The sequence below is a fragment of the Brevundimonas sp. genome (genome assembly GCF_041648115.1).
Taxonomy (GTDB): Bacteria; Pseudomonadota; Alphaproteobacteria; order Caulobacterales; family Caulobacteraceae; genus Brevundimonas.
The window spans coordinates 1-115343 of the sequence record NZ_JBAZPR010000007.1; the positions used below are offsets into that span (position 1 = coordinate 1).

A 115343-nucleotide genomic window follows, 5' to 3' on the forward strand; every position below is an offset into this window, starting at 1 on the left:
GCTTTAACAAGCTCAAGCACTTCCGACGCTTCGCCACACGGTTCGACAGGCTGGCGCGTCACTACCTCTCCTTCGTCCACATCGCCGCCTCCATGCTCTGGATGCGGTGAATGTCGATTCGTCCTAGGCCTGCGCCGTCTGCGCCGCGTTCCACGCCGTTACGAACTGAACCGCCTGCCGACCGACCTGATCGGCGGTCTGACCCGGTTTGAACACGGCCGAGCCGATGCCGAAGCCCGATGCGCCGGCGCCCAGCCATGTGGCCATGCTGTCGGGATCGACGCCGCCGACCGGATAGACGCGCGTGGCGGCGGGCAGGACGGCGCGAACGGCCTTCAGTCCCTTCGGACCGGCGATCTCGGCGGGGAACAGCTTCAACGCATCGGCGCCGGCGTCCAGGGCGGCGAAGGCTTCGGACGGTGTGAAGAAGCCGGGCAGGGACAGCAGGCCCAGGGTCTTGGTCTCGCGGATCACGTCGGTGTTGGTGTTGGGCGAGATGATCAGCTGGCCACCGGCCTCTGCGACCTCGCGGGCTGCCGTGATGTTCAGCACCGTGCCCGCCCCGACCAGGGCGCGACCGCCCAGCGCCTGACGCAGGCGGCGAATGCTCTCCAGCGGCTCGGGCGAGTTCAGCGGTACTTCCAGGCAGAGAAAGCCTGCGGCGATGATGGCTTCGCCCACGTCCACCGCTTCGTCGGGCGTGAGGCCCCGCAGGATGGCGATCAGCGGCAGGGCGTCCAGGCTTTCGATAGAGACAGGGGTCATCGGGATAGGGCCTCGTGAATGCGCCACAGACCCTTGGCCGTGGCGGCGGCGCCGTCCGCGATGCGAACGTCGTGGAAACCGCCCTGCGCCAGGGCGGCGGCATAGCGGCGGCTCAGGGCCTCGGCGCCGATCAGGATGACGGGGCGGTGGTTGGCGTCGATCTGCGCGGCCACCTCGGCCCCGATCAGCAGGCCCGACAGATAGTCGGCCGCCGACGCGGGCGAAAGGCGTCCGGCCAGGCCCTCGACCCGCACCGAGAACAGGGCGGCGGTGACGGCGGGATCGCGCAAGGCTCGCTCCACGCCGTCCGCAAAGGCGTCGTCGTCCACGCCGGGATCGCCCATGTCGGCGCCCAGGATCGTGCCCTTGCGGATGGCGGCGAACAGTTCGCCGGTCATGAAGGTGCGAAAACCCGTGATCCGGCCGCCTGCGGTGCGGATCCATTTGCTGTGGGTGCCGGGGCCGACGACCACCGCGTCGTCCGGCGCGTCCAGGCCGAAGACCTGGGTCTCCTCGCCGCGCACCACGTCCTGAAGGCGGCCGTCCTCGAACACGGCGACGCCGGGCACGATGGAGACGTGGGGCGCGTCGTCAGGGCTGGCCACGGCCGTCGCCAGGTCCGCGACGCCGGCCGGGCAGGGCAGATAGGCCATCTCGCGCCACCGGCCCCGCGCCCCGGCCATGCCGCTGACGAGGACCAGCAGGCCGTCGTTCAGCCAGTCGCCGGCGACCTCGTCCAGTACGCCGCGAAACCGATCCGGCGTCAGGCCGCCCGCACCACGAGGGTCGGAACGGCTGTCCAGCACCGCGCCGCCCTCGGCGATCCGCATGACGCGCAGATTGCTGGTGCCCCAGTCGACTCCGATGAGGCGCGCACCGCTCACCTCACCACCAGATCGAATAGACCAGGATCAGGAAGGCGATCACGCCGACCCCGGCCAGGTTGAAGCCCCACGAGGTCTTGTAGCTGATCTTGTCCAGCTTGATCTTCATCGCGTCGGGCTTGGCCGGGACCAGCAGGGACACGATCACCGCCGCGATCAGCGAGACGACGAACACCACCGCGACCCGGTTCATGAACGGGAAGATGAACTGACCCGTCTCCTGCAACCACCAGAAGACGGCCGACAGCACCACCGAGCCGATGGCAGCGGTCAGGGCGCCCGCTTCGGACGCGCGCTTCCAGAACAGGCCCAGCATGAAGATGACCACGATGCCGGGGGTGAAGAAGCCGGTGAACTCCTGGATGAACTGGAACGCCTGGTCGAAGCCGCCCAGCAGCGGGCGGGCGGTCAGGATGCCGATGATCACGGCGACCACGGCGGCGATACGTCCGACCGTGACCAACTGATGCTCGGGCGTGTCCTTCCGGATCTTGGCGTAGAGATCCAGGGTGAAGATGGTCGAGATCGAGTTCACCTTGGACGCCAGCGAGGCGATGATGGCGGCGATCAGGGCCGCGAACACCAGACCCTTCAGGCCCACCGGCAGCAGGTTCATCATCGTTGGATAGGCCTGGTCCGGCGCCGACAGGTTGGGAGCCAGGATCAGGGCGGCCATGCCCGGCAGCACCACGATCACCGGCATCAGCAGCTTCAGATAGGCGGCGAAGGCGATGCCCTTCTGCGCTTCCGGCAGCGATTTGGCGGCCAGCGCCCGCTGGATGATGTACTGGTTGAACCCCCAGTAGCTGATGTTCATGACCCACAGCCCGCCCAGCAGCACGGCGATGCCCGGCAGCTCCTGATAGTGGGGGCTGTCCTTGGACAGGATCATGTCGAACTTGTCCGGGAACTCGGTCAGCAGGGTCTGGAAGCCGGCGACGGCGCCGCCCGCGCCGCCGATAGTCGACAGGGCGATGAAGCCGATGATCAGCCCGCCGCAGACCAGCAGGGCCACCTGCACGATGTCGGTCAGGGCCACGGCCTTCAGACCGCCCCACAGTTGATAGGCCAGGGCGAAGACGCCGATGGCGACGATGGCGTAATCCTGGTTGAACCCGGTCACGGTGTGGACGGCGATGGCGCCCAGCCACAGGATCGAGGTCACGTTCACGAAGACGTAGAGCAGCAGCCAGAAGACGGCCATCACGTTACGGATCGTCGGCCCGTACCGCTGCTGCAGGAACTGCGGCATGGTCACGATCTCGTTGCGCAGGAAGATCGGCAGGAAGAACTTGCCCACGATCAACAGGGTCAGCGCCGCCATCCACTCATAGGAGGCGATGCCCAGGCCGATCACATAGCCCGATCCGCTCATGCCGATGATCTGTTCGGCCGAGATGTTGGCCGCGATCAGCGAGGCGCCGATGGCCCACCAGGGCAGGCTCTTGGACGCCATGAAATAGTCGGTGGAGGTCTTCTGCTCGCCCTTCTTGGTGCGCGAGACCCACTGGGCCAGGCCGAAGATGAAGACGGCGTAGATCGCCAGGATCGCCAGATCGATGCCCGCAAGCGACATGGTGCATTCCCCCACATGGCCCTTTGGTTCGGGCTCGCGCAGAAGCCTAGGTTAGGCGTCAGTCTGTCGCAACGGCTTTTTATATGTGCGTAGCGATTTCACCCGCGATAATGTAATCTCGCTTGCGCCGCAGGCTTCACCGAGGCGAGCGCCGCCGTTAGCCTATGGACCTCGCCACAGGATTCTCATGACCGACCAAGATCCGACCGACGACCGCAAATATCGCGCCCCCGCCCTCGAAAAGGGCCTGGACGTGCTCGAACTGCTGTCGTCCCAAGGCGAGGCGATGACGCCGTCGCAGATGTCGGTCACTCTGGGCCGGTCGGTCAGCGAACTGTTCCGCATGATCCAGGTGCTGGAGTTCCGAGGCTATATCGAACAGTCGTCGGACGGCTATCGCCTGACCAACCGCCTGTTCACCCTCGGCATGACCCAGGCGCCGATCAAGTCGTTGGTGGATGTCGCCATGCCGGCCATGCGGGATCTGGCGTCTGGCACCATGCAGTCCTGCCACCTTGTGGTGCCGTCGGGCGATCAGATCGTGGTCATCGCCCGGATCGAGAGCCCGGGCGACCTCGGCTATTCGGTGCGGATCGGTTACCGGCGCAGCATTCTGCACGCCACCTCCGGCCTGATGTTCTATTCGCGGGCCAACGAACGGGCCCGGGCGCATCTGCAAGAGACATTGGTCGGATTGTTCGGCGTCAAGGCGGTGGAGGACTTCGCCAGTCGGTCCAAGGCGATGACCCAGGGCCCCTACGTCGAGAGGGCCAGCGATTTCGTGAAGGGTGTGACCGATCTGGTGGCGCCCATAATGGGGTCGGACGGCGTGATCGCCACCCTGATCACCCCCTTCATCGAGCAAGCGCCGATGCTGTGCACCAAGGACGAGGCCGCCGCCCAACTGGTGCGCGCGACCACGATCATCTCGACACAGATGGGCGCCGTCTCCCAGGCCTGACCGGGCGAGATTCACTCCCTCGTTGACAGAGGCCCCGACCAACGCCATTTTTGTGGACGGTAACGACTTTCATTTGTGAAAGATTGCAAATCACCAATCAACGGTGAGGCGTCTGGGAGGCGCGCGAACGATCATGGCCGCCATCTACTCCGACCTGAAGGACAAGACCGTCATCGTCACCGGCGGCGCCGGCGGCATCGGCGAAGGCATCGTCCGCGCCTTCCACGCCCAAGGCGCCCGCGTCGGCTTTCTGGATATCGACACGGTGCGCGGTCCCAAGTTGCAATCCGAGCTGGGGCAGGGCGCCCTGTTCGTCGCCTGCGACCTGACCGACATTCCGGCGCTGAAGGCTGCGATCGCCACGGTGCGCGGCGCCTTCGGTCCCATCGACATCCTGGTCAACAACGCCGCCCACGACGAGCGTCACGCCACGCTGGAGGTGACCGAAGCGTATTGGGACGGCCGCATGGCCGTGAACCTGAAGCACCAGTTCTTCGCCGCCCAAGCCGTGCTGCCGGACATGCAGGCAAGGGGCAAGGGGGCGATCGTCAACCTGGGTTCGACCTCTTGGATCATCGGCCAGGGTGGAATGCCCGCCTATACGGCGTCCAAATCGGCGGTGATCGGCCTGACCCGTTCGCTGGCCCGCGACTTCGGCCCGTTCGGCGTGCGTGTGAACGCGGTCGCCCCCGGCTGGATCATGACCGAGCGCCAGCTTGCGCTGTGGGTCACGCCAGAGACCGAGAAAGACATTTACGAGAACCAGTGCCTGAAGCGTCGGCTCGTGCCCGACGACATCGCTCGCGTCGTCGTCTTCATGTGCTCGGATGAAGCCGGGGCCATCACCAACCAGCATTACGTCGTCGACGGCGGCTGGACCTGATCAAGGGTTGAACTGCGCCTGCACGATTTGTAATATTATATGCCGCATTGTCCTCGCGGCCCGAGAACCTGATCAATGACCAAGACACTTCGCAGCCGCGCCTGGTTCGACAACCCGGAAAACCCCGACATGACGGCGCTCTATCTGGAGCGCTATCTGAACTACGGCCTGACGCGAAAAGAGCTGCAGTCGGACAAGCCGATTATCGGCATCGCCCAGACCGGCTCGGACCTGTCGCCGTGCAACCGCCACCACCTGGTCCTGGCCGAACGGGTGCGCGAGGGCATTCGCGAGGCAGGCGGCATCGCCATGGAGTTCCCGGTTCACCCGATCCAGGAAACCGGCAAACGTCCCACCGCCGGCCTGGACCGCAACCTCGCCTATCTGGGTCTGGTCGAGAGCCTTTACGGCTATCCGCTGGACGGCGTCGTCCTGACCATCGGCTGCGACAAGACCACGCCGGCCTGTCTGATGGCCGCCGCCACCGTGGACATTCCCGCCATCGCCCTGTCCGTCGGCCCGATGCTGAACGGCTGGCACAAGGGCGAGCGCACCGGGTCGGGCACGATCATCTGGAAGGCGCGCCAGATGATGGCGGCCGGCGAGATCGACTACGACGGCTTCATCGAACTGGTGGCCTCGTCGGCGCCGTCGGTCGGCTATTGCAACACCATGGGCACGGCGACGACGATGAACTCGCTGGCCGAGGCGCTGGGCATGTCGCTGCCCGGCTCGGCCGCCATTCCCGCCCCCTATCGCGAGCGCGCCCAGGTCGCCTATCAGACCGGCCTGCGCATTGTGGAGATGGTGCGCGAGGATCTGAAACCGTCCGACATCCTGACCAAGGAGGCGTTCCACAACGCCATCGTCGTCAACTCGGCCATCGGCGGTTCGACCAACGCCCCGATCCACCTGACGGCGCTTGCCCGCCACGCCCACGTCGATGTGCCGCTGCAGGATTGGCAGACGCAAGGCCTGCACGTGCCGCTGCTGGTCAATCTTCAGCCCGCCGGAGACTATCTGGGCGAAGATTACTTCCATGCCGGCGGCGTGCCCGCCGTGATGGCCGAACTGATGAAACAGGGGCTGATCAACGAGGACGCCCTGACCGTCACCGGCAAGTCCATCGGCGAGAACTGCAAGGGCGCCGAGATCGTCCTGCCCGACGTCATCAAGACCTTCGACGCCCCGATGAAGACAAACGCCGGCTTCGTCGTCTTCACCGGCAACCTGTTCAACTCGGCCATCATGAAGCTGAGCGTGATCTCGCCTGAGTTCCGCGAACGCTACCTGTCCAACCCCGACGACCTGAACGCCTTCGAAGGCCCGGCCGTCGTCTTCGACGGGCCGGAGGACTATCACCACCGCATCGACGACGAGAGCCTGGGCATCACCGAACAGACCCTGCTGTTCATGCGCGGCGCCGGCCCCATCGGCTATCCGGGCGCGGCCGAGGTCGTGAACATGCGGCCGCCCGCCTACCTGATCAAGAAGGGCGTCAGCGCCCTGGCCTGTATCGGCGACGGGCGTCAGTCCGGCACCTCCGGCTCGCCCTCGATCCTGAACGCCTCGCCGGAAGCGGCGGCGGGCGGCAACATCGCCCTGCTGAAGACCGGCGACCGGGTGCGCATCGACCTGAACACCGGCCGCGCCGACATCCTGATCCCGGACGGGGAACTGGCCGAGCGCCGCCAGGCGTTCGAGGCGGCGGGCGGCTACAAATACCCCGCTTCGCAGACGCCGTGGCAGGAGATGCAGCGCGCGGTTGTCGGCCAGTTGGAGACCGGCGCCGTGCTGGAGCCGGCCGTCAAATACCACCGCATCGTCGACACCATCGGCATGCCGCGCGACAACCACTGATCCGCTGAGGGCGTCGCCGCTATTGCAGCGGCGGCGCCTTGGCGTGGGCGGCGATGAAGGCGTCGTGGGTCGGCATCCGCTCGACGCCCTGCCAGATCATCGCCTTCATCTGTTGAAGGCGATGGCGGATGTGATCCAGCGGGATGGTTTCCGTGATCGGATCGTGGCGTTCCGGGACCACCCCCTGGCCCAGGAGGACGGCGATCCAGTTCGTCTCCTGGAACAGTTCGTCGTCATAACGGAAGACGCGGCCCCGGCTGCGGAACTGATCCATCTTCTGTTTCAGGGTCTCGGGCACGTCCATGGACCGCACGTGCCGCCACAGGGGCGAATCGTCCCGCGCCGTGGCGTGATAGTGCAGGATGATGAAGTCCCTGATCCGCTCGACCTCGACCTGCATTTGGCGGTTGTAGTTGTCGATGTCGGCCTGGGCGAAGCCCGTGTCCGGGAAATGCAGCAGCAGTTTTGAGATGCCGGACTGCACCAGATGGATGCTGGTCGATTCCAGCGGCTCCAGGAAGCCTGACGCCAGGCCCAGGGCCAGGCAGTTCTTGTTCCAGGTCTTCTTACGCCGTCCGGTGGTGAACCGCAGGAAATTCGGATCCGCCATGGCCTCGCCGTCCAGTGAGGCGCGCAGTTTCGCTTGGGCCTCATCGTCCGAGATGAAGGGGCTGCAATAGACATAGCCGTTGCCGGTGCGATGCTGCAGCGGGATGCGCCAGCGCCATCCGGCCTCCAGCGCCGTCGATTGGGTATAGGGCGTAGGGTCGCCCACGCGCGCGCAGGGCATGGCCACGGCCCGGTCGGCGGGCAGCCAGTGAGTCCAGTCCTCATAGCCCGTCTTCAGCGCGCCCTCGATCAGCAGCCCCCGGAAGCCCGAGCAGTCGATGAAGAAGTCCGCCTCCAGCTCGCGCCCGTCATCCAGCCGCACCGACTGGATGAAGCCGTCGCCGTCGCGCAGCACCACGTCGGCGATCTTGCCCTCATGGCGCACCACGCCTTGCGCCTCGGCGCGCTGACGCAGGAACTTGGCGTAAAGGCCGGCGTCGAAATGAAAGGCGTAGGTCATCTGTGACGCCACGCCGCGCGGATCGCTGTCGGGCCGGGTGAAACGGCCCATCTGCGACGCCACCGTCGTGACCGAATAGGCCCCCAGGTCGTCGTCCAGCCCCGCCTTGTTCAGCCGCAGCCAGTACTGGTGGAACGACGCCGCATCGATGCGCGTCCCATAGACGCCGAACGGATGGAAATAGCTCTCACCCTTTCGGAACCAGTCATGGAACTGGATGCCCAGCTTGTAGGTCGCCTGGGTGGCGCGGACGAACGCGTCCTCGTCGATGCCCAGCAACTGGTTGAACAGCAGGATCGGCGGGATGGTCGCCTCGCCGACGCCGACCGTGCCGATGGCCTCGGACTCGACCAACTCGACCTTCACCGTGCCCCGCGTCACGTGCGACAGGGCGGCCGCCGCCATCCAGCCTGCCGTGCCGCCTCCGACGATCAGGATGCGCTTCAGCGGGGCAGGGGTCATCGGGCGTAACCGGTGAAATAGTTGGAATGGGCGGGCAGAGCGGCGGCGGCGCGTTCGATCAGCTGTGCGAACTGTCGCGCCTGGCGATCCACGTCGTCGAGATCGTCGATACAGGCCAAGGGCGACGCCCGTCTCGGCCATGTCCCCAGGCCCGTGAAGACGGCGGTCCAGCTATCCTCGCGGAAGGATTCGTCTTCCAGCAGCCCGATCTCGCCCCGCGCACGGAACAGTTCGATCTTCTCCATCAGCGTATCGGGCGGCGCCGTCTCTCGGCATCGGTCCCACATCGCCCCTGCGCGACCCGCCAGGTGATAGTGCAGGATGATGAAGTCGCGGATGCGCTCGAACTCCTGGGCCGAACGCCGATTGTATTCACGGATGAGGGCCGGATCGAAACTGCGGTCGGGGAACATCTCCAGCAGTCGCCCGATGCCGGTCTGGATCAGGTTGATACTGGTCGATTCCAGCGGCTCGACGAAGCCCGACGCCAGGCCCAGCGATACTACATTGCCCTTCCAGGCCTCGCGCCGGCGGCCGGTGACGAACCTCAGGCGATTGGGCTCGGCCAGCGGTTCCGATTCGATCTGACCCAGCAGGTCGTCAAGCGCCGTCTGGTCGTCCACATGGTCGCTGGAATAGACATAGCCGTTGCCGACCCGGTGCTGCAGCGGAATGCGCCATTGCCAGCCGGCCTCGCGGGCGCGGGCGGTGGTGATGGGCTCGGGCGCCAGGGTCGAACTGCACGGCACGGCGACGGCGCGGTCGCACGGCAGCCATTGCGTCCATTCCTCGTATCCGGCCTGCATCGCCTGTTCGATAAGCAGTCCCCTGAAGCCGGAGCAGTCGATGAACAGGTCGGCCCCGACTTCGCCACCGTCTTCCAGCTTCACGGCCCGCACCAGGCCGGTCTCGCCGTCGCGATCCACACCCGTGATCCGCCCTTCGCGCCGCACGACGCCCAACGTCTCCGACAGCATCCTCAGCCGCTGCGCGAACAGGCCCGCGTCGAACTGATACGCGTATGAATAGTGGGACAGCACCGAACGGCTGTCCTCGACCGGCGGGGCGAACTTGCAGGCGCGGGCCATGGCGGTGGGCATGGACCAGGCGTCCAGGCCGTCGATCCGGCCGGCGGCCTTCAGGCGAAACAGATATTGCCGCCAGGCCTGTCCGGCGACGATGGGACCATAGTCGCCGAAGCCATGGAAATATTCCGAACCCGGCGCCGTCCAGTCCTTGAAGGCGATGCCCAGTTTCGCGGTCGCGGCCGTGGAACGAATGAAATCCTCTTCGGACAGGCCCACCATCTGCACGAACTGACGGATGGGCGGGATCGTCGCCTCGCCGACGCCCACCGTGCCGATGGCCTCGGATTCGATCAGGGTGATCTTCAGCGCCAGATCCGACGAGCGCGTGAACGCCCGGCCCAGCGCGGCCGCAGCCATCCATCCCGCCGTGCCGCCGCCGACAATCGTGACGTGGCGCACCTGTTCTGTCCGTGCGTCCATTCCTGTCCTCCCGACGCCGGCTTTTCGCCGATCGTGCTTCATCGTATCCTAGCCGAACGTTGACCATTCGCCATCTGTGGTAGCGCTATCAGAAAACACTTTTCAACGCATGAAAACTTGTGCATCCTTGAAAGGTGGTCATGACACCGAATGGTGCACGACCTCACTTCGGGAGGGATGTCGTCCCCAGTCGCCAATAAGCGACGGGCGCGACCAGCAGGAAGGTTCTGAGACACATGTCTCGTCAAAATCACGTGCGTCGCGTCGCTCTGTTGTGCGGAGCATCGTTGCTTACAGTCGCGGCGACGCTGCCGACTGGTGCGTTGGCCCAACAGAATCCGGCCCAGTCGGATGACGCGACTACGGTCGATGAAGTGGTCGTCACCGGCATCCGCGCCCAGCTTCGTTCGGCCCAGGCCATCAAGAAGAATTCCGAGGTCATCGTCGATTCGGTGACCGCCGTGGATATCGGCGCCCTGCCGGACCGTTCGGTGTCCGAGGCGCTGCAACGTATCCCGGGCATCACCCTGCAACGCACCAACTCCGCCCGCGACCCCGCCCGTCTGGCTGCCGAAGGCGGCGGTGTCTTCGTGCGCGGCCTGTCGGGCGTGCGTTCCGAAACCAACGGTCGCGACATCTTCTCCGCCGCCAGCGGTCGCGGCCTCAGCTTTGAGGATGTCTCGGCCGACCTGCTGTCCGGCGTGGATGTTTACAAGAACGTCGCCGCCAACATGATCGAAGGCGGCATCGCCGGCACGATCAACCTGCGCACCCGCGTACCGTTCGACAACGCCGACCGCCTGTTCGCCGTCAACGCCGATTACAACTACGGCGACCTGTCGGAAAAAGGCTTCTGGTCCGGCAGCGTCATTGGCTCGGACCGTTGGGACACTCGCTTCGGCGAGTTCGGCCTCCTGGCCAACGTCAGCGTCTCCAACGTCGGCAACCGCACCGACAGCATCTCCACAGACCGCTATGATCCTATCGTCCTGAACGCCGGCAACGCCAGCGCGGACGGCACGGGTACGGCGGGCGAGACCGTCTATGTTCCAAAGAACATGGGCTGGCGCACGATCGACTGGGAGCAGAAGCGCACCGCCGTGGCGCTGGCCGCCCAATGGCGCCCCAATGACCAATGGCTGTTCACCCTGCAGGCCCTGGGTTCGCAGGCTGACACCTACAACGTCGAATACGCCATGGGCACCGAGACGATCGCCTCGCCCAACTCGACCTATTCCTATGACGCCGACAACGTCTTCAAGTCGGGCAGCATCGTCGACGCCAACTACAACACTGACACCCGTATCGGCGACGACACCAAGAAGACCGGCGATGTCGCGCTGAATTTCAAATATACGCCTGGCGGCGCCTGGTCGTTCAGCGGCGATCTGCAATATGTGAAGTCGACGGCCAAAATCTATTCGATGACCGCCTTCACGCAGTTGCAGGATCGTCCTGACATGCGGATCACCATCGATGGAGACCTGCCCACCATCACCTCCACCGGCGGGTCGATGGAAGACAAGTCGCAATATTGGTGGGCCGCTGCAATGGACCACATCGAGGATAACGAGGCCAATGAGCTGGCCGGTCGCCTGGACGCCCGCTACGACTTCCAGAACAACAACTTCTTCCGTTCGGTCGAGTTCGGCGTCCGTGCCACAGACAAGAACTACACAAACCGTCAGACCGGCTTTAACTGGGGTCTGCTGTCCAACCAGTATTGGGGCAACGGCGGCGGCGCCGTGGTCTATCTGGACGACACCGGCTTCCCCGGCGGCGTGCAGGACCCGCGCCTCGTGGACTCCTCGACCCTGTATCGCTTCGACAACTTCTTCCGTGGCGACACGGTCGTTCCGGGCGTCGCCTGGTTCCCGACCGCCGGCCTGCTCAACCAGGGTACGGCCTATGCCTATGATGTCCTGAAGAATACCCAGAGTTCGGGCTGGGGTTGGACGCCGCTATCCAATGACTTCAGCACGTATCGTCTGGGCAGCGGTAACGGCGGCGTCACGGACCTGCAGGAGAAAACCGAGGCGGCCTACGTCTATACCCGCTTCGGCAACGACACGGCCTTCTTCGGTCGCGGTCTGGATGGCAACATCGGTCTGCGCGTCGTCAAGACCCAGACGGATTCCAACCGGATCATCACCCTGCCGTCGATCACCACCTCCTGCCCTCCGGCCAACAATCCGGCCGCCGACTGCACCGCCTTCAACCGAGCGCGTCAATTCGTGAACGGTGGTCCGCTGGGTGGATCCGACATCAGCAAGGAATACACGAACGTCCTGCCCAGCCTGAACCTGCGGGCCTTCTTGACGGATACGCTTCAGGCGCGCTTCGCCGTGTCGCGCGCCATCCTGCGGCCCGAGATGTATCAGCTGCAGCCGTTCACCAATCTGTCGATCAACTTCCAGCCCGACGGCGTCACCCTGAACCCGACGACGCCCTATACGGGCACGGGCGGCAACCCGAACCTGGAGCCGTTGAAATCGACCAACTACGATTTCAGCCTGGAGTGGTACTTCGCCCCGACCGGGAGCATCACCTTCGCCGCCTTCCACAAGGATCTGAAGGACTACATCTTCTCGGGCAACTCGACCGAGACCTTCACCAATGGCGGTGTGACCAACGACTTCTTGATCACGCGTTACACCAATGGCGACAAGGGCAAGATCGACGGCTTCGAACTGGCCTATCAGCAGTTCTACGACTTCCTGCCAGGGCCGCTCAGCGGACTGGGCGTCCAGGCCAACTTCACCTACGTCGACAGCAGCGGTGGACGGAATACCAGCCAGGACATCCTCAGCGGCGACCAGAATGCCGGAGCCAGCGCCGTTCTGCCGCTCGAAGGTTTGTCGCGGACCAGCTACAATGCCGCGCTTCTGTATGAGAAATACGGCATTTCGGCGCGCCTCGCCTACAACTGGCGCGAGGAGTATCTGATGACCACCTCGGCGGCGAACATCAACGCCCCGGTATGGGCCAGCGACTATGGCCAGCTGGACGGCTCGATCTTCTACAACCTGACTTCGCGCGTTAAGATCGGCATCCAATCGACCAACATTCTGAACGAACGGACCGTGTTGAAGGTGGGCAACGAGACCCGCAAGCCGCCGTACAACTGGGTGGATACCGATCGCCGGGTCGCGGTGGTGCTTCGCGCCGCCTTCTGATCCCGGTCTGATCTTGCGGGGCGTCGGCAGTCGTCGGCGCCCCGATTGTTTTTCTTGTCGACGTTGGGAGGCGGCGATGGGCCTTTTCGCACGCAGATTGACCGCAACCCTGTCCGTGGCGGCCTTTGTTGCCGCAGCGGCCTCGCCGGTTCTTGCTCAGTCGCCGATCCCGCAACTGGTCGAGCAGAACGGTCGTCACGCCCTGATGGTCGACGGTGCGCCCTTCACCATTCTCGGCGCCCAGGTCAATAACTCGACCAACTATCCCGCGCCCCTGGTCGAGGCCTGGCCGGCGATCCGCTACGTGGGCGCCAATACGGTTCAGGTTCCCATCGCCTGGGAGCAGATCGAGCCCGTCGAGGGCCGGTTCGATTTCTCCTTCGTCGATCACCTGGTGCAGGAGGCGCGTCGCAATGACGTGCGCCTGGTCATCCTGTGGTTCGGCACCTGGAAGAACACCTCGCCCAAATATGCGCCGGCCTGGGTCAAGCTGAACCCGACGCGGTTCCCGCACCTGATCCAGAAGGACGGGACGGAATCCTACGCCATGTCGCCCTATGGACATGAAACGCTGGCCGCCGACGCCCGCGCCTTCGCCGCCCTGATGCGCCATATCCGCCAGATCGACGAGCGCCAGCGCACCGTCATCATGGCCCAGCCAGAGAACGAGGTCGGCACCTACGGTTCGGTGCGCGACTATTCTCCCGCCGCCCAGGCCGCCTTCGACGGCCCCGTGCCACAGACGCTGCTGGACCGGACGGGCAGGGCGGCCGGAACCTGGTCCGCTGTCTTCGGCGAAGAGGCGGAAGAGTTCTTCCACGCATGGTCCATCGGAACCTACGTCAACACGGTCGCCGAGGCGGGCTTGCGCGAATATCCGCTGCCGATGTACGTCAACGCCGCGCTGCCCGATCCGCATGAGCGCACCGCGCCCACCAACTATGCCTCGGGCGGCCCGGTCTGGCCCGTGTTCGATGTCTGGAAGGCGGCTGCGCCGTCCATCGCTATGCTGAGCCCCGACATCTACAATCGCGATTCCCGCACTTACGAAGGCCATCTGGATCGCTATGCGCGGCCCGACAACGCCCTGTTCGTGGCCGAGACGGGCAATGACGCGCCCTACGCCCGCTATCTGTTCTCGGTGTTGGGCCGGGGCGGCATAGGCTTCTCGCCGTTCGGCATCGACTACACCGGCTACGCCAACTATCCGCTGGGCGCACCTGTCGTCGACGAGAAGGCCCTGACGCCGTTCCGCGACGCCTATCGCCTGATCGCGCCGTGGCAGCGGGTGTGGGCGCGCGCCGCCTTTGCCGGCAAGGTCTGGGGCGTTTCCGAACCCGACGACCGCGCCTCCCAGACACTGGACCTGGGCGACTGGACCGCCACTGTCGGCTATCGCCGCTGGCAGTTCGGTCAGCCCGACTGGACCTGGCTCGGCCCGCTCGCCGACGTTCCGGGTACGGACAAGCCCAACGGCGGCGCCCTGATCGCCGAGGTCGCGCCGGGTGAGTTCATCGTCACGGCCCATCGCGCCCGTATCGACTTCGCCGCCAAGCCCTCGACCGACGGCAAGCGCCGCATGGTCGTTCGCTATGAGGAGGGCCGTTTCGACGACGCCGGCAAATGGGTCTTCGAACGCATCTGGAACGGCGACCAGACGGACTACGGCCTGAATTTCACCGATCGACCGCGCCTGCTGCGCGTCGTCACCGCCACCTACTGATCCCTTGAAAATGCGAGCGCCCGCCATGATCCCGACCCTCGCCCGCCGCCTGTTCCTGGCCGCCTTGATGACCGCTCCCCTGGCCGCCTGCGCGGGGCAGGGCCTGATGAACGGCGCCTCCGCCGGCGCGATCCAGCAGGCGGCGTTCGAACGCACCGCCAGCGGCATCGTCGTTACCCCGGCCGAGGGCGCCGCCCGCCGCGTGCGTCTGGAGGTCTATGGCCCCGAGACCATCCGCGTCACCGCGACCGAGAACGCGAACCTCGAACTGCCCGCCAGCCTGATGGTCACGGCCCAGCCCTCGACCACCACACCGTTCCAGGTCGAGACGCACGGCGACGTGGTTGTGCTGAAGACCGCCGAGGCCACCGCCGAGGTTTCGCGCGAGACCGGCGCCGTCCGCTTCCTCGATGAGAACGGCCAGGAGGTGCTGAAGGAGCGCCCCGGCAGCCGCGAGCTCAGCCCCGTCACCGTCGAGGACCAGAAGGGCGACCACCGCTTCCTGGCCACGCGCCAGGTCTGGGAAAGCCCGGCGGACGAGGCCTTCTACGGCCTGGGGCAGCACCAGCAGGGCGTGATGAACTACAAGGGCCACGACGTCCTGCTGGCCCAGCACAATATCGACGTCGGCATTCCGCTGGTCGTGTCCAGCCGCAACTACGGCGTCCTGTGGGACAACAACTCGATCACCCGTTTCGGCGACCCGCGCCCCTACGGCATGATCGCCGACCAGTTCATCGTGCGCGACGCCACGGGCCGGTTCGGCGGCCTGACCGCCAGCTACTATCAGAACGACCAGCTGAAGGTTCAGCGCCAGGAGACCGAGGTGAACTACGAGTTCATCCGCGAATGGTCGCGCTGGCCCGAGGGCCTCAAGTCGCAGCCGGGCCAGCCGGTCCAGACCGGCGACATGGGCAAGCCCGGCCAGGCCGGCGTCAAGGTCGTCTGGGAAGGCACGCTGGAGACTTCGACGGCCGGCCTGCACAAGTTCCGCCTCTATTCGTCCGGCTATGTGAAGGTCTGGATCGACGGCCAGATGGTCGAGGATAACTGGCGCCAGAACTGGAACCCGTTCGACCACGACTTCCAGGTCCAGATGGCCGCCGATACCCGCGTGCCGATCAAGATCGAATGGATCCCTGAGGACGGCTATATCTCGCTGCGCCACCAGGACCCGCTGCCTGACGCCGATCAGGGCGCGCTCAGCCTGGCGTCCGAAGTCGGCACGGCCATCGACTACTACTATATCGGCGGCGACGATCTTGACGGCGTCATCTCCAACTATCGCGGCCTGACCGGCAAGTCGGTGATGCTGCCCCGCTGGGCCTACGGCTTCTGGCAGAGCCGCCAGCGCTACAACACCCAGGCCGAGGTGGTGGACACCGTCCGCCGCTATCGCGAGTTGGGCCTGCCGATCGACAACGTGGTCCAGGACTGGTTCTACTGGCCCGAGAACGCCTGGGGCTCGCACCAGTTCGACCCCGCGCGCTTCCCGAACCCGACCCAGATGGTCAAGGACGTTCACGACATGAACGCCAACATCATCATTTCGGTCTGGCCGAAATTCTATCCGACGACCGACCATTACAAGCAGCTGGACGCCATCGGCGGCATGTACACCCGTAACGTCGACGTCGGCGCGCGCGACTGGGTCGGACCCGGCTACGCCAACAGCTTCTACGACCCCTATCTGCCCGCCGCCCGCGACCTGTACTGGAAGCAGATGTCCGACAGCTTCAAGGGCATGGGCTTCGACGGCTGGTGGCTGGATTCGGTCGAGCCGGACATGCACTCCAACCTGGACATCCCCGAACGGACCCTGCGCATGGGACCGACGGCCATCGGCCCAGGCGCCTATGTCTTCAACTCCTATCCGCTGATCAACGCCGAGAACGTCTACAACAACTTCAGGCGCGAGAAGGGCGACGAGCGGACCTATATCCTGACCCGCTCGGCCTGGGGCGGCCTGCAACGCACCGGTTCGACCCTGTGGTCGGGCGACGTGGTGGCGCGCTGGGACAATCTGAAGGATCAGATCTCGGCGGGCGTGAACACCGGCCTGTCCGGTCTGGCCAACTGGACCCACGACATCGGCGGCTTCTCGGTCGAGGCCCGCTACTCCAACCCCAACGGCATGAAGCCCGAGGACAAGGCCGAGTGGGACGAGCTGAACCTGCGCTGGTTCCAGTTCGGCGCCTTCTCGCCGGTCTTCCGCTCGCACGGCGAGTTCCCGCTGCGCGAGGTCTATAATCTGGCCCAGCCCGGCACGCCGATGTACGACGCCTATGCCGAGCAGATGCGCACCCGTTATCGGCTGATGCCCTACATCTACAGCGTGGCGGGCGACGTCTATCAGCGCGACGGCACCATCATGCGCGGCCTGGTCATGGACTTCCCGTCCGACCTGAAGGCGCGCGACATCAACGACCAGTATCTGTTCGGCCGCGCCCTGCTGGTCGCGCCGGTGACGGAATACAAGGCGCGCAGCCGCCCGGTCTATTTCCCGCAAGGGGCCGACTGGTACGACATGCTGACGGGCCAGAAATACGCAGGCGGCCGTTCGGTCACGGTCCAGGCCGCGGTCGACAAGATTCCGGTCTTCGTGCGCGCCGGCTCGATCCTGCCCACCGGCCCGGCGATCCAGTACACGGCCGAGAAGCTGGACGGCCCGCTGACCCTGGTGATCTACACCGGCGCGAACGGGACCTTCTCCCTCTATGAGGATCAGGGCACGACCTACGCTTACGAGCGTGGCGAGTTCTCCAACATCCCCATGACCTGGAACGATGCGACCGGCGTCCTGACCATCGGCGCGCGCACGGGTTCGTATCCCACCATGCCGGCGAACCGCACCATCAATGTGCGCTTCGTCAGCGGACCGGGCGCCGATGTCGGAAACTTCGACGCCGCCCCGGCCAGGACGATCCAGTACGACGGACAGGCGGTCGAGGTCCGCCGCTAGGGACCACGCGAGCATCGACATCTGACACGATGTCGATGCTCAACCCCTTGTCGTCGAACGTGTTTTCTAAAAGATCGGGTCTTCTTCCATACAGGGCGCCGAGCGGCCTTATAATCGCGGCTCGGTCTTTGAAATCGCCAGCCCCGACCTTGCGAAGTTGGACTCGTTGGACTGTTTTTTCGTTGGACAGTCCAAGTCTGCGGCGAAACTGCACCTTCTTGCACTTTGCACTCGTTTTTGGGGTGCAGTGCAGTTTCGGACCCTCCGCCTGAGGCGGAACATCAGGAGGCGCAGATGCGCTCGTTCTTGCTCGCCGCTGTCGCCATGGGCGTCCTCGCCACAGCCGCCCCCGCCCTGGCCCAGAGCCCGGCGGAGATACAGACGGTTCCCGCCGCCCTGTTCGACGCCATGTTCCAGGACCACGCCGTCCTGCAACGCGGTCGCCCGATCACTGTGTGGGGCAGGGCGGCCCCCGGTGCGGCCGTCTCGGTCAGCCTCGGCCAGGCCCAGGTCCAGGCGACCGCCGACCCCGACGGCGCCTGGCGCGCCGCTCTTCCAACCCTGACCGCCGGCGGCCCCTATGTCCTGACGGCCCAGTCCGGCGGCGCGACCCAGACCGTGTCGGATGTCATGGTCGGCGACGTCTGGCTGTGCTCGGGCCAGTCGAACATGGAGTTCGCCGTTCGTCAGGCGACGAATGCCGAGAGCGAGATCGGCAATGCTGACGACGCCAAGATCCGCCTGTTCCTGGTCGGCCGCTCCAGCCTGCCGGCGCCGTCATCGACCCCGCATTCGGTCGGCCAGTGGCGCACCACCAGCCCGCAAAGCGTGCGCGACTTCTCGGCCGCCTGCTATTTCATGGGCCGCGATCTACGCCGCACCGAAGACGTGCCCGTCGGCCTGATCGCGGCCTCCTGGGGCGGGTCGATCATCGAGGACTGGCTCAGCCGCGACGCCATCGAAAAACTGGGCGGCCATCAGGAGGCGCTGAACGCCCTGGATGCCTACGCCCGCGATCCGTCGCGGGGCGACGCCATCTGGCGCCAGGTCACGCAGGCCTGGTGGACCGCCAACGACCCTGGCACGAAGCAGGGTTGGCATCTGCCCCGCACCAATGCCGCCGATTGGGCGCCCATCCCGGCCGAAGGCTTCTGGGAATCCACCGTGCCTGGCCTCGCCACCTTCGACGGCATTGTCTGGCTGAGAAAAGAGGTCGAGCTGACCGCCGCCCAGGCGCGCCAGGGCGCGACGCTTGAGCTGGGTCCGGTGGACGACGCCGACGTGACCTGGGTCAACGGTAAATATGTCGGCGGCCAGCAGGGCTGGGACACGCCCCGCACCTACGCCATTCCCGCCGGCACGCTGAAGGCGGGGCGCAACCTGATCGCGGTCGGGGTGCTGGACACCAACGGCGGCGGCGGCGCCTGGGGACCGGCGGCGAACAAGCGGCTGGTGCTGGCGGACGGCACGGCCGTGGCCCTGTCCTCGGGCTGGCGTCACCGCGTCGCCGCGCCCCTGGCCGACCTGCCCAATCCGCCGCGCACGCCCTGGATCGGCGGCAGCGGCACCACCACTCTCTACAACGGCATGATCGCGCCCCTTGGCCCCTACGGCCTGAAGGGCATGGCCTGGTATCAGGGCGAGTCGAACGTCGGCGACTACGTCGGCTATCGCCGCCTGCTGCCGGCCCTGTTCGCCGACTGGCGCGCCCGGTTCGAGAATCCCGAGATGCGGATGCTGGTGGTGCAACTGGCCGACTTCGGTCCCGCCGCCGCCCAGCCGACCAACTCCTGGTGGGCCGCCCTGCGCGAGAGCCAACGGACGGTGGTCAATGCCGATCCCCTGGCGGGCCTAGCGGTCGCCATCGACATCGGCGACCGCTACGACATCCACCCGACCAACAAGCTGGAGGTCGGCCGCCGCTTGGCGCTGGAGGCCCGTCGTCTGGACGACCAGGTCCAGCCTGTCTCGCCCCAGCCGATCGCCGTGACCCGCGCCGCCGACGGCGTCCACATCCGCTATTCCGCCTCGGCCCAACTGGTCGCCCATGGCTCCAACCGCCCGGTCGGGTTCGAACTGTGCGGGGCCGACAGCGCCTGCCGCTTCGTCGATGCGACGCTGGCGACCGACGAAGTCGTGCTCGCCTCGGCCATGGCGACCGATCTCAAGGTCCGCTTCTGCTGGGCCGACAGCCCGGTCTGCAACCTCTACGGCCCCGCCGGTCTCCCGGCGGTTCCGTTCGAGGCCGAGATCCGCTGATCAGGGGTTCTGGGGCAGGCGCATCCGGTCGTAGTCGGGGCCGAAGTCGAACAGCAGCGCCGGACCCAGCTCAAGCCTGTGTCGCGCCTGGCCCATCTGCAGGATGATGCTGCTCTGGCCCGCCGCGACATCCTTGGCGGCGACGCCCGACGCGTAGAGCATCGTCCACGCTTCTCCGACGGCGACGTTGCTGGCCTGGGCCAGGGCGACCTTCGGCTCGCCCTGCGCCTCCAGCAGGATGACGGGCATCCGGGTTTCGGTCTGGCCCTCGGGCAGGCTGCTCGCGCGGACCCAGACGCCCAGCAGCAGCACGTCGCCCGCCTTGATGGCTCCGCTGTTGGGCATGACGGCCCCGACTGACCAGGGATCGCCCGCCTGTTTGACGTCGATGGTCAGGGCCTTGCCCCCCGTCACGCCCTGGGCGTCATGCGGCGTCGGATTGGGCGTCAGGCCCCAGGTGCTCCAGTTCTGCACGAAGGGCGAGTTGATCAGCTTGTCGATCATGCTCGCGCGAGGCGCTTGCGGCGCAGGCGTCGTCTGGGCCAGCGCGGGCGTCCCAAGCATCAGGCCGATGCTCAGAGCGATGGACAGGGTCTTCATGGCGTTTCTCCTCCCGTTTTCGCCTTGTGAAATTCAGACCAGACCCGCGCCCCTCAGCCGCACGGCGGGCGCCGTGGCCACGGGCCGCTCGGCCGGCAGGTCGATGACCAGGCCCTCGGCCGTCTGGCGGAAGGGCAGGGCGCCGCCGCCCAGCAGTTCGACCGTCTCGACCCGGCCCGCCTGCGGGTTCAGCGCGCGCACCACCATTCGCCCATCCTCGGGCCAGTCCAGCGCGAAGGCGTAGAGCGTCTGGCCCTTGGTGGTGAAGCGGATGTCCTGGCTGGTCCACGGTCGCGCCGCACCCTCGCCGTGCATGCCGCCCACGACCGTCGTCGGCCCCTCGCCATAGATGCGCCAGGGCCGGGTGTCGAAGATGGCCTCGCCGTTGACCCTCATCCAGGCGGCGATGTCCGTCAGGATCTGGCGCTCGTCGCTGTCGATCGACCCATCGCCCCGCTGTGGGATGTTCAGCATCAGATTGCCGTTCTTGGAGACCACATCCACCAGCCGCTGCACCACGCTGTGGGCCGGGACATAATAGTGGCCGGTGAAGCGGGCGCGGTTGTAGTGCCAGTCGCCGATACAGGTGTCGGTCTGCCACGGCTCGGGCTTCAGACTGTCGGAGAAGCCGCGCTCGACCGTCTCCGTGATCGCCTTGCGCTGCCGGTCGTCCAGCCGCTTGCCGTTCACCACCGGCAGCTCGCCGCGCCAGGCCAGCGAGGCGTTGTAGAACTCCGCCGTCGCCTCCAGCCCGTACCGCCCCAGCGGCAGGCCGTAGTTGTCGAAATAGACCATGTCCGGCCTGTATTTGGTGATCAGGTCGCGCTGACGCGCCACCCAGGACCGCACGAAGGCCGGGTTGTTGGCGGGCGGCGTCTCGATCCACTGACCGTCGCGCGCATCGTGCCAGGCGTTCATCTCGGCGATGGAGTTGATCCCGTCCGGCGGGGCGAAGGTCGGGCCGGTGTAGAGTTCCTGCGGGTCCAGCCCCTCCCACCACTTGCCGGCCCCGTCCGCCCTGGTCAGCCGCGCCGCGTCATAGCGCACGCCCTTCAGCGGCCCCTCGGCGTCATAGCCATAGGCCGTCTGCCACCAGTGCCAGGCGTGGGCCGCGTGGTTCGACACGGCGAACCTCAGGCCGCGCGCACGCACCGCCTTCTCCCAGGCGCCGACGATGTCGCGTTTCGGCCCGACCCGCATCACGTTCCAGTCGTGATGGGCGCTGTCGAACAGGTCCAGATTGTCGTGATGGTTGGCCATCGACATGATGTAGCGGGCGCCCGCCGCCTGATAGAGGTCCAGCAGCCCCTCGGGATCCCACCGGTCGCCCTTGAACTGGTCGATGAACTCCATGAAGCCGAACCGGCTGGGGTGGCCGTAGGTCGCGACGTGGTGGTCGTAGAAGGGGTTGCCCTGGATATACATCTGGCGGCCGTACCAGTCGCCGAACTCCGGCACGCATTGCGGCCCCCAGTGCGACCAGATGCCGAACTTGGCGTCCCGGAACCAGTCCGGCGTCTTGTAGCCTGCGGCCAGGCTGTCCCAGGTCGGCTTGAACGGCCCAGCCGCCGTCGTCGCTTCCGGCGTGGTGGCGCACGCCCCCAGCATCGAGGCTGAGGCGCCGGCTCCCAGAAGTCCGCGTCGCGACAGGTTCATGCCGGTTCTCCATAGACGACGCCGCGTCCGTCGGTGGCCACATAGACGCGGCCGAAGACGCGGGGATCGCCCGCGATGGCGCGGAAGCGGCGCCCATACTCATGCTGGTCGTCATTGACCCGGACCCAGACCCGGCCCCGGTTGTCGGATCGGAAGACGCCTCTGATGTCACCCCGCGTGCCGATGGCGAACAGGGCCGGGTAGGTCGAACCGGCGGGCGGCTTGCCGAAGTCCAGCATCTCGACGCTCAAGCCCCCATCGATCCTGTCGAACCGCTGACCCCCGTCGCGACTGTTGTAAAGGCCGCTGTGCGACACGAACCACAGGTCGCCCTCGTGGTCGGGCGTCGCCTTCAGCGGGAAGGCGACCTCGCGCCAGATCGGCCGGTCCTCGGCGCTGGTCGCGGGCAGGCCTGTCGATGGCACGACGGCAAAGCTCTCGGCCCCATCAACGCTGACGTACCAGGCGCCCGTGCGGAAATCCAAGGCGTAGAACAGCATCGGATCCTTGCGATCCGCCACAGGTCTCAACAGCATCGGCAGACCGGCGCAGGCCTTCCACGTCGCGCCCCGATCCCGCGACCAGACGACCTGCGGCGTGGCCAGTACGAATTTCGAGCCGTCCGCCGACACCATGATCGGCGCGTCGCGATACAGGTCCATGCGCGGATTGTCGGCCGCGACCGGCGTCTCGCCCGAGGCCGGCCGGGGACGACCCAGCGGCTTCCAGCTCAGCCCCGCATTGTCGGACCACGCGAGGGTCGAACCATCGTGACCTTCCGAGGCCACACCCTCATGCGGCGTGCCGCTGCGCACCACGGTGTCGGGCGCGGCGCCGGCATAGTCGATCTGGTTGGTGTTGGCGAAGACGGGGGTGGTGAACTGGCGCTGCGGCGAGTGGCTCAGGTCTTCATGTGCGAAGCCGGAGATGTCGCCGAACCCGGTCAGCAACTGCGGTCCCTTCGGCGGGCTGACCAGGGTGATTACGGCCGTCTGTTCGATGCCCTCGACCCACGGCGTCCAGTCGGTCGGCTTGCGGTCGTCGGCGGCGGACAGGTCGCGCGTCTCATAGACGGTGGCTCCGGTCGCATAGATCAGCCGGTCGCTGTCGAATGGATCCAGCGCCAGGGCCGCGATCCACCAGCCGAAGTCCGGCTTGTCGTTGCCCCAGTTCAGATAGGGGGTGGCGCTGACGTCGTGCCGCGCCTTTTCCCGCAGGCTGGTCCAGCTTCGCCCGTCGTCGGTGCTGCGCCAGATCGTATCGCCGGGCTGCCAGCGGTTCAGGGTCGAGACCATGATCACGCCTGGCCGTTTGCGATCCAGCGCCACCCCCATGAAGCCGCCGCCTTGTGTGGTCTGGGGGCGGGGCGGGCTGATGTCGCTCCAGGCGCCGGTATTGGTATCCAGCCGCCAGACCGCGCCGTCCGTCACCCCATTGGGACCGATGCCCAGGGTGCAGGTGACATAGAGGATGCCCCGGTCGTCCAACTCGGCCTTGGCCGCCGATAGTTCGGCGCGCGGCCCGCCCTCGACCAGTCGCCAGGTTCGCCCGGCGTCGTCCGAGCGATAGAGGGCATGTTCGTGCGGATCGGCGACGCCGACGAACAGCGTCCGCGACGGCTGGCCCCTCTGGCCGCTGCGGGGATCGAAGACCACGAAGCTGAGCCCGCCGTGGGTGCTGCGGTCGGTGGGCGTGCCCAGCCCCTTCAGAGGAAAGGCCTCGACCTTGCCCCAGCTCTCGCCGCCGTCGGTCGAGCGTTGCAGGCCGTCGTGGCGCGATCCGAAATAGAGGACGCGGTTGTCGTTCGGGTCGATGGCCAGCCGCTCGCCCAGGCCGCGTCCGTCCTCGTTGCCGCCCATGCGGAAAGGCACTTCGGTCCGTTGCCACGTCTCGCCCCGGTCGGAGGAGCGCAGCATGGCGCCGGGATCGGCCTTGTGAACACCGACCGCTGCATGGACGACATCGGCGTCGATGGGATCGGCGGCGATGCTCTCGATGCCGAAATCGCCGGCACGGGGGCTGGAATCCATCAGCGGCGACCAGCGACCGGTGGCCGCATCGAAACGATAGGCCCCGCCCATGTCCGAGCGCGCATAGGCCAGACCGCGCTCGACGGGGCTGAAGACGATGCCGGGAATGAAGCCGCCCGCGCCGACCACGACGTTGCGCCAGACATAGGGGGCGGCTTCCTGCGCCTGCGCCCTCGTGGTCATCCCTAGCCCGCCGAAGGAGAGGGCCAATAGGCCGGCCGTGCGTCGTGTCACGCCTGTCGTCATGCCGCCGTCTCTCCCTGGGTCGGAAACGTTATCCCGTCTCTCGATGTTAGCGCTAACGTGAGCAGTTGACATGATTGTCATAGGTGCATCAAGTTGCGTCTGTAAAAATCAGGGCGTCGGTCAACGACGTGTCGGGAGCGAACCTCGGGTTCAAACGGATTTCGCCGCTGTCGGCGCGTCGAGCGACGCCTGGATTTTTGCAGACCCTGAGCGAACTTCCGGTGCGACCCTTGTGGTCGCGCCGGGTTTTTCGCCGCATAGTTTTCGCCGCCACACTGACGGACACCGACATGACCCTGCGTATTTCGACCTCGCGCTGCAGCGCCGTTTCCGCCCTTGCTCTGGGCGTTGCGCTCGCGACCGGCGCCTGCGCCGTGGCTACGGCCTCGACCCGTCAGGCGCCGGTTCAGGCCGTTACCGCCCAGGCCTCCATCGTCACCGACGCCACGCGCGCCCATCCCGCCCTGTGGCCTCATGCCGCATCGCCGGCGGCTATGACGGATGCGGCGACCGAGGCCTTCGTCACCGAACTGATGAGCCGAATGACGATCGAGGAAAAGGTCGGCCAGACGATCCAGGCCGACATCGCCTCCATCAAGCCCGAAGACCTGCTGGCCTATCCGCTGGGCTCGATCCTGGCGGGCGGCAATTCCTCGCCCGGCGGCGACGAGCGCGCCTCGGCCCGGAAATGGGTCGAACTGGCCCAGGCCTTCCGCGCGGCGGCGGCCCAGCGTCCGGGCGCCAAGGTTCCGTTGATCTACGGCATCGACGCCGTCCACGGTCACAACAACATCGTCGGCGCCACCATCTTCCCGCACAACGTTGGCTTGGGCGCCGCGCGCGACCCCGACCTGATCCGCCGCATCGGCCAGGCGACCGCGCTGGAAGTCGCCGTCACCGGCGCCGACTGGACCTTCGGCCCGACCCTGGCCGTGCCGCAGGACGACCGCTGGGGCCGCGCCTTCGAAGGCTATGCCGAAAACCCGGAAGTGGCCCAGAGCTACGCCGGGCCGATGACCCTGGGCCTGCAAGGCGCGCTGTCGGCCGACCATCCGCTGACCCCCGGCCATATCGCCGGCTCGGCCAAACACTTCCTGGCCGACGGCGGCACCACCGGCGGCAAGGATCAGGGGAACTTCGCCGGGACGGAGCAGGAGCTGATCCGCACCCACCTGTCCGGCTATCCCCAGGCCATCGACGCCGGCATCCTGTCGATCATGGCCAGCTTCTCCAGCTGGAACGGCGTCAAACATTCGGGCAACGAGACCATTCTGACGGACGTGCTACGCGGCCCGCTGGGCTTCGACGGTTTCGTGGTGTCCGACTGGAACGCCCACGGCCAGCTGCCGGGCTGCTCCAACGAAAGCTGCGCCCTGGCCTTCAACGCCGGCATCGACATGTTCATGGCGCCCGACAGCTGGAAGCCGCTGTATGAGAACACCCTGGCCCAGGCCAAGTCGGGCGAGATCCCTATGGCGCGCCTGGACGAGGCCGTGCATCGCATCCTGCGGGCCAAGGTCAAGACCGGCCTGTTCGTCGACGCTCGTCCGGTCGAGGGGCATTTCAATGAGCTGGGCTCGCCCGCGCACCGCGCCCTGGCCCGCGAGGCGGTTCGCAAGTCGCTGGTCCTGTTGAAGAACGACGGCGTCCTGCCGATCCGCGCCGGCGCGCGGGTGCTGGTCGCCGGTCATGCCGACGACATCGGCCAGGCCTCGGGCGGCTGGACCCTGACGTGGCAGGGCACGGGCAACTCCAACGCCGACTTCCCCAACGGCCAGTCGATCTGGGGCGGCATCCAGGAAGCCGTCGCCGCCGGCGGTGGTCAGGCGACCCTCAGCGCCGACGGGTCGTTCACGCAAAAGCCCGATGTCGCCATCGTCGTCTTCGGCGAGACGCCCTATGCCGAGTTCCAGGGCGACGTGGACACGCTGGACTTCCTGCCGATCGAACCGCTGGAGACGCTGAAGCGCCTCAAGGCGGCGGGCATTCCGACCGTGTCGGTCTTCCTGTCGGGCCGCCCGATGTGGACCAATCCCGAGATCAACCAGTCCGACGCCTTCGTCGCCGCCTGGCTGCCGGGCACGGAAGGCGCAGGCGTGTCCGACGTTCTGATCGGCGATGCGGCCGGCAAACCGCGCAACGACTTCACCGGCAAGCTGTCGTTCAGCTGGCCCAAGGACGCCAAGGGCGAACCCCTGAACGTCGGCCAGCCCGGCTATGACCCGCAGTTCGCCTACGGCTATGGCCTGACCTATGCCCACGGCGCCCGCGTCGGAGCCCTGTCGGAAGACAGCGGCGTGGTCGGCGAGATCGGCAGCCTGGATCGCTACTTCGTCGATGGCCGCTTCGTCGCGCCCTGGTCGCTGATGCTGCGTGACGACGGCGGCGAGATGCGTCTGGGGACCAAGATCACCGGCGCCAGCCCGCGAGGCGGCGTGTCCGTGCGCTCCACCGACGGCGCGGGCCAGGAATCGGCGCGCGCACTCACCTTCGCCCAAGGCGGCGGCCATGCGGTCATCGCCGCCAGCCCGGTCGATCTGACGCGTCAGTCGAATGGCGAGATGGCCATCGCCTTCCGTTACCGCGTCGACGCCCGTGCGCGCGGCCCCGTCTTCCTAACTCTGGGCGCGGGGTCTGTGGACATCACCAGCCTGGTGAACGCTGCGCCTGTCGGCGAATGGCGGACGCTGAAGGTGCGCCTGTCGTGCCTGCGTGATCACGGCACCGACATCGCCGCTGTCGATCAGCCCTGGGGCCTACGCACCGCCGCCGACTTCATCGTCACCGTCGAGGACATCCGCCTGGCCTCCAACGAGGGCGACGCGGTCTGTCCGACGCGCTAGGCTTAGGGTGAACGGGGGGAAGGCGGATGACGAACGCGGAACTGAGCGTGGCCTTCTTCCTGCAAATGGCGGTGATCATCGCCGTCTGCCGCATCGTCGGCTGGCTGGCCAAACGCTACCTGGGCCAGCCGCAGGTGGTGGGCGAGATGATCGCCGGGGTGATCCTGGGTCCGTCGCTGTTCGGCCTGCTGGCGCCCGATCTTCAGGCGGCCCTTTTCCCCAAGGATTCGAAGTCGATCCTGTTCGTCGGCGCCCAGCTGGGCGTCGGCCTTTACATGTTCCTGGTCGGGCTGGGCTTCCAGCGCGACCACTTCAAGACCAACGCCAGAAGCGCGGCGGCCGTGTCGCTGGCGGGGATGGCGGCGCCCTTCCTGGTCGCCGTCGCCATCGCGCCCTGGCTGGTCAGCCAAGGGCTGTTCGGCGCGGGCATCCAGACCTGGCAGGCCATGCTGTTCATGGGCGCGGCCATCTCGATCACCGCCTTCCCCATGCTGGCGCGCATCATCCATGAGCGGGGCCTGAGCGGCACGCGGCTGGGCTCGCTGTCGCTGGCGGCCGGGGCCATCGACGACGCCGGCGCCTGGTGCGTCCTGGCCATCGTCCTGGCCAGCTTCGGCGACGGGCCGCCAGTCGCGATCAAGGCCATCGCCGGGGGCGGCGCCTTCGCCATCCTGATGCTGACGGTCGGACCGAAACTGCTGGCGCCGCTGGGCCGCATCGTCGAGCGGGAGAGACGACTTAGCCCCACGGTGCTGGGGATCGTGCTGATCCTTTTCATGCTCAGCGCCTGGGCCATGGACGCGGTCGGCATCCACGCCGTCTTCGGCGGCTTCATCCTGGGCGTCGCCATGCCGCGCGGCCTTCTGAGCCAAGAGGTCAAGCGTCAGCTTGAGCCGTTCGCCGTGCTGGTGCTGCTGCCGATGTTCTTCACCTTCTCGGGTCTGAACACCCAACTGACCATGGTCAACAGCCTGGGCCTGCTGGCGGTGACCGCCGTCATCCTGCTGGGGTCGATCCTGGCCAAGGGCGGGGCCTGCTGGGCCGCCGCGCGCCTGACGGGCCAGGACAAGGCCACGGCCCTGGGCATCGGCGCCCTGATGAACGCCCGTGGCCTGATGGAGCTGATCATCATCAACATCGGTCTGCAGCGCGGCATCATCGGTCCGGCCCTGTTCTCGATCCTGGTGCTGATGGCCATCATCACCACCCTGATGGCATCGCCCCTGTTCGAATGGGTCTATGGCAAGAAGGCCCGCGAGCGGGGCGAACTGGGACAGGTCAACGAGGCGGACGCGGCGCCGCCTGCGCGTCTCCAGCCGATCCAGCCCTGAGGTTCAGTTCGTCAGTTGAAACTTGGGCGGATCATGTCCGATCGGCTGATATGTTGAACGCCAAGCTTTGACGGAGCCGCGCCAGCCCCTAGTGACGGCGCATGATCCAGGACGCTCCTCCCCCCGTCGTCGCCCCCACCGTCGCCTCTGTCGCCTTGCCCGAGATCGTCGTCACCGCCGCCCGCCTGCCGCCGGCGGCGGCCGAGGCTGCGTTTTCGGTGGTGAGGATCGATCAGAAAATCCTGTCGCGATCCGCGCGACTGGACGAGGCGCTGCGGTCTGTGCCGGCCGTCTCGCTGTTTCGACGCACGACCAGCGCGGCGGCCAATCCGACGACGCAAGGCATATCGTTGAGGGCTATCGCGCCGTCGGGGGCGGGGCGGACGCTGGTGCTGCTGGACGGCGTGCCGCTGAACGATCCGTTCGGGGGCTGGGTGATCTGGTCCCAGGCCACGCCGGAATCGCTGGAAAGCCTGGACGTGATCCGGGGGGCGGGGTCGGGACCGTATGGGGCGGGCGCCCTGACCGGCACGATCACGCTGCGCGAACGTGGGCCAGACAGCGAGGGTGTGGGCGGAGTGCTGGATGTCTCGGCGGCCGAACGCGGCGGCCTGCGCGCGGCGGGGTCGGCCTCGACGCGGTTAGGGCCGGTGGCGGTGACGCTGAGCGGACTGCGTGAGGTCAGTGACGGCTATGTGCCCGTGCGAGGATCGGCGGCGGGGGCGGCGGATACGCCCCTGGACCTCGACAGTCGCAGCGCGGCTCTGCGGGTCGATACGGCGCTTGGACAGGCGAATCTGTCGGTGCGGGCGGCGACCTGGGAGGAGGATCGCGGATCGGGCCTGGCCGGAACGCGCGCCAACGCCAGCGGCCACAGCCTCAGCGCCACGGCGGCCCAGGCCCCGACAACCGACGGCTATGGCTGGCGGCTGCAGGCGTGGCGCATCGACAGCAACCTGGCCAACAGTTCGGCCTCGGTGTCGGCCGACCGGGCGACGACCACGCCGGCCAACGACCAGTACAAGACGCCCGCAACGGGATGGGGGCTGAACGCCGCCCTACGCCGTCGCATGGCGGAGTTCGCGGGTGGCCGGCTGGAGTGGGAAGTGGGCGCCGACGCGCGTTTCAACGATGGCGAGACCAACGAACTGTTCAGCAATCCCACGGGCGCCGGCTTCGCCAGAGGCCGTCGCGCGGGCGGCGAGACGGCGGTGGCGGGCGCCTATATCGACGCGTCCTGGACAGCGGCCGAATGGCTGGTGGCGGGCGGTCTGCGGGTGGATCGGTGGGAGAATACGGGCGGCTTCCGCAACGAATACACGCTGGCGACCGGGGCCGTTCTGCTGAACGAGAACGACCCGGATCGGTCGGGCGAGGTGGTCAGTGCGCGCCTGGCCGTGCGGCGTGATCTGGGCGGCGGCTATGCGGCACGGGCGGCGGCCTATTCCGGCTTCCGGCCGGCGACGCTTAACGAACTGCACCGGCCGTTCCGCGTCGGCAACGACATCACCGAGGCCAACGCCGCCCTGACGCCCGAGACGCTGAAGGGGATCGAGACCGGGCTGGCCTTCGACCGCGACGGCGTGCGCTGGGGCGCGACTGTGTTCTGGAACCAGATCGAGGACGCCATCGTCAATGTGACCCTCGGCGCCGGTCCGGCGACCTTCCCTCGCGCCGGGTTCGTGCCGGCGGGCGGGGTGCTGCGTCAGCGTCAGAACGCCGGGACCATAGACGCCTGGGGCGTGGAACTGACCGGGGCGGTGGACCTGTCGCCGAGCCTGTCGCTGAACGCGGCCGTGTCGTGGACGGACGCCGAGATCGACGGGGGATCGGCCGCCGCGCAATTGACGGGCCTGCGTCCCGCCCAGGCGCCGGAATGGAGCGCGGCAGCCGGGTTGGACTGGCGGGCCTCCGACCGACTGACCCTAGCCCTTGCAGCGCGTTACGAATCCAGTCGGTTCGACGACGATCTGAACAGCCGCGTCCTGGATGCCGCCGTGACGCTGGACGCACGGGGAGAGTGGGCTCTGAACCCGCGCACGACCCTGTGGGTGGCGGCGGACAATCTGTTCGACACCGATGTCGAGGTGTCGAAAACGGGGACGGGCGTCGCCGGTTATGGTCCGCCGCAAACCGTTAGTGCGGGGTTTCGTCTGAGCTATTGATCGCAACGGGATATGCCTTTTCCGACCGCGTTTTTGCGTGAAGCACAGATTTCGTCCGTTCAGCGGGTGAAAATTACCTTCAACGCTGTTGCGCGGGGCCGCAGGCGCGCTAATCGCTAGAGACGGCCGACCCCCGGCCCAAGACCCCGAACGACGAGCCTGTCATGTCCGAAGAATTCTACCGCATGAAGCGGTTGCCGCCCTATGTCATCGCCGAGACCAATGCGATGCGCGCGGCGGCCCGTGCGGCGGGCGAGGATGTGATCGACCTGGGGATGGGCAACCCCGATCTGCCGCCGCCCCAGCATGTGATCGACAAGCTGATCGAGGTGGCGCGCAAGCCCGACGCGCACGGCTATTCGGCCTCACGGGGCATTCCTGGCCTGCGTCGCGCCCAGGCCAACTACTATGGTCGCCGCTTCGGCGTCGATCTGGACCCCGAGACCGAGGTGATCGTCACCATGGGCTCCAAGGAGGGTCTGGCCAGCCTGGCCACGGCCATCACCGAGCCGGGCGACGTGATCCTGGCGCCCAATCCGTCCTATCCGATCCACACCTTCGGCTTCATCATCGCCGGCGCCGCGATCCGCAGCGTGCCGACCACGCCGGACGAGAAATATTTCGAGGCGTTGGAGCGGGCCATGGCCTTCACCGTGCCCCGGCCCAAGATCCTGGTGATGAACTATCCGTCGAACCCGACGGCGGAGACGGTGGACCTGGCCTTCTACGAACGCGTCGTGGACTTCGCCAAGTCGAACGACCTGTGGATCATCAGCGACCTGGCCTATTCGGAGCTGTATTACGACGGCAAGCCGACGGTCTCGATCCTGCAGGCGCCGGGGGCCAAGGACGTGGCGATCGAGTTCACCTCGCTGTCCAAGACTTACAGCATGGCGGGCTGGCGCATGGGTTTTGCGGTCGGCAACAAGAAGCTGATCGCGGCGATGACGCGGGTGAAATCCTACCTCGACTACGGCGCCTTCACGCCGATCCAGGCGGCGGCGTGCGCGGCGCTGAACGGGCCGCAGGACATCGTCGAGCAGAACCGCAAGCTCTATCATCGCCGCCGCGACGTGCTGGTCGAGAGCTTCGGCCGCGCGGGCTGGGACATTCCCAAGCCCGCCGCCTCGATGTTCGCCTGGGCGCCGTTGCCGCCCGCCTTGGCGCATCTGGGCAGCCTTGAGTTCTCCAAGCAGTTGCTGACCCACGCCAAGGTCGCGGTGGCGGCTGGCGTCGGTTATGGCGAGAACGGCGAGGGCTTCGTCCGCATCGCCATGGTCGAGAACGAGCAGCGCATCCGCCAGGCCGCCCGCAACATCAAATCCTACCTTAAATCGCAGGGCGTCAATGTGCCGCCCAGCCGGGAAGACTAAGCCATGCCGTCCGGATTGATCGCGCTGCTCGACGATGTCGCGGGCATCGCAAAGCTGGCCGCCGCCTCGCTGGACGACGTGGGCGCGGCGGCGGGCAAGGCGTCGACCAAGGCGGTCGGGGTCGTGGTGGACGATACGGCGGTGACGCCGCGCTACGTCATGGGCCTGTCGCCCAGCCGGGAGTTGCCGATCATCGGCAAGATCGCCCTGGGGTCGTTCCGCAACAAGCTGATCTTCATCCTGCCGGCGGCCTTGGTGCTGAGCGCCTTCGCGCCGTGGGCGATCACGCCCATACTGATGTGCGGCGGCGTCTACCTATGCTTCGAGGGGGCGGAGAAGCTGCTTGAGGCCTTTGGGCGCAACGCGCAAGAGGACGTGGCTTCGGTCACAGGTGATGCGACGGCGCTGGAGAAAAAGACGGTAGCGGGGGCGGTGCGGACAGACTTGATCCTGTCGGCCGAGATCATGACCATCGCCTTGGCCGATGTGGCGGATCAGACGATCCTGAACCAGGCGGCGGTGCTGGCCGTGGTCGGGATCGGCATGACCATCGTCGTCTATGGCGCGGTCGGCCTGATCGTGAAGATGGACGACATCGGCCTGGTGCTGGCGAAACGCCCGAACGGCGGCGTGCGGGCTCTGGGACGGGGGCTGGTCAAGGGCATGCCGGTGGTGATGAGCGCCCTGTCCGCCATCGGCACCGCCGCCATGCTGTGGGTCGGCGGGGGCATTCTGGTGCATGGCTCGCTTAAGCTGGGGCTGCAATGGCCGGCCGTGCCGCTGGAACACCTGGCCAATGCGGTTGGCGCGGTTTTCGGGCCTCTGGGCGGGGTGATGAGTTGGCTGACGACCGCCGTGGCCTCGGCCTTGGTGGGATTGATCGTCGGCGGCTTGGTCGTGCTGGTCCTGCATCAGGTCGCAAGGCTGCGGCCGACGGAATCGCACTAGGAGGGAGTGGTTCGGGCTGTCATGCGGATGCAATCCGCGACAGCTAAGGGCCGTTCGCCCCCGTCGTCGGAGTTTTCGCATGTCCCTGTCGCGCATCGCTGCTCTCGCGACCGTCGCTGCTCTTTCGACCGCAGGCGTCGTCACACCGTCTGTGGCGCAGCAGGCTGCAGCTGTTCCGGTCGCCCAGGCATCGACGGCGGCCTTGGCGCCGCCCAAGCTGATCGTGACCATCGTGGTGGATCAGTTCAGCGCCAACCTCTTCAACCAGTATCGCGGTCGATACAGCAGCGGCCTGCGTCGGATGGCCGATCAGGGGCTGGTGTCGATCAACGGCTATCAGACACACGGCCTGACCGAGACCTGCCCCGGCCACTCGACCGTTCTGACAGGCATGCATCCGGTCGAAACCGGCATCCCGGCCAATGACTGGATCGACGCCAAGACCGGCAAGGAGGTCTATTGCCTGGCCGCACCGCAGAACCATCTGGCGCACGGTCGCGACGATAGCGACAACGGGCCTGTGGGGCCGGATCAACTGCGGGTCACGACCTTGGGCGACTGGCTGAAGGCCGTCAGTCCCGACAGCAAGGTCATGGCGGTGTCGGGCAAGGATCGCGGCGCTATCAACCTGGCCGGCCATCAGGGGCAGGCCTTCTGGTTCACCGACGGGTTCGGCCTGACGACCTATGTCAAGCCGGGCCAGACGGCGCAGGACAGGCTGGCGCCGGTCGCTGCCTTCAACGCCGACTTCAACGCCTGGATGGCGGCGACGCCGACAGCCTGGGACTATCAGAACGAAGAGTGCCGGGCGCTGGCCGGCGACTGGACCATTCGCGGCCAGACCTTCCATTCGGTGCTGCCGCCGGCGGGGCTGAAGTTCGACAGCTCGCCGCTGCTGGACGAACAGACGCTGAAGGCGGCGGAATATCTGCTGGACAGCCAGAAGCTGGGGCAGGGCGCGACTACCGACATGTTGGGCGTCAGCCTGTCGGCGACGGACCGGATCGGCCACATGTACGGCACACAGGGGCCGGAGATGTGCGAGCAGATGCACCGGCTGGACGCGGCGCTGGGCGCATTCCTGGACAAGTTGGCCCAGGTTCCGGGCGGGGCGATGGTGGTGCTGACGGCCGACCATGGCGGGTCGGACTTCGTCGAGCGGCTGCATGAGCACGGCTATCCCCAGGCGCACCGGGCAGACATGGATGCGATCAAGGGCGTCAATGCCGCGCTGAAGACGCGCTTCAATCTGGACGTCGATCCGCTTCAGTCCGGCGGCAGCGGCTGGATGGTCGCCGACGCCGAGCACAGGTCGCTGCCCAACCCGCTGCGCACCCAGGTCGCGGAGGCAGCGGTCGAGATGCTGCGCGCCCTACCGGACGTGGCCTTCGCCGAGACGCGCGACCGCCTGTTGACCGAGCCTCTTCCCGACAGCCGCCAGCCGGAGATGATGACGGTGCGCGAGCGCATGCGCCTGTCGACCGTGGCCGAGCGTTCGCCCGATATCCAGTTCGCCTGGACCCAGAACACCACGGCCGGCGGCCGCGTCGGTTCGACCCTGGCCGGTCACGGCACGCCGTGGGAATATGATCGTCGCGTGCCGATCATCTTCTGGTGGCCCGGCGCCCATGGCGAAGAGCGGTTCCTGTCCATCCGCACGGTCGATATCGCTCCGACCCTGGCCCATGTCATCGGCGTGCCGGCCCCCCAGGTCGAGGGCCGTTGCATGGACCTGAACGGGTTCGCGGTGGCGGCCTGTTCGACAACGGTCGAGGCCTTGGCCCGATAAACTCCTGTTTCGGGGTCGTAAACTCGTGTTTCCCGGCAGGGCTGCGGCCTTACGTGGAAAAGGTTTCGTTGGCAGAAGGGTGCAAAGCGCCCAAGCCGTCCATACGGATGGCGATCAGAGCCAACAGGAAACGTCCATGAACAGAGCCCGCCGCGCCCGCATCGTCGCGACCCTGGGGCCCGCTAGCCGTGCGCCAGGTACAGTCAAGGCTCTGGCCCAGGCCGGGGTGGACGTGTTCCGCCTGAACTTCAGCCACGGTTCGCATGAGGATCACGCCGCCGCCCTGAAGGCCGTGCGTGGCGCCGAGGCGGCCTTGCAGCGCCCGCTGGGCGTGCTGGCCGACCTGCAGGGGCCCAAGTTGCGGCTCGGTCGGTTCAAGGACGTCGAGATCTCGGTCAAGCCGGGCCACACCATGCGTTTCGACCTGGACCCGACGCCCGGCGACGAGACGCGGGTGCAGATGCCGCACCCGGAAATCTTCAAGGCCCTGCGCAAGGGCATGCTGCTGCTGCTGGACGACGGCCGGGTGCGGCTGCGCGTCGGCGAGCGCGCTGACGACTGGGCCGATGTGACGGTCGAGAGCGGCTCGAAACTGTCGGATCGCAAGGGCGTGGCGGTGCCGGAGGCGGTGATCCCGGTCTCGGCCCTGACGCCCAAGGACCGCGAGGATCTGGCCTTCGCCCTGCGGATGGGCGTGGACTGGGTGGCGCTCAGCTTCGTGCAGAAGCCGGAGGACATGGCAGAGCTGAAGCGGATCGTGAACGGCCAGGCGGCCTGCCTGGCCAAGATCGAGAAGCCGGCGGCGTTGGCCGATCTGGAGGCCATTCTCGACTATTGCGACGGCGTCATGGTGGCGCGTGGCGACCTGGGGGTCGAGCTGGACCCCGAGGACGTGCCGGTGGCGCAAAAGCAGATTGTGCGCGCCGCCCGCAATCGCGGCGTACCGGTGATCGTGGCGACCCAGATGCTGGAATCCATGACCAGTGCGCCGGCCCCGACCCGCGCCGAGGCGACCGACGTGGCCAATGCGGTCTATGAGGGCGCCGACGCCCTGATGCTGTCGGCCGAGACGGCGTCGGGCGACTATCCGCTGGAATCCGTCAGCATGATGAGCCGGATCATCGAGCGGGTCGAACGCGATCCGATGTGGCCCAGCCTGATGCGGGCCGAGCACGCCGGCATGGACGAGCATGACGTGGACGCCCTGGTCGGAGCCGCAGCCATGGCGGCGAACGCGCCGTCGACCGGCTGTATGGTGGTGTTCACGACCCTGGGCGGGACGGCGCGGCGCATGGCGCGCGAGCGGCCGCTGAAACCCATCCTGGCGCTGACGCCCAATCCCAACACCGCACGTCGCCTGGCCCTGGTCTGGGGGCTGGAGCCGCGTCTGGGCGATCAGCCGGACTCGCTGGAGGCCGTCACCGACGATGCCGTGAACAGCGCGGTCAAATACGGCCTGGCCGAGCCGGGCCAGCGCATCCTGATCCTGGCCGGCACGCCGTTCGGGGCGCCGGGCGCGGCCAACCTGCTGCGACTGGCCCATGCGCCGGCGGCGGCGCCCAAGGCTCGCAAGAAAAGCTAGAGGGCGATCTCGCGACGCTCGGCCGCGCTGCGTCGGCCGGCGTCGATGATCCGCATGACCGTCAGGGCCTGATCCGCCGTCACCGGCGGCGAACCCTTGCCCAGGATCGCATCGCGCATGGCGGCGTAGAAGGCGGGGTAGTCGCCGCGTTCGGGTTTCGGCGTCGTGCGGGTCGTTTCGTCACCGACCTGTTTGGTCAGGACGCCGGGCGACGGATCCACGCCCCAGTCGGCGTCGCCGGGGCGCAGGCCGGCCTTGGACTGGCCCTCCTGGGCGTCCAGGCCGTGCTTGATGAAACTGCCGCCCGTGCCGTGGACGACGTAGCGCAGGCTGGATTCGGCGGCCAGATGCCCGGCGTTCAGGATCACCCGCAGTCGGTCGTAGCGCAGCAGGACGTGGGCGTAGTCGATGGCCGTCGCGCCCTGACGCTGGGCCTGGAGGTCGGCGTAGACGCCCAATGGCATGCCGAACAGTTGCACCGCCTGGTCGATCAGGTGCGGCCCCAGGTCGGCCCAGACGCCGCCGTCGCGCTTGTCTTTCCAGCGGTCGGTGACGGTTGGGCGGAAGCGGTCGTAGTGGCTTTCGAACACCGCGATCTCGCCCAGCTCGCCTTCTGCGATCAGACGGCGCAGGGTCAGGAAGTCGGCGTCCCAGCGGCGGTTCTGGAAGACGCTGAACACGCCCGGCGCCTGGGCCGCGACAGCGGCGACGGCTTCAGCGTCGGCCAGAGTGGCGGCAAAGGGCTTGTCCACCACCACCGATTTGCCGGCCTTCAGCGCGGTGATCGACTGTTCGGCGTGCAGGGCGTCCGGCGTGGCGACGACGATCAGGCGGATGTCCTCGCGCACCAGGGCCGCGTCCAGATCGGGCAGGATTTCCACGTCGGGCAGGTCGGCATGCACCGCCTCGGGCCGCGACGAGACGACGGCGGTCAGGGTCAGGCCGGGCGTAGCGGCGATGAGCGGCGCGTGGAAGGTCTGGCCCGCCAGGCCATAGCCGACGACTGCGACGCCGATGGGATCGTTTGTGGTCATGCCCCGATCAATAGCGGTCCGGGCGCGGGCCATCCAGCACATAGGGCACCACGCCGCGCTCGTTTTCGGGCACGTGCAGGGTGCGGTCGATGGGCGGGAAGGCGCGCTGGGTGCAGTCGGTGCGCTCGCAGATGCGGCAACTGACGCCGATCCGCGTCGCCGGGCCGTTCAGATCGAGCCCGGCGGCATAGACCAGGGCGCCCGCATGCTCGACCTCGCACCCCAGCGACAGGGCGTAGCGTCGGTCGTTCGCCAGATAGGAACCGCTGGGCTTGGACACTGAGCGTGCAATGGAAATGTAGCGCGAGCCGTCCGGCATCTCGGCCAGTTGCACGCCGATCCGGTCGGGCGCGGCGAAGGCCTCGTGCACGTTCCACAGGGGGCAGGCGCCGCCGAACCGGGCGAACTGGAAGCGGGTGGCGCTGTGGCGTTTGGTGATGTTGCCGGCCATGTCCACGCGGGCGAAATAGAAGGGTACGCCGCGCCAGCCGGGCCGTTGCAGGGTCGAGAGCCGGTGGCAGACCTGTTCGAAGCTGACCTGGAACCGGGTGCGCAGCCGGTCGATGTCGTGCTTTTCCTCCCGCGCCGCCTCCAGGAAGGCGCGGTAAGGCAACATCAGCGCGCCTGCCGCATAGTTGGCCAGGCCGACACGGGCCACGTCGCGCGCCGCCTGGGTGCGGAAGGCGGCCTGGTCCAGTTCGGCCTCGATCAGGTCGCGGAAGGACAGCAGGGCCAACTGGTGCGCCAACTGGAACGAGCGGGTCGCGCCGGGCTGCCAGGCGTCCAGGGTCAGCACCCGACTGGCGGTGTCGTAGCGGCGCAGCGCCTCCTGTCCCGCGACATTGACCACGCGTACGCCGTGCAGATCGGCCAGCACCGTCTCCAGCGCCCGCTCGATCTGACCGTCCTTAGCCAGGGTCGCGGCCAGCGCCTCGGCCGCCGTGTCCAGGGCGTCGATATAGTTGTCGCGATAGTGGAAGAAGTCGCGCACCTCTTCATAGGGCAGCAGGGCGACGCTGGCGCCCCGTTCGTCGCGACCCAGGGTATCGTCCAGTGCCTTCACCCGCTCGTCCAGGCGGCGGAAGGTCTGGTGCAGGGCCAGGAACTGGCGGGCCAGGCGAGGCGTGTTGGCGACCGCCTGTTTCAGCTCGGCGGCGGTCGGCGGCTCGGCTTGCCCTGCGATGTCGGTGGTGGCCTCGCGCAGGTCGGCGATCAGGCGGGCGTCGCCCTCCAGGTCGAACAGGCTGGCGTCCACGTGAAAGGCGCGCGTCAGGGCGATCAGGACGCGGGCTGTCGCCGGCCTCTGGTTGGTCTCGATCTGCGACAGATAGGACGGCGACAGGCCAAGCCGCTCGGCGCAGGCCTCCAGCGTCCAGCCACGCGCCTCGCGCAGCTTGCGCAATTTGGCGCCCAAGAAAAGCTTCTCAGCCATTCGCAACTTTGCAGATCATATCGCCATCCTTTGCAAGCCCGCGCAGTTCCACACTTTTTGCAAAGTTGCGTTTGCCTATTTGCGATGAAGGCGCCACGCCTTGCGCGAACGAGAGGCGAAGATCCATCATGACTCAAGCCATCCTTGAAGAACTGGAGCGCCGTCGCGCCGCCGCCAAACTGGGCGGTGGGGAAAAGCGTATCGCCGCCCAGCACGCCAAGGGCAAGCTGACGGCGCGCGAACGCATCGACGTGCTGCTGGATGAGGGCTCCTTCGAGGAGACCGACATGTTCGTCGAACACCGCAGTCATGACTTCGGGATGCAGGACCAGCGCATTCCCGGCGACGGCGTGGTGACGGGGCGCGGCACCATCGGCGGGCGGCTGGTCTATGTCTTCTCCAAGGATTTCACTGTGTTCGGCGGGTCGCTGTCGGGCGCCCATGCGGCCAAGATCGTCAAGCTGCAGAAGATGGCCCTGACGACCGGCGCGCCGATCATCGGCCTGTTCGACGCCGGTGGCGCGCGCATCCAGGAGGGGGTGGAGAGCCTGGCCGGATACGCCGACATCTTCCTGCAGAACACCCTGGCCAGCGGCGTCATCCCTCAGATCAGCGTGATCATGGGGCCGTGCGCGGGGGGCGACGTCTATTCGCCGGCCATCACAGACTTCATCTTCATGGTGAAGGACACGAGCTATATGTACGTGACTGGCCCCGACGTGGTGAAGACGGTCACCAACGAGGTGGTGAGCCACGAGGATTTGGGCGGCGCCCGCGTCCATGCCGGCAAGTCGGGCGTGGCGGACGGGGCGTTCGAGAACGATCTGGAGGCCCTGTCGGAGGTGCGCCGCCTGATCGGCTTCCTGCCGTTGACAAACCGCGAAAAGCCGCCGGTGCGCGAAAGCTATGACGAGCCCGAGCGGGACGAGCCCTCGCTGGACACCCTGATCCCGGCCAATCCGAACCAGCCCTATGACATGAAGGAGCTGATCCTGAAGGTGGTCGACGAGGCCGACTTCTTCGAGATTGGCGCCGACTTCGCCAGGAACATCATCTGCGGCTTCGGCCGGCTGGACGGCCAGACGGTCGGCATCGTCGCCAACCAGCCCCAGGTGCTGGCGGGCGTGCTGGACATCGATTCAAGCCGCAAGGCCGCGCGGTTCGTGCGCTTCTGCGACGCCTTCGACATCGCGCTGGTGACCCTGGTGGACGTGCCGGGCTTCATGCCGGGCACCAAACAGGAGTACGGCGCCCTGATCAAACACGGGGCCAAGCTGCTGTTCGCCTATGCCGAGGCGACCGTGCCGAAACTGACCCTGATCACGCGTAAGGCTTATGGCGGCGCCTATGACGTCATGAGCTCCAAACACCTGCGCGGCGACGTCAACTACGCCTGGCCCACCGCCGAGATCGCCGTCATGGGCGCCAAGGGGGCGGTCGAGATCATCTTCCGCAAGGAGGCCGGAGATCCGGCGGCGCTGGCGGCGCGCGAGGCCGAATACAAGGACCGGTTCGCCAATCCGTTCGTGGCGGCGGGCCTGGGCTACATCGACGACGTCATCATGCCGCACGGGACGCGGCGGCGGCTGGTGAAGGCGTTGCGGACGCTGAAGAACAAGGTCCAGGAGAACCCCTGGAAGAAGCACAATAATATTCCGCTATGAAGTTTCGAAAGGGCCTTCGAGAGGACGTCGAGTCTTTCTCCTTCAGCAACTCGGATATTCGGCCGCTGGATCGACTATGGTTTGATGGCTATCGCGCTTATCTGGGATACTTCGCGGATTTGAAATTTGAGCCTGATGTTTCCCTTAGGGAGCACGGCGCACTTGCAATGGCTTGGAGTTGGATGGGCCGTGCGCCCTTCGGCGACACTCGAGCGCACTACAATGAAGCTGCCACAGCAATCCGAGTAATGCGGTTTTCTGAGCCAACAGTCGAGCACCTTGAATCAGTGGCGATTTGGTCGGGAAACTCGATGGTAGGGGCGTCAAAATTCCTACACTTCCTGCTGCCAGACAAGTTTGCGGTTTGGGACTCTCGGGTTGCGAGAGAAGCTTACGCAATTGCAGGGACAAATTATTCCAAGCGTCGGAAAGCGGAGAGCTACCTTCAGTATTTGAAGGACTTACCGTCTCTTAAACCCGCAATTGCATCCCGCCGGTTCCTGGAGGATCAAGCTGGGCCGCTATCAGATCTCCGCGTTGCCGAACTGACGATTTTCATGATGGACCGTCGAAACGACACGAAGCGCAAAGCTGCTGAAGCGGCAAAAAGGGCTTAGACATGTTCTCCAAAATCCTCATCGCCAACCGGGGCGAGATCGCGGTTCGGATCATCAAGACCTGCCGCCGCATGGGCATCCAGACGGTGCAGGTCTATTCGGAGGCCGACGCCGGGTCGCTGGCGGTCGAGATGGCCGACGAGGCGGTGCTGATCGGGCCGGCGCCGGCGGCGCAGTCCTATTTGCTGGCCGACAAGATCGTCGAGGCGGTGCGCCAGACGGAGGCGCAGGCCGTGCATCCGGGCTTTGGTTTCCTGAGCGAGAACGCCGGCTTCGCGCGGCGTCTGAGGGACGAGGGCATCGCCTTCATCGGCCCGAACCCCGAGGCCATCGACGCCATGGGCGACAAGATCAGCTCCAAGAAGCTGGCGGCCGAGGCGGGGGTCTCGACCGTGCCGGGCCATATGGGCCTGATCGAGACGCCGGAAGAGGCGGTCAGGATCGCCAATGAGATCGGCTATCCGATCATGATCAAGGCCTCGGCCGGTGGCGGCGGCAAAGGCATTCGCGTCGCCCATTCGGACGCCGACATGGCCGAAGGGTTCGCCGCGGTGAAGGCCGAGGCGCTGAACGCCTTCGGCGACGACCGGGTCTTCCTGGAAAAGTTCATCATCGATCCGCGCCATATCGAAATCCAGGTGCTGGGCGACAAGCACGGCCATGTGGTCCACCTGTTCGAGCGCGAATGCTCGATCCAGCGCCGCAACCAGAAGGTCATCGAGGAAGCGCCGTCCCCCCTGCTGGACGAGGCGACCCGCATGGCCATGGGGGCGCAGGCCGTCGCCCTGGCCCAGGCCGTGAACTATGACAGCGCCGGCACGGTCGAGTTCGTCGCCGGTCAGGACAAGAGCTTCTACTTCCTGGAGATGAACACCCGGCTGCAGGTCGAGCATCCGGTGACGGAGCTGATCACCGGGGTCGATCTGGTCGAACAGATGATCCGTTCGGCGTGGGGCGAGGCCCTGGCCTTCGAACAGAAGGACCTGTCGATCAACGGCTGGGCCATCGAGAGCCGCATCTATGCCGAAGACCCCTATCGAGGCTTCCTGCCGTCCACCGGGCGGCTGGTCCGATACGAGCAGCCGGAAGAGGGCGATCACTCCAGTTCTGGGGGAGACTACACCGTCCGCAACGATTCCGGCGTCCGCGAGGGCGACGAGATCAGCATGTTCTACGACCCGATGATCGCCAAGCTGTGCGCCTGGGGCGAGACGCGCGAGGACGCGGTGGAGGGCATGGCCCGCGCGCTGGAGGACACCCATCTGTCGGGCCTAGGCCACAATGTGCCCTTCCTGGCGGCGGTGATGGATCAGGACCGGTTCAAGTCGGGCGAACTGTCGACCAGCTATATCAAGGATGAATTCCCGGATGGCTTCAACGGCCTGCGTCCGACGAAGGCGCAGGAGCGCATCCTGATCGCCTCAGCGCTCGCCATGCACGAGGTCATCGCCGAGCAGGACGGCGACCCGTCGGACCGCACCGACTGGATCGTGATGATCGACAAGACGCCACACGGCGTCGGCCTGTCCTATGACGAGGACGAGGAGATGATCCTGACCCTGACGGGCGGGGGCGACATCCGCCTGTCGGACATCGACTGGCGGCCCGGCCTGGCCCAGTTCAAGGCCGAGCTGGACGGCGAGGCCTTCACCGCCGAGGTCAAGCGCGTCGCCGACGGCTTCGACATCCGCCACCGCGCGGCCAGGGCGCGCGTGCGGGTGCTGAGACCGCACGTCGCCGAGCTGTATGCGCGCCTGCCGGAGAAGGTCGCGGCGGATACGTCGAAACTGGTGCTGTCGCCGATGCCGGGGCTGGTGGTCTCGATCCCGGTGGTGGTGGGCCAGGAGGTCAAGACCGGGGAGACGGTGGCCATCATCGAGGCCATGAAGATGCAGAACATTCTGAAGGCCGAACGCGACGGGGTGGTGAAGGCGGTCGGCGCCAAGGACGGGGATCCGGTGGCGGCGGACGACGTGCTGGTGGAGTTCGGGTGATGCGGCAGAGCCCCTCCGTCTCTCCGCTTCGCTGTGAGCCACCTCTCCATTACATGGGGAGGAGACAGGCGGTCGATCCGTCTCCTCCCTGCGAAGCGGGGAGGGGGACCGCGAAGTGGTGGAGGGGCTCTTCACGCCGCACAGGCGATATGGCCGCATGACCTTCCCCACCCCCACACCCCTCGAATGGCGCGAGTCCGCCCAGAAGGCGCTGAAGGACCGGCCGATCGAGTCGCTGATGCATCTCGATGCGGACCAGCTGGTGACGCGGCCTCTCTACGCAGGGGCGACCGGCGTGCAGCCGATCTTCGCCCCGCGCCCGTCCGACTCCGAAGGCCGGGCCTGGGATCTGCGAACGTTGGTGGAGGGCGACGATGCCGAGGCGGTCAACGCCGCCGTCCTGACCGATCTGGAAAACGGCGCGGCCTCGGTGGTGCTGAAGGGCCGTGTGTTGGCGGATTCCGCGCCGCTGGGCCGTGCGCTGGAAGGCGTGGCTCTGGAGCTGGCGCCGGTCGCGCTGGACGCCGAGATCGACGGGCCTGATGCGGCCAATGCCTTAGCCGTCGTCGCCAAGGGTTCGCCGCGCGCGCAGTTGCGGTTTCATATGGACCCCATCTCGGCCTTCGCAGAGGCAGGCGGATCGCCGCGCCCGGTCGAGGAGCATTTGAGCCTGGCGGCCAATACGGCGGCGCGTCATGCGGGCGCCTATCCCGAGGCCAGCTTCTTCATGGCCAGCGGGCGCGTGGCGCACGAGGCAGGCGGATCGGCGGCGCAGGAGCTGGCATTTGCGGCCGCCAGTGTGGTGGCCCATGCGAAGGCGGCGGTCGAGGCCGGGATGTCGGTCGAGGCGGCCCTTCGCGGGACGGTGGTCGGCCTGTCGGTCGATGCGGAATATTTCGACAGCCTGGCCAAGGTCCGGGCCATGCGGCTGATCTGGGCGGCGTTGGCGCGGGCGTTCGGAGTGCAGGCGCCAGCCGTGATCGAGGCGCGATCGTCGCGGCGGATGCTGTCGGCGCGCGATCCCTGGCCCAATCTGCTGCGGCTGACAGCGGCAGGGTTTGCAGGCGCGGTCGGCGGGGCGGACGTGGTGGTGCTGGACGGCTTCACCCGCGCTTCAGGCCGGTCCGACGCTTTTGCCCGGCGTCAGGCGAGGAACACCCAGCTGGTGCTGATGGAGGAGGCCAATCTGGGCCGGGTCGATGATCCCGCCGCCGGTTCCTGGTATCTGGACGCCCGCACCCGCGACCTCGCCGAGGCCGGCTGGGCCGAGTTCCAGATGATCGAGGCCGAGGGTGGCTTGGTCGAGGCCCTGAAGGGCTCGGTCATCCAGCCCCGCATCGCCCGCGCCCGCGCGGTCCGCGAGGCCGCGCTGACGAACGGCGCAGCGCAGATCATCGGCGTGACCAAATATGTCGATGCCGACGTGCGGCCGGCGCCGGTCGAGGCGGCTGATCAGGCGACCGTGGCGGTCGAACGAGTGTGCGAACCCCTGATCCCGATCCGGTTTGCCGCAGCCTTCGAGGAGGCGGCCCAGTGAGCTTTCCAGACTTCAGCAAGATCGCCCTGAACCTCGATGCGACGGGGCGGGGGCCGATGCGCGATCCTTGGTTGACCCCCGAGGGGCTGACGGTCGAGACCGCCTATGGCCCCGACAGCTCGGACGCGCTGGATCACCCGCATGGCCTGCCGGGTTTCGCGCCGTTCGTTCGTGGTCCCTATCCGACCATGTATGCGGGCAATCCCTGGACCATTCGGCAATACGCCGGCTTCTCGACCGCCGAGGAATCCAACGCCTTCTATCGCCGCAACCTTGCGGCGGGGCAGAAGGGCCTGTCCATCGCCTTCGATCTGGCGACGCACCGGGGCTATGACAGCGACCATCCGCGGGTGAAAGGCGACGTCGGCATGGCGGGCGTCGCCATCGACAGCATCTATGACATGCGGACCCTGTTCGACGGCATTCCGCTGGACCAGATGTCGGTGTCGATGACGATGAACGGGGCGGTCCTGCCGATCCTGGCCCTCTATGTCGTCGCGGCCGAGGAACAGGGCGTGCCGCACGCCAAGCTGACCGGGACCATTCAGAACGACATTCTGAAGGAGTTCATGGTCAGGAACACCTACATCTATCCGCCCGAACCCTCGATGCGGATTATCGCCGACATTTTCGCCTGGACGGCGCAGGAGACACCGAAGTTCAACTCGATCTCGATTAGCGGCTATCACATGCAGGAGGCCGGGGCCTCGGCGGACATCGAACTGGCCTACACCCTGGCCGACGGGATCGAATATCTGCGGGCGGGCATAGCGGCCGGAATGCCCATCGACCGCTTCGCGCCGCGCCTGAGCTTCTTCTGGGCCATCGGCATGAACTATTTCATGGAGGTGGCCAAGATGCGGGCCGGCCGCCTTCTGTGGGCCGAGGCGGTGAGGAAAGAGGGCGGGGTCGATCCCAAGTCGCTGAGCCTGCGCGCCCACTGCCAGACCTCGGGCTGGTCGTTGGCTGCCCAAGACGTGTTCAATAATGTGCCCCGCACCATGGTCGAGGCCATGGCGGCGGCGGGCGGCCAGACGCAGAGCCTGCACACCAATGCGCTGGACGAGGCGCTGGCCTTGCCGACCGATTTCTCGGCCCGGATCGCACGCAATACCCAGATCTTGTTGCAGCAAGAAACCGGCCTGACCAAGGTCATCGACCCTTGGGGCGGCAGCTTCTATGTCGAGCGGCTGACCCACGAACTGGCCGAACGCGCCCGCGCCCACATGGCCGAGGTCGAGGGCCTGGGCGGCATGGCCAAGGCCATCGAGGCCGGCATCCCCAAGCTACGGATCGAGGAATCCGCCGCCAAGACCCAGGCCCGGATCGACACCGGTCAGCAGACGGTGGTCGGGGTGAACAAATATCTGAACCCCGTCGTCGACGACATTCCGATGCTAAAGGTCGATAACGCCGCTGTTCTCGCCGCCCAGATCGACAAGCTGAACCGCCTGCGAGCCGAACGGGATCATGCGGCGACCGATGCGGCGTTGAATGCCCTGACCGAGGGGGCGCGCGGGAACGCCAACCTGCTCGAACTCGCGGTTCAGGCCGCGCGCGCCAAGGCGACGGTGGGCGAAATCTCCGACGCGCTGGAGGCCGCCTTCGGCCGCCATGTGGCGACGGTCCAGACCGTTTCGGGCGTCTATGCGAAGGAGGCGGGCGCCGATCCCCGCTTCGCCCGCGCCCGCGAGATGGTGGCGACCTTCGTCGAGAACGACGGCGGCCCGCCGCGCATCCTGATCGCCAAACTGGGCCAGGACGGCCACGACCGGGGCCAGAAGGTCGTCGCCACCGGCTACGGCGACCTGGGCTTCGACGTCACCGCCGGCAGCCTGTTCCAGACCCCGTCCGAAGCCGCGCGCGACGCGGTAGATAAGGGTGTCCATGCAGTCGGCGCCTCGTCTCTGGCCGCCGGCCACCTGACGCTGGTCCCCGAGCTGAAGGCCGAGCTGGAGAAGCTGGGCCGGCCCGACATCATGATCGTGGTCGGGGGGGTCATTCCCCCGTCCGACGTCCAGCCCCTGCTCGATATGGGCGCCGCCGCCGTCTATCTGCCCGGTTCGGCCATCGCCGACACGGCGGTGGACCTGATCGAGAAGCTGAACCAGCGGCTGGGTTACGCCCAGCCCGCGCCCGCCCTAACGAAGATAGAGGACAAGCCATGATCGGCGCCCTGAACCATGTCGGCGTCGCCACGCCCTCCATCGCGGATTCGATCAAACTCTATCGCGATATCCTCGGGGCCACGAAGATCGGCGAACCCTTCGACCTGCCCGCCCAAGGGGTGAAGGTTTGTTTCGTCGATACCCCGACGGCCCAGATCGAGCTGATCGAACCCTATGACGAGACCAGCCCCATCGTCGGCTTCCTCGCCAAGAACCCCAAGGGCGGCCAGCATCACGTCTGTTTCGAGGTCGCCGACATTCACGTCGCCGTCGCCGAAATGCGGGCCAAGGGCGTGACCATCCTGGGCACGGGCGAGCCGCGCATCGGGGCGCATGGGACGCCGGTCGTCTTCCTGCATCCGCGCGACATGGGCGGCGTGCTGATCGAACTGATGGAAACGCCGAAAGGCGATCACTGACGCCAAGCGGAGCCTTTCGACGGTGTCGCCCGTTGAGGACGAAACGGGAGAAGCCTGATGATGCCACGTCGCCTGACCGCTTTCGTCGCCATCGCCGCCCTGACCGGCATGTCCGCCTGTTCGCAGGGCGAACCGGAGCAGCCCACTGCGCCGGTCGAGCCGCAACCGGCGCCGGCGTCCAGCGCGCCATCGGTCGGCTACGCCTGCGAAAGCGGTGCGACGCTCCAGGTGCAATATGCCGACAGCGACGCCGGGCAGCTGACGTACAAGACCCAGACCTACGCCCTGCGCTCGGTCCAGGCGGCCAGCGGCGCGCGCTACGTCGGGGCGGGCGTGGAATGGTGGACGGCGACGCGCGACGGGCAAGAGAGCGGCACGCTGAGCCGCCTTGGCCCTGACGGCACGACTGGCGTGGCGGTGCTGGAGCGGTGCTCGCGGCCGATCCCGACGACGGGGCCCGGCATGACGCCGGGGCCGATGCCGATCCCCGGCCAGACGCCGACGCCCGCGCCTGGCGGCGTGCTGCCGGCCTCCCTGCCGTGCAAGGGGCCGCAGTTGAAGCTGGCGGCCGAGGGCGGCGACGCCGGCGCGGGCAATCGCGTGCGCAACTTCAGCCTCCAGAACGTCGGGACACAGGCGTGCAGCCTGACCGGCTATCCGGGCGTGACCCTGCAGGATGCGCGGGGCCGCGCCGTGACCTCGATCCGCGCCGACCAGAGCCCCGGCAGCTATTTCCGTCAGGGCCAGGCGCCGACGCCGGTCGAGATCGCGCCGCAGGCCAAGGCCTATTTTGAAACGGCCTGGAACGTGGTGCCGGACGAAACGATGCAGAAATCCTGCCCCAGCGTGACGATCCTGCGCGTGACCGCGCCGGGCGATACCGCCGCGGTCAGCCTGCCGTTCGAGTTCCAGCCGTGCGGAGGCAAGATCCGCGTCAGCCCGATCCGCGCCGAGGCGGACCCCCAACCGGCGACCTGATGCGGGTGGAAACGGATCGGAAATCGGCGTAGGTCGCGACCATGACTCAGACATTCTATGACCGCGTCTCCGCCGAGCTGACCGACATCGACGCCCAGGGCCTGACCAAGCCAGAACGCATCATCGCTTCGCGGCAAGGGCCGGTGATCAAGGTCGCCGGCCGCGACGTGCTGAACTTCTGCGCCAACAACTATCTGGGCCTGGCCGGAGACGAGCGCGTCGCCCAGGCCGGGATCGCGGCGCAGCAGAAGTGGGGTGCGGGCACCGCCTCGGTCCGTTTCATCTGCGGCACGCTGGAAATCCACAAGGCGCTTGAGGCCGCCATCGCTGGCTATCTCGGTTTCGAGGACGCCATCCTGTTCGCCGCCGCCTTCGACGCCAACGGGGGCCTGTTCGAACCTTTGCTGGGCGAGAACGACGCCATCGTGTCGGACAGTCTGAACCACGCCTCGATCATCGACGGCGTGCGGCTGTGCAAGGCCAAACGCTATCGCTTCGCCAACTCCGACATGGACGAGCTGGAGACGCGGCTGAAGGAGGCCCGCGCCGCCGGCGCCCGCGACATCATCATCGCCACCGACGGCGCCTTCTCGATGGACGGCTATATCGCCAAGCTGGACGAGATCCGGGTGCTGGCCGACAAATACGACGCCCTGATCATGGTCGATGACTGTCATGCGACGGGCTTCCTGGGGTCGCAGGGCAAGGGGTCGTTCGCGCATCACGGGGTCGAGGTGGACTTCGTCACCGGCACCTTCGGCAAGGCGCTGGGCGGAGCCATGGGCGGCTTCATCTGCGCGAAGAAGTCGGTGGTTGAACTGCTGAAACAGCGGGCGCGGCCGTATCTGTTCTCCAACGCCCTGGCGCCGGCCGTGTGCGGATCCAGCCTTGAGGCCATCCGCATCGCCCAGGGGGGCGAGGGCGATGCTTTGCGCACCCGCTTGTCGGCCAACGCCCATCGCTATCGCGGCGCGATGTCGGACGCGGGCTTCACGCTACTGGACGGCGAACATCCGATCATTCCGGTGATGTTGGGAGACGCCAAGCTGGCGCAGGATTTCGCGGCGAGGGCGCTGGAGCTTGGCGTCTATGTGATCGGGTTTAGCTTCCCCGTGGTGCCGCGCGGCCAAGCCCGCATCCGGACCCAGATGTCGGCGGCGCACAGCTTCGAGCAGATCGACCGGACGGTCGAGGCGTTTACGCTGGCGGGCCGTGAACTGGGCGTGATCTAGTTTTCTCCCTCTCCCGCCGGGAGAGGGATCAGGTTGTAGGAGAGACGGCATGACCGACACGATGAAGGCCCTGGCCAAGACCGCGCCCGGCATCGGCCTTGAACTGATCGACGCGCCGGTCCCCGAGGCGGGACCGGAGGATGTGCTGATCCGGGTGCACCGCACCGCCGTCTGCGGCACCGACATCCATATCTGGAACTGGGACGAGTGGTCCCAGAAGAACGTCCCGACCCCGATGATCACCGGCCACGAGTTCGCCGGCGAGATCGTCGCCATCGGCAAGGACGTGGATCGCCCGCTGAAGATCGGTCAGCGCGTCTCGGCCGAGGGCCACGTCATCGATCTGAACTCCGAGGCGGCCCGCGCGGGTCATTTCCACCTGGACCCCAAGACGCGCGGCATCGGCGTGAACCGCCAGGGCGCCTTCGCAGAGTTCGTCGTGGCCCCGGCCTTCAACGTGATCGAACTGCCTGACGACGTGCCCTACGAGATCGGCTCGATCCTGGATCCGTTCGGCAATGCGGTTCACACGGCGCAGCAGTTCGACCTGCTGGGCGAAGACGTTCTGGTCACCGGCGCCGGCCCTATCGGCATGATGGCGGCCGCCGTGGCGCGTCACGCGGGGGCGCGCACCGTGGTCCTGACCGACATCAACGACTTCCGGCTGGAGCTGGCGCAGAAGGTGGCCCCGGGCGTCCGCACCGTGAACACGACCAAGGAGGACATCCACGACGTCATGAAGGAGCTGGGCCTCAAGGTCGGCTTCGACGTGGCGCTGGAAATGTCGGGCTCGCCCATCGCCTTCAAACAGTGCGTCGACACCCTGATCATGGGCGGCGGCATGGCGATGCTGGGCATTCCCAGCAAACCCATGGAGACCGACTGGGGCGCGATCATCCTGAAGGCCCTGACGATCAAGGGCGTCTATGGCCGCGAAATGTTCACCACCTGGCGCAAGATGCTGGGCCTGTTGAAGGCCGGTCTGGATCTGAGCCCGCTGATCACCCACCGTTTGGGCTATGCCGACTACCGCGAAGGCTTCGAGGCCATGAAGTCGGGTCAGTCGGGCAAGGTGGTGCTGGACTGGGACAAGGCGGCCTGAGTCAGGCGAACAAAGATAAAAGGGGCGGCCGGTCGGCCGCCCCTTTTTCGTGGTCAGTATCTGGCCCGCAGGGTGATCCCCACGGTGCGCGGATCGCCGGGCGTGCCCAGCACCAGGCCCGAGTTGCCGGCCTGGACCGTCAGCAGCTGGAGATAGTCTTCGTCGAAGGCGTTCTTGACGAAGACGAAGGCTTCCCAGCCGTTTTCGGATCGGAAGCCGGCGCGCAGGTTGACGATGCTGTAGCCCTCGATCTCGGTATGACGCGACACCGCTGCATCGGCGTTGTAGGTCGAGCGATAACTGGCGTCGGCGCCGAAATAGGCCTCTCCGGCTTGACCCAGGCCTTGCACGTCACGATGCAGTTCGCCGCCGATCGATCCGGCCCAGGGCGAAACGCCCGGCAGATCCTAGCCCGACAGGTCGCAGGCCAGGGTGGATGTGCCGATCGACTCCAGCGGGCAGGGGCCGTTGGTGAAGCTGGCGTATTTGGCGTCCGTCCAGGCGATGTTGGCATAGGCGTCCAGCCACGGCGTCGGCCGGGCGAAGGCGTCGAGTTCGATGCCCTGAATCTCCGCCTTGTCCGCATTGGCCAGGTAGCCGCGCAGGGCGCCGGGGCCGGTGTCGACGACATTGGCCTGATAGTCTTCGACGTCGGTGCGGTAGGCGGCCAGGTTGGCGGTCAGGCGCTTGTCGAGCAGCTGGGTCTTTAGGCCCAGCTCATAGGTGGTGACCACCTCCGGCTCGACCACGGCGTTGGTCAGGGACGGCGAGCCGTTCGGCAGGTTCGGGATGCCGGCCATATTGATGCCGCCGGATTTGTAGCCCCTCGCGAACGAGCCATAGGCCAGGACCGTGTCGGAGACGTCATAGGACAGCGCCACCTGTCCCGACAGATCGCCGTCGGAGATGTCGGCGGCATAGGCCTGGGGCCGGGCGACGCCGAGGCGGCGGGTCAGATCGGCGGCGCTACCGGGGCCGCCGCCGGTGACGGTTGAGACATAGGCACCGTCCTTTTCCTCATGGGTGTAGCGCAGGCCGGGTGTCAGATGCAGCCGGTCGGTGATGTTCCAGGTCAACTGACCAAAAACCGCCAGCGAGTCGGTCTCGATCCGGGAGTCGTTGAACACCGTGTAGCCTTCGAGCAGGCCGGGGTTCGTTCCTGGGACGAGGGCGTTGGTGACCGGATCGCGCACGGTCGTCAGCCAGTAGGAGGCGTTGCGGCCATATTCCGTGACACCGTGGGTTTCGACCGCCTGGTGAAAGGCGTAGGCGCCGACGGTCCAGTCAATGCGGTTGGCGCCGTTGGAGGACAGGCGGAACTCCTGGCTCCACTGGTCCTGGTCCGACGGGTTGGCGGACTGCCGCGTGATGTCCAGCGCCGTGTAGTCGCGGTCGTTGGCGGGACGCCAGTCCCAGGCCCGCCAGGCCGAGACCGAGGTCAGGGTGGCCCAGCCGAAATCATAATCGACGATGGCCGAGAAGCCGCGCTGGATCTGGTCGGCGGCGATCGCGCCATCGACATCGGCGAGCCGGTCGTAAGGATTGGTGCTGCCGGGCGTATAGCCCAGACCGGCGGCAAGGGCCGGGAACCGCAGATTGACCGGCTTGGCCGTGTCGCCGACGCGGACATAAAGCTGGGTGCAGCAGTCGGGCGTCTGGTCCGAATAGTCGCCGAACAGGCGGATGGTCAGCTTGTCCGTCGGCTGGAACAGCAGTTGGCCGCGCAGGCTGATGGAATCCTGGGCGTTCTGCTTGCGGCCGACGGTGACATTGTCCACCAGGCCGTCGCGGCGGGTCGAGACGAAGGACAGGCGGGCGGCCAGCTTGTCGGCGATCAGAGGCCCCGACACCGACGTCTTGGCCTGCAGGAAACCGTAGTCGCCGATGCTGACCTCGCCCTGCGCCTCGGGCGTGAAGCTGGGCGCGCGGGTGATGATGTTCAGGGCGCCGGCGGTCGTGTTCTTGCCGAACAGCGTGCCCTGTGGCCCGCGCAGGATCTCGATCCGTTCGATGTCCACGAAGTCCAGCGTCGCCGTCGCCGGACGGCTGTAATAGACCTGATCGATATAGATGCCGACGCCCTGTTCCAGCCCGTCGTTGGCCAGGCCGTAGCTGGCGCCCAGGCCCCGGATGGTGATGGCGGTGTTGCGGGCGTTGGGGCTGAGCAGCTGGACGCTGGGCGAAAGCTGGGTGATTTGGCCGACATTATAGGCGCCGGTGCGGTCCAGCAGTTCCTCGTTTACGACGGTCAGGGCGATGGGCACGTCCTGGGCCCGCTCGTCGCGGCGTCTGGCGGTGACGACGATGTCGCCGACGCTGGCCACGCTGGGCGTCTGGATCTGAGGCTCGATGGCGTCATCGGGCGCGGCGAAGGCAACGGCGGGCGCGCCCAGGCAGGCGAGGATGGCCGTGGCGGACAGCAGGCGTCTGGCGGTTGTGGATGTCATCGTGCTCCCCCTCTGGCGACGTGATGCGCCCAAAAGGAAGAGGAGGGCTTTAAATCCTACCGATCAAATGGGGATTTCTAACGCCAGCGTTGAGAACCGCTGAGATCAGACGGCAAGCAACTGTTTGATCAACGCCTTTTCGAAACCCTTAGTCTCCGAACCCGGCAGGACATCGGCGATGGCGCCGCTTTCGAACAGGGCAAAGACCTTGGGGTGGACATAGGAGGCGCGGCAGACGGTGGGGGTATTGCCCAGCAGGCCCGCGACGGCCTTGACGCAGACGGTGATCTTTCGCTTGGCGTCGGTGGGGGAGGTCGCGGCCTCCGCATCGCGCAGCGCCCGCGCCGCCGAGACGGTTCCGGCCCAGGTGCGGAAGTCCTTGGCCGAGAATTGTTCGCCCATCGCCTCGCGGATGTAGGCGTTCACCTCGTCCGAATCGACGGGGCATAGCGTCCCGTCGGCCGAGCGATACTTGAAAAGCTGTTGGCCCGGCAGGCCCTCCAACTCGCGCACGACGCGGGCGAGGCGGCGGTCCTTGACGCTGACGCTGTGGTCCTTGCCGCTCTTGCCGCGAAACTCGAATGTCAGGGCCGAACCGTCCACCTCCAGATGGCGCTTGTGCAGGGTGGTCAGGCCGTAGCTGCGGTTCTGTTTGGCGTAGATGGAGTTGCCGACGCGGATCAGGGTGATCTCCAGCAGGCGTACGGCGGTGGCCAGCACCTTGTCGCGACAGACGCCGCGTAGGCTCAGATCATGTTCGACCTTGTCGCGCAGTTTCGGCAGGGCGCGAGAGAAGGCGGGCAGCTTGTCGAACTTGTTCTCGGACCGGGCCGTGCTCCAGTCGTTGTGATAGCGATACTGTTTGCGGCCCTTAACGTCGCGGCCGGTGGCCTGGATATGGCCGTTGGCCTTGGGGCAGATCCAGACGTCGGTCCAGGCGGGCGGGATGGCGAGGGCGCGGATGCGGGCCACGACCTTGGCGTCGCTGATCGCCTTGCCCTTGGCGTCGCGATAGGACCAGCCCTTGCCGGCGCGGCGGCGAGTCAGTCCCGCGAACTCGTCGCTGCAGTAACTGAGCCCTTGCGGAACCTCGACGGCGATGTCGAAGGCGTGCGATCCGTCGGCCATCCGCCGCGTTTCCTTTTCACTGGTCTTTCAGCCGCTTGCTGAAGACAAGCGACGAACGCGGGGCCGGGGCGGCGAGTTCCGCTTGACCGCGGGAACGGGGCGCGAGACGAGGCGGCATGAACTATCGCCACAGCTTTCACGCCGGAAACTTCGCCGACCTGCTCAAGCACGCCCTGGTGCTGTGGCTGGTGAAGACGCGGCAGGCGGCGGGGCCGCTGACGGTGTTCGACACCCATGCGGGGGCAGGGCTGTATGACCTGTCGGGAGACGGGACGCGGTCCAGGGAGGCCGAGGCCGGGGTCGCGCGTCTGATGACGGCCGAGGGGCGTACACCGTTGATGGACGCGCTGGCGGCCGAGGTGGCGGCGATCAATCCCGATGGCGGCGCGCGCTACTATCCGGGGTCGCCGTTGCTGATCGCGGACGCCCTGACGCCCGGCGGTCGTTATGTCGGGTTCGAGCTGAACCCGCCCGTTCGGGCCATGCTGGCCGAGGCGCTGGCGGGACGAACGAATGCTCAGGCGCGCGAGGGTGACGGCTATGGGGCGGTGGTCGCGGAGGCGGCGAAGGTGCGCGGGCCGCTGGTGCTGATCGATCCGCCGTTCGAGAAGCCCGACGACTATGTCCGTTCGGCCGAGACCGCGATCGCCGTGGTGAAGCGCGACCTCACGGCGACAGTCGCGATCTGGACCCCGCTGAAGGATCTGGAGACGTTCGACGGCTTCATTCGGCGTCTTCAGGGCAAGGCCGGGCCGACCCTGGTCGCCGAGGCGCGGCTGAGGCCGTTGACCAATCCCATGAAGATGAACGGCTGCGCCCTGGTGGTGGTCAATCCGCCGGAGGGAGCGGCGGCCGCCGCGATCGAGATCTGCGGCTGGGTCGCCGGGGCGTTGGGCGAGGCCGGCGGGCGGGCCGAGGTCTGGACCTTCTGACCGCAGCCACTAGGTTGGTCGCATGACGCGCATCGCTATTCTGGAAACCGGCCACCCGCCCGAGCATCTGAAAAACGACTTCGACGACTATCCGGCGCGGTTCCGGGCGCTGCTGGGTGAGGGCGTGCCGACGACGCGGTTCGACGTGCAGTCGGGGCATTTGCCGGAAGATCCATCGGCGTTTCAGGGGGCCATCGTCACCGGGTCCGCAGCGGGGGTCTATGACGACCTGCCGTGGATCCCGCTGTTGGTGGACTGGCTGAGGGCGGCGCGCGGACGCACGCGTCTGGTCGGCATCTGCTTCGGGCATCAGGCGTTGGCCCATGCGTTCGGCGGGGCTGTGGAGAAGTCGGACAAGGGCTGGGGCGTGGGGCTGCATCGCTATGAGGTGCAGGCCGACGAGCCGTGGATGCATCCGCGCGCGCGGACGATTTCGATCCCCGTTTCGCACCAGGATCAGGTGACGGCGATCTCGGAGGACGCGCGGGTGATCGCCTCCAGCGGGTTCACGCCCTATGCGGGGCTGGCCTGGGGGCAGGACGCGATCTCGTTCCAGTGCCACCCGGAGTTTCAGCCGGACTATGCGGCGGCCCTGATCGAGGGACGGCGCGGGACTCGCATTCCGCATCCGTTAGCGGACGAGGCGATAGACAGTCTGAAACGGCCCAACGACCGGGCCGTGCTGACGGCCTGGATCCGCGCCTTCCTGCTGCTGACCCCGCCGCCGGTCGAGGACTACGGCAGCGGGATTTGACGTGTCGCTTTCTTCTTTCGTCATCCTCCGGGCCGCGAAACGGAGCCGGGGGACCGAGCGGCGCCGTCAGGCGATGGGGCCCCGCAGAATGTTGAAAGACTGACTCGGTGACAGGTTCGCGCTCACGCGCGCCGCTGGGTCCCCCGATCTCGCTACGCTCGTCGGAGCATGACGAAAGGAAACGGATCTAGAGGCCCAGCAGCCGGATCAGCACCATCGCCAGAACCACCAGGGCGCCCAGCGACAGGATGACGGCGGCGATGACGCGGCCGCCGGCGCGGGCGACGGCGCGGATGTCGGTCTGGAGGCCCAGGGCGGCCATGGCGACAACGGTCAGCAAGCTGGAGGCGGCGGCCATCGGCGCGAGGGCGGCCTGCGGGATCAGATCAAACGAGCGCAGGCCGATCATGACCAGGAAGCCGACTATGAACCAGGGCAGCAGGCGGGAAAGCCCCGGCTTGGCCGTCGTCGGCGCACAATCGCGGAAAATCAGCGACAGGGCCAGGATGACCGGCCCCAGCATCAGCACCCGCACCAGCTTGACCACCGTGCCGGTCTGGGTGGCGACGGCGCCGAACGGGGCGGCGGCGGCCAGGACTTGCGGCACGGCATAGACGGTCAGGCCGGCAAGGGCGCCGTATTGCAGACCGTTCAGATGGATCAGGCCGCCCAGCAGGGGCAGGGCCAGGACCACGATCACGCCCAGCACGGCGGTGAAGGCGATGGAGGCGGCGACCTCTTCTCCATCCGCATCAATGACCGGGGCCACGGCCGCGATGGCGGAGTTGCCGCAGATGGCGTTGCCACAGGCGACCAGCAGGGCCATGCGTGAGTTCAGCCCCAGAGCGCGGCCGACGCCGAAACCGACGACGATGGCGAGCGCGACGAGGGCGAAGATGCTCAGGACGAAGCTGACGCCCAGCGATGACAGTGTCGCCGCGCTGACCGAGGCGCCCAGCAGGACCACCGCGACCTCCAGCAGGATCTTGGCAGAGAAGTCGATCCCGGCCTTGAATCGCACATCGGGCGTCCAGGCGGTGCGGACGGCCGCGCCCAGCAGGATGGCCAGCACCAGCGGCTCCAGCCAGACATGGCCGATGACGTCGCGCTCGATGCTGGTCAGGCCGATGGCCGCCAGGGTCACCAGCAGGCACAGCATGACGCCGGGCCGGATCCTGCGCCCGAACGCGGTCGCTGACGCAAGGCTGGGCATATTGGCGGGCGCGGGCAGGGCGGCGGACTTCATATGTGGGCAATGCGCCCGCTCTCGACGGCGGTCCAACGGATAGTTATGGTCGTTTCAATCCGATTTGGAGATCGATTGTGACCCTGGAACGCCTGCGCATCTTTGTGGCCGTGGCCGAACGCGACCATGTGACGGCGGCGGCACGGGCGCTGAACCTGACTCAGTCGGCGGTGTCGAACGCTCTGGCGGCGCTTGAGGCCGAGCATGACGTGCGGCTGTTCGACCGGGTCGGGCGGGGCGTCGTCCTGAACGAGACCGGCCGGGCCTTCCTGCCCGAGGCGCGGGCGGTGCTGGCGCGTGCGGCGGCCGCGGAAGCCGCGCTGGCGGACATGAGCGCCCTGAGACGCGGGCGGTTGGCGGTGTTCGCCAGCCAGACCATCGCCAGCTACTGGCTGCCGCGCCGGCTGGTGGATTTCCATAAGGCCTATCCCGGCGTCGAACTGGCGGTCGAGATCGGAAATACGCGCGAGGCGGCGCAGGCCGTGCTGAGCGGCGCGGCCGAGATCGGCCTGGTCGAGGGGGCGGTGGACGAGCCGGCCCTGTCGCAGGTCCAGGTGGGGTCGGATCGGCTGGCGGTGCTGGTGACGCCGGACCATCCCTGGGCGACGCGGCGGCGGCTGGAGGCGCGCGATCTGGCAGGCCAGCCGTGGGTGTTGCGCGAGGTCGGGTCGGGAACGCGTTCGACGCTGGAGGCGGCGGTGCGGGACATGGGCGTCGATCCCGCGACCCTGTCTGTGTCGATGACCTTGCCCTCGAACGAGGCCGTGCTGGCGGCGGCCGAGGCCGGAGCGGGGGCCACGGCCCTGTCGGAAAGCGTGGCCTATGCGTCCGTGGCGGCCGGGCGGCTGGTGACGGCGCCCTTCACCCTGCCGGAACGGCCGTTCCGGCTGTTGCGGCACAGGGAGCGGTATCGCAGCCGGGCGGGGGACGTGTTCGTGGAGGCGATGGGCTAGGGCCACTTCACCGTGGGCGGCATGGAGCTGAGGATGGACTCCACATTCCCGCCCGTCTTCAGGCCGAACATGGTGCCGCGGTCGTAGAGCAGGTTGAACTCGACGTAGCGGCCGCGGCGGATCAGCTGTTCCTCGCGCTCTTCTTCCGTCCAGGGCTCGGCCATGCGGGCGGCGACGATGCGGGGATAGACGTCCAGGAAGGCCAGGCCGATGTCGCGAGTGAAGGCGAAGTCGCGGTCATAGTCGCCGCTGTCGTGATGGTCGTAGAAGACGCCGCCGGTGCCGCGCGGCTCCTTGCGGTGGGGCAGATAGAAATACTCGTCGCACCAGGCCTTGTATTTGGCGTGCCAGGTCGGGTCGTGGGCGTCGCAGGCGGCCTGCATGGCGGCGTGGAAGGCGACGGTGTCGGAGTGGTCCTGGCGACGATCCGCCATCAGCACCGGCGTCAGGTCGCCGCCGCCGCCAAACCAGCTCTTGGTCGTGGCGATGAAACGGGTGTTCATATGAACGGCCGGAATGCGCGGGCTGACGGGATGGCAGATCAGGCTGACGCCGGTGGCGAAGAAACGGGGATCGACGTCGGCGCCGGGCACGTTTTTGGCGTAGTCGGCGGGGAAAGAACCATGCACGGTCGAGACGTGGACGCCGACCTTTTCGAACAGGCGGCCGTGCATCATGCCCATGACGCCGCCGCCGCCTTCCGCGCGGTCCCAGGCCGTGCGGACGAAGCGGCCGGGTTCGCCGGGAAACAGGTCGGCGGGGGCGGCGTCCTCCAAGGCCTCGAAGGCGGCGTGGATGCGGTCGCGCAGATGTTCGAACCAGGCGCGGGTCTCGACCTTCTTGAGGTCGAGCGGATCGGAAAAGACGACGTCGCTCATGGCGCGCTTGAACCACGTCGCGCGCGCGGCGTCATCCGGGCAGGTTGTCATGGAGGCTTTTAGAGACGCTGCTGGAGCCCGCTGTTCAGGACTGATCGATCCCGCCCGTCTGGCGCAGGCCTTCCCAGAGCGCGATGCCGGCGGTGACGGACAGGTTCAGCGAGCGGGCCTGGGGGCGCAGCGGCACGACGACGCGGGCGTCGGCGGCGGCGTGGACGTAGTCGGGGGCTCCGGCGCTCTCCTTGCCGAACACCAGCACGTCTTCAGGCTGGAAGACGAAGTCGGGCAGGGGCGTGGCGCCGCGCGTGGTGAACAGCACCAGCCGCCCGGCGGGGCGGTCGGCCTGGAAAGCCTCCCAATCGGCATGACGGGTCATGTGCGACAGGGGGCCGTAATCAAGGGCGGCGCGCTTCATGGCACGGTCGTCGAAACGGAAGCCCGTGGGCTCGATGACATGCAGATCGACGCCGAAACAGGCCGACAATCGGATGCAAGCTCCGACGTTCTGAGGAATGTCCGGTTGAAAAAGGGCGAGACGCATTCTAAGGCCTGACATACGCGCGGCGAGGGGGTTTGTCGCGGTCTGTTTGCGAGCGTTTCGCAAGAAACGTCAGCAGCTTGCGCCGAACGGGCGCAAGTCTCGGGCCGTCGGGGATTTCCGGCGTCTTTTGTTGGTTCGTGCCGTGGCTGGGGGAGGCTCCTGGGCTTCTTCTGCGGCGTTCGAGAGGTGGAAACGTGGCCGAATCGGTCGTGCATACGGAAGACACTCACAGCCCCGAGGGCGGTGATCCCAATCGTCGTGACTTCATCTACATCGCAGCGGGCGCTGCGGCGGTCGGCGCGGGGGCGATGATCGCCTGGCCGCTGATCAATCAGATGAACCCGGCCGCCGACACATTGGCGCTGGCGTCGATCGAGTTCGACCTGACCAAGGTTCAGGAAGGCCAGCAGGTCGTCATCAAATGGCAGGGCAAGCCGGTGTTCGTGCGTTACCGCACCCCGGCCGAGCTGCAGAAGGTCATCGCCGACGATCAGGCGCCGGACCTGAAACAACCCCAGACGGACGCCGAGCGGACCAAGCCGGGGCACGAAAAATATCTGGTCGTCATCGGTTCCTGCACCCACCTGGGCTGCGTTCCGACGTTCGGCGCGGGCGACTACGGCGGCTGGTTCTGCCCCTGTCACGGCTCGCACTACGACGCGTCCGGCCGTATTCGCAAGGGGCCTGCGCCCCTGAACCTGGTTGTGCCGGACTACGATTACCTGTCCGACACCCGCGTCAAGATCGGCTGAGGACCAAGGGGGGATCATGAGCGATCACGAGAGCACCTACGTCCCGAAAACGGGCGTCGAGAAGTGGCTGGACACCCGGCTGCCGATCATCCGTTTCGGCGCGGACTACATGTCCCTGCCGACGCCGCGGAACCTGAACTACTGGTGGACCTTCGGCGGCATCCTGGCCCTGTGCCTGATGACGCAGATCGTTACCGGCATCGTTCTGGCCATGCACTATACGCCGAGCGTCGACCTGGCCTTCGCCTCGGTCGAGCGCATCATGCGCGACGTCAACGGCGGCTGGCTGATCCGCTATGTCCACGCCAACGGCGCGTCGATGTTCTTCATCGCCGTGTATCTGCACATGCTGCGGGGGCTCTACTATGGCTCCTACAAGGCGCCGCGCGAGATGATCTGGATCATCGGCTGCGTGATCTTCTTCCTGATGATCGCCACCGCCTTCCTGGGCTACGTCTTGCCGTGGGGCCAGATGTCGTTCTGGGGCGCGGAGGTCATCACCAACCTGATCGGCGCGATCCCGGTGCTGGGCGAGCCGATCCTGATCTGGCTGCGTGGCGGACCGGCGATCGACAATGCGACGCTGAACCGTTTCTTCTCGCTGCACTATCTGCTGCCGTTCGCCATCCTGGGCTGCGTCGTGCTGCACCTTTGGGCGCTGCATGCGGCCGGTCAGAACAATCCGGTCGGCATCCTGATCCCCAAAGATCGGGAGAAGAAGGACATGTTGCCCTTCCACCCGTATTTCACGGTCAAGGACGGGTTCGCCATCATCCTGTTCCTGATCCTGTTCGCGATCTTCGTCTTCTATCAGCCGAACGCCCTGGGCCACGCCGACAACTACATCCCGGCCAACCCGCTGGTGACGCCGGCGCAAATCGTGCCAGAGTGGTACATGCTGCCCTTCTACGCCATCCTGCGCGCCATCCCGGACAAGTTCGGCGGCGTGGTGGCGATGTTCAGCGCCATCGGCGTGCTGTTCGTCCTGCCCTGGCTGGATACGTCAAAGGTGCGCTCGATGCGCTATCGCCCGACGATGCGGACCTTCTTCATCATCTTTCTGGTGGTGGGCTTTGGTCTGGGCTGGTGCGGCGGTCAGCTGCCGGACGCGCCGGTGCTGGGGTCGTTCAAGACCTTCACCCTGGTTGACGGCGACCTGAACTCGTACCTGTGGCTAACGCGCGTTCTGACGGCCTACTACTTCATCTTCTTCCTGATCATCATGCCGCTGGTCGGATTGAAGGAGCAACCGCTGCCGATCCCGGCGACGATCTCCGAACCGGTCCTGACCGGCGCGGACGCCGTCGAGCAGAAGGGCTGAGGGTCATGACGATTGGAATGAAGACCGTGTCGATCAAGACGATCCTCGCCTCGGCCGCCATTGCGCTGGGCCTGATGAGCGCGGCCCCCGCCTTGGCGTCGGGCGTCGCCGCGACCCCGCGCTCGGGCGGTTTCAGCTTTGAGGGGCCGTTCGGAACCTATGACCAGGGCCAGCTGCAACGCGGCTACAAGGTCTATCACGAGGTCTGCGCCGCCTGTCACAGCATGAACCTGATGCACTATCGGAACCTGGGCGACCGTCATGGGCCGTTCTGGAATCCGAAATATCCGAACCCGAACGACAACCCGGTCGTGAAGGCTCTGGCCAAGGAAGTGCAGGTCGGCGACATCGACAGCGAGACCGGCGAGGCGATCCAGCGTGACGCCACGCCGGCCGACAAGTTCCGTTCGCCCTATCCGAACGCCACGGCGGCGGCGGCGGGCAACGGCGGCGCCGCGCCCCCCGACCTGTCGGTGATGGCCAAGGCTCGTGAAGGCGGCGCCGACTACATCTATTCGCTGCTGTCGGGCTACAAGGCGGCCCCGGCCGGACTGCAGATCCGCGACGGTCAGCACTACAACCCCTATATGGCGGGCGACCTGACGCCGTTCTGGACCGGCGACCACAAGCGCGTCCCGCCCGGCGGCTTCATCGCCATGCCGCCGCCGTTGCAGAACGGCCAGGTCACCTATGACGACGGTTCGCCCCAGACTGTGGATCAATACGCCAAGGACGTCGCGGCCTTCATCGCATGGACGTCGGAACCCAAGATGGTCGAGCGCAAACAGGCCGGCCTGGGCGTGCTGATCTACCTGTTCATCTTCGCGGGCATCACCTACGTCGCCTATCGCCGGATCTGGAAAGGCGTGGCGCACTAAGCGTCTTCCGAGCACCGAAACATCAACCCGTCGAAGCTTGCTTCGGCGGGTTTTTCGTTTGCGACGAATGGTCCGTGACACGGAATCGACATGGTAGGTTTCGCCGCCTAGGGTCGCCTATCGTTTCCGGCTGTGGGGCCTTCAGTTCATGCGTCTTGTCTCTTCGTTCGCCGCCGTCCTGTTGGCGGGCGCCGCGCTGTCGGCCTGCGCCACGGCGCCCAATGCCGGCGCTGTTCACACCGTCCCGGCGTTCGACGCCGCGCGGATTTCACAGGACATCAAGACGCTGTCGGACGACAGCTATGAGGGACGCGGCATCGCCACCCCGGCGGAAGACAAGGTCGTGCGCTATCTGAGGGAAGGCTATGCCGACGCCGGGTTCGAGCCGGGCGGGCCGAACGGTCAGTGGACGCAGGACGTGGTCCTGAACCGCTTCGTGCAGTCTAACGTCCAGGCCTCCCTGAAACTGGGCGACTGGACCCTGCCGATGACGCAGGGGCGCGAGGTCGCCATCTCGACCCGTCGCCCGGCCGAGCACGTCAGCCTGAAGGACGCGCCTTTGGTCTTCGTCGGCTACGGCATCAATGCGCCCGAGCGCCAGTGGAACGACTTCAAGGGTCAGGACCTGCGCGGCAAGATCCTGGTCGTTCTGGTCAATGACGCCGATTTCGAGGAGCCGGCGCTGAACACCTTCGGCGGCAAGGCCATGACCTATTACGGCCGCTGGACCTACAAATACGAAGAGGCGGCCAAGCATGGTGCGGCGGGCGTTCTGATCGTCCACGAGACGGCGCCGGCGTCCTATGGCTGGCAGACGGTGGCCAACTCTTGGGGCGTGCCTCAGTTCGACATTTTGAGGCCTAATGCAGCAGCCGAGCGGGTGCCGATGGAAGGCTGGATCCAGCGGGACGTGGCGGTCGATCTGTTCCGCCGCGCCGGTCTCGATTTCGAAGCGCTGAAGGTCCAGGCGCGCAGCCGCGATTTCCAGCCCATCGCCTTGCCCGGCGCCGGCTTCTCGACCGAGTTCGACGTGGGGACCAATCAGGTCACCAGCCATAATGTCATCGCCCGCCTGCCGGGCATGACCCACCCGGACGAGACCGTCCTCTACACCGCCCACTGGGATCACATCGGCATGGGCGAGCCGGACGCCACGGGCGACCGTATCTTCAACGGTGCGGTCGATAACGCCTCGGGCACGGCTGGCCTGCTGGAGCTGGCGCGCATGTTCGGCGGCGCGCCACGCACCGAACGGTCCATCGTGATCGTCAGCTTCACCGCCGAGGAAAGCGGCCTGCTGGGCTCGGAATACTACGCCGTCAATCCGGTCTATCCGCTGGCCAAGACGGTCGGCGGCTTCAACATGGATTCGATGAACGTCTATGGCCGCGTCACGGGCCTGGGCGTCACCGGCTATGGTCAGTCGGACTTCGACGAGCGTCTGGCGGCGGCGATCCAGCCGCAGGGGCGGTCGCTGGTCCCGGATTACGAGAATGCGGCCGGCACCTACTATCGCTCCGACCACTTCCCCTTGGCCAAGCGCGGCGTGCCGATGGCCTATGCCGGCAGCCGGGGCGAGTTCCGCGACGCGCCCATCGCCGAGCGCGAGGCGGCGCGGGCGGAATACGGCGCCAAACGCTATCACCAGGCGGCGGACGAATGGTCGCCGGATTGGGACTATCGCGGCATGATCGAGGATCTGACGGTCTTCTATGACGTCGGTCGCGCCCTGGCGAACGGTCGCGACTGGCCGGAATGGAAGCCGGGGTCGGAGTTCGGGCCTGTACGCGCGACCACCGCGTCGGAACGCCGCTGATCCTTATTGACCAACGAGGGCGGGGAGACATCCCCGTCCTTTCGCGTTTCCACGTTTCGAGTGCGCCTGAATGATCCTTCGCCGTTCGTCCTTCGTCGGCCTTGCGGCGCTTGCCCTGGCCGCCTGTGCGACCGCCCCGGTCGCGCCGCCTGCTCCGCAGATGGACGCCTTCGCCGTGGCCTCGGCTGCGACGCCGCAGTTCAGCGCTCAGAAGCTGTCGGACCACATCAAATATCTGGCGTCGGACGAGCTGGAGGGGCGGTTCCCCGGCCTAGTCGGGGAGGGTCTGACGCTGGCCTATCTGCAACGGCAGTATGAGGCGATTGGGCTGGAGCCGGGCGGCCGAGACGGATCGTGGCTGCAGCCCGTCGAACTGGTGCGGTTTACGCCGCAGCGGGCGCCGACGGCGTCGTGGACCGGGGCGGACGGGGCGTCGCATCCGCTGGTCTCGGGGACGGACATCACCCTGCGTGCGGGCCCGGCCGATCCGGCGGTCAAGGTCGAGGGCGCGCCGCTGGTCTTTGCCGGCTACGGCATCTCGGCTCCGCAGTGGGACGACTATGGATCGGCCGACCTGACCGGCAAGGTGGTGGTCGTGCTGCGCGGGCAACCGGACAGCATGGGGGCCGACCCCAACTTCTATGGTTCAGGCGCGCACAAGACGCAGGAGGCGTTGAGACGCGGCGCCCTTGGCGTCATCAGCCTTCAGGACGTCGATGGCCGCTGGCGACGCGCCGTCGCCGGGGCGAACCGGCCGCAGATGACGGTGAAAGGCGCCCGCGACGCCCGGTTCACCGGTTCGATCAATATGGCGACGGGAGCGGCGATCGGCGGAGAGATGCTGTCCGCCGCTCTGGCGCGGGCCAAGACGGCGGGTCTGGGCGGCGTCGTCGATCTGAATGCACGGCTGAGCGTGGATATCGCCGAGACGACCGAGGTCATCCATTCCAACAATCTGCTGGCCAAGATCCCCGGCACGGAGCGGCCGAACGAATACGTCTTCTATTCCGCCCACTGGGACCACATCGGCAAGGCGAAGACCCCGAACGCCGAGGGCGACGATATCTTCAACGGCGCCTGGGACAATGCGTCGGGGACGGCGGGCCTGATCGAGATGGCGCGGGCGTTCAAGGCGGGGCCGGCGCCGAAACGCACCGTAGTCTTCCTGCACGTCACGGCCGAGGAGCAGGGATTGCTGGGGTCCGAGGCCTATGCCGCCGATCCGGTCTATCCGCTGGCGAAGACGGCGGCGGACATCAACATCGACATGCTGCCCTTCACGCCCGCAACGCGAGACGTGGCGGTGTTCGGCGTGGGCAAGTCCGAGCTGGAGGATATCCTGGGTCGGTTCGCCGCCGTGCAGGGGCGGGTGGTGACGGGCGACGGCTATCCTGAGGAAGGCTTCTACTACCGCTCGGACCACTTCAACTTCGCGGCGGGCGGGGCGCCGGCCCTGATGCCGTGGACCGGACGCGATTTCGTCGAGGGCGGGATCGAGGCGGGCAAGCCCTATTACGAGGCGGCGATGGCGAAAGACTATCACGAGCTCAGCGACGAATGGCGGGCCGACTATGACTTCACGGCGGCGCTGCAGAACCTGGACCTGCTGTATCGGCTGGGTCTGACGGTGGCCGACAGCGAGAGCTGGCCGGCGTGGAAGCCGACCGCCGAGTTCAACGCCATTCGCGACCGCACGGCCGATCAGCGGCGCTAGACGTCAGGCCGCGCCGAACGGGTAAGGGCTGACGGACTTCGACCAGTCATCGACGGCCAGCGGGCGGTCGATGGGGGCGGCGGCGCGTTCGGCGCAGGGGTGGCGGTGGCACAGGCGGCAGGCCGGGCCGATGGGGGTGACCTCGGGGTTCTGCAGGTCGATGCCGTGGGCGTAGGCCAGGCGGGACGCGTGGCGGAGTTCGCAGCCCAGGCCCACGGCGAGGTCGTGGCTCTCGCCATAGCCGTCGTGACCCTGACGCTCGACGGTGCGGGCGAAGGTGAACCAGCGGCCCCCGGGCTTTCCGTTCTCGGGGGGCGTCTCGATGATCTGGGTGACGATGCGGCTGGGCGTGCGGAAGGCGGAATGCAGTCGCCAGCGCGGGCAGGCGCCGCCGAAGCGCGAGAAGGGGAAGGCGCCGGCGGCATAACGTTTGGAGATGTTGCCGGCCTGATCCACGCGCATCAGGAAGAAGGGCACGCCACGCGCGGTCGGGCGTGACAGGGTGGTCAGGCGGTGGGCGGCCTGTTCATAGCTGACGCCGAACCGGGCCTGGAGCCGGGCCAGGTCGTAGCCGGTCTCCTCGGCCGTGCGCTGGAAGGCGGCGTAGGGCATCAGGGTTGCTGCGGCGAGGGTGTTGGTCAGGGCGACCTTCAGCAAGGATCGCGTCGTGTCGTCGGGCGCGTTCGCGGCTTGGGCCATGTCGTGCAGGGCAGAGCCGTGCTCGGCCAGGGCCAGTTGATAGGCGACGGCGAAGGCGCGTGAGGACGGGCCAAGCGTCTCGGACAGCAGCAGGCGGCGGCGATGCAGGTCGTAGCGGCGGGTCCATTCGACCATGACCTCGGCCGGCAGGGTGCGGACGCCCAGGTCGTGTTTCGCCGCCAGGCGATGGCGGGCGGCGGGCTCGAAGCCGTCGGCGTGGACGGGGGCCTCGGCTGTCAGGGCGTCGGACAGGGCCTCGCCCATCTGGTCCAGTTCGGGAAAGTGGTTGCCGCGCGACTGGATGTATTCGCGCACCCATTCTGCGGGGCTGGTCTCGATCAGGCTCTCGCCCGTCTCGGCGGCGGCACGGGCGCGGGTGCGGCCGTCGTCGAAGGCCTGATACAGGCGCAGAAGGGCGTCGGCGACGCCGGGCGCCTCTTCGAGCAGTTGCACCAGTTCGTGGCGCGGGGCGGCCAGGCCCTTGAACAGGGGGTCGGCCAGAATCTCTGTGAGCCGGGCCTCGTCCGCAGCGCCGCCCTGGTTCAGGGCGCGCAGATCGACATCGTATGTGTCGGCCAGACGCAGCAGCAACTGGGCCGAGACAGGGCGCTGGTTGCGTTCTATGTGATTGAGATAGCTTGGGGAAACGTCCAGGTCAGCGGCCATAGCCGTCTGGGTCAAGCCCAGGTCGCGTCGTAGTCGCTTGAGCCGGGCGCCCAAAAACAGCTTGCGATCAGCGGCGGCTTTCATGGCTGCATGATGTCACAACATGACCGATCTGGCAAAGTCATATTATGACAAGATGACTTTGTTGATGCGGCTCAAGCTGTGTCAGTTTTGACCTTCACGTGTTCTTGTCCCTGAGACGGCGGCTGCGGCCGCGCCCTTCAGAGACCGAGTTCGACCATGACCACCTTCGCCGATCTGGTGCCTTCCCCCGCCGGCCGTTTCGACGGTATCGAACGCCCGTACACGCCTGAGGACGTTCTGCGCCTGCGCGGCTCGGTGCCGGTCACCCATACGCTCGCCGAGCGCGGCGCCAACCGTCTGTGGCAGTTGCTGCACGACGAGCCCTTCATCAACGCCCTGGGGGCCGTCACCGGCAACCAGGCCATGCAGATGGTCCGTGCGGGGCTGAAGGCCATCTATCTGTCGGGCTGGCAGGTCGCGGCGGACGCCAATACGGCCGGGGCCATGTATCCCGACCAGTCGCTGTACCCGGCCAACGCCGCGCCGGAACTGTGCCGCCGTATCAACCGCACCCTGCAACGCGCCGATCAGATCGAGCACGCGGAGGGCGGGGCCAAGCGCGACTGGTTCGTTCCCATCGTCGCCGACGCCGAGGCCGGCTTCGGCGGGCCGCTGAACAGCTTTGAGATCATGAAGGCCTTCATCGAGGCGGGCGCAGCCGGTGTCCACTTCGAGGACCAGCTGGCTTCGGAGAAGAAGTGCGGACACCTGGGCGGCAAGGTGCTGATCCCAACCCAGGCGCACGAGCGCAACCTGGTCGCCGCGCGCTTGGCGGCCGACGTCATGGGCACGCCGACCATCACGGTGGCCCGCACCGACGCCGAGAGCGCCCAGCTGATCACCTCGGACATCGACGAGCGCGACCAGCCCTTCATCGACCGCGACAACCGCACGCCCGAGGGCTTTTTCCGCCTGAAAGAGGGCACGGGCCTGGACCACTGCATCGCGCGCGGCCTGTCCTACGCCAATATCGCCGACCTCTTGTGGTGGGAAACCTCGCACCCCGATCTGGATGACGCCAAGAAGTTCGCTGAGGCCGTGCAGAAAGAGCATCCGGGCAAGCTGATGGCCTACAACTGCTCGCCCTCCTTCAACTGGAAGGCCAAGCTGGACGACGCCACCATCGCCAAATTCCAGCGCGAGTTGGGGGCCATGGGCTACAAGTTCCAGTTCGTGACCCTGGCCGGCTTCCACAGCCTGAACAACTCCATGTTCGAGCTGGCGGACGGTTACCGCGATCGCGGCATGGCGGCTTATTCGGAGCTGCAGCAGCGCGAGTTCGCCAACGAGGCCATCGGCTACACTGCCACGCGTCACCAGCGCGAAGTCGGCACCGGCTATTTCGACCAGGTCGCCACGGTAATCTCCAACGGTCAGTCGTCCACGACGGCGCTGAAGGACTCGACCGAGACCGCCCAGTTCACCCACGCGGCTTAATCAGAAAAGGAACCCGCAAAATGGAACCTCTGACCCGAACCGAAGCCATCATCGACTTCTGCCTGGCGCCCCTGGCGCTCGACACCGGCACGGAGGCCGAACGAGAGGTGCGCCGCCGCATGATGCACGTGCTGCGGACCTATCAGGCCAAGACAGCCACGCCGGTCGCCGTGGACTTCTCGTCCATGCCGTCCCAGGTGATAAACGAGGCGGCGCACGGCTACGAATAGGTCGTCCGCTCAAAGAAAAAGGCCCGCTCCGATCGCTCGGGGCGGGCCTTGTTTCGTGCCGGATGCGGTTTAACGCGGGCCGGACGGCGTCGTGTTCAGCGACTGTGTCGCCGTACTGGCGGCGGCCGGAACGGGCGTCTGGGGAACCGAGACCGAGATGGGCGTGCGCGCCGGAGCGGCGCCGGTTTCCTGGGGATCACCGACGATGATGGTGGTGATCTGGGTTGCTTCGGTCGTGCAGGTGGCCAGGTCGCGGGTCACGTGGCGGCCCAGGCAGAAGACGTCCTCGTAGCTGGGGCGCGAGGCGGCCAGGCACTGGAACAGCATCAGCTTGGACATGTTAAGGCAGAACTCGCTGTTCGGCTCGTGCGTCAGTGCCTCCGTATTGGCCCGCGCCTCATCGCCGCCTGATCCAAGGGCCGCAAGGGCGGCGATGGCCAACGAGCGGACCACGGCGGGGGTGTAGGGCGGCGCCTTGCGCGACGGTTCGATGGCCAGGCCCGTGCCGCTGTTGGCGGCGGCGAACAGCAGATTGGCTTCATCGGCGGAGGGCAGCATGTCCACGTCCGACAGGGTCTTGGCGCTTTCCAGGCGAACTTCGCGATGCGGGATCGGCACGATGGCCCAGCTGCGACGCGGGTCGCTGCGGCCCTGGATGGTATAGGCGTCCTGCTCGATGGCCTCGGCGATGCCGCGCATGGCCACGGCGTCCTTGCCGATGGTGCTGGAAATCAGGCCGGCGGCGGCGTCGGCGCCGGGCAGGGTGGCGGCATAGGCCGGGTCGGCGACGATCTGGGCCACCATCTGCTGGCGCTGGACCGGATCAATGGCGAACTGGCGCACGCCGGCGACGAACTCGGGCGACTGCAGGGCGATGATCGAGCCATAGGCGATCAGGCCGCGCGACAGCTGGTTGGGATCATAGGATGCACCCTTGCGCAGGGCGGCCTGGATCGATTCGGCGTCGGGGAAGCCGCCCGGCTGGATCGTGCGGGCCTCGCGCAGGAAGGCGACGTAGATCGAGGCGGCGTCCGCCACGTCCTTGTTCAGCGAAATGGGCGGGGGCTGGCGCGCCGCTAGCTCGGCCGCGAGACGTTGCGCTTCCAGCTCAGCCTTCGACGGTCCGCTCTCGCAGCTGGCGAGCAGGACGGCGACGGCGAGGGCGGCGGCGGAGAGGCCGCGGCTCAGTAGGGCCGATTTCATGAAGACTTCCTCAGGCGATCACGCGCGCACAAAGCGCCAACACTGTTGGCGCTTATAAGGCGGGCCTTATGGTTATCCGAAGGTTAATCGAACAGCTTTGAAACCGATTCCTCGTTCGCGATCCGTCGGATAGCTTCACCGACGAGCGGAGCCACGGAAACCGTTCGGATTTTCGGGCAGTTCAAAACTTCGTGGGGTTGCTCGATGGAGTTGGTGATCACCAGCTCCTTCAGCGGGCCGTCAGTGATCCGCTGGACGGCCGGGCCGGAGAGGACGCCGTGGCTGATATAGGCCGAGACCTCGGTCGCGCCCTGGTCGATCAGGGCCTTGGCGGCGTTGACCAGGGTGCCGCCCGAATCGACGATGTCGTCGAACAGGATGCAGCGGCGGCCCTGAACGTCGCCGATGATGTTCATGACTTCGCTCTCGCCCGCCTTTGGCCGGCGCTTGTCGACGATGGCCAGGTCGGCGTCCAGGCGACTGGCCAGCGAACGGGCGCGCACCACGCCGCCGACGTCGGGCGAGACGATCATCAGGTCGTCGCCGCGGGCGTATCGCTCCTTGATGTCCTGCGCCAGCACGGGCGTGGCCACCAGATTGTCGGTCGGAATGTCGAAGAAGCCCTGAATCTGGCCCGCATGGAGATCCATCGTCAGGACGCGGTCGGCGCCGGCGCGCGTGATCAGATTGGCGACCAGCTTGGCCGAGATCGGCGTGCGGCCGCCGGTCTTACGATCCTGACGCGCATAGCCGAAATAGGGGATGACGGCCGTGATCCGCCGCGCCGAGGCCCGCACCAGGGCGTCGGTGATGATCAGCAGCTCCATCAGATTGTCGTTTGCCGGATAGGAGGTCGACTGCAGGATGAAGACATCCTCGCCGCGCACGTTTTCCTCGATGATGGCGAAGACTTCGTTGTCGGCGAAACGCTTGACCTGAGCCTTGGTGAGGGGCGCATCCAGGTGGTCGGCGATCGCCTGGGACAGTGCGCGGTTGGAGTTGCCTGAGAGCAGCTTCATCGGCCGGTCATCCTTTCGCCGTCATCCGCCCCCCATGAACGGCGGTCGGTTGGCGCGCTCTTTACCAGTGGAGCCGGGCAGGGCAAGTCGTATGCTGAGATTTCCTCGGCATGGCGCGGCTCGGTCGCGGGTGCTAGAGGTCGCCGCGTTGGTTTCCGGGGGGAACGGCTCAGGGCCTTTCCTTCACACGTCATGGGGTCGTCCTTGTCCGCTTCTAAGTTCCGTTCCGGCATGGTGCTGATGGCCGCGGCGATCGCCGCAGTGACGATTTCAGGCTGCGCAGGCAAAGAGCGCCCGCGCCTCGCCTACGAAGAACGTCCGGTCGAGGCCTTGTACAACACCGGCTATGAGCGTCTGCAGCAGCGCCGCTGGTCCGACGCCATCGACTATTTCCAGGAAGTCGAACGTCAGCACCCCTATTCGGACTGGGCGCGTCGCGCGATCCTGATGCAGGTCTACGCCTATTATCAGAACAACGCCTACACCGACGCTATCGCGGCGGCCGACCGGTTCATCCAGCTGTTTCCCGGCAATCCGTCGGCGTCCTACGCCTTCTACATGAAGGCGGTTTGCAACTTTGAGCAGATCACGGACGTGGGCCGCGACCAGGGTTACGCCACCGCCGCCCTGGCCGGCTTGAAGGATGTGTCGCGCCGCTATCCCGGCACGCCCTACGCCTCGGACGCCGCCGTCAAGATCGATATGGTCAACGACCAGCTGGCCGGCAAGGAAATGAACATCGGCCGCTACTATCAGCGCGCCAACCAGCCGCTGGCGGCCGTCAACCGCTACAAGTCCGTCATCGCCAATCCCGACTTCCAGCGCACCTCGCACACCCCTGAGGCCCTGTATCGTCTGGTCGAGGTGAACCTGCAGCTGGGTCTGAAGGAAGAGGCGACCCGCAACGGCGCGGTTCTGGGCTATAACTTCCCAGGCAGCCCCTGGTACGCTGAAGCCTACGCCCTGCTGACCGAGAACGGCCAGACGCCGGAGAAGGCCCCCGAGGGCAAGCGCGAGAGCTGGCTGCAACGGATCATTCCGGGCTGAGGCCGATCTTGACGATCTGAGTTTGTGTAGCTACATAAATTATCGTCTTCGACCCGGGCAAGAACGCCGCCAATATCGCTAAGCATGGCGTCTCGCTTTTGCGGGCCGACGACCTGCAAATGGATGAAGCCTTGATCGAGGTGGATGATCGATTCGATTACGGTGAACCGCGATGGATCGCCTATGGCGAACTGGACGAGCGACTGCACGTTTTGGCGTTCACCCTTCGAGACAGAAACGTGCGGGCGATCAGCCTGCGCAAGGCCAATGATCGGGAGCAGAGATATGTCCGAAAACAAAGGCGTGGCCGAAGCACCGACTGAACCCTTTCTCGACGACGACGATGCGCCGGAGCTGACCGCAGAGCGCGCGGCCAAACTGCGTCCCGCTCGGGAGGTACTGCCCGACGACATCATTAATCAGTTCAAGCGGTCGCCCGGCAGACCGAAGGCTGAAACGCCCAAGCAGCAGGTGACCCTGCGGTTGGATGCTGACGTTGTCGAGCACTGGCGCGCGCAGGGGCCGGGGTGGCAGTCCGGCATCAATGCGGCCCTGCGTCGGGCGTCCGGGCTGTAATTCCTGATTTGTTCCTTGATCAGGCGCGCTAGAGTGGCGTCGATGTCGAATCGCGTGCGCCAATGCTGACCGCCCTTTCCATTCGCGATGTCGTCCTGGTGGACGTGCTCGATCTTGAGGTCGAAAGCGGCTTGACTGTGCTGACCGGCGAGACCGGGGCCGGCAAGTCGATCATTCTGGACGCCCTGGGCCTGGCGCTGGGCGGACGGGGCGATGCGGGTCTGGTCAGGAATGGCGCCAAACAGGCGGTCGCGACGGCCATCTTCTCCGCGCCCGACGATCCCGATCTTCTGGCCCTGGTCGCCGAGAAGGGGTTCGAGGTCAGGCCTGGCGAGGATCTGATCCTGCGCCGCGTGCTGGGCGCCGACGGCCGCAGCCGGGCCTATGTCAACGATCAGCCGGCCGGGGTGACGGCGTTGCGCGAGATCGGCGCGGCCCTGGTCGAGGTGCATGGACAGCACGAGACGGTCGGCCTGCTGGACTGGCGCACCCATCGGGGTTCGCTGGACGCCTATGGCGGCTTGCAACCGCAACTGCTGGCGGTCGCAGCGGCCTCGATCAAGCTGAAGGCCGCCGAGGCCAGGCTGGCCGAGCTGAAGGTCCAGGCCGCCGACGCTGCTGCACGACTGGAAGAGATCAGCCTGAACCTGTCCGAACTGGACGCGCTGGATCCGCGCGCCGACGAGGAGACGGAGCTGGCGGGTGAGCGGGCGCTGCTGGGGGCGGCGGAAAAGGCGATCGCCGATCTGGCCGACGCCCGCATCCAGCTGGGCGGCGACAAGCTGAGCCAGAAACTGGGCGCGGCCCTGCGCGCCGTCGAACATGCGCGCCAGCGGGCCGGGCAGGCGGGCGCCGAGGGCGATCACCCCGTCATCCTGAAACTGTCCGCCGCCGTAGACGCCATCGACCGCACCATGGTCGAGGCCGCTGAGGCCGTCGCCGCCGTAGACGCCGCCGCCGGCGCCTTCGACTATGAGCCCGGCCGATTGGACAAGGCGGAAGAGCGACTGTTCGCCTTGCGGGCCACGGCGCGAAAGCTGAACACCACCGTCGACGCCCTGCCGACCCTGCGCATCCGCCTGCGCGAGCAGCTTCGGCTGATCGAGGACGGGGCAGAGGCCTTGACCAATGCGAGGCGCGAGGCAGCGGAAGCGGCCGAATCCTACGATCTGGCGGCCGAGTTCCTGACCTCGGCGCGCGAAGCGGCGGCCGATCGTCTGACCGCCGCCGTCATGGGCGAGTTGGGGCCTCTGAAGCTGGAGCGGGCGCGGTTCCGCGTGGCGCTGGAGCCGATCGAGGGCCGGCGCGGGCCGGACGGGGGCGAGACCGTCCGGTTCCAGATCGCCACCAACGCCGGAACCGACTTCGGCCCGCTGGACGCCATCGCCTCGGGCGGCGAACTGGCCCGTTTCGCCCTGGCGATGAAGGCGGCCCTGGCCAGCCGCGAGGACACGCGCCAGCCGGTCATGATCTTCGACGAAGTGGACCAGGGCGTGGGCGGGGCCGTAGCCGAGGCCGTCGGATCGCGTCTGAAACGCCTGTCGAACGGCGCCCAGGTTCTGGTGGTCACGCACAGCCCGCAGGTGGCGTCGCGCGGTCACGCCCACTGGAAGGTGATGAAGGCCGACCGCGACGGACTGACGACCACCACGGTCGTCACCCTGGACGACCAGCGCCGCCAGGAAGAGATCGCCCGGATGCTGTCCGGCGCCGAGATCACCGACGAGGCGCGCGCGGCGGCGCGGGCGCTGATCGGCTGAGATCCGGAAACTTACCTACCGCTGGGTAACGTTAAAGTAGGCAAGTTCGCGCATTTTCGGACCCAGTCAGTGTCCGGGTGCCGCGTCGATGAACGAAAGCCAGCGTCTCTCCAGTGTTCGTTCGTTGCATGCCGTCGGCGCCGCACCCGATGCGACGACAGACGCCGCCGCGCGTCTGGCCGCCAATCTGCTGGGTTGTCCCATCGCCCTGGTGACGCTGCTGGATGACGACATTCAGTGGTTCAAGGCCAGCATCGGCATGGACGGCTGTTCCACGTCGCGCGATGTGTCGTTCTGCACCTATGCGCTCGATCTGCCCGCCAATGACGTGATGGTGGTGGAGGATGCGACGAAGGACGTGCGCTTCGCCCAAAATCCTTTCGTGACCGGCGAACAGCACGTCCGCTTCTACGCCGGCGCCTTGCTGACCGGCTCGGACGGCGCAAACTACGGCACCCTGTGCGTCATCGACACTCAAGTCCGCCCCCGACCAGACGATGCGACGCTGGACAGGTTGCGCGACCTCGCCCGGCTGGTGGTGGCGGAGTTGGAACGTGCGCGTGCCGAACGTCAGCGTGGCGAGCAGCAGCATATGCTGGGCATGATCGAGAGCCTGTCCGGTGTCGGTCACTGGCGGGTGGACATGGTCGATCAGACTGTCTTCTGGTCGGACGAGGTCTATGCCATCCACGGCGTATCTCCCGATACCTACAAGCCCGACATGGAGAAGGCGTCGGCCTTCTACCCCGAGGATGAACGCGAGCAGTTGAACGCGCACTGGCTCAGGACGCTGGAGGGCGCGGGGCCTTTCGAACTGGACCTGCGTATCCATCGCCACGACGGTGTCATCCGTCAGGTTGTAAGCAAGGGCGCGGCGGAGTTCTCGCCGGACGGCACGCCTCTGGCCATGTTCGGCGTCTTTCAGGACGTGACCGACCAGCGCGCGGCCATGGAAGTGCTGGCGCGCAGCCATAATCGGTTCAAGCTGTTGGCCGACAACGCCGCCGACGTCATCGCCCGCATCCAGCTGGATGGGCATTCCAACTATATCTCCCCGGCCGTCGAGCGTCTGCTGGGCTGGAAGCCGCACGAGATGGCGGGACGGACGGCCGAATCCTTCGTCCATCCCGACGATCATGTTCGTCTGGCCCAGACCTTCGCCCAAATGGCGCGCGGACGGGGTTCGGCGACGCTGGAACATCGCCTTCTGCACCGCGACGGCCGCGCCGTCTGGGGCGAGACGCGGATGCGGCTGGTGCGCGACGAGACCGGCCGTCCGGTCGAGACCGTGGTCGTCATCCGCGACATCTCGCGCCGCAAGGCGCTGGAAGTCCAGCTGGAACAGGCCCGCGCCGAGGCCGAGGCCGCCGCCGCCGTGAAGGCCGAGTTCCTGGCCAATATGAGCCACGAGCTGCGCACGCCCCTGACCAGCATCATCGGCTTCACCGGCCTGACGCTGGAACAGACCTTGCCGGATCTGGCGCGCAACTATGTCGGCCGGGTGGACAATGCCGGTCGTGCCTTGCTGTGCACGGTCAACGACATTCTGGACTTTTCAAAGCTGGAGGCCGGTCAGGTCGCCATCCGGCCCGAGCCGACCGACATCGAGACCCTGGCCCGTTCGACCCTGCAGCTGTTCACACCCCAGGCGGGCGCCAAGGATTTGGATCTGGAGCTCGAACTGACCACGGATCGGTCGTCCGTCATCGCCGACCCCGACCGTCTGCGTCAGATCCTGTTGAACCTGATCGGCAATGCAGTGAAGTTCACCAGCCAGGGCGGGGTCCGGCTGGCCGTGCGCTGGAGCGCCGCCGACGAACGGCTGCACGTCGCGGTCCATGACACCGGCGACGGCATCGCCGCCGACAAGCTGGACCAGCTGTTCCGCCGCTTCTCCCAGGTGGACGGGTCGCAGACGCGCTCGCACGGCGGCACCGGCCTGGGCCTGGCCATCTGCAAGGGGCTGGTCGAAGCCATGGACGGAACAATCGGCGCCGACAGCGTCGAGGGCCAGGGCAGCGTCTTCTGGTTCGAAATCCCGGCGCCTGCTGCAGAAGAAGAGGTCGCGGTCGGCGCCACGCCGATGGGCGGCGCCGATGTCGGGGGGCTGCGGGTGCTGGTCGCCGACGACCATCCCGCCAACCGCGAACTGGCCCGCGCCTTCCTGAACGGTATGGGGGCGACGGTCGAGGATGTGGTGGACGGCGCCGACGCGGTCGAACGCGCCGAACGCACCGCCTATGATGTGATCCTGATGGACATGCGGATGCCCAAGATGGGCGGGGTCGAGGCCCTGAACCAGATCAGAGCGAGTTCCGGCCCCAACCGTCTGACCCCGATCCTGGCCTATACGGCGGACGCAGGCGAGGGAATGGAGGCGGAGCTTTTGGCTCAGGGCTTCTGCGGCGCGGTGTCCAAGCCAGTGGCGGCCGAGGCCCTGATCCGCGCCGTCTCCGACGCGATGCAGGCCCTGCCGGTCGCCGCCTGATTTAGCCGACGAAGCCTAGGCTCAGACGCCCAGGATCCAGCCTTCTTCCTGCTCGACCTGGGCGATCAGCTCGGGTGTGGCGTCCTTGGGCGGACCGAAGGCCTTGGCCAAATTGCCGGCCTCGTCCATCTGGGCTAGGGCCTCGGCGGTCGAACGGACCTGGGCCTGGTCCTTAAACTCGCCTTCGTTGGGCTTGGTCTCGTGCATCGAGGGCCAGACCTCGACGACCAGGGCCGACAGGGGCTCGACGTCGTCGGGCGTCAGTTCACGCCAGCCGGTGCCGAAAGGCCAGACGGCGCCGGACGGGCCGAGGCTTTCCAACAGACGGCGCACGGCCGGAATGCCGACCAGCGTCTGGCCGCCGACGGCGCCGGCGCCGTGCATCTGCCACACGCTCTTGGGCTGAAGCCGGCCCTTGCGGACGGCGTTCTCGGTGGCGCGGAACTCGGGGATGTCGGCGCCGGAGCCTGCGGGAGGCTTGGTCGTGGTCAGCCAGCGCTGCGCCTGTTTGGCCGGAGCGCCCCACAGGGGCCACGCCTCGTCGGTCATCAGCCGGTTCATCTTGGCCGCGACCTGGTAGCGGTTGTTGGTGTTGTCGGCCTTATCCACGACGTTCGACGCTATGAACTTCCACATCGCTTGCCACGGATTTCCGTCAAGCTTCAGCCGCGCGGCCGTGCCGGCGGGATAGCCGAAGTTGAAGTCCAGCCCGACCAGCACCCGGTCGCCACGTTTCCTGTGATCCGCCAGGATCGAGGCCAGCAGAGCTTCGCCCTCGGCGCGGGTCGCGACGTTGTGCGTCTCGGTATAGAGGCGGAACCGCACGTCGCGCTTGGCCACGCCGATCCACAGCGAGGTGTCGCCGAGCTTCTTGGTTTCGGCGGCGGTCCAATCGGCGACGATATAGGCGTCGAAAAGGCGGGCCAAGGCGGCCTCCTTGATAAGGCGTGTCGTTAGGAATGAGCGGGGCTTCTACCGCCCCATCGCGGCGACCGAAAGGCCCTGTCGCGTATCAGCCCTTCAGCAGAGCTTCCAGATGCGATAGCCAGCGGCGACCAAGGCGCAGCGCCTCGCCGGGCGAGCCGGTCTGGGCGGGCAGGGCGGCGTCCCACAGGGCCAGTTCGAACTCGGGATGGCGAGCGTCGGCGAACATCAGGCGCAGCACCACCTGTTCAGCGTCGGGGGCCAGAACGTCCAGAGACTTGCGCGCCTCACCCCGGCGTATGCGGGCGACGACATGACCGTCGACGATGATCTCGCCGCCCTCGACCTCGTCGAAGGCATAAACCAGGCCGTGGGCGCCGTTGGCCCACAGCACGACCACCTGTTCGATGTCGAAGTTCAGCGCGCAGGCGCGGCCTTCGCCCGGCGAAAGGGCCTCGACCTCGGGTGCGGCGCCTAGGGTCTTGAGCATGGCGCGGTGCAGGCGACGCGGCGGCTCCATCCACCACGACAGGGCCAAGGCCAGCGTCGTCAGCAGGGCTGCCGCCAAGGCGATCAGCAGAACCACCCGCAAGGCGTCGGCCATGGGCGTCAGGCCTCCTCGTCCTTGGCAAGATCGATATCGACCACCACGGGAACGTGGTCGCTGGGCTTTTCCATGTCGCGGGCGTCGCGGTGGGTTTCGATGCCCCGGAACCGGTCGGCGGCCTGAGGCGACAGCAGGGCGAAGTCGATGCGGATGCCGTGGTCGCGCTGCCAGGCGCCGGCCTGATAATCCCAGAAGCTATAGGTGCCGGCCGGTTCGCCGCCGATCTCGTGGGCGTCGGCCAGGCCCAGGTTCTTCAGCGTGCGGAAGGCCTGGCGGGTCTGGGGCTGGAACAGAGCGTCGTCGGTCCAGGCGGCCGGGTTCTTGGCGTCCTCGGCTTCGGGGATGACATTGTAGTCGCCGCAAAGGGCCAACGGCTCCTCGAACGCCATTAGCTCGCGGGCGTGGCGGTTAAGACGCTCGAACCAAGCGAGCTTGTAGTCGAACTTCTCGGTTCCGATCGGATTGCCGTTGGGCAAATAGATGGCCCCAACACGGATGGGCCGGGGCGCCTCGACCAAGGCCTCGATATAGCGGGCCTGTTCGTCCGTATCGTCGCCGGGCAGGCCGCGCCGGATGTCGGACAGCGGAAACTTCGACAGTAGGGCGACGCCGTTGTAGCTCTTCTGCCCGTGGGTCTCGACATTGTAGCCCAGGCTCTCGAAGGCTTCGCGCGGGAACTTCTCGTCCACGCATTTGATCTCCTGAAAACAGGCGACGTCGGGGGCGGCCTGCTCCAGCCACGCCAGCACGGTGGGCAGGCGGGCGTTGACGGAGTTCACGTTCCAGGTGGCGATGCGCATGACGGCGACGCTAGGCTGCGTCTCCCTTTCGGAAAAGAGGGCGCGCAAAACAAAAGGGCCGCCGGATCGCTCCGACGGCCCTTCGTTCAGTCTGAAGCGTCGCTTACGGGCGACCGCCGGCCGGCGCAGCCGCAGCGGCCGGAGCCGTCGTCAGCTTGCAGCCGCCGCCGATGGCTTGAGCGGTGGCGCACGGATAGACCTGCTGGACGGCGTTTTCGGCGTTCAGACGGGCGATGACGCCGTCGGCGCCGGCGCACTTGGCTTCATAGAAGACCCCGTTAGCGTTCTGGCCCATCAGACGGGCTTCGGTCACGTCGCAGGACGCCGCCTCGGAGCCGGCGAAAAGGGTCTTCACGAACGCGGCGTTTTCGGCCGGCGTGGTGAAGGCGCAGGTTCCGTTTTCGGCTAGAACCTGAATGCATGGGGTCTTGGACCAGGCGTTGTTCAGCTTCTTGATCCAGAAACCCGCCGTGTCGGAACAGCCGACTTCGTAGGTAATGCCGCCGTCAGAGGCGCGCCCCAAAACCTTTGCTTCGTCCACGGTGCAGGCGACGCCGGCTTGCCGGGCGTATTCGCGAAGGAACTTCTGTGTGTCCGTGTTCGCCTCGATCGTGCATTGCGGACCGACGTCGGCTTCCGGGTTGGCGGCGCGCATTTTCGCGGCCGAGTCCGCCAGAACGACGCAATCGGTCACGACCGGAGGGGTCTTGGATTCGATGATGTAGCCGGGGCCGGCGGCGCAGGCCATTTCGTAGACCGAGGTCTTCTCGGCGGTCGTTCCCAGAAGCTTGGCTTCGGTGACCTGACAACCGGTGTTGCCGAGGGTCGCCTGCTCCTGGGCGGCGGCCAGCACCTGTTCGGGCGCCGGCGCGGCGGGTTGTCGATCACGGCGTGAACGGCCAGCGCCTGCGCGGGAGGTGCCTTCGGTCGCCACCGGGCGACCGTTGTCGTCCGTTTCGCGCGTTGTCTGCGCAGCGGCGGGGACGATTGAGATTGCACTGAACAGAAGCGCCGCGAGGGCGGCGCCGAAGCGGGCTTTCATGGGTACACCTCGAACTATTGGAACGGCTGAAGGCTTTCGTGGCGATCTAATCGGGCGGGGTCAAGGCGGCGGTGGACGTCAAAGGCAAGAACGGACTAGTGTCTGCGCGTTTCGATTGGAGACTGACTTGGCCGACGGCAGCATGCGAACGACGGGGGCGAAGGACGCGCGGGGTCTGATCTATCCGTTCGACGCCGTGCCGATGCCCGGCGAGGCGATCGAGGTTGCGCGCGGGGTGTTGTGGCTACGCTTCGCCCTGCCGTTTCAACTGGATCATGTGAATGTCTATGTGATCCGCGACGGCGAGGGCTGGGTCGTGGTCGACACCGGCTTGAAGACGGGCGCGACGATTATGGCGTGGGAAACGGCGCTGGCGGGCGCCTTGGAGGGGCGGCCGGTGACGCGGCTGATCTGCACCCACATGCATCCCGACCATATCGGCCTGGCCGGCTGGCTGTGCGAACGGACGGGCGCGCCCCTGCTGATGTCGCAGATCGAATACATCACGGGCCGGATGCTGATGGCCGAGCAGGCAGGCGATGCGCCGGCCGACGGCGAGGTCTTCTATCGCGCGGCGGGCTGGGACGAGGCCCAGATCGAGCGCTGGCGCGCGGACTACGGCGGGTTCGCCAAGAGTGTCAGCCCGATGCCGCGCAGCTATCGCCGGCTGTCGGAGGGTGATGCGCTGAGCATCGACGGCGACGATTGGACCGTGGTGGTCGGGTCGGGCCACAGCCCGGAGCATGTCTGTCTGTGGCGGCGGTCGGACGATGTTTTCATCGCCGGGGATCAGATCCTGCCGCGCATATCGTCGAACGTGTCGGTTTGGTCGACGGAGCCGGAAGCCGATCCGCTGGGCGACTGGCTGGACTCTCTGGCCAAGCTGCGGGCCTTGCTGCCGGAAGGGACGTTCACCCTGCCGGCGCATGGCGAGCCCTTCTACGGCGTTCATGCTCGGCTCGACGCCTTGAAGCGTGGACACGAGGTGGCGCTGAAACGGCTTGAGCGGACGTTGCGTCAACCGTCTAGGGTCGTCGATGGCTTCCCCGCCGTCTTCGGTCGGGCGGTCAGTGACGGGGTGCTCGGCATGGCCACGGGCGAGGCCCAGGCGCACCTGAACTATCTGAAACGACGCGGCCGCGCCCAACGGACGCGGGACGAGAACGGCGTCGACTGGTGGAGCGCCGTCGAACAGGACGAGGAAACGACGTGAGCGAACATATCCGCAGCGAACTGATCGACGGCGTCCTGAGCGTCACCCTGGACCGGGCCGACAAGAAGAACGCCATCACCCAGGCCATGTATTCGGCCCTGGCCGAAGCGACCGAGCGGGCGCGGACCGACGATGCGGTGCGGGTGCTGCTGCTGCGCGCCGAGGGCGACAGCTTCTCGGCCGGCAACGACATTCAGGACTTCATCGCCCTGGGATCGCAGGGCGCGGGACCGGGGGACATGCCGGTGTTCCGCTTCCTGAAAGCGCTGGCGGATCTGGACAAGCCGGCCGTGGCGGCGGTGAAGGGGCGGGCGGTCGGGATCGGCCTGACCATGCTTTTGCACTGCGATCTGGTCGTGGTGGCGGAAGACGCGCTTCTGTCCGTGCCCTTCGTCAACCTGGCCCTGGCGCCCGAGGCGGCGTCCAGCCTGCTGCTGCCGGCCGTGATCGGTCATCAGCGGGCCTTTGAACTGTTCGCGCTGGGCGAGCCTCTGGACGGGCGCACGGCCCTGGCCTGGGGCATCGCCAATCGCGCGGTCCCGGCCGATCAGGTCGAGGCGACGGCGGCAGACCTGGCCGCAAGGGTGGCGGGCCGTGCGCCCAACTCCATCCGCAAGACCAAGCGGCTGATGCGTGACGCGGAAGGTCTGTGGGCCCTGATGCAGCGCGAGGGCGAGGCCTTCGGCTCGCAGATGAAAAGCCCCGAAGCCATGGAGGCCTTCATGGCCTTTACGCAAAAGCGTGCGCCGGACTTTTCAAAGGCAGGCTGACGGTCATCGAACCGCGCCTTGATTTGGCGCAGCTTTGCTTCTAGGTGCCCGCGCCTACTGGAGCGCCGATGTCGCACGCCCTCGCCATTTCCCCGGCCGTAAGCCGTATCGAAGCCGAGACGCCGGCCGACGCCGAAGGCGTGGAGGCGCTGGTCATGGCGGCCTTCGGACCGGGCCGGTTCGCCAAGACGGCCGAGCGCCTGCGTGAAGGCTCGCACGCCGCCGTCGGCTTCGTCGCGCGGCTGGACGGGCGGGTGATCGGCTCGGTGCGGCTTTGGCCCGTCACGGTCGGCGAAACTGCGGCCCTGTTCCTCGGTCCCATCGCGGTGGACGCCGGCCGACGCAGCGACGGTCTGGGCGCCGAATTGGTGCAGGCCTGTCTTGACCAGGCGCGGACGCTGGATGTCGGCGGGGTGCTGCTGGTCGGCGACGCCGCCTATTTCGAGCGGTTCGGCTTTGCCCATGCGCCCGAGGCGATCCTGCCGGGACCAGTGGATCGCCGCCGCGTCCTGTGGCTGGCGACGGGCGTGGATCAGGTTTCGGGTCCGGTTCGCATCGGCTGACCTTTCCCGCACGGTTCGCGGGGCTTAAGTCAGAGGGATGGATGATCCCAAGTCAGGACTGAACGCCGTCGCCGAGGCGGCGAAACAGGCGCCCGGCAAAGGGCTGCCGCCGGTTCACCTGTGGCATCCCGAGCATTGCGGCGAGATCGACATCGTCATCCGGGCAGATGGCGTCTGGATGCACGAAGGCTCGCCCATCGGGCGTAAGGAGCTGGTGCGGCTGTTCTCGACCGTGTTGCGCAAAGACCCGGACGGCTATCACCTGGTCACGCCGGTCGAGAAGCTGAAGATCCAGGTCGAGGATCTGCCGTTTCGGGCCGTGGCGATGGCGCGCGATGGCGACGACTTGGTGTTCACGACCGATGTCGGGGACGAGGTGGCGGCGAGCGAGGCCGATCCCATCGTGGTCGAGACCGATCCGACGACGGGCGAACCGGCGCCGCGCGTCCATGTGCGGCGAGACCTGTGGGCGCGAATCGCGCGCCCTGTCTTCTACGAACTGGTCGAGATGGCCGAGGAGGTCGATGGGCGGCTGGTGGTGCGTTCAGGGGGTAAGGCCTTCTCGCTGGGAACCGTGACGTGAGCCTGGAGACACTGAGAAACCGGCTGGTCGAACGGCTGGCGCCGGTCGAGACTTGGCGGCCGGAGCTGGTCGCGGCGCGATCGGACTTCGACCTGAACCCCCAGGCGACACGGACGGCCAAGGAGCTTCGGCCGGCGGCGGTGCTGATCCCCATCGTGGCCCGGCCCGAGGGGGCGACGGTTCTGCTGACGCGGCGGGCCGACACCCTGGCGCGACACACAGGCCAGATCGCCTTTCCGGGCGGGCGGCTGGACCCCGGCGAAAACGCGGTCCAGGCGGCCCTGCGTGAGGCGGACGAGGAGGTGGCGCTGAACCCGGCTGCAGTCGAGGTGCTGGGCCTGTCCGACGCCTATGAGACCGGCACGGGCTTTCTGGTGACGCCGGTGATCGGCTGGTTGCGCGAGGCGCCGGTCACGACGCCCTCGCCGGACGAGGTGGCTGAGGTCTTCGAGACGCCTTGGGACTTTCTGATGGACGCCGCTAACCACAGGCGCGACTTCTACGACATGGATGAGGGACTGCGGCGCTGGTTCTGGGCCATGCCCTGGGGCGAGCGTTATATCTGGGGCGTGACGGCGGGAATCCTGAAGGCTTTGCACGTCCGGCTTTATGGCGATGAGGCCGCGCCCGAAGCAGCGGCGGACGAGGACGCAGCATGAGCGTCTCGATGGCGGGGCAGCCATGGCTGGCAAGCCAAGCGACGCGGGCGGTTATCGCGGCGCTGGAGGCGGCGGGCGGTCCGGGCTGCGCGCGGTTCGTCGGCGGCTGCGTGCGCAACAGCCTGCTGGGCCAGTCGGTCGACGACATCGACATCGCCACGCGGTTGCGGCCGCAAGAGACTATTGCGGCGCTGAAGGCGGCGGGGCTGAAGGCCGTGCCGACCGGGGTGGAGCACGGCACGGTGACCGGGGTGTCGGAGCGGCGGCCTTATGAGATCACGACCCTGCGCCGCGACGTCGAGACGGACGGACGCCGCGCGGTCGTCGCCTTCACCGAGGACTGGGCCGAGGATGCGGCGCGGCGGGATTTCCGGCTGAACGCCCTCTATGCCGATGCGGCCGGGACGGTGTTCGACCCGACCGGCGGCGGGCTGGACGACGCGGCGGCGGGGCGGATCGTCTTCGTCGGCGAGGCGGAGACGCGCATCCGCGAAGACTATCTGCGTATCCTGCGCTTCTTCCGGTTCTACGCCTGGTACGGGCGGGGCGCGCCTGACGCGGTCGGGCTGGCGGCCTGTGCGGCGTTGAAGGCGGGCATGGCGCAGTTGTCGGCCGAACGGGTGTCCAAGGAGCTGCTGAAACTGCTGGCGGCGCGCGATCCGCGTGCGGCGGTGCGGGCGATGGCCGAAACGGGCGTGCTGGCCCAGGTGCTGCCGCAGGTGCAGCCGCTGCCGCTGTTTGAGGCGATGTGCGGTCTGACCGACGATCCGGTGATGCGGCTGTCGGCTTTGCTGCCCGCCGATGCGGCGGCAGTTGTTGGGATCGCAAGCACTCTACGCCTGTCGAACGCGGTGCGGGACCGGCTGTCGGCGGCGGTTGGGGACGGGCAGGCTGTGTCGCCGCGCATGAGCGACGCCGAGGCCCGGGCGGCGATCTATCGGCTGGGACGCAGGGCGTTCGAGGATCGGCTGATGCGCGCCGAGGCGGCAGGCGAGGGCGACGGGGCGCGGCTGCGTTCGCTGGCCGCCGAGTGGACGCCGCCGAAGATGCCGGTCGGCGGCCGCGATCTGGCGCGGCTGGGCCTCGCCGCAGGGCCTGAGACGGGCCGGCTGATCAAGGCGTTCGAGGACGGCTGGGTCGCTGACGACTTTCCGGCCGACGGGCATGAGGCGCGGCTGAAGGCGCTTATCGCGGCGGATGGGCGCGTGTGAACTCTGTAATGACTGGGCGGTGGTCGGACCCCGTCGGCTGGCCCAGGTGTCGCGTGATCAGGGCCAGATCCGGCGAGCGATAGACCTGATCGATGGTGATGCCGGCGAAGGCCGGGGCCTGACTGGGCCAGGTCGCGGGCCAGCCGGGCGCGGGGATCAGGCCCATGTCCGCCTGGATCTGACGACCGATGCGGGCGGTCGAGACGCTGTTGAAATCGCCGGCGGCGATGACCGGGTGATCCGGCGCGGCCTTGCGACGCTCGGTCAGGGCCATGACCTGGCTGATCTGCCCCCACTGATACTGATAGGGCCAGGGCCGGGTCAGGTGGACGCCGAAGACGTTGATCGGGCCGATGGGCGTCTGGACGACCGCGCCAACGGCGCTGAGGCCGTCGTTGCGGTCGGGCAGTCGTTGCAGGATCGGATAGCGCGAGGCGATGATTGAGCGCGCATGATCGCCCGGCCGAGCTTGGCCGATTAGGGCGCGGTGAGGATAGTCCGGCAGCAGCGTCTCCAACTGCGACGCCGGCGCCTGGCCCATTTCGACCAGCACCAGAATGTCGGCGTCGGCGGCGGAAATGGACCGGCGCATCGCCTCTACATCCGTGTTGAACACCCACAGATTGGCGGAATAGACCCGCACGATGGGCTGGTCGGGCACGGCCGCGCCCTTCTTCGGCGTCCACTGGGGCCAGACGGCGATGGCCAGCACCAGACAGGCCAATCCTCCGATGATCGAGGCCGGCCACAGTCGCAGAATCAGACAGACCAGGGTCACGCCGACGGCCGCAAGCAGCATTGGCGACGTGAACTGGGCCAGGATGTCGACCCAGCGATGTCCGATCCCGCTGAGGGCCGCCACGCCGAACGCCGCCAGCCCCAGCAGAAGGGCGCTTGCCGTCGCATTCGCCGCCAGCTTGATCAGGGTCATCGAAGACGTATCTCTCGGATTGAACGGGAAGCGTCGCGCCGCGTTAAGGCGACGCTTTGGAGGGCGACATGGCCAGACGGTCGATCCGGGATATCGAGAACATCTGGTCCAATGTCGAGGGCGTAAAGAAGCTGTCCGACCGTGTGATCGGCATCGGGCCGTTCGGCCTTGGGCTGGACGCCATGCTGACCTGGGTGCCGGTGGTCGGCACGGTCTATACGGTCGGAACCGGGGGCTGGCTGATGCTTCAGGCCGTGCGGGCCAGGGCGACGCCGGCGACCCTGGCGCGGATGGGGGCCTATATGGCCATCGATACGGCGACCGGCACGGTGCCCATTGCGGGCGACATCGTGGATACCTTTTTTCCCGGCCAGCTGATGGCGGCGCGGGCGCTGCAGAAGCACATCGAAAGCACCCATTGGGTCGAGGACACCGAGGCCAATGCGCGGACCAGCGGCGATCACGAGATGCACGAGGCGCGGGTTGAGAACGACAAGACGCTGAAGCGGATCGTCTATCTGCACGACTGAAATAGGATGGCTGGGCAGGCCCAGCCATCCTATTCGCCGAGACGAAATCACATGAAATCAAAAGCCTGATAGACGGCATCGACCGTCTTCCGGCCTGAGGTAGGGCCGCGCCCAGACTGATCTCCGACGACAACGGAGAGAAGAATGAGCGACGATTTCAGCGCGCGTCTGGCCCTGCCTTATCTGGCGGCGGGGCAGATGCAGAAACATGTGACCCTGAACACCGCCCTGACCCGGCTGGACGCTCTGTTGCAGACGGCGGTGGTCAGCCGGACGACAGCGGTTCAGCCGGGCGATGCGTCCGACGGCGACCTCTATATCCTGCCGGACGATGCGGAGGGCACGGCCTGGGCCGGGCGAGCAGTCGGAACCCTGATGCGGTTCGAGGCGGACGGCTGGACCATCGTGCCGACCCCCGACGGCGTGATCGCCGTCGTGCTGGACGAAGGCGTCGCGGTGGTGCGGGCCGACGCAGGCTGGGTCGCGCTGGGCGAACGGCTGGGCGAGGTGCAGGGGCTGGCGCTGCTGGGCCTGGGCACGACCGCCGATGCGGACACCCCCCTGGCGGCCAAGATCAACGCCGCCCTGTTCACCGCGCGTGGTGTGGACGAGGGCGGCGACGGCGACCTCCGTCTGACGCTGAACAAGCAGGCGGCGGGCGATGTCCTGTCGTTGCTGTTCCAGAGCGGATACGCCGCCCGAGCGGAGTTGGGCCTGATCGGCGATGACGATCTGGGCCTCAAGGCCTGCGACGACGCCGGGACGTGGCGGCCTGTGTTCCGCGTGGACCGCACGACGGGCCGCATCGCCTTTGATCAAGGCGCGGTCAGGCGCGAGACGGTCCTGCTCACCAACGACGGTGAGTACGCTCCGCCACCCTGGGCGCGATGGATCGAAGTCGCCTGCGTCGGCGGCGGAGGAGGCGGAGGCGCAGGACTGTCGGGACCGGAGGGAACCGCACGTTTCGGCGGTGGCGGGGGCGGCGCGGGCGGTCTGACGCATGGCCGTTGGTCCATCGAAGACCTGGACGACGCGCTGGCGATCACTGTCGGGACGGGCGGCGCAGGCGGCGCCGCGGGCGGCGAGAGCCGGATCGCGTCGGGCGGGACCGTCCTGTTGCGCGCGTCGGGCGGGGCCGGTGGAGCCACGGGAACGTCCAGCGAGGGTCTGGGCGGCGCCGGCGGACATGGCCTGCGCGCCGCCAATCCCGGCGGCGGTTCGTCGATCACGATGGCGGGGGCGACGGGCGGCGAAACCGCCTGTGCCGATGGGCCGGGCGGGGGAGGCGGGGGCGGCGGACTGAGCGCGGCCAATGTCTCGCGATCCGGGGGACCGGGCGGCGCCGGCGGCTGGTCGGGCCTTCGCGCGGCCGGGGGCGTCGCTGGCGCTGCGGGTCAGGCCTCTACGAGGCCGTCTCTGTCGATGGTCGGCGGAGGCGGCGGGGGCGGAAACGCTTCGGCGAGCGGCGCCGGAAGTCCCGGCGGCGCAGGCGCGACCTTTGGCGCAGGCGGAGGTGGAGGAGGCGCTGGCCTGACCGTCGCCGGCCAGGGCGGTTCAGGCGCTGCGGGCGTCGTTCGCATCACGGCCGTCGGATGAGCCGGCGGCGACATCCGGCCGAGCCGGTCGAAGTGCTGGAGGCCGAGGCGTGGGAAGCGCCCGACAGCCTCAGCGACGGGGAATGGCGCGCCCATTCCGGCTGGGACGGGCGCTGCGCCGTCGAAACCTATGACGAGGAGGACGAACGATGACCCGACGTGTGCAGGGGCCGATCCCCTTGGCTGAAGGACGCTGGCTGTTTCGGCGGCTCTATGCCTTCGCCGTCAGCGCGGGGCTGTGGGTGCTGCTGATGCGCACCGTCGGGCGAATGCCGCCCGAGATGCTGCCCAAAATGACGGATGGGCTGATGGGGCTGCTGGCCCTGATCCTGGTGCTGTATCTGGTGGCGCCCACCGCCCAGCAACTGGTCGCCCTGATCGCCAACGCCCGTCTGAAGATCACGGGAGGCCAGCCATGAGCTTTCGGCTGTCCAGCCGGTCGCGCACGCGGCTTGAGGGCGTGCATCCGGCGCTGACGGCGGTGGTCGAGGCGGCCATCGCCCGCACGCCCGTGGACTTCATGATCACCGAGGGGGTGCGCACGGCGGTGCGCCAGGCGGCGCTGGTCAAGGCCGGGGCCAGCCGCACGATGCGCTCGCGCCACCTGACCGGCCATGCCGTCGATGTCGCCGCATTGGTTGACGGGCAGGTGCGGTGGGACTGGCCCTTGTATGGCCGGATCGCCGAGGCGTTCAAGGCGGCGGCGCTTGACCTGAAGACGCCTCTGATCTGGGGTGGCGACTGGAAGACGCTGCGCGACGGCCCGCATTTCGAGCTGGATCGAAAGGCCTTTCCATGAGCGTCGGGTCGATCTTGCGCGCGCTGACGCCGCTGGGCTGGCTGGCGACGGGCGCAGTGGTGCTGACGCTGGGGTTCGCCCTGTTGGGCGGCCTCGGCTTTCGCTGGGATCCGCTGAATCTTCAGCAGAAGCGTCTGGAGACCGCCCGGACCCAGGCGCGTGACGCCGGCACCATCGCGACCGCGGAAGCCAACGCCCGGCGGCTCGAAACCGAAGGCGCGGCGGCTCAGGCCCGGCGCGTCGATCACTATCAACACAGGACGACGGCGGCCGAGCGTGCGACCGCAACCGCCGTCGCACAGGCCAGGAGCGCCGATGACGCCAACAATCCTTTGGAAGACCGCCGCGCTGATCGCCTGCGCGGCCATGACGACGAGCTGTGCCGGCTCGCCCCCGATCTCGACGGTTGCGCCGGCGCGGCTGGTGCTGCCGGAGGCGGCGAAGCGGTCTTGCGCTCTGGCGATTCTGCCGGCTGAGCCTACGGCAGGCGATCTGGACACGGCCTATGTGCTGCGGGGCGCCCAGATCATGGCCTGTGACGGGGCGCGGCGGCTGGCGGTGGAAACGCTACTGGCCGAACGGGCGATGCAGGATGCGCAATACGGCCTGAAACGATCTGGCGACTGACGCCCTGCAGAAACGACTCGGCAACTTCTGCCGCCTCAGGTGCAGGTTTGCCGGGTCGTTTCACAAAACGCCGAGATAAGTTCAATGAAATCAGTAACAGCGTCGGGTTGGCGCCCCGTTTCTGACTGGCCCCGCCCTTGCTCTTAGAGAGACCGAGCAAAACGCTCCTGGCGCTAAAATGGCGCCGGACATCACACGAAGTGAACAGGAAAGCCAAAATGGCTACGAGCATCAATACGAACTACGGCGCAGCTGTCGCCCTGCAAAACCTCAATGCGACCAACGCCATGTTGGAGCGCACGCAAAACCGTGTGAACACGGGACTGAAAGTCGCGACCGCCAAGGATAGCGGCGCAATCTTCGCCATCGCCACGACGCAGCGCGCCAACATGGGCGCCATGGACGCCGTGAAGAATTCGCTTCAGCGCGGACAATCGATCGTCGACGTGGCCCTGGCGGCCGGCGACACGGTCACCACTGCGCTGGAAGAAATGAAGTCTCTGGCCGTGTCCATCCAATCGTCGACGGGCGCCGCCCAGACGTCTTATCTGGATGAATTCAAGGCTATGGGCGCCGAGATCACCGCCGCACTGGCAGGCGCCGCCTTCGACGGCGTCAACCTGTGGACCGCCGCGACGCCGACGAACCTGATCAAGGATGTCGCAGGCGGCACGACCGCCATCGGCTTCACCGCTGCGGGTGGCAAGGCCGCCGACACGGACATCACCACCATCACCAACCAGTCGATCGCCGCCACGGCCGCTACCGTCGCCGCTGTCGATGCCGCCATCGCCGAAGTCACCGCTTCCTTGTCGACCCTGGGCACCCAGTCCAAGTCGGTCGGTCGTCAACTGACCTTCGTCGGCAAGCTGCAGGACGCCACCGAAGCCGGCATCGGCAACCTGGTTGACGCCGACCTGGCCAAGGAAAGCGCCAAGCTGACCGCCTTGCAGACCAAGCAACAGTTGGGCGTGCAGGCGCTGTCGATCGCCAACTCGTCCAGCCAGATCCTGCTGAGCCTGTTCCGTAACTAAGGCGAGGGATCCCGTCTCGTCAGTTCGCACCCGGGCGCATCTTCACGCCGTCCGCCTCATCCAACTTGAAGCAAGCCCGGCAGTTCTTGCCGGGTAAGCGACCCCGCACGGCAAGAACTGCCGGGCGGAAAGGAGGGTAAATCAATAGTAAATACATGAAATCAGATAGTTACCCTGATAATTGTTCGGGCTGACTGGCCCGGCAATTGCTTCTTACCCACTGAGCAAAAAGCTCCTGTCGCCAAAACGGCGACAGCCCTCACGAAGTGAAAAGGACCGGCCAAAATGGCTTCTATCAATACGAACTACGGCGCCGCCATCGCGCTGCAAAACCTGAACAAGACCAACTCGGAGCTGGAGCGGACGCAAAACCGCATCAACACCGGCATGAAGGTCTCGACCGCCAAGGACAGCGGGGCGATCTTCTCGATCGCCACGGCCCAACGCGCCAACGCCGCTTCGCAAGACGCGGTTCGTTCCACCCTCCAACGTACGCAATCGATCACCGACGTGGCTCTGGCCGCCGGCGACACCATCACGACCGCTCTGGAAGAGATGAAGTCCCTGGCCGTCTCGATCCAGTCGTCGGCTGCCGGTTCCAGCGCCGAGACCTCCTATCTGGCCGAATACAATGCGCTGGGTCTGGAAATCACCGCTGCGGTCTCCGGCGCCTCATTCGATGGCGTCAACAGCCTGACGACGCCCCTGGGCGTGGCCGGCCTGACCGATGTCAGCGGCGGCGGCAAGGCCCGTGCGGCCGCCACCACCGCCAATGTCGACACCGCCATCGCCACCGTCACCGGCGCCCTGTCGACCCTGGGCACCCAGTCCAAGTCGCTGGGTCGTCAGATCACCTTCGTCAACAAGCTTCAGGACGCTCTTGAAGCCGGCGTGGGCAATCTGGTGGACGCCGATCTGGCCAAGGAAAGCGCCAAGCTGACCGCCCTGCAAACCAAGCAACAGCTGGGTGTGCAGGCGCTGTCGATCGCCAACTCATCCAGCCAAGTGCTGTTGAGCCTGTTCCGCTAAGGGCCGGGAAGGGGGTCGCCTAGGCGGTTCCCCTTTCATGGCTTTCAGTAACGGCCGGCGGTTCCTGACCGTCGTCCATCCCCGAGCAAAACGCTCACGTCGCCCGATCACGGCGACGATCACGAAGTGAGTAAGGAACGCCCCCATGGCGAGTATCAACACCAACTACGGCGCCGCCATCGCGCTGCAAAACCTGAACAAGACCAACTCGGAGCTGGAGCGGACGCAAAACCGCATCAACACCGGCATGAAGGTCTCGACCGCCAAGGACAGCGGGGCGATCTTCTCGATCGCCACGTCGCAACGGGCCAATGCTTCGGCCCAGGACGCCGTTCGCACTTCGCTGCAACGCGGTCAGTCCATCGTCGATGTGGCCCTGGCCGCCGGCGACACCATCACCTCCGCCCTGGAAGAGATGAAGTCCCTGGCCGTCAGCATCGCCTCCTCGACAGGTGCAGCCAAGACCTCCTACGAGTCGGAGTTCACCGCCCTCGGCAAGGAAATCAAATCTGCTCTGGACGGCGCCAGCTTCGACGGCGTCAACCTGCTGACCACCGCGTCCACGGGCGCCACCGAGGTCAAGGTCCAGACGGGTACGGGCGCTGCCGACACCAAGACCGTCGGCACCACGGCGGCGTTGAGTGCGAACACGGACCTGGCCAAGTTCACCGCGGCCACCCCTGCGGTCGCCGACTTCACTGTCGCCAACGTGGATCTGGTCATCTCGGCCGTGACCACGGCCATGTCCACCATCGGCACCCAGTCCAAGTCGATCGGTCGTAGCGTCACCTTCGTCAACAAGCTCCAGGACTCCCTGGAAGCCGGCGTGGGCAACCTGGTCGATGCCGATCTGGCCAAGGAAAGCGCCAAGCTGAGCGCCCTGCAGACCAAGCAACAACTGGGCGTGCAGGCGCTGTCGATCGCCAACTCCTCCAGCCAGGTGCTGCTGAGCCTCTTCCGCTAAGGCCCGGAGGGCGCGGGTCGCTTCGGCGGCGCGCGCCCAAGGTCTTGAACCGGCGTCGGTCTCCGACCGTCGCCATCGCCTGAGCAAAACGCTCCCGCCGCCAAAATGGCGTCGGCCATCACGAAGTGAAGAAGGACAGCCAAAATGGCTTCGATCAATACGAACTACGGCGCCGCCATCGCGCTGCAAAACCTGAACAAGACCAACTCGGAGCTGGAGCGGACGCAAAACCGCATCAACACCGGCATGAAGGTCTCGTCGGCCAAGGACAGCGGGGCGATCTTCTCGATCGCCACGTCACAACGGGCCAACGCCGCCTCGCAAGACGCGGTTCGCTCCGGCCTGCAACGCACGCAATCGATCACCGACGTGGCTCTGGCCGCCGGCGACACCGTCACGACCGCTTTGGAAGAGATGAAGTCTCTGGCAGTCAGCATCGCATCGTCGACCGGTGCTGCGCAGACTTCCTACCTGGCGGAATACAATGCGCTGGGCACAGAAATCTCCGGCGCGATTTCGGGCGCGAGCTTCGATGGCGTCAACAGCCTGACGACGCTGGGTGCGAATGCGGCGATCACCGCCGTGAACACTGGCTCCGTCACCGCCGCCAACGCCACGACCGCCAACGTCGATGCGGCCATCACGGCCACGACCGGCGCCCTGGCCACCTTGGGCACCCAGTCCAAGTCGCTGGGTCGTCAGATCACCTTCGTCAACAAGCTTCAGGACGCTCTTGAAGCCGGCGTGGGCAATCTGGTGGACGCCGACCTGGCCAAGGAAAGCGCCAAGCTGACCGCCCTGCAAACCAAGCAACAGCTGGGTGTGCAGGCGCTGTCGATCGCCAACTCGTCGAGCCAGGTTCTGCTCGGCCTGTTCCGCTAAGGCCCGGAGATCCGGTCGCCCCGGCGGCCGGATCGCAGGTCTCGACCCCGAGCAAAATGCTCCCGTCATCAAAACGACGACGGCCATCACGAAGTGAAGAAGGACAGCCAAAATGGCTTCGATCAATACGAACTACGGCGCCGCTATCGCGCTGCAAAATCTGAACAAGACCAACTCGGAGCTGGAGCGGACGCAAAACCGCATCAACACCGGCATGAAGGTCTCGTCGGCCAAGGACAGCGGGGCGATCTTCTCGATCGCCACGTCGCAACGGTCCAACGCTTCGGCCCAGGACGCCGTTCGCACTTCGCTGCAACGCGGTCAGTCCATCGTCGATGTGGCCCTGGCCGCCGGCGACACCATCACGACGGCCCTGGAAGAGCAAAAGTCCCTGGCCGTCAGCATCGCGTCTTCCACGGGCACGGCTCAGGCGTCGTATCTGGCGGAATACAATGCGCTGGGCACTGAAATCTCCAGCGCCCTGGGCGGCGCCACCTTCGACGGGGTCAACCTGTTCAAAGCCAACGCCGCGGCCATCACCGTGCAGACCGGCACATCGTCGACCTCCACGTTGAAGGCCATCGCAGCCACCGATACAGCGGTCGCGACCACGGCGACGGCTGCGGCCGGCGATGCGGCCACCCTGGTCGCCACCGTCGATAGCGCCATCTCGGCCTTCTCGGCGGTCCTGTCCGACTTCGGCACCAAGTCCAAGTCGGTGGGACGCAGCATCACCTTCGCCAACAAGCTTCAGGACGCTCTTGAAGCCGGCGTGGGCAATCTGGTGGACGCCGACCTGGCCAAGGAAAGCGCCAAGCTGACCGCCCTGCAAACCAAGCAACAGCTGGGTGTGCAGGCGCTGTCGATCGCCAACTCGTCGAGCCAGGTTCTGCTCGGCCTGTTCCGCTAAGCGAGCGGCCGGAGCGGTTTTTCGACCGCTCCGGCTGACCGTTCAATCCTCAAGGGAGCGTGGGCCGACCCGCGCATGGAGCCATGACAGACAATGTCGCGAGATTAGTAAGCGTACCTCAGCCACCCGCCGCCGACGCCGTTTCGCCCAATTCGGCCTTGCCTGAGCCGACGCATCGGAACGACAACGACGACGCCAGCCGTTATCGCCTGACCATCGAGGCGATCGGGGACAATCGTTTCGTCTACAAGGTCCTGGACCGCGTGACGGGTGAAGTGATCCGTCAGTTGCCGCGCGAGGATGTCGAGAAACTGCACAGCGATCCGACCTATCGTGGAGGAAGGGTGGTCGACACCGCGGTCTGACGGCCGTCTGTCGGTTCTGGTATCGTTAACGCCGCCGGCTCGCCGGGCGGCGGATTTATGGTTTCTGGCGCGTTAACCCTCCGCTCACGACTCATGGTTAATACTGACGGGAACAGAACGTCCGGGGCTTGAAGCCATGACCACCAGCATCCACACCAATACCTCGGCGATGATCGCCCTGCAGAATCTGAACAGGACCAACGAACAGTTGGCTTCGACGCAGAGCCGGGTGAACACGGGCCTGAAGGTCCAGGGCGCCAGAGACAACGCCGCAGTCTGGGCCGTCGCCCAGGGACAGCGCGCCGATCGCGGCTCGCTGGAAGCGGTGGCCACCAGTTTGAACCGCGCCACATCCATCGCAGACGTGACACTGGCGGCGGGGCAGCAGATTTCGGACCTGCTGATCGAGCTGAAGGGCAAGGCCACCGCCGCTTCCGACGAAAGCGCCACCCTGGCGATGCGGACGTCGTACAACGACGAGTTCCAGTCGCTGTTGAAGTCGATCCAGTCGTTCGCGGACAACGCGATCTTCGACGGTTCGAACATTCTGGACGGCTCGGCCACCGCCGGCATCAACTTCCTGGCCAGCGCCGACGGCGCCGAGACCATCACCCTGAACCGTCAGAACCTGACGCTGGCGGGCCTGGGCCTGGCGGCCTCCACCACTCCGGTTGCAGCGGCGCCGGACCTCCTGACCAAGGCCAAGGCCGACGACGCCCTGACGCGGATCAACACCGCCATCTCCACAAGCACGGCGCGGCTGGCCGAACTGGGCGCCCAGTCCAAGCAGATCGAACGCCACACCACCTATGTCGGCAAGCTGTCCGACGCGCTGGAAGCCGGCATCGGCAATCTGGTGGACGCGGACCTGGCCAAGGAAAGCGCGCGCCTTCAGGCCCTGCAGGTTCAGCAGCAGCTGGGCGTCCAGGCCCTGTCGATCGCCAACCAGGCGCCGCAGGTCATACTGTCCCTGTTTAAGGGCTAACCGCGCCGCTTAACGGTTCGTTATCGGGCGCCGCCGCACGATAGGGGTGGAGCCGTCTGAATGATCAACAACAGCTATTTGCTGGGTCTTTACGGGGCGTCGACGGACTCGTCGTCGCTGACCGGAGCCACCACGTCCGCCGCCGCCAAGAAGAAGACCCAGCCGACGGCGCCGTGGTCCTCGACGACGACCCCGGCCAAGGCCAGCGATCTTGTGCGCGCCGCACTGGCCGGTCGCAAGCTGATCGACGAGAACAATGTCAGCCTGGATCTGGCCGGCACCTCGGGCGACTACCGCAAGATGTTCGCCCTGTATCAGGGCCTGAATACGCTGGGCGCCCTGGCTGACCGGGCCGGGGTCAAGGGGCTGACCGCGTCTGAGTCCACCCAGTTGTCCAAGCGGTTCGGCGAAGGCCTGGCCGACCTGTCCGCCTACCTCGGCGCGGCGAAATTCGAGGACGTTCGCCTGGTCCAGGGCGTGGCCCAGACGGCGGTGAAGAGCACATTCGCGGTCGAGCGCGCGCCGACCACCTTCGTCACCGCGCCCGTCCACGACGGCGCCGCGGCTTCCCCGGTCAAGGCGTTTCAGGGCGACGTGAAGTTCGCCATGACGGTCAAGACCACGGCGGGAACCCGGACGATCAACATGGACCTGTCCGAGATGGGCGCGACCGACCGTTCGATGATGACCGTCGTCGATTATATGAACGGCAAGCTGGAGGCCGCGGGCGTCTCCGCACGCATCAGCAACCAGTTGATCCCCGCCGAACCCCGCACGATCAAGAGCGGCGCAAAGACCATCACCCTGCCGGCCGGGCCGGACAAATGGGCGCTGAAGGTGACGGGCGGGACCGGCGAGGCGATCAGCTTCCAGGCCGTCGATACCTCCGACGCCGTCTATGTGACGCAAGGGGTCGGCAAGACCGGCGCGGGTCAGTTGCTGAAATTCCAGGCCGATGGCGGCGCCGCCCCCGCCGCCCAGCAGGGCGTGGACGATCCGTTCTGGGTCGAGGGCAGGGTGGGTCAGACCGACCTGCCCGACGGCGTCGCCGCCGTGAAGGCCAGCGCCGTGGCGCCCGACGGCTCCGTCTGGGTTGTCGCCGAACTGACGGCGGGCGACGCCAATCAGCCGATCAAGGGCGCGCGCGACGTGGCCCTGGTGAAATACGATTCCGCCGGCAACCTGATGCAGACCAAGCTGCTGGGCGCGGCGTCCAGCGCCAACGGCTTCTCCATCGCCATCGACGATGACGGACGGGTGGCTCTGGCTGGGTCCGTCACCGGCGCCCTGGAACCGGGCAAGAGCGGCGATAGCCCCGCCGTCGCCGACAGTTTCGTCTCGGTCTTCGACAGTTCAGGCCAGGAGCTGTGGACCCAGCGTCGCGGGGCCAAGGCGGCCGACGAGGCGACCGAGGTTCGGTTCGGCGCCGACGGCATGGTCTATGTCGCCGGTCGCTCGAAATCGGCCATGCCGGGCAATGCGGCCATCGGCGGCTGGGATTCCTATCTTCAAGCGTTCCAGGAAAAGCCGACCAGGATCAATGGCCCGGATGTCGGGGTGAACGTCTCGACGCTTCAGTTCGGCACGGCTGGCGACGACTCGGTCCAGGCCATGACGGTGTCTGGTTCCAATCTCTATACGGCGGGTGTCGAGAACGGGAAGGCGGTCGTGCGTCGCTTCACCCTGAACGCCGACGGCGCGCCGACCCTGGCCTCGACCCGCGACCTCGGTTTCGCCAGCGGCGCCATCGCCGGCATTTCGGTCGAGAACGGCAAGGTCGTCGTCACCGGCCAGACCGAGAATGCGGCCCTGGATATCGGCACGGTCACCAACGCCCACGCGGGCGGCAGCGACGTCTTCGTCGCCACGCTGTCGGAGGATCTTCAGGCGTCCGGCGACGACCGCCTGACCTATTTCGGCGGGGCGGGCGCGGACACGGCCGCCGATGTCGCGATCAAGGACGGCAAGGTCTGGATCACGGGCACGAACCGCACCGAGGGTGCGGGCAAGGACGACCCGACCTCGGCCTATCTGGCGCGCATCGACCTGGCCACTGGGGCGGTGGAGTCCAACAAGACCTGGCGCGCCGACGGCGACCAGGCCAAGCCGACCAGCCTCAGCCTCGCGGCGGGCGGCGCAAGTGTTCTCGACCGGCTGGGCTTGCCGCAAGGCCAGATCATGCAGGCGGATTCCAAACTTCTGACCGTCGCCACCTCGGCCAGGGTCGGGGATCAGTTCACCATCACGCCCGCCGCCGGCGGCCGCGCCGTCACCGTGACCATCGACGCCAAGGACACGCTGGAATCCCTTGCCAAGAAGATCGGAACCGCGTCTGGCCGACAGCTCGAAGCCAAGGTGATCACGGACCTCAAGGCCAGGCCCGTCGTCCAGCGGCTTGAGATCAAGACGGCCGCCAACAAGGAGGGGGCCATCATCTCCGCCGGCGCTATCGGCAAGGACGCTTTGGGCGCTCTGGGCCTGTCGCCCGGCTTCGTCGGCCCGGTCAAGCCGGACAAGGACGCGACCAAGACCTTCGGCCTGAACCTGTCGAACAAGCTGACCCTGAACGACTCGGCCTCGATCAAGGCGGCCATCGATTCGCTGGCCCAGGCGATGACGGCGGTGCGCTCGTCCTATCGCTCGCTGGCGCCGTCGACGGGCACGATCACCAATACCCAGACCGGCAAGGGTTCGTCGAACGCCTATCAGCAGACGCAGCTGGCCAACTATCAGGCCGCCCTCAACCGCCTCATGGCTTGATCCGTCGTCCTTCGCGGTTGACGCCCGGCGCCCGCTCGGGGTTATTGACCTCCTCATCCGCGAAAGCCCCTTCATGGCCCTTCCGAAAGACAACCGCGTCATCATCGTGGTCGGCGCTGGTCTGGTGATCATCGCCGCCGTCGTGCTGGCCCTGATCTTCACCGGCGGCGGCGACAAGACTCCGGAGGCGCCGCCCGCGTCCAAGGGCGGACTGGTGGTCAATCTGGCCGACGCTCCCTCGCTGGAGCCGACGCGCGAGCTGCGCTGCTTCGTTGATGGTCAGTTTGTCGGCATGGCGACCCTGGCCGTCTGCGCCCAACGCAACGGCCTGGCGACCGACGCCCTGGACGTGGGGCTGGACGCCACGGGCGCCCTGGCCGCTGCGCCCACGGCCGCCTTCGCTCCGCCCCCCGAACTGCCCGCCGTCGAGATGGCCGAGACCACGCCGCCCGCCTATGTCGAGCAGAGCCCGGCGCCGCGCCCCACGCCGGTCGCCAACGGCAGCCCCTGCCTGCGCCACAGCGGATCGGACTGGCGCACCCTGTCGCCGAACATGAGCCTGAACGCCTGCGTCCAGGCCCTATACGCCGGGACCTGTGTCGGACCGGGCGACGCCCAGTACGGCCGCTGGGGCGACACGACGCTGCGTCTGGTGCCGCGCCGGGTGGAACAGTCGGGCGACAATTCTCGTTTCCGGACCCTGGCCGAGCAGGATCGCAACTGCCAATTTCCTGGGATGAACTGATGCGCCTCGTCGTTCTCGCCGCCGTCGCCGGGACCGCCCTGCTGGGGGCCTGCTCGAATGAACCCAAGTATGAGTTCGCCCAAGGCGCCTGCTATTTCGTGGCGACGCCGGACAACGCCCCGCCGCGCCTGCAGAAGATCGCCGACGATCAGCCCCAGCTGGAACAGTGCGCCGCCCGCCTGGAGGAGATGCGTCTGCGCTTCCTGCGCATGGGCGGTTCGAACCAGGAGTTGGCGGGCGCCTATCAGGGTCGGTTCATCTTCATCGACCGCGAGGGGGTCAAGATCGGCAAGAGCCTGACCGGCAGCCGCTTCTTCGCCATGGCCCGCACAGGCGACGGCCGCCTGGCCATCCCCGGCGCCATCCAGCGCGACGAGACGGGGCGCCCCATCGCCATCGCAGCGGACCCCGCCGCGAAGTAAGACTTGCGCGATGTGAACAAAGGTGGAACATTTCATTAATGATCCACCGATTTGGCGGGTCGGATGTCGAAAGCGGCTGGCGGTGACGCGTCGCCCCGGTCAGACATCGGACTGAATTGACGGGGCAGGCGAGGGACTCGTCGCTCCACACGAGAAGGAAGTTTCCATGGCGGGCAGCGTCAACAAGGTCATTCTGGTCGGCAACCTGGGTCGCGACCCCGAAATCCGGTCCATGCCGAACGGCGACCGTATCGCCAACCTGTCGATCGCGACCTCGGAAACTTGGCGCGACAAGTCCTCGGGCGAGCGCAAGGAAAAGACCGAGTGGCACCGCGTCGTCATCTTCAACGACAACATCGTCAAGGTGGTCGAGAACTATGTGAAGAAGGGCTCGACCGTCTATATCGAGGGCGCGCTCCAAACCCGCAAATGGACCGACCAGCAGGGCGTTGAGAAATATTCGACCGAGATCGTGGTCAGCCGCTTCAAGGGTGAACTGACCATGCTGGGCGGCCGCTCGGAAGGCGGATCGCAAGGCGGCGGCTATGCCAGCGGCGGCGGCGGCGGCGGCGGCGGCGGTCGCGGCGACGACGACTATTCCTCGGGCTTCTCCACCGGCGGCGCCAACAAGCCCAGCGGACCCAAGGAAAGCTACGACCTGAACGACGACATTCCGTTCTAAGGGTTCGGCCGTTCTAGGGGTTCGGAAATGGGGCGGGGGCCTTACAGCTATCGTGAGGATCCCGCCGTTCCGGCCTTCATGGACGACCGGCCCCTGGTTCTGTTTGACGGCGATTGCGCGCTCTGCTCCGGTTCTGCGCGCAAGATCCTGAAGCACGACCGGGGCGGGCGTATCCGGCTCGCGCCGACGCAGTCGCCGCTGGGCCGGGCCTTGTTGGTCCACTACGGCGTCGATCCCGACGATCCCTATGCGATGCTGCTGATCCAGGACGGCGTGGCGCGAGTGCGTTCGGACGGCGTTCTGGGCATCGCGGTCCTGCTGCCGCCACCTTATCGTCTGGCGATCCTGGGGCGGATCGTGCCGCGGATCGTCCGCGACACCCTCTATGATTTCATCGCACGCCGTCGCCGCCGCTTTCCCGGCGCGACCTGGTGCGCCACTCCTGCGGCTGGGGTCGATCTGACGGACCGGGTGCTGGAATGAGTAGACGCGTGCTGGTGCTAGGCGCCAACGGCTTCATCGGCTCGCATGTCGCGGCGGCTTTATCGTCTGCGGGCTGGTCCGTGCGCGCTGGCGCGCGCCGCATCGCCGAACCGTCCCGTCGCGCGCCCAGCTTCGTGTGGGTCGTCGCCGACTTCGCCAAGCTGACCACGGCCGAGGCCTGGGCGCCGCTGCTGGCCGGCGTCGATGCGGTGCTGAACTGCGTCGGCGTGCTCCAGAACGGCGCGGGCGACAGCACCCGCGCCGCCCACGTCGACGGCCCGCGCGCCCTGATCGAAGCCTGCGAGGCGGCGGGCGTAAAACGGCTCGTGCATCTTTCAGCCGTCGGGGCGGACGATGACGCCGGCACCGACTACGCTCGGACAAAGGCCGAGACAGAGCGGATGGTCGCCGCCAGCACGCTCGACTGGCTCATCCTGCGGCCGTCGCTGGTGGTGGATCGTGCGGCCTTCGGCGGCACGGGCCTGATCCGCGCGCTGGCGGCCTTTCCGCTGTTCAGCCCGGTGGTGGGCGGCGACCAGACTTTCCGTCCGATCCCGCTGGGCGACCTGTCCGCCGCCGTCGTGGCGGCGCTGAAGCCCGGCGCTCCGTCGCGCCAGTCGTTCGACATGCCTGGGCCTGAACCGGTCAGCATGGCCGAGACGGTGCGTCTGTATCGCGGCTGGATGGGATTGAGCCCGGCGCCGGTCGTTCGCGTGCCGCGCGCTCTGGCCGCGCCCGCACTGGCGATCGGCGACCTCTTGGGTCGGCTGGGCTGGTCCTCGCCGATCCGCACGACGGCGATCAAGCAGATGGATCATGATGTGTCGGGTCAGGACAGCGGCTGGGCCCAGGCATTGGGCGTTACGTCGCGCGGCTTCACCCGGTTTTTGGCCGAGACCCCGGCCTCGGTTCAGGATGTTTGGCACGCGCGGCTGTGGTTCGTGCGGCCGGTCTCCATTGTGACCCTGGGCCTGTTCTGGCTGATCACCGGCCTGATCAGTTTCGGGCCAGGCTGGGACCGCGCCGTCGCCATCCTGCATGAGGGCGGTTACGGCCGCATGGCCGGACCCATCGCCTGGTGGGGCGCGCTGCTGGACGTGGTCCTGGGGCTGATGCTGTTCGTGCGCCCGTGGACGGCACAGGTGGCGATCTTCATGTGCCTGGCCACCGTCGGCTATCTGACGGCCGCGACGCTCAGCCTGCCGCACTTCTGGATCGACCCGCTGGGGCCGTGGCTCAAGGTGCTGCCGATGATGGCCCTGTGCCTGTTCGTGGCGTCGACGGATGCGCGCCGATGAGCCTGTATATCCTGCTTAAGATCGTCCACATCTTGTCCGGCGCCGTGCTGTTCGGGACCGGCGCGGGCATCGCCTTCTTCATGCTGCGCGCCCACTCGACCAAGGATGCGAAGACGGTCGCCGAGGTCGGTCGCATCGTCGTCCTGGCCGATTTTGTCTTCACCGCCACGGCCGTCGTGATCCAGCCGATCAGCGGCCTGGCCCTGATCCACCTGCAGGGTTGGTCCCTGACCAGTTCGTGGCTGCTGGCCGCCTATGGGCTCTATGTCCTGATCGGCTTCTGCTGGCTGCCGGTGGTATGGATCCAGTACCGGATGATGAAGCTGGCCGAACAGGCGGCAGGGCAGGGCGCACCCTTGCCGGCCGCCTATCATCGCCTGTTCCGCTGGTGGTTTGCCCTGGGCTGGCCCGCCTTCGCCGGCGTCCTGGCCATCTACTGGCTGATGGTCGCCAAGCCGGCGTTCTGAGCCGTCACCAGACTGCCTGGTCGAAGTGACGCAGGATTACCTGATCGGCCGTGATCAACTGCGCCCCGTCGGCCATGGCGTTGGCGACGATCAGCCGGTCGAACGGATCGCGCGTCCAGGCGAAGCGGCAGGCGGCGTCCGATACGGCGGCGGTCGAGGCGTCAGATAAGGACAGGTCGAGCCGGTCCTGAAGGTCCGTCAGGAGAAGATCGGCGGTCGGCAGCTTCACCCGTCCGATCTCGATCAGGATTTCGATCTCGACCAACACAAGCGGCGACAGGCAAAGCTCGCGCCCGCGCGCCAATTCCCGCTGCGCACGACGGCTGATCTGCCGCTCCAGACGATAATAGAGCCAGAGGGCGACCTGGGTATCGAGGTGGATCACTTGTCGCCGAAGTCGAACTTGGCGTCCGGATCCCAGGTCCAGTGGCTCTTGTTGGTGTCGATGTCGTCAGGACAGTCGTCGGCGCCTTCGCGAACGCCTTGCGCCATATAGGCGTCCCAGCGCTCCTCCGGCGTGATCTTGCGTTCGACCGCCTCGGCGACCAGCGTCAGCCGCCGTTCGCCGCGCCGGATCACCAGCGGCTCGCCGGTCGCGAGGACGCTGTCGACCAGCCGGAACAGGTCCTTGCGTAGAGCGGTCAGGGTGACTTCGGTCATATGTACATGTTGGTTGTGGAAGACGTACATGTCAATGCAACGCCCGGACATGGCATGTGAAGGGCGCACAGGCCCGCGCCGTGCCATAGGGCAAGTATGACCGACGCCAATCCTGAAGTTGGGCCCGCACCCGCGCCATTTCCTGCAAAGCCCCACGCCCTGACCGGGCTGGAGATCGGCGCCATCGTGGCGATCATCGTCGTGTGGGGCGTCAACAACGCCGGGGCCAAGCTGGCGACCGAGCATCTGTCGCCTCTGCTGGTCGGGGCCATCCGGTTCGGCATCGCCAGCGCCTGTCTGATCGCCTTCGTGCGGCCGCCGTTCCCGGACTGGAAGAGCCTGATGCTGATCGTCATCGTCGGCGGCCCGATCCAGTACGGCCTGGCCTATACCGCCTACTGGCTGGCGACCGACGTCAGCCCGGTGACGGTCGCCAACCAGCTGTGGATACCCTTCACCACCCTGTTCGCCTTCCTGATCCTGGGCGAGCGGCTGTCCAAGGCGGCCCTGGTCGGTATGGGCGTGGCCTTCGTCGGCGTGGCCTGGATGACGCTGGACGCCCATGCCTTGCAGGACTGGAAGGCTATTCTGGTCGCCATCGCTGCCGGCGCAGCCTGGGGCGTGACCACGGTGGTGGCGCGCCGCACGACCTCCATCCCGCCGCTGAAGATGCAGGGCCTGCTGGCGCTGGGCGCCTTTCCGGTCATGGCCTTTGGCTCGGCCGTGTTCGAACACGGGCAATGGGAGGCGGTGAAGACCGCCACGCCCATGGTCTGGGCCTCGCTGCTGTGGGCTGGGATCGTCTCGTCGGTTCTGGCGACGACCCTGCTGTTCTGGCTGGTTCAGCGACGCGAGGCGGGGCGGGTGACGCCCTATCTGCTGGTCACGCCGGTGGTGTCGATGCTGATCGGCTGGGGCTTCATGGGCGACATCCTGACGCCTCAGATCCTGACAGGTTCTGCCATCGCCATGGGTGGGGTGGCGCTGGTTGCTCTTGCTGAACGGGGCTTGCGCGCGGGGGCCGCCAAGGCTTGATCTGTTCCTGACCGTTTCAGGAGACAATCATGCCCCACGCCCCCCTCGACGCCGACCATGTCTCCCGCCGCTGGCTGGGCAAGGCGACGCACGACCTGCCGGCGAACGAAGCCAGCGTGGTCCGCAGCGCCGCCGAACGCCGCCCGATCTCCGAGGATATCAACGAGACCTTCGACGACCGCCAGACCTTCGGCGAGAGGCTGGCGGACCGGGTCGCCGAGTTCGGCGGGTCCTGGACCTTCCTGATCGCCTTTGGTGTGTTCCTCGCGGTCTGGACCGTGCTGAACCTGATCCTGCGGCGCGACGCCTTCGACCCCTATCCCTTCATCTTCCTGAACCTGATGCTGTCGATGATCGCGGCAGCGCAAGCGCCGATCATCATGATGAGCCAGAACCGTCAGGCGCAGAAGGATCGGCTGGACGCCGGCAACGACTATCAGGTCAACCTGAAAGCCGAGATCGAGATCATGGCCTTGCTGGAAAAGGTCGAGCACCTGACCGCACGCCAGGAAGAGCAGACGGAGCTGATCCGTCATCTGCTGGCGCAAAAAGAAGCCCGCTGAACGGCGTTCAGCGGGCCATCTTCAACGTTTAGGGAAGGCTCAGCTCGCGCTGAGCGCCGCGCAGGCGACCCGGTCGCCCGCGCCGCCGATGGGCTGGGTCGAATGGTCGTCGGGGTTGGCGTGGATGATGATGGCCGAGCCGTCGGCGTCCCACAGCCATTGGCCGGGGCCTTCCGAAGAGATGCGGGCGCGAGGGGTGAACAGTTCGGCGTTCATCTTGCCGTCCGCGCCGGCATAGATGTTGGGCAGGTCGCCATCGTCCGGGCCTGCCGCGTTCAGCAGGCCGTGAGGGGCCTTGGGCTCGCCGTGGTTGATGTGAGCGCCGGACGAGGTGAAGGGTGCGGCGCATTCGCCGGTCGCGTGGATGTGGATGCCGTGCCAGCCGGGCGTCAGGCCCGAGGCCTCGATCTTGATTACCAGGCCGGTCGGCCCCTGGCGCAGGTCGACGCGGCCGATGTTGGCGCCCGAGGCGTTGATCAGGATCGCCTGTCCTGTCGCGCCGACAGGGGCGCGCTCGGCGACGGCGCCAGGCGCGTTTCCGGTCGCGGCGCAGGCCGTGGTCAGGGCCAGCGGCGAGGCGATCGCGAGGGCGGCGGCGAGGGTGTGGAGGCGCATAAGGAAAGTCCTTTCAGAGACGGGCTTTCACGGCGACGTCGCTTTGCCACCGAGCCCCTGGAATGCTAGAAATCGTCACAGCGGATCACGTTCCGATTCCGGCCGCATAAAGCCACGCTTCATTGACCGACGACAGCTACGAAAACGCCGCAACTCCAATCAACGGCCGGGGCGGCGGCTCCGACATTTCCACGATCACGATCGAGGACGAACTGAAGCGTTCGTACCTCGACTACGCCATGAGCGTGATCGTCTCGCGCGCGCTTCCCGACGCCCGTGACGGGCTGAAGCCGGTTCACCGTCGCATCCTGTATTCGATGCACGACCTGAACATGACGCCTGAGCGAAGCTATTCGAAGTGCGCCCGCGTGGTCGGCGATGTGCTGGGCCGGTTCCACCCCCACGGCGACGCCTCGGTCTATATGGCGTTGGTTCGCATGGCCCAGCCCTTCTCGATGGGGCTGATGCTGGTCGATGGCCAGGGCAACTTCGGCTCGGTCGACGGCGATATGCCTGCCTCGATGCGTTACACCGAGGCCAAGATGGCCCCGGCGGCCGTCGCGCTGATGGCGGACATCGACAAGGACACCGTCGATTTCCAGCCCAACTACGACGAGAAGGAGCTGGAGCCGGTCGTCCTGCCCGCCCGGATCCCGAACCTGTTGGTCAACGGCGCAGGCGGCATCGCCGTCGGCATGGCGACCAATATCCCGCCGCATAACCTGGGCGAGGTCGTCGATGCGGCTCTGGCCCTGCTGGACGATCCCAACGTCACCGACGACGCCCTGCTGGACATCGTGCCCGGTCCCGACTTCCCGACCGGCGGCGAGATCATGGGCCGCACGGCGCCGCGCAATGCGCTGCGCGACGGTCGCGGCTCAGTCATCGTGCGCGGTCGCGCCTCTGTCGAGGAAATCCGAAAGGATCGCGAGGCCATCGTCGTCACGGAGCTGCCGTTCCAGGTCAACAAACAGACCCTGATCGAGCGTATCGCCGAAATGGTGCGCGAAAAGCGTCTGGAAGGCATCTCAGACGTCCGCGACGAATCCGACCGCCAGGGCATGCGGATCGTCATCGAGCTGAAGCGCGACGCCTCGGGCGACGTGATCCTGAACCAGCTGTGGCGCTATACCGCGATGCAGAGCTCGTTCGGCGTCAACATGCTGGCGCTGAACCACGGCCGGCCCGAGCAGATGGGTCTGCGCGACCTGTTGCAGATCTTCCTCGACTTCCGTGAGGAAGTCGTCGTCCGCCGCGTCAAGTTCGAGCTGAACAAGGCCCGTGACCGCGGCCACGTCCTGGTCGGTCTCGCCGTCGCCGTCGCCAATATCGACGAGGTCATCCACATTATCCGCTCCTCGGCCGATCCGACCGAGGCGCGCGAGCGGTTGCAGGCCAAGTCCTGGCCCGTCGGCGACATGATGGCGCTGATCGAACTGATCGCCGACCCCCGCTCGGTCATCGTCGAGGATGACAAGATTCGCCTGACCGACGAACAGGCGCGCGCTATCCTGGCCCTGACTCTGTCGCGTCTGACCGGCCTGGGCCGTGACGACATCTTCGGAGAGGCGCGCGGCCTGGCCGATACGATTCAGGGCCACCTGACCATCCTGTCGGACCGCAAGAACGTCCTGGCCATCATTCGCGACGACCTGATCGCGGTGAAGGATCAGTTCGCCACGCCCCGCCGCACGCTCATTGGGGAAGGCGACGGCGAGATGGAGGACGAGGACCTGATCCCGCGCGAGGACATGGTCGTCACCGTCACCCATGGCGGCTACGTCAAGCGCGTCGCCCTGAACGCCTATCGGACCCAGCATCGCGGCGGCAAGGGCAAGTCCGGGATGACGATGAAGGACGAGGACGCCATCACCGGCGTCTTCTCGGCCTCGACCCACACCCCGGTCCTGTTCTTCGCCACCAACGGCAAGGCCTACAAGCTGAAGACCTGGCGTCTGCCGCTGGGCAATCCGACCTCGCGCGGCAAGGCCTTCGTCAACCTGCTGCCCATCGAGCCGGGCGACAGCATCATGAACGTCCTGCCCCTGCCCGAGGACGAGACGACCTGGGGCGACTACGACATCATGTTCGCCACCCAGGCGGGCGACGTGCGCCGCAACAAGCTGTCGGACTTCGCCACGGTCAACCGCGCCGGCAAGATCGCGATGAAGCTGGAAGGCGAGGACCGGATGGTCGGCGTCGGCCTGTGCACCGCCGACGACGACATCCTGCTGACCACGGCCATGGGCCGCGCGATCCGGTTCAAGGCCGACGACGTGCGCGTGTTCAAGGGCCGGGATTCGACCGGCGTCCGGGGCGTTCGCCTGCAAGACGGCGACGAAGTCATCTCCATGGCCATCCTGAGCCGCGTCGATGCGACACCGGAGGAACGTTCGGCCTACGTCAAACACGCCAACGCCGCACGGAAAGCCCTGTTGGGGGCTGATGCGGAAGAGGATGCTGCGGTTCCCGCCGAGGCTGAAGACGATGTTGCTGATGCGCCGATCTCGCTTGAGCGGATCGCCCAACTGGGCGCCGCCGAACAGTTCATCCTGACGGTCACCGAGACCGGCTTCGGCAAGCGATCCTCGGCCTACGAGTATCGTCGCACGGGTCGCGGCGGTCAGGGCCTGACGGCCCACGGCCTGGGCGGTCGCGCGGGCACACGCCTGGCGGCGGCCTTCCCGGTCGAGGAAACCGACGACCTGCTGCTGGTCACCTCGGGCGGTCAGATGATCCGCACCCGCATCGACCAGGTCCGCATCGTCGGCCGCTCCAGCCAGGGCGTCACCATCTTCCGCACCGGCAAGGACGAAAAGGTCGTCTCGGTCGAACGCCTGCCCGACAGTGGCGGGTCGGATGACGTGGATGTCGCAGACGAGGGCGGCGAGACTGAAGCCTGAGACCAAGACCCTCTTCCAGCGGGAAAGGGCTTGAGCGCCCGAGAGCGAAGCGATCGGCCTTGTGCGACCCGAAGGGCGGCGCGTAGCAGCCAAAGGGTGAGGGGCAGGTGGTGCGACTTGGCCCACCGGCCGACCCTCATCCGGCCCTTCGGACCACCTTCTCCCAACGGGAGAAGGAAAGACTTGAACGGGAGCGCCCAGTGGACATCCTGATCGACGGCCGTCCCGCCACGCCTGAAGACCTGGCCCACCAGGCCCTGGTCAACTACGGCGCCTACACCTCCTTCCGCGTCGAGAACGGCGCCGCTCGCGGCCTTGACCTCCACCTCGCACGCCTGGACCTGGCCGCCATCGAACTGTTCGGCGAAAGCCCAGGCGAGGCAGAGTTCCGGCGTCTACTGGCGCTCGCCGTCGTTGGCCGCGACAAGGCATGGCTACGGGTCAGCCTGTTCTCGCCCGAGATCGGCCATCGCAACCCGTCCTTCGTCGGTCGCCCCAAGGTGATGACCGTCGTCTCACCGCCTCCGCCGCCGCTGGCCACCCAAATGCGGGTGACGGCTGTGCCCCATGGCCGCGAAACGCCCCATCTGAAGCATGTCGCCACCTTCGGTCAGACGCGTGTGCGCCGGGCCGCGCGTGCGGCCGGGTTCGACGACGCCCTGTTCGTCGACGATCAGGGCCATGTGTCCGAAGGCGTGACCTGGAACATCGGCTTCGTCCAAGGGAATCGCATCGTCTGGCCCCAGGCGCCGATGCTGGCGGGTGTGACCCAGATCCTGATCGCGCGCGGCTTGGCCGGACTGGGCCTATCGTCGCAGACACAGCCAGTGCATCGTTCCGAACTTGCCGCCTTCGACGCCGCCTTCCTGTGCAACAGCGCCACGCCCGTCTGCCCCATCGCGGCCATCGACGATGTCGCCTTCGCCAATGATCCGGCTTTGCTGGCCCGGATCGAGACCGCCTGGTCCGCCCAGCCGCCACAGCCCATCGCGATCCGCGACGATGACGCCCGCGACGATGACGATGGCGTCAGCCGGCTAGGCCGCTGATTTCGCACCTGCTAAACGACGCGGACGGCACGCGACAGGCTGGGGAGACACGCATGCGCATCGGGCTTTATCCGGGCACCTTCGACCCGGTGACGAACGGGCATACCGACATCATCAAGCGCGCGCTGAAGCTGGTGGACCGGCTGGTCATCGGCGTGGCCCAGAACGACGACAAGGGCCCGCTGTTCTCCACCGCTGAGCGCGTCGAGATGCTGAAGGCCGAGGTTGCGGGCTTCGGCGGCGACATCGTGGTCCAGCCCTTTTCGACCCTGCTGATGCATTTTGCGGAAGAGCTGGACGCCAACGTCATCATCCGGGGGCTGCGCGCCGTCGCCGACTTCGAATATGAATTCCAGATGACGGCCATGAACCAGCGCCTCAATCAGGACATCGAGACGGTATTTCTGATGGCAGACCCCCGGCATCAGGCCATCGCCTCGCGGCTGGTCAAGGAAATCGCCCGGCTGGACGGCGCGATCGACAGTTTCGTCAGCCCCGCCATCGCCGAGCGCGTGCGGGCCAAGGTCAAGAACGGGATTTGAGAGATTATGCGTAAAGCGATCATCGCGGCGACCGCCGCCGCCCTTATGGCCAGCGGCGCGGCCCAGGTTCCGGCTTTGGCTCAGACCGCGCCGGCGGCCTCCGACTGGCGCACCGTCGCGCCGGAAAACCTGCTGGTCATCGACACGTCGAAGGGCCGCGTCTTGGTCGAACTGGTCCCGGTCGCCGCGCCCAACCATGCCGAACGCATCCGCACCCTGGCCAACCAAGGGTTCTACGACGGTCTGAAGTTCCACCGCGTCATCCCTAATTTCATGGCGCAAACCGGCGACCCGCAAGGCACCGGCGCGGGCGGCAGCGCGCTTCCCGACCTGAAGGCCGAGTTCAACTTCCGGCGTGGTCGCGACGCCGGTTTCGTCGCCGTGCCCAGTACCGGCCCCGGCGTGCGCGGCCTGGTCGGCGACCTGCCGGTCCAGACCCAGCCCGACGCCCAGATGATGGTCACCGCCGACTTCAAGGTCGACGCCCACGGCCTGTTCTGCCCCGGCGTTCTGGGCATGGCCCGCTCGGGCGCGCCCGACAGCGCCAACAGCCAGTTCTTCCTGATGATGGGCGCCCGCGACCAACTGGACGGCGTCTATACCGCCTTCGGCCGCGTGGTTTCCGGCCTGGATGTCGTCGGCAAGCTGAAGAAGGGCTCGGACGCCGAGGACGGCAAGGTGACCGACCCCGACCCCATGACCCACGTTCGCATGGCCTCGGCGATGCCGGAAGCCAGTCGCCCGACGGTGCGTGTCCTGAACGCAAGCAGCGCCGCCTTCGCCGAACGGATCGCCGCCACCCGCGCTGCGCGCGGTAACGGCTTCAGCATCTGTGACGTTCAGCCGGTCGCTGAGGTCACTGGCGGCTGACGCTTTTCAACACGACGGGGGAGGGGACGATGACCATTCGCACACTGATGATCGCCACGGCCATGCTGACCACAACGGCCGGGGCCGCCCCGGCCCAGGACGCGACCGCCGTGCCAACGCCCCCACCGCCTCCGGCCGAATGGCGCACCATCGCGCCCGAGAACCTGCTGGTGATCGACACCAACAAAGGTCAGGTGTTGGTCGAACTGGCGCCCCAGATCGCCCCGGCCCATGTCGAGCGCATCCGCCTGCTGGCCTCGCGCGGCTTCTTCGACAACCTGGTCTGGCACAGGGTGATCGACTGGTTCATGGCCCAGACGGGCGATCCGCTTGGCACGGGCGAGGGGCAGAGCTGGTATCCCGACCTGAAGGACGAGTTCACCTTCCGCCGCGGGGCGGACATGGCCTTTACGCCGGTCGCGGCTCCCGTCGGCGCTCTGGTCGGCTTCATCGACTCTATTCCCGTCCAGACCCAGCCCGACGCCCTGATGTCGGGCACCGGCGATCACAAGGTCCACGGCTGGGCACTCTACTGCCCCGGCGTCGCGGGCATGGCCCGCGACGAAGGCAATGATACCGCCAACAGCCAGTTCTTCCTGATGCGCCAGGCCTATCCGGCATTGGACAAGCGCTACACCGTCTGGGGCCGCGTCGTCTCCGGGCTGGACGTGGTGCGGTCGCTGAAGGCGAGCGGCACGCCCGACGGTCTGGTCCAGGGGCCGGATCAGATGACCCGCGTCCGTGTCGCTTCGGATCTGCCGGCTGCCGAACGCCCCACAGCGGCCGTGCTGAACACCAACTCCGCGACATTCCAGACCCTGGTGCAGCAGGCGCGTCAGGCGCGCGGCGCGGACTTCTCGGTCTGTGACATTGAACTGCCGGTGCGGATCACGCCTGCGAGCTAAATCTTCTCCTCCCCATGAAATGGGAGGGGGACCACGAAGTGGTGGAGGGGCTCTTAAAGTCCCACAGGCGTCTGTGATGCGGTGAAGAACCCCTCCGTCACGGCGCGAAGGCGCGCCGCGCCACCTCCCCATGAAATGGGGAGGGGACAGGTTGCTTCAGCTCGCCGCCATCCCTCTGCCCCGACCGCGCCGGCGCCTGCGGCTCTTCGCCGGCTTCTTGTCTGCTCTCATCTGCTGCAGCAGTAGCCCCTCGCGCAGGCCCCGATCCGCGACCCGCACCCGCTCCGACGGCCAGGCCCGCTGAACCGCTTCCAGTATAGCCGCTCCCGCCAGTACCAAGTCCGCCCGGTCGGGACCGATGCAGGCCTCGCTCGCGCGCCCGTCCGGCCCCAGGGCCTTCAGCCGATCCGCCGCCGCCTCACAGTCGCCGCGCGTCATCCATAACCCGTCCACCCGGTCGCGATTGTAGCGCGGCAGGTTCAGGTGAATGCCCGCAAGGCTGGTGATCGCCCCCGAGGTGCCGACCAGATGCGCCCGGTCCTGGCGAAACAGCTCCAGCATGGGGTCGTCGACGATCCCACCGGCCGCGATGGCCTCGCCCATGTCCGCGACCATGGCCTCGTACCAGGCCTCCCCCGAGTTCTCGGGCTCCGGGTGCCGCTCGGCCAAGGTCACGACCCCCACCGGCGCCGACATCCAGGCGCTGGTGGTCCAGTCGGCCCCGCTGCGTTTCAGCCAAGACATCTCGGTCGAGCCGCCGCCAACGTCGATCACCAGCACCGCTTCGGCTTTGGGATCGATCAGGTTCAGACACCCCTCGACCGCCAGTTTCGCCTCTTCCGATGGGTCGATGATCCGCAGGCGCAGACCCGTTCCCTTGCGCACCCGGTCGATAAACTCGGCGCCGTTCTCGGCCGCGCGGCAGGCCTGGGTGGCGACGGCGCTCAGGCGGGCCGAGTCCACACCCTTCCTGACGATCCGTTCGGCGCACAGGGCAAGCGCGTCATAGGCCCGGTCCATGGCGCGCGGGTCCAGCAATCCGGTGCGCGACAGGCCTTCGCCCAGGCGCACGATGCGGCTGAAGCTATCGACGACACGAAAGCCTTCGCGCGACGGCCGCGCGATCAGCAGCCGACAATTGTTGGTCCCCAGATCGAGCGCGCCATACAGCGGCGCATCCCGACCCGACGCATCCCGCGAACGGGAAGGCTGGGACCGCTCGTCGCGCCGTCGGGGCGCGCCGTGGGTCTCCGGCATGGGTCGTCATTCCGATGTGGGCGGTCCAAAACGGCGCCCGTCCCGATCAGCCTAACCCGCGAAGATCGTCCGCGCCAAGCCATTCTGTCAGGAAGATGAACAGACCAGCAAGCGTCTGGGTCATCCACTGGGTCGTATCAGGACCGATGACCCAGATTCACACAGCCCGCTTCGCCATCGGCCAGATCGTCCGCCATCGCGACGACGCCTTTCGCGGCGTGGTGATGGACGTGGATCACGCCTATGACGGCCCGGCCGGCGAGACCGGCCTGGTCGCGCCGGATCAGCCCTTCTACCGCGTCTATGCTTTGGGCGACGATGGCGGTTTCGTCGCCTATGCCGCCGAGGGCGTGCTGGAAGACGGTCAATCCGTCCTGTTGCCCGACGACGCCGATCGCTGGTTCACGACAGACGGCCTGGGCCACCACGCGCCTCTGGACGAACAACTGCACTGACAGTTGGAAGGCGCGGCCGGGCCGGGCTAGAATGCCGCCAAAAGAGGAACGCCCCATGTCAGACTTCGAACACGTCTTCGAACAACCGCCCGAGGGCGCGGCCGCCGACTGGACCATTCCCCAGAACTGGGCCGCCTATACCGAGGTCGAGCACCAGACCTGGGACACCCTGTACGCCCGCCAGATGAAGATCCTGCCGGGCCGTGCGTGCGACGCCTTCCTGCGTGGCCTCGACGCGCTGGATCTGAACGCCGGTGGCATACCCGACTTCGACGTGATCAATCCCAAGCTTCAGGCCCTGACCGGCTGGACCGTGGTCTGCGTGCCGGGCCTTGTGCCGGACGAAGTCTTCTTCGACCATCTGGCCAACCGCCGCTTCGTCTCGGGCCAGTTCATCAGGAAGCCGGACCAGCTGGACTACCTCCAGGAACCCGACATCTTCCACGACGTCTTCGGCCACGTGCCCATGCTGACCGACCCCGATTTCGCCGCCTATATGGAGGCCTATGGCAAGGGCGGCCAACGCGCGGCGGGTTTGGGCATGCTGCCCAATCTGGCGCGTCTGTATTGGTATACGGTGGAGTTCGGCCTCATGCAGGACACGGACGGCCTGCGCATCTATGGCGCCGGCATCGTGTCTTCGGCGACCGAGAGCGTCTTCGCTCTGGACGACCCATCACCCAACCGTCTGGGCTTCGATCTGGAGCGGGTGATGCGCACCCTCTACCGGATCGACGACTTCCAGCAGGTCTATTTCGTCATCGACAGCCTGGAAGCCCTCAAGGACGAGACGCTCAAGGACTTCGGCCCGGTCTATGCGGCGCTGAAGGGCCAGGACGACCTGCCCATCGAAACCGTCCTGCCGACCGATCAGGTCTTCACGCGCGGCACCCAGGCCTACGCACAGCGCGGTGGCCGGTTCGCGGCCTGATCTCTTTCTAAATCCGTCATCCTCGCCCTTGTGGCGAGGATCCAGACTTCCGGAGTTGGGCGCCGCGCACCGCTTTTGAAACCGGGAATGGTGATCGTTGTTCGCTCTAAGCGTCCTGGAACGGATAGAAGTCGCTACCCAATTCCAGAATGCCCGTCAGTTCGTCCAACGCCCCCCGGCTCTCGGTGAGCAGGTCGGGATCGGCCAGGTCGGCGGGCCGCAGTTCGTCGCGATACCAGCGCCCGGCCCAGTCCGACAGCCGTGCGTGTAGGGCGTCGGTC

Annotated in this window: 103 protein-coding genes (1 of these 103 running past the window's edge); 73 read left to right on the forward strand and 30 right to left on the reverse strand. The window is 66.9% G+C overall.

Annotated elements, in window-relative coordinates:
* Positions 1-123 precede the first annotated feature (123 nt).
* From WC597_RS07630 to WC597_RS07640, 3 genes are read right to left on the reverse strand one after another with little or no spacing between them, the layout of a single operon-like run.
* Positions 124-765: a 2-dehydro-3-deoxy-6-phosphogalactonate aldolase gene (locus WC597_RS07630; protein WP_372692745.1), complete on the reverse strand. Its 642-nt coding sequence runs from the start codon at positions 763-765 to the stop codon at positions 124-126.
* Entirely contained in the window at positions 762-1649 is an 888-nt protein-coding gene (locus WC597_RS07635; RefSeq protein ID WP_372692746.1) for a 2-dehydro-3-deoxygalactonokinase, read from the reverse strand. The genes WC597_RS07630 and WC597_RS07635 overlap by 4 nt, the downstream gene beginning before the upstream one ends.
* Before the next feature lies 1 nt (position 1650).
* A complete protein-coding gene (locus WC597_RS07640; protein WP_372692747.1) occupies positions 1651-3225 on the reverse strand; it encodes a sodium/sugar symporter in 1575 nt (524 codons plus the stop codon).
* Between the two features lie 187 nt (positions 3226-3412).
* Here WC597_RS07640 and WC597_RS07645 point away from each other — a divergent pair, with 187 nt between their 5' ends.
* The 3 genes from WC597_RS07645 (at position 3413) to WC597_RS07655 (ending at position 6929) form a co-directional block, all read left to right on the forward strand.
* Positions 3413-4186, forward strand: coding sequence for an IclR family transcriptional regulator (locus tag WC597_RS07645; protein ID WP_372692750.1), 774 nt, complete (start codon positions 3413-3415; stop codon positions 4184-4186).
* Between the two features lie 133 nt (positions 4187-4319).
* On the forward strand, positions 4320-5069 hold the full coding sequence (locus WC597_RS07650) for an SDR family NAD(P)-dependent oxidoreductase (protein WP_372692751.1): 750 nt from the start codon (positions 4320-4322) through the stop codon (positions 5067-5069).
* A gap of 75 nt (positions 5070-5144) precedes the next feature.
* Positions 5145-6929 carry an IlvD/Edd family dehydratase gene (locus tag WC597_RS07655; RefSeq protein ID WP_372692752.1) on the forward strand — a complete coding sequence of 595 codons (1785 nt, stop codon included), beginning with the start codon at positions 5145-5147 and terminating at the stop codon, positions 6927-6929.
* Positions 6930-6948: 19 nt separating this feature from the next.
* On the opposite strand, the gene WC597_RS07660 is transcribed toward WC597_RS07655, so the two are convergent.
* Positions 6949-8460, reverse strand: coding sequence for a tryptophan halogenase family protein (locus WC597_RS07660; protein WP_372692753.1), 1512 nt, complete (start codon positions 8458-8460; stop codon positions 6949-6951).
* On the reverse strand, positions 8457-9968 hold the full coding sequence (locus tag WC597_RS07665; RefSeq protein ID WP_372692754.1) for a tryptophan halogenase family protein: 1512 nt from the start codon (positions 9966-9968) through the stop codon (positions 8457-8459). The genes WC597_RS07660 and WC597_RS07665 overlap by 4 nt, the downstream gene beginning before the upstream one ends.
* A gap of 287 nt (positions 9969-10255) precedes the next feature.
* Between WC597_RS07665 and WC597_RS07670 the strand changes: the two genes are divergently transcribed.
* From WC597_RS07670 to WC597_RS07685, 4 genes are all read left to right on the forward strand, one after another.
* On the forward strand, positions 10256-13144 hold the full coding sequence (locus tag WC597_RS07670; RefSeq protein WP_372692755.1) for a TonB-dependent receptor: 2889 nt from the start codon (positions 10256-10258) through the stop codon (positions 13142-13144).
* A gap of 76 nt (positions 13145-13220) precedes the next feature.
* Positions 13221-14867 carry a DUF5597 domain-containing protein gene (locus WC597_RS07675; protein ID WP_372692757.1) on the forward strand — a complete coding sequence of 549 codons (1647 nt, stop codon included), beginning with the start codon at positions 13221-13223 and terminating at the stop codon, positions 14865-14867.
* Between the two features lie 25 nt (positions 14868-14892).
* Positions 14893-17829, forward strand: coding sequence for a TIM-barrel domain-containing protein (locus tag WC597_RS07680; protein WP_372692760.1), 2937 nt, complete (start codon positions 14893-14895; stop codon positions 17827-17829).
* 294 nt (positions 17830-18123) lie between these two features.
* Positions 18124-20088, forward strand: coding sequence for a sialate O-acetylesterase (locus WC597_RS07685; protein WP_372692761.1), 1965 nt, complete (start codon positions 18124-18126; stop codon positions 20086-20088).
* Here WC597_RS07685 and WC597_RS07690 read toward each other — a convergent pair whose 3' ends face one another.
* The 3 genes from WC597_RS07690 to WC597_RS07700 are packed head-to-tail and all read right to left on the reverse strand — an operon-like array spanning position 20089 to position 24620.
* Positions 20089-20688, reverse strand: coding sequence for a hypothetical protein (locus tag WC597_RS07690; protein ID WP_372692762.1), 600 nt, complete (start codon positions 20686-20688; stop codon positions 20089-20091). It abuts the gene before it with no gap.
* Positions 20689-20721: 33 nt separating this feature from the next.
* A complete protein-coding gene (locus WC597_RS07695; protein ID WP_372692763.1) occupies positions 20722-22344 on the reverse strand; it encodes an alpha-L-fucosidase in 1623 nt (540 codons plus the stop codon).
* On the reverse strand, positions 22341-24620 hold the full coding sequence (locus tag WC597_RS07700) for a WD40/YVTN/BNR-like repeat-containing protein (RefSeq protein ID WP_372692764.1): 2280 nt from the start codon (positions 24618-24620) through the stop codon (positions 22341-22343). The genes WC597_RS07695 and WC597_RS07700 overlap by 4 nt, the downstream gene beginning before the upstream one ends.
* A 290-nt stretch (positions 24621-24910) precedes the next feature.
* Between WC597_RS07700 and WC597_RS07705 the strand changes: the two genes are divergently transcribed.
* The 7 genes from WC597_RS07705 (at position 24911) to pyk (ending at position 36651) form a co-directional block, all read left to right on the forward strand.
* Entirely contained in the window at positions 24911-27463 is a 2553-nt protein-coding gene (locus WC597_RS07705) for an exo 1,3/1,4-beta-D-glucan glucohydrolase (protein WP_372692765.1), read from the forward strand.
* A 26-nt stretch (positions 27464-27489) separates the two neighbouring features.
* Positions 27490-28794, forward strand: coding sequence for a cation:proton antiporter (locus WC597_RS07710; protein WP_372692766.1), 1305 nt, complete (start codon positions 27490-27492; stop codon positions 28792-28794).
* 101 nt (positions 28795-28895) lie between these two features.
* Positions 28896-30959 carry a TonB-dependent receptor gene (locus WC597_RS07715; protein ID WP_372692767.1) on the forward strand — a complete coding sequence of 688 codons (2064 nt, stop codon included), beginning with the start codon at positions 28896-28898 and terminating at the stop codon, positions 30957-30959.
* Between the two features lie 164 nt (positions 30960-31123).
* On the forward strand, positions 31124-32332 hold the full coding sequence (locus tag WC597_RS07720) for an LL-diaminopimelate aminotransferase (RefSeq protein ID WP_372692768.1): 1209 nt from the start codon (positions 31124-31126) through the stop codon (positions 32330-32332).
* 3 nt (positions 32333-32335) lie between these two features.
* Entirely contained in the window at positions 32336-33280 is a 945-nt protein-coding gene (locus WC597_RS07725; RefSeq protein WP_372692769.1) for a DUF808 domain-containing protein, read from the forward strand.
* Positions 33281-33359: 79 nt separating this feature from the next.
* Positions 33360-35069: an alkaline phosphatase family protein gene (locus WC597_RS07730; RefSeq protein WP_372692771.1), complete on the forward strand. Its 1710-nt coding sequence runs from the start codon at positions 33360-33362 to the stop codon at positions 35067-35069.
* A gap of 136 nt (positions 35070-35205) precedes the next feature.
* The gene (gene pyk / locus WC597_RS07735; RefSeq protein WP_372692773.1) at positions 35206-36651 is read left to right on the forward strand and encodes a pyruvate kinase; all 1446 of its coding nucleotides are present in this window, start codon (positions 35206-35208) and stop codon (positions 36649-36651) included.
* Here the strand turns inward: pyk and WC597_RS07740 are convergent.
* The 3 genes from WC597_RS07740 to WC597_RS07750 are packed head-to-tail and all read right to left on the reverse strand — an operon-like array spanning position 36648 to position 39247.
* The gene (locus WC597_RS07740; RefSeq protein ID WP_372692774.1) at positions 36648-37685 is read right to left on the reverse strand and encodes an oxidoreductase; all 1038 of its coding nucleotides are present in this window, start codon (positions 37683-37685) and stop codon (positions 36648-36650) included. The genes pyk and WC597_RS07740 overlap by 4 nt on opposite strands.
* Positions 37686-37692: 7 nt before the next feature.
* A complete protein-coding gene (locus WC597_RS07745) occupies positions 37693-39117 on the reverse strand; it encodes a short-chain fatty acyl-CoA regulator family protein (protein ID WP_372692775.1) in 1425 nt (474 codons plus the stop codon).
* A complete protein-coding gene (locus tag WC597_RS07750; RefSeq protein WP_159850192.1) occupies positions 39110-39247 on the reverse strand; it encodes a hypothetical protein in 138 nt (45 codons plus the stop codon). Before WC597_RS07750 ends, WC597_RS07745 begins: the two co-directional genes overlap by 8 nt.
* On the opposite strand from WC597_RS07750, the gene WC597_RS07755 reads away from it, so the two are divergent.
* From WC597_RS07755 to tdh, 9 genes are all read left to right on the forward strand, one after another.
* Positions 39246-40781: an acyl-CoA carboxylase subunit beta gene (locus WC597_RS07755; RefSeq protein ID WP_372692776.1), complete on the forward strand. Its 1536-nt coding sequence runs from the start codon at positions 39246-39248 to the stop codon at positions 40779-40781. The genes WC597_RS07750 and WC597_RS07755 overlap by 2 nt on opposite strands.
* A complete protein-coding gene (locus WC597_RS07760; protein ID WP_372692777.1) occupies positions 40778-41398 on the forward strand; it encodes a hypothetical protein in 621 nt (206 codons plus the stop codon). Before WC597_RS07755 ends, WC597_RS07760 begins: the two co-directional genes overlap by 4 nt.
* Before the next feature lie 2 nt (positions 41399-41400).
* Positions 41401-43392 (forward strand): acetyl-CoA carboxylase biotin carboxylase subunit, encoded by a 1992-nt coding sequence (locus WC597_RS07765; RefSeq protein ID WP_372692778.1) that lies wholly within the window; start codon positions 41401-41403, stop codon positions 43390-43392.
* A gap of 157 nt (positions 43393-43549) precedes the next feature.
* Positions 43550-44929, forward strand: a complete 1380-nt coding sequence (locus WC597_RS07770) for a methylmalonyl-CoA mutase family protein (RefSeq protein ID WP_372692779.1) — start codon at positions 43550-43552, stop codon at positions 44927-44929.
* A complete protein-coding gene (gene scpA, locus WC597_RS07775) occupies positions 44926-47097 on the forward strand; it encodes a methylmalonyl-CoA mutase (protein WP_372692781.1) in 2172 nt (723 codons plus the stop codon). The genes WC597_RS07770 and scpA overlap by 4 nt, the downstream gene beginning before the upstream one ends.
* Positions 47094-47516, forward strand: coding sequence for a methylmalonyl-CoA epimerase (gene mce, locus WC597_RS07780; RefSeq protein WP_372692782.1), 423 nt, complete (start codon positions 47094-47096; stop codon positions 47514-47516). Before scpA ends, mce begins: the two co-directional genes overlap by 4 nt.
* Positions 47517-47573: 57 nt before the next feature.
* Positions 47574-48494, forward strand: coding sequence for a DUF4232 domain-containing protein (locus WC597_RS07785; protein ID WP_372692783.1), 921 nt, complete (start codon positions 47574-47576; stop codon positions 48492-48494).
* Between the two features lie 41 nt (positions 48495-48535).
* Positions 48536-49726, forward strand: coding sequence for a glycine C-acetyltransferase (locus WC597_RS07790; RefSeq protein WP_372692784.1), 1191 nt, complete (start codon positions 48536-48538; stop codon positions 49724-49726).
* A 61-nt stretch (positions 49727-49787) separates the two neighbouring features.
* Positions 49788-50828: an L-threonine 3-dehydrogenase gene (gene tdh, locus WC597_RS07795; RefSeq protein ID WP_372692912.1), complete on the forward strand. Its 1041-nt coding sequence runs from the start codon at positions 49788-49790 to the stop codon at positions 50826-50828.
* A 53-nt stretch (positions 50829-50881) separates the two neighbouring features.
* Here the strand turns inward: tdh and WC597_RS07800 are convergent, their stop codons facing one another.
* The 3 genes from WC597_RS07800 to WC597_RS07810 form a co-directional block, all read right to left on the reverse strand.
* Positions 50882-51178, reverse strand: a complete 297-nt coding sequence (locus WC597_RS07800; protein WP_372692785.1) for a hypothetical protein — start codon at positions 51176-51178, stop codon at positions 50882-50884.
* Between the two features lie 57 nt (positions 51179-51235).
* Positions 51236-53275: a TonB-dependent receptor gene (locus tag WC597_RS07805; protein WP_372692787.1), complete on the reverse strand. Its 2040-nt coding sequence runs from the start codon at positions 53273-53275 to the stop codon at positions 51236-51238.
* A 105-nt stretch (positions 53276-53380) separates the two neighbouring features.
* Positions 53381-54403 carry a DNA topoisomerase IB gene (locus WC597_RS07810; RefSeq protein ID WP_372692788.1) on the reverse strand — a complete coding sequence of 341 codons (1023 nt, stop codon included), beginning with the start codon at positions 54401-54403 and terminating at the stop codon, positions 53381-53383.
* A 116-nt stretch (positions 54404-54519) separates the two neighbouring features.
* Between WC597_RS07810 and rlmJ the strand changes: the two genes are divergently transcribed.
* A complete protein-coding gene (rlmJ, locus tag WC597_RS07815) occupies positions 54520-55335 on the forward strand; it encodes a 23S rRNA (adenine(2030)-N(6))-methyltransferase RlmJ (RefSeq protein ID WP_372692789.1) in 816 nt (271 codons plus the stop codon).
* A 22-nt stretch (positions 55336-55357) separates the two neighbouring features.
* Entirely contained in the window at positions 55358-56089 is a 732-nt protein-coding gene (locus WC597_RS07820) for a type 1 glutamine amidotransferase (protein WP_372692791.1), read from the forward strand.
* Positions 56090-56276: 187 nt separating this feature from the next.
* On the opposite strand, the gene WC597_RS07825 is transcribed toward WC597_RS07820, so the two are convergent.
* Positions 56277-57335: a YeiH family protein gene (locus tag WC597_RS07825; RefSeq protein WP_372692792.1), complete on the reverse strand. Its 1059-nt coding sequence runs from the start codon at positions 57333-57335 to the stop codon at positions 56277-56279.
* A gap of 77 nt (positions 57336-57412) precedes the next feature.
* Here WC597_RS07825 and WC597_RS07830 point away from each other — a divergent pair, with 77 nt between their 5' ends.
* A complete protein-coding gene (locus WC597_RS07830) occupies positions 57413-58288 on the forward strand; it encodes a LysR family transcriptional regulator (RefSeq protein ID WP_372692793.1) in 876 nt (291 codons plus the stop codon).
* On the opposite strand, the gene hemF is transcribed toward WC597_RS07830, so the two are convergent.
* Positions 58285-59166 (reverse strand): oxygen-dependent coproporphyrinogen oxidase, encoded by an 882-nt coding sequence (hemF, locus tag WC597_RS07835; protein WP_372692795.1) that lies wholly within the window; start codon positions 59164-59166, stop codon positions 58285-58287. The genes WC597_RS07830 and hemF overlap by 4 nt on opposite strands.
* 85 nt (positions 59167-59251) lie before the next feature.
* On the reverse strand, positions 59252-59707 hold the full coding sequence (locus WC597_RS07840; protein WP_372692797.1) for a tRNA (cytidine(34)-2'-O)-methyltransferase: 456 nt from the start codon (positions 59705-59707) through the stop codon (positions 59252-59254).
* Positions 59708-59901: 194 nt separating this feature from the next.
* Here WC597_RS07840 and petA point away from each other — a divergent pair, with 194 nt between their 5' ends.
* From petA to WC597_RS07865, 5 genes are all read left to right on the forward strand, one after another.
* Positions 59902-60459 (forward strand): ubiquinol-cytochrome c reductase iron-sulfur subunit, encoded by a 558-nt coding sequence (gene petA, locus WC597_RS07845; RefSeq protein WP_372692799.1) that lies wholly within the window; start codon positions 59902-59904, stop codon positions 60457-60459.
* A gap of 16 nt (positions 60460-60475) precedes the next feature.
* The gene (locus WC597_RS07850; RefSeq protein ID WP_372692800.1) at positions 60476-61780 is read left to right on the forward strand and encodes a cytochrome bc complex cytochrome b subunit; all 1305 of its coding nucleotides are present in this window, start codon (positions 60476-60478) and stop codon (positions 61778-61780) included.
* A 5-nt stretch (positions 61781-61785) separates the two neighbouring features.
* Positions 61786-62658 (forward strand): cytochrome c1, encoded by an 873-nt coding sequence (locus WC597_RS07855; RefSeq protein ID WP_372692802.1) that lies wholly within the window; start codon positions 61786-61788, stop codon positions 62656-62658.
* Positions 62659-62806: 148 nt separating this feature from the next.
* Complete coding sequence (locus tag WC597_RS07860; RefSeq protein WP_372692804.1) at positions 62807-64474, forward strand: M28 family metallopeptidase; 1668 nt, start codon at positions 62807-62809, stop codon at positions 64472-64474.
* 70 nt (positions 64475-64544) lie between these two features.
* Complete coding sequence (locus WC597_RS07865) at positions 64545-66188, forward strand: M28 family peptidase (RefSeq protein WP_372692805.1); 1644 nt, start codon at positions 64545-64547, stop codon at positions 66186-66188.
* 3 nt (positions 66189-66191) lie between these two features.
* Here WC597_RS07865 and WC597_RS07870 read toward each other — a convergent pair whose 3' ends face one another.
* A complete protein-coding gene (locus WC597_RS07870; protein WP_372692806.1) occupies positions 66192-67637 on the reverse strand; it encodes a short-chain fatty acyl-CoA regulator family protein in 1446 nt (481 codons plus the stop codon).
* A gap of 156 nt (positions 67638-67793) precedes the next feature.
* Between WC597_RS07870 and aceA the strand changes: the two genes are divergently transcribed.
* Positions 67794-69074: an isocitrate lyase gene (gene aceA / locus WC597_RS07875; protein WP_372692807.1), complete on the forward strand. Its 1281-nt coding sequence runs from the start codon at positions 67794-67796 to the stop codon at positions 69072-69074.
* Between the two features lie 20 nt (positions 69075-69094).
* The gene (locus WC597_RS07880) at positions 69095-69304 is read left to right on the forward strand and encodes a hypothetical protein (RefSeq protein WP_372692808.1); all 210 of its coding nucleotides are present in this window, start codon (positions 69095-69097) and stop codon (positions 69302-69304) included.
* 69 nt (positions 69305-69373) lie between these two features.
* On the opposite strand, the gene WC597_RS07885 is transcribed toward WC597_RS07880, so the two are convergent.
* Entirely contained in the window at positions 69374-70507 is a 1134-nt protein-coding gene (locus WC597_RS07885) for a hypothetical protein (RefSeq protein ID WP_372692809.1), read from the reverse strand.
* Positions 70508-70590: 83 nt separating this feature from the next.
* Positions 70591-71526 carry a ribose-phosphate pyrophosphokinase gene (locus WC597_RS07890; protein WP_135193234.1) on the reverse strand — a complete coding sequence of 312 codons (936 nt, stop codon included), beginning with the start codon at positions 71524-71526 and terminating at the stop codon, positions 70591-70593.
* 192 nt (positions 71527-71718) lie between these two features.
* On the opposite strand from WC597_RS07890, the gene WC597_RS07895 reads away from it, so the two are divergent.
* The 5 genes from WC597_RS07895 to WC597_RS07915 all read left to right on the forward strand — a co-directional run bounded on the left by WC597_RS07895 (position 71719) and on the right by WC597_RS07915 (position 77397).
* Positions 71719-72573 carry an outer membrane protein assembly factor BamD gene (locus WC597_RS07895; RefSeq protein ID WP_372692810.1) on the forward strand — a complete coding sequence of 285 codons (855 nt, stop codon included), beginning with the start codon at positions 71719-71721 and terminating at the stop codon, positions 72571-72573.
* A gap of 41 nt (positions 72574-72614) precedes the next feature.
* Complete coding sequence (locus tag WC597_RS07900) at positions 72615-72896, forward strand: BrnT family toxin (protein ID WP_372692913.1); 282 nt, start codon at positions 72615-72617, stop codon at positions 72894-72896.
* A complete protein-coding gene (locus WC597_RS07905; protein WP_372692811.1) occupies positions 72859-73149 on the forward strand; it encodes a BrnA antitoxin family protein in 291 nt (96 codons plus the stop codon). The genes WC597_RS07900 and WC597_RS07905 overlap by 38 nt, the downstream gene beginning before the upstream one ends.
* Before the next feature lie 62 nt (positions 73150-73211).
* Positions 73212-74909 carry a DNA repair protein RecN gene (recN, locus tag WC597_RS07910; RefSeq protein WP_372692812.1) on the forward strand — a complete coding sequence of 566 codons (1698 nt, stop codon included), beginning with the start codon at positions 73212-73214 and terminating at the stop codon, positions 74907-74909.
* Between the two features lie 88 nt (positions 74910-74997).
* Positions 74998-77397: an ATP-binding protein gene (locus WC597_RS07915; RefSeq protein ID WP_372692813.1), complete on the forward strand. Its 2400-nt coding sequence runs from the start codon at positions 74998-75000 to the stop codon at positions 77395-77397.
* 21 nt (positions 77398-77418) lie between these two features.
* On the opposite strand, the gene WC597_RS07920 is transcribed toward WC597_RS07915, so the two are convergent.
* The 4 genes from WC597_RS07920 to WC597_RS07935 all read right to left on the reverse strand — a co-directional run bounded on the left by WC597_RS07920 (position 77419) and on the right by WC597_RS07935 (position 80770).
* Positions 77419-78324 (reverse strand): cobalamin biosynthesis protein CbiG, encoded by a 906-nt coding sequence (locus tag WC597_RS07920; protein WP_372692814.1) that lies wholly within the window; start codon positions 78322-78324, stop codon positions 77419-77421.
* Positions 78325-78409: 85 nt separating this feature from the next.
* A complete protein-coding gene (locus WC597_RS07925; protein WP_372692815.1) occupies positions 78410-78925 on the reverse strand; it encodes a hypothetical protein in 516 nt (171 codons plus the stop codon).
* A 5-nt stretch (positions 78926-78930) separates the two neighbouring features.
* On the reverse strand, positions 78931-79728 hold the full coding sequence (xth, locus tag WC597_RS07930) for an exodeoxyribonuclease III (RefSeq protein ID WP_372692816.1): 798 nt from the start codon (positions 79726-79728) through the stop codon (positions 78931-78933).
* Positions 79729-79831: 103 nt separating this feature from the next.
* The gene (locus tag WC597_RS07935; protein WP_372692817.1) at positions 79832-80770 is read right to left on the reverse strand and encodes a hypothetical protein; all 939 of its coding nucleotides are present in this window, start codon (positions 80768-80770) and stop codon (positions 79832-79834) included.
* A gap of 127 nt (positions 80771-80897) precedes the next feature.
* Between WC597_RS07935 and WC597_RS07940 the strand changes: the two genes are divergently transcribed.
* From WC597_RS07940 to WC597_RS07965, 6 genes are all read left to right on the forward strand, one after another.
* Positions 80898-81983, forward strand: a complete 1086-nt coding sequence (locus WC597_RS07940; protein WP_372692818.1) for an MBL fold metallo-hydrolase — start codon at positions 80898-80900, stop codon at positions 81981-81983.
* Positions 81980-82753, forward strand: a complete 774-nt coding sequence (locus WC597_RS07945; RefSeq protein ID WP_372692819.1) for an enoyl-CoA hydratase — start codon at positions 81980-81982, stop codon at positions 82751-82753. Before WC597_RS07940 ends, WC597_RS07945 begins: the two co-directional genes overlap by 4 nt.
* Before the next feature lie 68 nt (positions 82754-82821).
* Positions 82822-83316 (forward strand): GNAT family N-acetyltransferase, encoded by a 495-nt coding sequence (locus WC597_RS07950; protein ID WP_372692820.1) that lies wholly within the window; start codon positions 82822-82824, stop codon positions 83314-83316.
* 37 nt (positions 83317-83353) lie between these two features.
* Positions 83354-83899 (forward strand): DUF1285 domain-containing protein, encoded by a 546-nt coding sequence (locus WC597_RS07955; RefSeq protein ID WP_372692821.1) that lies wholly within the window; start codon positions 83354-83356, stop codon positions 83897-83899.
* The gene (locus tag WC597_RS07960; RefSeq protein WP_372692822.1) at positions 83896-84558 is read left to right on the forward strand and encodes a CoA pyrophosphatase; all 663 of its coding nucleotides are present in this window, start codon (positions 83896-83898) and stop codon (positions 84556-84558) included. Before WC597_RS07955 ends, WC597_RS07960 begins: the two co-directional genes overlap by 4 nt.
* Positions 84555-85769: a CCA tRNA nucleotidyltransferase gene (locus WC597_RS07965; protein ID WP_372692823.1), complete on the forward strand. Its 1215-nt coding sequence runs from the start codon at positions 84555-84557 to the stop codon at positions 85767-85769. The genes WC597_RS07960 and WC597_RS07965 overlap by 4 nt, the downstream gene beginning before the upstream one ends.
* Here the strand turns inward: WC597_RS07965 and WC597_RS07970 are convergent.
* A complete protein-coding gene (locus WC597_RS07970; RefSeq protein WP_372692824.1) occupies positions 85744-86700 on the reverse strand; it encodes an endonuclease/exonuclease/phosphatase family protein in 957 nt (318 codons plus the stop codon). The two genes, WC597_RS07965 and WC597_RS07970, sit on opposite strands and share 26 nt — an antisense overlap.
* Positions 86701-86768: 68 nt before the next feature.
* On the opposite strand from WC597_RS07970, the gene WC597_RS07975 reads away from it, so the two are divergent.
* From WC597_RS07975 to WC597_RS08070, 20 genes are all read left to right on the forward strand, one after another.
* Positions 86769-87230 carry a DUF4112 domain-containing protein gene (locus WC597_RS07975; protein WP_372692825.1) on the forward strand — a complete coding sequence of 154 codons (462 nt, stop codon included), beginning with the start codon at positions 86769-86771 and terminating at the stop codon, positions 87228-87230.
* A gap of 144 nt (positions 87231-87374) precedes the next feature.
* Positions 87375-88826 (forward strand): DUF2793 domain-containing protein, encoded by a 1452-nt coding sequence (locus WC597_RS07980; RefSeq protein WP_372692826.1) that lies wholly within the window; start codon positions 87375-87377, stop codon positions 88824-88826.
* The gene (locus tag WC597_RS07985) at positions 88823-88978 is read left to right on the forward strand and encodes a hypothetical protein (protein ID WP_372692827.1); all 156 of its coding nucleotides are present in this window, start codon (positions 88823-88825) and stop codon (positions 88976-88978) included. The genes WC597_RS07980 and WC597_RS07985 overlap by 4 nt, the downstream gene beginning before the upstream one ends.
* The gene (locus WC597_RS07990) at positions 88975-89244 is read left to right on the forward strand and encodes a hypothetical protein (protein WP_372692828.1); all 270 of its coding nucleotides are present in this window, start codon (positions 88975-88977) and stop codon (positions 89242-89244) included. The genes WC597_RS07985 and WC597_RS07990 overlap by 4 nt, the downstream gene beginning before the upstream one ends.
* On the forward strand, positions 89241-89624 hold the full coding sequence (locus tag WC597_RS07995; protein WP_372692829.1) for a M15 family metallopeptidase: 384 nt from the start codon (positions 89241-89243) through the stop codon (positions 89622-89624). Before WC597_RS07990 ends, WC597_RS07995 begins: the two co-directional genes overlap by 4 nt.
* Complete coding sequence (locus WC597_RS08000) at positions 89621-90100, forward strand: hypothetical protein (protein ID WP_372692830.1); 480 nt, start codon at positions 89621-89623, stop codon at positions 90098-90100. The genes WC597_RS07995 and WC597_RS08000 overlap by 4 nt, the downstream gene beginning before the upstream one ends.
* A 369-nt stretch (positions 90101-90469) precedes the next feature.
* Positions 90470-91285, forward strand: coding sequence for a flagellin (locus WC597_RS08005; protein WP_372692831.1), 816 nt, complete (start codon positions 90470-90472; stop codon positions 91283-91285).
* Between the two features lie 285 nt (positions 91286-91570).
* Positions 91571-92314 (forward strand): flagellin, encoded by a 744-nt coding sequence (locus WC597_RS08010; RefSeq protein ID WP_372692832.1) that lies wholly within the window; start codon positions 91571-91573, stop codon positions 92312-92314.
* A 145-nt stretch (positions 92315-92459) separates the two neighbouring features.
* The gene (locus tag WC597_RS08015) at positions 92460-93278 is read left to right on the forward strand and encodes a flagellin (RefSeq protein WP_372692833.1); all 819 of its coding nucleotides are present in this window, start codon (positions 92460-92462) and stop codon (positions 93276-93278) included.
* Between the two features lie 144 nt (positions 93279-93422).
* Positions 93423-94160, forward strand: coding sequence for a flagellin (locus WC597_RS08020; protein WP_372692834.1), 738 nt, complete (start codon positions 93423-93425; stop codon positions 94158-94160).
* A 112-nt stretch (positions 94161-94272) separates the two neighbouring features.
* The gene (locus WC597_RS08025; protein WP_372692835.1) at positions 94273-95070 is read left to right on the forward strand and encodes a flagellin; all 798 of its coding nucleotides are present in this window, start codon (positions 94273-94275) and stop codon (positions 95068-95070) included.
* An 83-nt stretch (positions 95071-95153) separates the two neighbouring features.
* Positions 95154-95435 carry a hypothetical protein gene (locus tag WC597_RS08030; protein ID WP_372692836.1) on the forward strand — a complete coding sequence of 94 codons (282 nt, stop codon included), beginning with the start codon at positions 95154-95156 and terminating at the stop codon, positions 95433-95435.
* A 136-nt stretch (positions 95436-95571) separates the two neighbouring features.
* Positions 95572-96420 (forward strand): flagellin, encoded by an 849-nt coding sequence (locus WC597_RS08035; protein ID WP_372692837.1) that lies wholly within the window; start codon positions 95572-95574, stop codon positions 96418-96420.
* Between the two features lie 60 nt (positions 96421-96480).
* Positions 96481-99180, forward strand: a complete 2700-nt coding sequence (locus WC597_RS08040) for a transcriptional regulator (RefSeq protein ID WP_372692838.1) — start codon at positions 96481-96483, stop codon at positions 99178-99180.
* A gap of 73 nt (positions 99181-99253) precedes the next feature.
* Positions 99254-99925 carry a hypothetical protein gene (locus tag WC597_RS08045; protein WP_372692839.1) on the forward strand — a complete coding sequence of 224 codons (672 nt, stop codon included), beginning with the start codon at positions 99254-99256 and terminating at the stop codon, positions 99923-99925.
* Entirely contained in the window at positions 99925-100347 is a 423-nt protein-coding gene (locus WC597_RS08050; protein WP_372692840.1) for a hypothetical protein, read from the forward strand. The genes WC597_RS08045 and WC597_RS08050 overlap by 1 nt, the downstream gene beginning before the upstream one ends.
* Before the next feature lie 166 nt (positions 100348-100513).
* The gene (gene ssb / locus WC597_RS08055; protein WP_372692841.1) at positions 100514-101029 is read left to right on the forward strand and encodes a single-stranded DNA-binding protein; all 516 of its coding nucleotides are present in this window, start codon (positions 100514-100516) and stop codon (positions 101027-101029) included.
* Positions 101030-101056: 27 nt separating this feature from the next.
* The gene (locus WC597_RS08060) at positions 101057-101512 is read left to right on the forward strand and encodes a thiol-disulfide oxidoreductase DCC family protein (protein ID WP_372692842.1); all 456 of its coding nucleotides are present in this window, start codon (positions 101057-101059) and stop codon (positions 101510-101512) included.
* Positions 101509-102810 carry an SDR family oxidoreductase gene (locus tag WC597_RS08065; protein WP_372692843.1) on the forward strand — a complete coding sequence of 434 codons (1302 nt, stop codon included), beginning with the start codon at positions 101509-101511 and terminating at the stop codon, positions 102808-102810. Before WC597_RS08060 ends, WC597_RS08065 begins: the two co-directional genes overlap by 4 nt.
* The gene (locus tag WC597_RS08070) at positions 102807-103277 is read left to right on the forward strand and encodes a DUF2269 family protein (RefSeq protein ID WP_372692844.1); all 471 of its coding nucleotides are present in this window, start codon (positions 102807-102809) and stop codon (positions 103275-103277) included. Before WC597_RS08065 ends, WC597_RS08070 begins: the two co-directional genes overlap by 4 nt.
* Before the next feature lie 4 nt (positions 103278-103281).
* Here WC597_RS08070 and WC597_RS08075 read toward each other — a convergent pair whose 3' ends face one another.
* Together WC597_RS08075 and WC597_RS08080 are read right to left on the reverse strand one after the other, a co-directional pair.
* Positions 103282-103662, reverse strand: a complete 381-nt coding sequence (locus WC597_RS08075) for a type II toxin-antitoxin system VapC family toxin (protein WP_372692845.1) — start codon at positions 103660-103662, stop codon at positions 103282-103284.
* Complete coding sequence (locus WC597_RS08080; RefSeq protein WP_372692846.1) at positions 103659-103937, reverse strand: hypothetical protein; 279 nt, start codon at positions 103935-103937, stop codon at positions 103659-103661. The genes WC597_RS08075 and WC597_RS08080 overlap by 4 nt, the downstream gene beginning before the upstream one ends.
* 96 nt (positions 103938-104033) lie before the next feature.
* On the opposite strand from WC597_RS08080, the gene WC597_RS08085 reads away from it, so the two are divergent.
* Together WC597_RS08085 and WC597_RS08090 are read left to right on the forward strand one after the other, a co-directional pair.
* The gene (locus WC597_RS08085) at positions 104034-104972 is read left to right on the forward strand and encodes a DMT family transporter (protein WP_372692847.1); all 939 of its coding nucleotides are present in this window, start codon (positions 104034-104036) and stop codon (positions 104970-104972) included.
* A 29-nt stretch (positions 104973-105001) separates the two neighbouring features.
* On the forward strand, positions 105002-105535 hold the full coding sequence (locus WC597_RS08090) for a DUF1003 domain-containing protein (protein WP_372692848.1): 534 nt from the start codon (positions 105002-105004) through the stop codon (positions 105533-105535).
* 39 nt (positions 105536-105574) lie between these two features.
* Here the strand turns inward: WC597_RS08090 and WC597_RS08095 are convergent, their stop codons facing one another.
* The gene (locus tag WC597_RS08095; RefSeq protein WP_372692849.1) at positions 105575-106150 is read right to left on the reverse strand and encodes a superoxide dismutase family protein; all 576 of its coding nucleotides are present in this window, start codon (positions 106148-106150) and stop codon (positions 105575-105577) included.
* Between the two features lie 122 nt (positions 106151-106272).
* Between WC597_RS08095 and gyrA the strand changes: the two genes are divergently transcribed.
* From gyrA to WC597_RS08120, 5 genes are all read left to right on the forward strand, one after another.
* The gene (gyrA, locus tag WC597_RS08100; protein WP_372692850.1) at positions 106273-109053 is read left to right on the forward strand and encodes a DNA gyrase subunit A; all 2781 of its coding nucleotides are present in this window, start codon (positions 106273-106275) and stop codon (positions 109051-109053) included.
* Positions 109054-109253: 200 nt separating this feature from the next.
* Entirely contained in the window at positions 109254-110102 is an 849-nt protein-coding gene (locus WC597_RS08105) for an aminotransferase class IV (RefSeq protein ID WP_372692851.1), read from the forward strand.
* Positions 110103-110155: 53 nt separating this feature from the next.
* Positions 110156-110644 carry a pantetheine-phosphate adenylyltransferase gene (gene coaD, locus WC597_RS08110; protein WP_159850458.1) on the forward strand — a complete coding sequence of 163 codons (489 nt, stop codon included), beginning with the start codon at positions 110156-110158 and terminating at the stop codon, positions 110642-110644.
* Between the two features lie 6 nt (positions 110645-110650).
* Entirely contained in the window at positions 110651-111514 is an 864-nt protein-coding gene (locus tag WC597_RS08115; protein ID WP_372692852.1) for a peptidylprolyl isomerase, read from the forward strand.
* Positions 111515-111543: 29 nt separating this feature from the next.
* Positions 111544-112419 (forward strand): peptidylprolyl isomerase, encoded by an 876-nt coding sequence (locus WC597_RS08120; RefSeq protein WP_372692853.1) that lies wholly within the window; start codon positions 111544-111546, stop codon positions 112417-112419.
* Between the two features lie 156 nt (positions 112420-112575).
* On the opposite strand, the gene WC597_RS08125 is transcribed toward WC597_RS08120, so the two are convergent.
* The gene (locus tag WC597_RS08125) at positions 112576-113676 is read right to left on the reverse strand and encodes a Ppx/GppA phosphatase family protein (RefSeq protein WP_372692854.1); all 1101 of its coding nucleotides are present in this window, start codon (positions 113674-113676) and stop codon (positions 112576-112578) included.
* 146 nt (positions 113677-113822) lie between these two features.
* On the opposite strand from WC597_RS08125, the gene hspQ reads away from it, so the two are divergent.
* Both hspQ and phhA read left to right on the forward strand, forming a co-directional pair.
* The gene (hspQ, locus tag WC597_RS08130) at positions 113823-114131 is read left to right on the forward strand and encodes a heat shock protein HspQ (RefSeq protein WP_372692855.1); all 309 of its coding nucleotides are present in this window, start codon (positions 113823-113825) and stop codon (positions 114129-114131) included.
* Between the two features lie 55 nt (positions 114132-114186).
* Positions 114187-115062, forward strand: a complete 876-nt coding sequence (phhA, locus tag WC597_RS08135) for a phenylalanine 4-monooxygenase (protein ID WP_372692856.1) — start codon at positions 114187-114189, stop codon at positions 115060-115062.
* Positions 115063-115168: 106 nt separating this feature from the next.
* Here the strand turns inward: phhA and astB are convergent, their stop codons facing one another.
* A protein-coding gene (astB, locus tag WC597_RS08140) for an N-succinylarginine dihydrolase (RefSeq protein ID WP_372692857.1) crosses the window boundary here: on the reverse strand, positions 115169-115343 show its end. It continues 1163 nt past the right edge of the window; 175 of the gene's 1338 nt are visible here — the last part of the coding sequence; its start codon lies beyond the right edge, outside the window; it ends in the stop codon at positions 115169-115171.

What these genes read in the sequence shown, in the direction of transcription:
- WC597_RS07630 (WP_372692745.1), bottom strand. Translation starts at nt 765, where the DNA reads ATGACCCCTGTCTCTATCGAAAGCCTGGACGCCCTGCCGCTGATCGCC.
- WC597_RS07640 (WP_372692747.1), bottom strand. Translation starts at nt 3,225, where the DNA reads ATGTCGCTTGCGGGCATCGATCTGGCGATCCTGGCGATCTACGCCGTC.
- WC597_RS07645 (WP_372692750.1), top strand. Translation starts at nt 3,413, where the DNA reads ATGACCGACCAAGATCCGACCGACGACCGCAAATATCGCGCCCCCGCC.
- WC597_RS07650 (WP_372692751.1), top strand. Translation starts at nt 4,320, where the DNA reads ATGGCCGCCATCTACTCCGACCTGAAGGACAAGACCGTCATCGTCACC.
- WC597_RS07655 (WP_372692752.1), top strand. Translation starts at nt 5,145, where the DNA reads ATGACCAAGACACTTCGCAGCCGCGCCTGGTTCGACAACCCGGAAAAC.
- WC597_RS07660 (WP_372692753.1), bottom strand. Translation starts at nt 8,460, where the DNA reads ATGACCCCTGCCCCGCTGAAGCGCATCCTGATCGTCGGAGGCGGCACG.
- WC597_RS07665 (WP_372692754.1), bottom strand. Translation starts at nt 9,968, where the DNA reads ATGGACGCACGGACAGAACAGGTGCGCCACGTCACGATTGTCGGCGGC.
- WC597_RS07675 (WP_372692757.1), top strand. Translation starts at nt 13,221, where the DNA reads ATGGGCCTTTTCGCACGCAGATTGACCGCAACCCTGTCCGTGGCGGCC.
- WC597_RS07680 (WP_372692760.1), top strand. Translation starts at nt 14,893, where the DNA reads ATGATCCCGACCCTCGCCCGCCGCCTGTTCCTGGCCGCCTTGATGACC.
- WC597_RS07685 (WP_372692761.1), top strand. Translation starts at nt 18,124, where the DNA reads ATGCGCTCGTTCTTGCTCGCCGCTGTCGCCATGGGCGTCCTCGCCACA.
- WC597_RS07690 (WP_372692762.1), bottom strand. Translation starts at nt 20,688, where the DNA reads ATGAAGACCCTGTCCATCGCTCTGAGCATCGGCCTGATGCTTGGGACG.
- WC597_RS07695 (WP_372692763.1), bottom strand. Translation starts at nt 22,344, where the DNA reads ATGAACCTGTCGCGACGCGGACTTCTGGGAGCCGGCGCCTCAGCCTCG.
- WC597_RS07700 (WP_372692764.1), bottom strand. Translation starts at nt 24,620, where the DNA reads ATGACGACAGGCGTGACACGACGCACGGCCGGCCTATTGGCCCTCTCC.
- WC597_RS07705 (WP_372692765.1), top strand. Translation starts at nt 24,911, where the DNA reads ATGACCCTGCGTATTTCGACCTCGCGCTGCAGCGCCGTTTCCGCCCTT.
- WC597_RS07710 (WP_372692766.1), top strand. Translation starts at nt 27,490, where the DNA reads ATGACGAACGCGGAACTGAGCGTGGCCTTCTTCCTGCAAATGGCGGTG.
- WC597_RS07715 (WP_372692767.1), top strand. Translation starts at nt 28,896, where the DNA reads ATGATCCAGGACGCTCCTCCCCCCGTCGTCGCCCCCACCGTCGCCTCT.
- WC597_RS07720 (WP_372692768.1), top strand. Translation starts at nt 31,124, where the DNA reads ATGTCCGAAGAATTCTACCGCATGAAGCGGTTGCCGCCCTATGTCATC.
- WC597_RS07725 (WP_372692769.1), top strand. Translation starts at nt 32,336, where the DNA reads ATGCCGTCCGGATTGATCGCGCTGCTCGACGATGTCGCGGGCATCGCA.
- WC597_RS07730 (WP_372692771.1), top strand. Translation starts at nt 33,360, where the DNA reads ATGTCCCTGTCGCGCATCGCTGCTCTCGCGACCGTCGCTGCTCTTTCG.
- pyk (WP_372692773.1), top strand. Translation starts at nt 35,206, where the DNA reads ATGAACAGAGCCCGCCGCGCCCGCATCGTCGCGACCCTGGGGCCCGCT.
- WC597_RS07740 (WP_372692774.1), bottom strand. Translation starts at nt 37,685, where the DNA reads ATGACCACAAACGATCCCATCGGCGTCGCAGTCGTCGGCTATGGCCTG.
- WC597_RS07745 (WP_372692775.1), bottom strand. Translation starts at nt 39,117, where the DNA reads ATGGCTGAGAAGCTTTTCTTGGGCGCCAAATTGCGCAAGCTGCGCGAG.
- WC597_RS07755 (WP_372692776.1), top strand. Translation starts at nt 39,246, where the DNA reads ATGACTCAAGCCATCCTTGAAGAACTGGAGCGCCGTCGCGCCGCCGCC.
- WC597_RS07750 (WP_159850192.1), bottom strand. Translation starts at nt 39,247, where the DNA reads ATGATGGATCTTCGCCTCTCGTTCGCGCAAGGCGTGGCGCCTTCATCG.
- WC597_RS07760 (WP_372692777.1), top strand. Translation starts at nt 40,778, where the DNA reads ATGAAGTTTCGAAAGGGCCTTCGAGAGGACGTCGAGTCTTTCTCCTTC.
- WC597_RS07765 (WP_372692778.1), top strand. Translation starts at nt 41,401, where the DNA reads ATGTTCTCCAAAATCCTCATCGCCAACCGGGGCGAGATCGCGGTTCGG.
- WC597_RS07770 (WP_372692779.1), top strand. Translation starts at nt 43,550, where the DNA reads ATGACCTTCCCCACCCCCACACCCCTCGAATGGCGCGAGTCCGCCCAG.
- mce (WP_372692782.1), top strand. Translation starts at nt 47,094, where the DNA reads ATGATCGGCGCCCTGAACCATGTCGGCGTCGCCACGCCCTCCATCGCG.
- WC597_RS07785 (WP_372692783.1), top strand. Translation starts at nt 47,574, where the DNA reads ATGATGCCACGTCGCCTGACCGCTTTCGTCGCCATCGCCGCCCTGACC.
- WC597_RS07790 (WP_372692784.1), top strand. Translation starts at nt 48,536, where the DNA reads ATGACTCAGACATTCTATGACCGCGTCTCCGCCGAGCTGACCGACATC.
- tdh (WP_372692912.1), top strand. Translation starts at nt 49,788, where the DNA reads ATGAAGGCCCTGGCCAAGACCGCGCCCGGCATCGGCCTTGAACTGATC.
- WC597_RS07805 (WP_372692787.1), bottom strand. Translation starts at nt 53,275, where the DNA reads ATGACATCCACAACCGCCAGACGCCTGCTGTCCGCCACGGCCATCCTC.
- WC597_RS07810 (WP_372692788.1), bottom strand. Translation starts at nt 54,403, where the DNA reads ATGGCCGACGGATCGCACGCCTTCGACATCGCCGTCGAGGTTCCGCAA.
- rlmJ (WP_372692789.1), top strand. Translation starts at nt 54,520, where the DNA reads ATGAACTATCGCCACAGCTTTCACGCCGGAAACTTCGCCGACCTGCTC.
- WC597_RS07820 (WP_372692791.1), top strand. Translation starts at nt 55,358, where the DNA reads ATGACGCGCATCGCTATTCTGGAAACCGGCCACCCGCCCGAGCATCTG.
- WC597_RS07825 (WP_372692792.1), bottom strand. Translation starts at nt 57,335, where the DNA reads ATGAAGTCCGCCGCCCTGCCCGCGCCCGCCAATATGCCCAGCCTTGCG.
- hemF (WP_372692795.1), bottom strand. Translation starts at nt 59,166, where the DNA reads ATGAGCGACGTCGTCTTTTCCGATCCGCTCGACCTCAAGAAGGTCGAG.
- WC597_RS07840 (WP_372692797.1), bottom strand. Translation starts at nt 59,707, where the DNA reads ATGCGTCTCGCCCTTTTTCAACCGGACATTCCTCAGAACGTCGGAGCT.
- WC597_RS07850 (WP_372692800.1), top strand. Translation starts at nt 60,476, where the DNA reads ATGAGCGATCACGAGAGCACCTACGTCCCGAAAACGGGCGTCGAGAAG.
- WC597_RS07855 (WP_372692802.1), top strand. Translation starts at nt 61,786, where the DNA reads ATGACGATTGGAATGAAGACCGTGTCGATCAAGACGATCCTCGCCTCG.
- WC597_RS07860 (WP_372692804.1), top strand. Translation starts at nt 62,807, where the DNA reads ATGCGTCTTGTCTCTTCGTTCGCCGCCGTCCTGTTGGCGGGCGCCGCG.
- WC597_RS07865 (WP_372692805.1), top strand. Translation starts at nt 64,545, where the DNA reads ATGATCCTTCGCCGTTCGTCCTTCGTCGGCCTTGCGGCGCTTGCCCTG.
- WC597_RS07870 (WP_372692806.1), bottom strand. Translation starts at nt 67,637, where the DNA reads ATGAAAGCCGCCGCTGATCGCAAGCTGTTTTTGGGCGCCCGGCTCAAG.
- aceA (WP_372692807.1), top strand. Translation starts at nt 67,794, where the DNA reads ATGACCACCTTCGCCGATCTGGTGCCTTCCCCCGCCGGCCGTTTCGAC.
- WC597_RS07880 (WP_372692808.1), top strand. Translation starts at nt 69,095, where the DNA reads ATGGAACCTCTGACCCGAACCGAAGCCATCATCGACTTCTGCCTGGCG.
- WC597_RS07885 (WP_372692809.1), bottom strand. Translation starts at nt 70,507, where the DNA reads ATGAAATCGGCCCTACTGAGCCGCGGCCTCTCCGCCGCCGCCCTCGCC.
- WC597_RS07890 (WP_135193234.1), bottom strand. Translation starts at nt 71,526, where the DNA reads ATGAAGCTGCTCTCAGGCAACTCCAACCGCGCACTGTCCCAGGCGATC.
- WC597_RS07895 (WP_372692810.1), top strand. Translation starts at nt 71,719, where the DNA reads ATGGGGTCGTCCTTGTCCGCTTCTAAGTTCCGTTCCGGCATGGTGCTG.
- WC597_RS07905 (WP_372692811.1), top strand. Translation starts at nt 72,859, where the DNA reads ATGTCCGAAAACAAAGGCGTGGCCGAAGCACCGACTGAACCCTTTCTC.
- recN (WP_372692812.1), top strand. Translation starts at nt 73,212, where the DNA reads ATGCTGACCGCCCTTTCCATTCGCGATGTCGTCCTGGTGGACGTGCTC.
- WC597_RS07915 (WP_372692813.1), top strand. Translation starts at nt 74,998, where the DNA reads ATGAACGAAAGCCAGCGTCTCTCCAGTGTTCGTTCGTTGCATGCCGTC.
- WC597_RS07925 (WP_372692815.1), bottom strand. Translation starts at nt 78,925, where the DNA reads ATGGCCGACGCCTTGCGGGTGGTTCTGCTGATCGCCTTGGCGGCAGCC.
- xth (WP_372692816.1), bottom strand. Translation starts at nt 79,728, where the DNA reads ATGCGCATCGCCACCTGGAACGTGAACTCCGTCAACGCCCGCCTGCCC.
- WC597_RS07935 (WP_372692817.1), bottom strand. Translation starts at nt 80,770, where the DNA reads ATGAAAGCCCGCTTCGGCGCCGCCCTCGCGGCGCTTCTGTTCAGTGCA.
- WC597_RS07950 (WP_372692820.1), top strand. Translation starts at nt 82,822, where the DNA reads ATGTCGCACGCCCTCGCCATTTCCCCGGCCGTAAGCCGTATCGAAGCC.
- WC597_RS07955 (WP_372692821.1), top strand. Translation starts at nt 83,354, where the DNA reads ATGGATGATCCCAAGTCAGGACTGAACGCCGTCGCCGAGGCGGCGAAA.
- WC597_RS07965 (WP_372692823.1), top strand. Translation starts at nt 84,555, where the DNA reads ATGAGCGTCTCGATGGCGGGGCAGCCATGGCTGGCAAGCCAAGCGACG.
- WC597_RS07970 (WP_372692824.1), bottom strand. Translation starts at nt 86,700, where the DNA reads ATGACCCTGATCAAGCTGGCGGCGAATGCGACGGCAAGCGCCCTTCTG.
- WC597_RS07975 (WP_372692825.1), top strand. Translation starts at nt 86,769, where the DNA reads ATGGCCAGACGGTCGATCCGGGATATCGAGAACATCTGGTCCAATGTC.
- WC597_RS07980 (WP_372692826.1), top strand. Translation starts at nt 87,375, where the DNA reads ATGAGCGACGATTTCAGCGCGCGTCTGGCCCTGCCTTATCTGGCGGCG.
- WC597_RS07985 (WP_372692827.1), top strand. Translation starts at nt 88,823, where the DNA reads ATGAGCCGGCGGCGACATCCGGCCGAGCCGGTCGAAGTGCTGGAGGCC.
- WC597_RS07990 (WP_372692828.1), top strand. Translation starts at nt 88,975, where the DNA reads ATGACCCGACGTGTGCAGGGGCCGATCCCCTTGGCTGAAGGACGCTGG.
- WC597_RS07995 (WP_372692829.1), top strand. Translation starts at nt 89,241, where the DNA reads ATGAGCTTTCGGCTGTCCAGCCGGTCGCGCACGCGGCTTGAGGGCGTG.
- WC597_RS08000 (WP_372692830.1), top strand. Translation starts at nt 89,621, where the DNA reads ATGAGCGTCGGGTCGATCTTGCGCGCGCTGACGCCGCTGGGCTGGCTG.
- WC597_RS08005 (WP_372692831.1), top strand. Translation starts at nt 90,470, where the DNA reads ATGGCTACGAGCATCAATACGAACTACGGCGCAGCTGTCGCCCTGCAA.
- WC597_RS08010 (WP_372692832.1), top strand. Translation starts at nt 91,571, where the DNA reads ATGGCTTCTATCAATACGAACTACGGCGCCGCCATCGCGCTGCAAAAC.
- WC597_RS08015 (WP_372692833.1), top strand. Translation starts at nt 92,460, where the DNA reads ATGGCGAGTATCAACACCAACTACGGCGCCGCCATCGCGCTGCAAAAC.
- WC597_RS08020 (WP_372692834.1), top strand. Translation starts at nt 93,423, where the DNA reads ATGGCTTCGATCAATACGAACTACGGCGCCGCCATCGCGCTGCAAAAC.
- WC597_RS08025 (WP_372692835.1), top strand. Translation starts at nt 94,273, where the DNA reads ATGGCTTCGATCAATACGAACTACGGCGCCGCTATCGCGCTGCAAAAT.
- WC597_RS08030 (WP_372692836.1), top strand. Translation starts at nt 95,154, where the DNA reads ATGACAGACAATGTCGCGAGATTAGTAAGCGTACCTCAGCCACCCGCC.
- WC597_RS08035 (WP_372692837.1), top strand. Translation starts at nt 95,572, where the DNA reads ATGACCACCAGCATCCACACCAATACCTCGGCGATGATCGCCCTGCAG.
- WC597_RS08040 (WP_372692838.1), top strand. Translation starts at nt 96,481, where the DNA reads ATGATCAACAACAGCTATTTGCTGGGTCTTTACGGGGCGTCGACGGAC.
- WC597_RS08045 (WP_372692839.1), top strand. Translation starts at nt 99,254, where the DNA reads ATGGCCCTTCCGAAAGACAACCGCGTCATCATCGTGGTCGGCGCTGGT.
- WC597_RS08050 (WP_372692840.1), top strand. Translation starts at nt 99,925, where the DNA reads ATGCGCCTCGTCGTTCTCGCCGCCGTCGCCGGGACCGCCCTGCTGGGG.
- ssb (WP_372692841.1), top strand. Translation starts at nt 100,514, where the DNA reads ATGGCGGGCAGCGTCAACAAGGTCATTCTGGTCGGCAACCTGGGTCGC.
- WC597_RS08060 (WP_372692842.1), top strand. Translation starts at nt 101,057, where the DNA reads ATGGGGCGGGGGCCTTACAGCTATCGTGAGGATCCCGCCGTTCCGGCC.
- WC597_RS08065 (WP_372692843.1), top strand. Translation starts at nt 101,509, where the DNA reads ATGAGTAGACGCGTGCTGGTGCTAGGCGCCAACGGCTTCATCGGCTCG.
- WC597_RS08070 (WP_372692844.1), top strand. Translation starts at nt 102,807, where the DNA reads ATGAGCCTGTATATCCTGCTTAAGATCGTCCACATCTTGTCCGGCGCC.
- WC597_RS08080 (WP_372692846.1), bottom strand. Translation starts at nt 103,937, where the DNA reads ATGACCGAAGTCACCCTGACCGCTCTACGCAAGGACCTGTTCCGGCTG.
- WC597_RS08085 (WP_372692847.1), top strand. Translation starts at nt 104,034, where the DNA reads ATGACCGACGCCAATCCTGAAGTTGGGCCCGCACCCGCGCCATTTCCT.
- WC597_RS08090 (WP_372692848.1), top strand. Translation starts at nt 105,002, where the DNA reads ATGCCCCACGCCCCCCTCGACGCCGACCATGTCTCCCGCCGCTGGCTG.
- WC597_RS08095 (WP_372692849.1), bottom strand. Translation starts at nt 106,150, where the DNA reads ATGCGCCTCCACACCCTCGCCGCCGCCCTCGCGATCGCCTCGCCGCTG.
- coaD (WP_159850458.1), top strand. Translation starts at nt 110,156, where the DNA reads ATGCGCATCGGGCTTTATCCGGGCACCTTCGACCCGGTGACGAACGGG.
- WC597_RS08115 (WP_372692852.1), top strand. Translation starts at nt 110,651, where the DNA reads ATGCGTAAAGCGATCATCGCGGCGACCGCCGCCGCCCTTATGGCCAGC.
- WC597_RS08120 (WP_372692853.1), top strand. Translation starts at nt 111,544, where the DNA reads ATGACCATTCGCACACTGATGATCGCCACGGCCATGCTGACCACAACG.
- WC597_RS08125 (WP_372692854.1), bottom strand. Translation starts at nt 113,676, where the DNA reads ATGCCGGAGACCCACGGCGCGCCCCGACGGCGCGACGAGCGGTCCCAG.
- hspQ (WP_372692855.1), top strand. Translation starts at nt 113,823, where the DNA reads ATGACCCAGATTCACACAGCCCGCTTCGCCATCGGCCAGATCGTCCGC.
- phhA (WP_372692856.1), top strand. Translation starts at nt 114,187, where the DNA reads ATGTCAGACTTCGAACACGTCTTCGAACAACCGCCCGAGGGCGCGGCC.